Below are 82897 nucleotides of genomic sequence, written 5' to 3'. Positions count from 1 at the left end.
CGATGCTCCTGCACCAAGCGCACAGCGCGCTCGCGGACCTCAGGTGAGAACTTGTTCGACTTGTTCATGGCTCCATCTTCTCAAGAGTTGGAGCCTCCTGAAAACCCGGGGCGCTTCACTGACGAATTCTCGAAGCAGATCAAAGAATTTGTACGCCGTGTTAGCTATTGGCGGACTGGGAATGTGGATCTCCAGGCGCGCCTCACGGAGGCCAACGCAGCCATTGCAGAGCTTAGGCGTCGGCGCGACGTTGGGATCCTGCCGAGCGCGTGAGCCTGCTGCCCACCCTTCGGCAGGCAGGTAGACCTCCGGTTGACCAACTGAACAAATCCGTGAGGCGGCTCATACATCCACCGATTCTCCGCTCCGGGCCGGGTCGAGCCTAACGCGAAATGGCGGGCAGGTCGTTCACGCTGAGAGGCAGCGATGTCACATCGCGTGGATCAGCTGACCGATGCATTGCCCACGCTCGCAAACGCACTGCCCGCGAGACTGAACGTCGGCTTGGTGGCGCTTAGCTGGAATTGCCGCCCAGAACCAATTGGCTACTAACGATGCATGGCTGCCAGGCAATTTTTGCAGGCGGCTTCAGACTGTCTGCAGGCGGTCAGTCCCAGCACCTGTATGGCGCCTGAGGCTGAGTCCCGGAATTCAAGGATGGAGAGAAAGAAGGGCCGCTTCACCTAGGTTTTCGACCCTTTGCGCAGGAATGATCTGATCGCGCTCCGTGACTGGCTGCTTTCCCCGAAAGTGACTGGCTCGATTCGACCCGTTGCGGTCTTGGCCGATCGCGGGATCGAAGCCTGAAAGCCGCCGCTCTACGAAGAGGCATTCGGCCTTGCGCGGCCTTTCGCGCAAGGTCCGTGTTGATCGACCGTCGCATCGGTGAGGTGCGAGGCGACACTCTGCGAGAATGAAGCGACGGCGCGCCTGGGAGAGAGCGGCGCGCGACAACCAAACGCATGAGAGCCACGCCCGATGGACAACCTCCCCGAAGGAAGGCGAAAGGCCGAACTCGGACTTTCGAACAACAAGGACATCGCCATCCAGTCGATCCTTGGCATCCGGATCAAAAGCTTCCGATCGCTCAAGGAGCAATCGCTGATCCTCGGCGAACACGTCACGGTGCTTTCCGGACGAAACGGGACGATGAAGACGTCGCTGATGGGGCTGCTCGCGCATCCATTTTCGAGCGATGCGACGGACGCCTTCGGGACGGATCTCAAAACGCCGCTGCAGGAAGTCTTCAAGCTCTCACCCGAGTTCGACACTGACGATTACCTCTATGACATGACGCTCCGCACCGGCTCGGACGACGTCTTGGCCGAGCCAGTTTCGATCTATCGGGTCAAGGACAACACCAATCGCCACCGCATCGTGGTGTCAGGCTCTGAGAAGGGTGACGGAAATTTCGTCTACAACACCTCGTTCCTGAATCTCAAACGACTGTTCCCGCTGGTCGACACAAAGGCCGCTCCGACGACGGACCGAACCATCCGCCTTTCCGACTCGGAGGCTGCCGACCTAAAGGATTTCTACGAGCGGATCTTCCCGAGCTCGGATTACGAGGCCTTCGTCCCCGTACACCAGAAGAAGGTCAAGAGCACCTTCGCGCTCACAGGCGCCACTGCGCGCTATGACTGGCACTCGATCTCATCCGGCGAGGACAACCTCGGCGCGATCTTCAACCGCTTGGTCGGATTCCAACGCGCATTCGCTGCGGGGCAAACGACTGGCAACGGCATCCTGTGCATCGACGAGTTCGAGAGCAGCTTGCATCCCGTGGCTCAGTTGAGGCTGTTCGACTACCTCTATCGTTGGAGCATTAGATACAAGGTGCAAATCGTCATCTCGACGCACTCGCTGCACCTGATCCAGGACCTGTATCTCACGCACTCGGCGAACTTAGCAGCCGGACGCATCGTGATCAACTTCGTCAGCAAGTCCAGCGCGCGAGGTGACAACTTCCCCATTCTTCAAAATCCCGCTTACGAGCTCGCCTACAAGGAGCTCACGCTGTCGAGCCCCGCGAAGGTGGCTGCGGCGCGCAAGGTTAGGGTGTTCTGCGAAGACGAGCACGCGATCCACTTCGCCAAGCGGCTGGTCAAGTCGCAAGATGTCTTGGCCGCCGTGGAGTTCCACTCCTCAATGGACCCAGAAGGCGGCAAGGTCGGAACGAGCTGGCCGGCGTTGAGGAAGCTGTGCGTGGAATATCCACTGCTGTTGGAAGGCTCGCTCGCACTGTTCGACGCCGACGTGGGGAAGTCCGAGCTCGCGAAGGTCACCAATCCCGATCTCTATCTGGTGCTTCCAGATCCGGACTCTCTCGCCATCGAGCGTCGCATGGTCGTTTTCATCATCGGGCTCGACAACGGCGACGAATTCTTCGCAAAGTTCGGGCGGGAGCGGGATGCGTTTCTCGCGGACTTCAAGGCCGCCGACATCAAATCGCTCTCAAGGCCCGACGTGGCCAACCCCGAAAAAACGCCCATCGTGCGATGTAAGGCTTGGGCCGACTCCGACAAGGCGGCATTCAAGAAATACGTCACCTACTACTGTGAGCATTCCGGCCTGCGCGAAGCGTTCCGAACGGCGTTCGTCGAGAAGATCAACAACATCAATCGGCAGCATGGCTTGCCGACGATCGCGTAGCATTGCTCCGAGCCTCTCCGCGGACGCAGTCGACCGGCTTACCCAATGTATTCGAACAAGCTCTATACCCCACTGCGTTACCCCGGCGGCAAAGCCCGCTTCGCTCCGTTCATTGCCGAGACGATGAACGCTAGCGGCTTGCATGGTGGCCACTATTTGGAGCCCTACGCGGGGGGAGCCGGCGTCGCGCTGGAACTGCTTTTTCATGGGCACGCCAGCCACGTCCATATCAACGACCTCGACCCAGCCCTCAACGCGTTCTGGGTTTGCGTGACCCGTCATCCGGAAGAGCTACTCCGGCTTTTGCGCGACACGCCGACTACGATCGAGCAATGGCTGCGATGGCGCGACGTCCTGCGCGAAGCCGCGCCCGCGACCTTAGTGGAGCGGGGGTTCGCCACGCTATTCATGAACAGGACGAACCGCTCCGGCATCCTGAAGGGCGGCGTGATCGGAGGGCTTGATCAGAGCGGGCCCTACAAGCTCGACGCTCGGCTGGACAAGACTACGCTATCCGCTCGCATCGAGCGCATCGCGCAGCGCGCCGACGACATCACGGTTTACTGTGAGGATGCACATGGGTTGCTATCGCGCTGCCATGAGTTTCTTCCGAAAAGCTCTCTCGTCTACCTCGACCCGCCCTACTACGTGAAGGGGCGGGGCCTTTATCGCAACTTCTACAAGCACGAGGACCATCTCGCCATCGCCAAGCTCTTGCAGTCAAGGCGCTTCAAGCGGCCTTGGGTCGTCTCCTACGACAACGCTGACGAGATCTGCGAGATGTATTCGATGAGCGAGGGCATGAGCTACTCACTGCACTACACGGCACAGAAGCGCTATCTGGGCAGCGAAGTTATGTTTTTCAGTCGCGACTTGTCGATCGCCGAAGAGTTGATACCCAAGCCCAAATTGGCAGCATGACCTTTTGAGCCAGCGGTTCGGCGGCGACCCATCAGCTTTTGGTCCAAATTCACTTGGATAGTTTGCGAAGACCTCGGACGCATCGGTCTCCGCAACCGTCTTAGAGGATCACGCCGACGCAGCTACAACCATGATTACACCCACTAGTTGAAGGCGGGTGACGGTGCTGTGCGCAGCCGGATAGACGCTTTGGGCGCTGATGAGCCCTAGTTTGCGCTCGTTCGGGGACGACTGCTCGTGTCCGTATGTAGACACTGGGACGGCATCCTTGGTAGAGCCCTCTTGCTGCGAAGCGGTGCTTGACGATTGCGGCATGTCCAGCCACGAAGGTTAGAGAACCTGTCGACACTCACTGCCGAAACGCTGTCACAGGCGCAACAGACTCACTGCGTTGAGCAGACTAGCAAGCAATGCCAAACATGTACGCAGCGCGACGCGCGCGGTACCAAGCGCATACCGAGCCTCTGGTGCGGCACGCTCTGACTGGAGCAAGTTGCCTCTGCATTCGCCTAGGTCACAACCAACATGTGGCGAATTTTGACAACAACCAACAGCTGGCAAAACCGCCACGTATTGGTGAACTTGTCAAATTCGAAGGATGCGCTGCTGGGCCATCTGAATGGTGCGCCCGGCTGGGATCGAACCAGCAACCCCTGGCTTCGGAGGCCAGTACTCTATCCATTGAGCTACGGGCGCAGCATGGAAAGGCAGGATTCTAGCAGGCGGGTCCGTGGCTTCTTTGCCCGGCTGCGGCGCCAACGTGACATTCAGCTCACCCGCTGATGCCCCGAGGCGCTGGCTGCTGCATATAATCCGGCGGCTGTACGGGGTGCATTGGGTGCCCCGGCCTCATGCCCAGCGACCGAGGATTCCATGAGCGACGCTCACGATCAAGCACACGACGCCCCGCACGAAGGGCCGATCAAGACGCCCAAGCAACTGATTGCGACCGTGGTCGCCTCGTTTGTGGTGCCGATTCTGGCCATCATCCTGCTGATCAACTACGTGTCGCTCAGCCCGAAGAAGGCCGCTGGCACCGAGGCCCTCGAAGCCGAAGCCACGGCAGCCCGCATCCAGCCGGTTGGCCGGATCGAGCTGAAGCCGGCAGGCGCTGCCGCCGTGCTGCGCGCTGGCGAAGAAGTGTTCACCGCGCAATGCTCGGCTTGCCACACCGCAGGTGCCATGGGCGCCCCGAAGCTGGGTGATGCCGGCGCCTGGGGCCCGCGTCTGGGCCAAGGCTACGAAAAGCTGCTGACCTCGGCCCTGAAGGGCAAGGGCAACATGGCAGCCCAGGGCGGCGGCGAATACTCCGACGTTGAAGTCGGCCGCGCGGTGGTCTACATGGCCAACAAGGGCGGTGCCAAGTTCGACGAACCCAAGGCCCCGGCTGCTGCTGCCAGCGCAGCACAGTAAGCGCTTGCAAGGCTGCCTGCGCTTGATGCGCGGCGCCCTGCCAAGAAGAAGCCACCCTCGGGTGGCTTTTTTGTTGCCTGCCTGGAGCTGCTGATGCGTGGGCGCAGCCTCAGTGCGCCAAGTCAGCGCGCCAGCGCCTGCGGGCTCAGCACGTAGCCAAACCGGGCGGGCATGTCAGCAAAGGCCAATTCATGCGGCTCGGGCCAGGCACCGGTTTCGATGGCGTCGGCCGCCAGGCCCATGTCGAGCGTGTGCACCAGGCCGAAGCCGATGTTGGTATCTAGAAATAAGCGCCCGTGCTCGTCGAGCCAGGTGGCCACCACCTGCGCCGGCTCACCCGCCGCCGACAGCAGCTCGGGCACTACCGCCCCGCCAATCGGCGCATTCAGGCGCCAGACCCGCGGTGCCGCTTCGAGCTCGATGAACACGCGCTGCGGGCCATTCTGGAAGTACCAGCAGCCGCGCTCGTCCGACGCGCAATTGCGCTCGATGAAGGCGCGCAGCTGCACATGCAGCACCTGGCTGCCCTTGGGGTGCGGAAAGGGCCCGGCTGCCTGCGTGGGGTCGTCGCGCATGAACCATTCACCGCGTGCATCCAGCCCCAGCCAGTTGTAGCAAGCCGGCACCTGCGGCCATTTGGCCATCGCGGCCTTGACGATGTCATCCATGCGCTGCCTCGCTCAACCAGTGGCACACCGCCTGCGGCATGTGCCACACATGCCCCGGGAAACGTCCGGCCGGAAAGCCCACATGCCCGCCGTGCGGCGGCTGCCACAGCGTCACATGGCTGCCCACGTCGCTCTGCACGGGCAAGCTGCTGGCGGGCACGAAGGGGTCGTTCAGCGCATTCAGCACCAGCCCCGGAATGCGCAGGCTGGCCAGATGCGGCTTGGCTGACGCTCGCGCCCAGTAGTCTTCCGTGTCGCGAAAGCCGTGCAGCGGTGCGGTGAAGATGTTGTCGAACTCGTAGAGGTCTTGCGCCGCCATCAGGCGCTCGCGCGAGAACAGGCCCGGGTGCTGGTCCAGCTTGGCCAGCGCCTTGGGCTTCATGCTGCGCAGGAACATGCGGGTGTAGATCTGCCGGCTGAAGCCGCGGCCGATGGCCTCGCCGCTGCGCGCCAGGTCGATGGGTGAGCAGATGGCGGCCACACCGCTCGCCACGGCGGCGGCGCTGTCGCCGGCCTCCTGGGCCCACCGCAGCAGCGCATTGCCGCCCAGCGATACACCGGCCGCCATCAGCGGCTGCCGGGTGCGTGCGCGCAGCCGGGTCAATATCCAGCCGATTTCCTCGAAGTCGCCCGAGTGATAAGCCCGCGGCGCCAGGTTCAGCTCACCCGAGCAGCCGCGGAAATGCGGAATCGCGAACGACCAGCCCAGGGACTGCGCCTGCTCGGCAAAGGCTTGCGAGTAGTGGCTGGCCGACGAGCCTTCCAGCCCGTGGAACATCACCAGCCACGGCGCGTTGGCATCAGGTGCGGGGCGCAGGTCGACGTCGATGAAATCGCCGTCCGGCGTGTGCCAGCGCTCGCGCAGGAACACCGGCGTGGGCCCGCGGGTGCGGCGGCCCATCAAGGCCGGCCAGATGGTCTGCACGTGGCCGGTGGGCAGCCACGCGGGCGCGCGGAAATGCTGCATCGGCTGCATCGGCTGAACGAACGGCGTGGCGGTGGTCAGTGCAGCACCGCCGGGGTTTCGATCACCTCGGGCGGCTCGTTCGGCGTGCCGGGGCTGGCATGGTGCGCCACCATGCGCCAGCCGTGCGCGGTTTTCAGATAGACGTTGGTGGCCATCACATAGCCGGTGCGTGCACCTTCGGCGGTGGCCAGCTGCACCTTTTCAACCACGCTGTGCATGGCGCAGCCCAGGCTGTGCACGCGGCGCACATTGCCGGGCTCGACATGCACGGCGCCGTTGCTGAACACGGCTTCAAAGGCCGCCCGCACCGCCGCCTGGCCCACCATGCGCGGCCCGCCCGGGTGCACGCAGATCACCTCTTCGTCGTCCGCCCAGACGGCCATCAGCTTGTCGAGGTCGGCTTCACGCAGGGCCTCGTAGAACTGCTGCTCGACGTCTTCGGGCGACGCCATCAGCGCGGCAGTCTGAACCTTCTTGGCACGGGTCATGGGCAGCCTCTCGGACGCGGGGGCAGGGGCAGGAACTGAAGGGTGTCAGCGGAACACGACCGTCTTGTGACCGTTCATCAGCACGCGGCGCTCGACGTGCCAGCGCACCGCGCGGGCCAGCACCACGCACTCCACATCGCGGCCCACGGCCGTCAGGTCTTCGCCCGACAGCGAGTGGTCCACGCGCTCGACGTCCTGCTCGATGATCGGACCTTCATCCAGATCGGGCGTGACGTAGTGGGCCGTGGCGCCGATCAGCTTCACGCCGCGCGCATGGGCCTGGAAGTACGGCTTCGCGCCCTTGAAGCTGGGCAGGAAGCTGTGGTGGATGTTGATGGCACGGCCCCGCAGCGCAGCGCAGAACTCGGGCGACAGGATCTGCATGTAGCGCGCCAGCACCACCAGGTCGATGCCCTGCTGCTCGACGATCGCCTCGATCTGCTGCTCCTGCGCGCGCTTGGTGGCGGCGTCCGAGCCACCCACCAGCGGCAGGTGATGGAAGGCGATGCCGTAGCTTTCGACCAGCGACTTGAAGGTGGTGTGGTTCGAGACGATGGCCGGGATGTCGACCGGCAGCTGGCCGCTTTTCCAGCGGAACAGCAGGTCATTCAGGCAGTGGCCATGCTGGCTGACCATCAGCAGCACCTTCGGGCGGGCGTCCACGGCATGGATGGTGGCGCTCATCTGGAACTGCTCGCGCACGTGGCCGAACAGGCGGTCCAGCGTGGCCACGTCGGCCAGGTGGGTGGGGGCCTCGAAGTGGACCCGCATGAAGAACAGGCCGGTGGCGCCCTCGCCCAGCACGTCGCCGAACTGCTGCGAATCGATGATGTTGCAGCCGGCCTGGTAGAGCAGGCCCGAGACGTTGTGAACGATGCCCTTGGTGTCGCGGCACGACAGGGTGAGGATGAATTCTTGCGGACGAGACATAAGGCGCGATTGTACGGACGCACCCTAGAATCAGTCGGTCTCCCCCCACACGGAGGCACGGCCATCCCGCCTGGACCCTCTTTGCCTCGAGCATCATGGCCCTGAACGCTCCCTCTTCGGCCAACGCTTCAGCCACCGCGCCGCCCGCCCAGGACCGCGCGCAACTGCTGGCCAGCACCCTCGCCCGGGTGGCGATGGGTGATCGCGCGGCATTTCGCACGCTTTATGACCTGACCGCACCGCATCTGCTGGGCGTCATCCTGCGTATCAACAAGGACCGGGCACAGGCGGAAGACCTGTTGCAGGAAGTGTTTGTGAAGGTCTGGGGGGCTGCCGGCGGTTTTGACGCGCAGCGCGCCCAGGCCATGACGTGGCTGACGAGCATTGCCCGGAATCGGGCGATCGACAGCCTGCGACGCAAACAGACCGAACCCACTTGGGTCACCAGCCGACCAGGCGCCGAGGACCAGGACGACGACATGCTTGACCAGATGGCCAGTGACAACGATGGACCGATGGACCTGCTCGGGCAGGCGGTGCAGGCGCGCGCCATCAAGGTGTGCATGGGCGGCTTGAGCGGCGAGCAGCAGCAAAGCCTGGCGCTGGCCTTCTACCAGGGCCTGAGCCATGCCGAGGTGGCCGAGCACCTGAAGCAGCCGCTGGGTTCGGTGAAGAGCTGGGTGCGCCGCGGTTTGCAGGCGCTGCGGACCTGCCTGGAGCGCGCTGGCGCCCTTCAGGCGCTGGAGAGCTGACATGGACTATTCACGCCCCCGCCTCGCTGATCGCCTGGCCGCCAACTATGTGCTGGGCACCCTGCGTGGCGCCGCTCGCCGCCGTCTCGAAACCCTGCTGCCCGCCCATCCGTCGCTGCGCCAGGCGGTCAACCGCTGGCAGGACGCGCTGGTGCCGCTGGCCAGCACGGTGCCGCCGGTCGCCCCCACCGCGGCTGTGTGGACGCGCCTGGAAACCCGCCTCTTCGGCGCGGCAGAAGCCCCGCTGTCGTGGTGGCAACGGCTGTTGCCCTGGCGCGCCGCCACTGGTGTTGCCACCGCTGCGGCCCTGGTGATGGGCGTGGCCTTGAGCATTCCGCCGCCGGCGCAGTCGCCCGTGGTGATCGTCATGTCGCCCAATGAAGCCGCGGCGGCCGGGCCTGCGCTGCTGTCGAAGGCGAAGTTCGTCGCCAGCGTCAGCGGAGATGGCCGCGCCCTGGTGCTGAAGCCGCTGGATGCGCTGCCGCTGGATGCTGGCAGGGCGCTGGAGCTGTGGGCCGTGCCGGCACAGGGCGCGCCGCGTTCGCTCGGCCTGGTGGCCGGTGACCACAGCACCCAGGTGCTGCGGGCCAAGCTGCTGAAAGACACCGCCGCGTTTGCCGTGAGCGTCGAGCCCGACGGTGGCTCGCCCACAGGCGCCCCCACCGGCCCGATCATTTCGGTGGGCAAACTGGAAACCTGAAAGTTTCTGGCATCGGCCTGCATCCGTTCTGGCAACGGCTGCGTACAAGTAGAGGTGCCCCGAGTGGCACCTCTATTTTTTTCGCAGCCCACATCGTCAAAAAGGATCCGCCATGAACCGCCACCCTCTCGTTCGCGCCGCCACCCTGATCACCCTGATCGCCTCCGCCGCCGTGCTGAGCGCCTGCGGCAGCATGGCCCCGGCCGCCATGGCGCCGAAGATCGACAACGCCAGCCTGCCTGAAGCCGTGCGCGTGCCGGCCGGCCAGCGCCAGACCATGTTCACCGTCGGCAAGGGCGAGCTGACCTATGAGTGCCGCGCCAAGAAAGACATGCCGAGCGCGATGGAATGGGCCTTCGTGGGCCCGGTGGCCGGCCTGACGGACGCGGGCGGCAAGGCCGTCGGCAAGTACTACGCCGGCCCGACCTGGGAATCGATGGACGGCTCGAAGGTCACCGGCAAGCAAGTCGCCGTGGCCCCGGCCATGGCCGGCAGCATCCCGTTGCAGCTGGTGAAGGCCGACCCGGCCACCGGCATGGGCGCCATGCAGGGCGTGAGCTACATCCAGCGCCTGAACACCAAGGGCGGCGTCGCCCCGGCTGAAGCTTGCAGCAGCGACAAGCTCGGCCAGCGCCGCGTGGTGGCCTACCAGGCCGACTACGTGTTCTACGCCGCCAACTGAGCCGGCAGCCCTGAGCCCGGCTCCGGCCGGGCCACGCATTACCCTGGTGGCGCAGCGCCCTGATGGTGCGCCGCACCATCAAGTGCCGCCCTCTGGGCACAGCACTGGTGCAACCCCTCATCGGTCAGCCCTTCGCAAGGAGGGTGAGCCGGCAAAACCCGCTTGGCACACCGTTTGCATGTGCATGCCTGCAGTCCAACGGTGGGCTGCACGATCAAGTTGTATTACCAAGCGGATTTGGACAAAGGCGTCCGACCGACCCGGCTTCAGCGTCGGGTTGTCGGGCGCCTTCTTTTTTGCCGTCTCACTTTCATCCAGCACGAAGGACTTGCCCCATGCATTCCCCCGACAACGCCGCGCCGTCTTCGCGTGATGTGACCGCGAGCACCGCCCCCGATCTCAGCCGCCGCCTCGTGCTGCAGGCCGCCGGTGCGGCCGTGGCCGGCGCCGGTTTGCTGCCGGGTGGTGCCTGGGCCCAGGGCTCGGACAAGCCCGAGAAGGAAGAAGTGCGGATCGGCTTCATCCCGCTGACCGACTGCGCCAGCGTGGTGATGGCCTCGGTGCTGGGCTTCGACAAGAAGTACGGCATCAAGATCATCCCGACCAAGGAAGCCTCCTGGGCCGGCGTGCGCGACAAGCTGGTCAACGGCGAGCTCGACATGGCGCATGTGTTGTACGGCCTGATCTACGGCGTGCACCTCGGCGTGAGCGGTCCGAAGAAGGACATGGCCGTGCTGATGACCCTGAACAACAACGGCCAGGCCATCACGCTCTCCAGGAAGCTGGCCGACGCTGGCGCGGTGGACGGCCCGTCGCTGGCCAAGGTGATGGCCAAGGACAAGCGCGAATACACCTTCGCCCAGACCTTCCCGACCGGCACCCACGCGATGTGGCTGTACTACTGGATGGCCGCCGCGGGCGTGAACCCGATGAAGGACGCCAAGGTCATCACCGTGCCGCCGCCGCAGATGGTGGCCAACATGCGCGTGGGCAACATGGACGGCTACTGCGTGGGTGAGCCCTGGAACCACCGCGCCATCATCGACAACATCGGCATCACGGCCGCCACCACCCAGGACATCTGGAAGGACCACCCCGAGAAGGTGCTGGGCACCACGGGCGACTTCGTCAAGAAATACCCGAACACCGCCCGCGCCGTGGTGATGGCCGTGCTGGAAGCCGGCCGGTGGATCGACGCCAACCTGTCGAACAAGAACAAGATGGCCGAGACGATCGCCGACAAGGCCTACGTCAATACCAGCGTCGACGCGATCAACCAGCGCATCCTGGGCCGCTACCAGAACGGCCTGGGCAAGACCTGGGACGACCCCAACCACATGAAGTTCTTCAACGACGGCGCGGTGACCTTCCCGTACCTCAGCGACGGCATGTGGTTCCTCACCCAGCACAAGCGCTGGGGCTTGCTGAAGGATCACCCGGACTACCTGGGCGTGGCCAAGCAGATCAACCAGATCGACATCTACAAGCAGGCCGCCTCGGCCCTGAAGATCAGCGTGCCCAAGGACGTGATGCGCACCAGCAAGCTGATGGACGGCGTGGTCTGGGACGGCAAGGATCCGAAGAAGTACGCCGACAGCTTCGCCGTGCGCGCCTGACCTTGATCACCTCCGGACGGCGTCTGTTGCCGCCGCCCTCACCTGTTGCCACGCACTGGAGCCCACCATGGTCAGCGCCGTTTTTCACAGCCCGATGAACCCGACACCCACCGCCTCGGCGCCTGCGGGCACTGACGCACCAGCCGTTGCGCCTGCCGTTGTCGCTGCCGTCGTGGCGCCACCGAAGCCCGCCCGCAGCCCCTTCGACTGGCGCGGCCTGTGGCTGCAGGTGCTGCCACCGGTGCTGGGCCTGGGCCTGATGATCGGCATCTGGGCGCTGCTGACGATCAAGTCGGGCAGCGGCATCCCGACGCCGATGCAAACCTGGGAAGCCGCCGTCAAGCTGTTCGCCGATCCGTTCTACCGCAACGGGCCGAACGACCAGGGCATCGGCTGGAACATCCTGTTCTCGCTGGAGCGGGTGGCGGTGGGCTTCGGTCTGGCGGCGCTGGTGGGCATTCCGCTGGGCTTCATCATCGGGCGCTTCACCTTCATCAACCGCATGGTGTCGCCGCTGATCAGCCTGCTCAAGCCGGTGTCGCCGCTGGCCTGGCTGCCGATCGGCCTGCTGGTGTTCAAGAGCGCCAACCCGGCCGCCATCTGGACGATCTTCATCTGCTCGATCTGGCCGATGGTGGTGAACACCGCGGTGGGCGTGCAGCGCGTGCCGCAGGACTACCTGAACGTCGCCAAGGTGCTGAACCTGAGCGAGTGGAAGGTGCTGACGAAGATCCTGTTCCCCTCGGTGCTGCCCTACATGCTGACCGGCGTGCGCCTGAGCGTGGGCACGGCCTGGCTGGTGATCGTGGCGGCCGAGATGCTGACCGGCGGCGTCGGCATCGGCTTCTGGGTCTGGGACGAATGGAACAACCTGAATGTGCAGCACATCATCATCGCCATCTTCGTGATCGGCGTGGTGGGCCTGCTGCTGGAACAGGCGCTGATGCTGCTGGCGCGCCGCTTCTCGTTTGACGACTGAACCCGAAAGGCCCAAGCCATGTCCGCATTCATCGAAGTCCAGGGTGCTGAAGTCACCTTTCAAACCCGCAAGGGCCCGTTCCAGGCGCTGCGCGACATCGATCTGAAGATCGAGAAGGGCGAGTTCGTCACGCTGATCGGCCACTCGGGCTGCGGCAAATCGACGCTGCTGAACCTGATCGCCGGCCTGCTGGCGCCCACCGGCGGCGTGCTGATCTGCGACAACCGCGAGATCAAGGGCCCGGGCCCCGAGCGCGGCGTGGTGTTCCAGAACCATTCGCTGCTGCCCTGGCTGACCTGCTTCGACAACGTCTACCTGGCGGTGGAGCGCGTCTTCAGCGCCACCGAAGGCAAGCCGGCCCTGAAGGCCCGCACCGCAGCCGCGCTGGAGCTGGTGGGCATGAGCCACGCCACCCACAAGCGGCCGCATGAGATCTCGGGCGGCATGAAGCAGCGCGTGGGCATTGCCCGTGCACTGGCGATGGAGCCCAAGGTGCTGCTGATGGACGAGCCCTTCGGCGCCCTGGACGCGCTGACCCGCGCCAAGCTGCAGGACGAGCTGCTGAAGATCGTGGCCCGCACCAAGAGCACCGTGGTGATGGTGACCCACGACGTCGACGAAGCCGTGCTGCTGAGCGACCGCATCGTGATGATGACCAACGGCCCGAGCGCCACCATCGGCGAGATCCACGACGTGCGCCTCGCCCATCCGCGTGACCGCGTCGCGCTGGCCGAAGACCCGGTCTACGTGCAGGCGCGCAAGGCGGTCATCGACTTCCTCTACACGCGCCACGCACACGTCGAGAAGGTCGCGGCCTGATCGACGCGGGGTGGATGCTCGCCGCGGTTGTCACAGAGGCCATTCGCAGCAGCAAGGCTCCGAAGACAATCGCGCCATGAGCATCGCCCCTTACCTGAAAGAAATCGGCCGCGGCAAGGACGGCGCCCGCGCCCTGAGCCGGGCCCAGGCCTGTGACTTGATGAGCCAGCTGCTTGACGGCCAGTTGAGTGATCTGGAGAAGGGCGGCTTCGCGCTGGCCATGCGCATCAAGGGCGAAACGCCCGACGAGCTGGCCGGCTTCATGGACGCGGTGCTGCCGCGCACCCTGGCCCTGCAGGCGCCCGCGCCGGCCATCGTGCTGCCCAGCTACAACGGCGCCCGCAAGCTGCCCAACCTGACGCCGCTGCTGGCGGGCCTGCTGGCGCGCAGCGGTGTGCCGGTGCTGGTGCACGGCTTCGCCGAAGACCCGACCCGCGTGACCACCGCGCAGATCTTCGAAGCGCTCGGCTGGCCCGTGGCCACCGACGCCGCCAGCGCGCAATCCGCCTGGGGCCGCGCGCAGCCGGTGTTCATGCCGCTGGATGTGCTGCACCCCTCACTGGCCGGCCTGCTGCGGCTGCGGCAGGTGCTGGGCCTGCGCAACCCCGGGCACACGCTGGCCAAGCTGCTGCCGGCCGTGCCCGGCGCGCTGCGCGTGGTCAACCACACCCACCCGGAATACGCGGTGAGCCTGGCGGAGTTTCTGGCGCTGACCCAGGCCCACGCCCTGCTGCTGCGCGGCACCGAAGGTGAGCCCGTGGCCGATGCCCGCCGCCTGCCGGCGCTGAAGTGTTTTGTGGCCGGCCAGCTGAGCCCACAGCTCAGCCTGGACGCCCAGGGCGGCTCACTCGCGCATGTGCCCGAGCTGCCCGCCGCGATTGACCCAGCCACCACCGCGCAGCTGGTGAACGCCATGCTCGCGGGCGAGTTGCCGGTGCCCGAGCCCATCCAGCGCCAGCACGCCTGCCTGCTCGCGCTGCGCCAGGCGGTGCCGGCCTGAAGCACCGTCGTCCCCTCACGCCTTGAGCCCACCATGTCCCCCACGCCACCGCTGACCGTGCACCCCGTTCATCTGGTGGGCGCCGGCCCGGGCGATCCGGAGCTGCTGACGCTCAAGGCCGCGCGCGTGCTGCGCGAAGCCACCGTGGTGCTGGTAGACGACCTGGTGGGCGAGCAGGTGCTGGCCTCGGTGCTGGAAGGCACGGATCGGGCACCGCGCCTGGTGCAGGTCGGCAAGCGCGGCGGTTGCGCGTCTACGCCGCAGGCCTTCATCAACAAGCTGCTGGTGCGCGAGGCCCTGGCCGGCGAAAAGGTGGTGCGGCTCAAGGGCGGTGACCCGCTGATCTTCGGCCGTGCCGGCGAAGAAGTAGCCGCGCTGCGCGAAGCCGGCGTGCCGGTGGTCGTGGTCAACGGCATCACCTCGGGCCTGGCCGCCGTGAACGCTTTGGGCTGCGGCTGGACCGACCGCGCCGCCGGCGCCCAGGGCGTGATGCTGGTGACCGGTCATCCACAACCCGGCAGCGCCGGCCCGGACTGGCCCGCCATCGCCCGCGTGGCCGCCAGCGGCGTGACGCTGGTGATCTACATGGGCGTGTCGCAGGCGCCCAGCATCGTCCACGGCCTGCTCAGCCACTTGCCGGCGGACCTGCCCGCCGCCGCCGTGCAGCACGCCAGCACGCCGCAGGAGCGCCGCACCGTCACCACCCTGGGCGCGCTGGTGGAGACACTGGCGCGCGAGCGCATCGGCAGCCCGGCGGTGCTGGTGATCGGGCGCGTTCTGGAGGTCGCGGTGGATGTGGCTACAGCCACCCTTCAACCCGCCGCACTCAACGCAGCAGCAGCCGCCGCCTGACGCCGCTGCCTCCGGCGGTGCAGCCACGCCAGCGCGGGTGATTCCACCGCATGCCAGGAAGCCACCGCCAGCGCCAGCGTGATGACGCCGGCCACGCCCGTCAGCCCCCACGGCCCCAGCCCGGGCCAGGCCAGCAGGCACAGCTGCTGCACCGGAAAGGCGTAGATGTAGACGCCGTAGGAATAGTCGCCCAGCCGGTTCCAGGCGCGCCACGGGCCGGCCGGCACGAAGGCCATCCAGCACACCACCAGCGGCATCGCCAGCCGGTACACCGGCTCGAACACCCGCGGTGACACGGCCGCGCCGGCCACCATCGCCAGCAGCGCCACCGCCACGATCAACAACCCGCGCGGCCCGCCCAGCTGCACCTGATGCCGCCAGGCATGCAGCGCCGCACCGGTGAAGAACATGCCGCCCATGCGGACCAGGTCAGAGCGGTCGCTGGCGCCGAGTTGCCACAGCGCCAGCGCGCTCAAGCCCACCGCCGCCAGCGTCACCAGCCACCGCAAGCGCGCCAAGGCCCGGGCCGGCGCCCAGCGCTGCAGCAGCCACCAGGCCAGCGCCAGCAGCAGGTACAGGCGCAGCTCATGCCGCAGCGTCCACAAAGAGCCATTGACCACGCCGGCAAAGGGCTGGGCCTCGAACGCGCCGGGCAGCACGGCCTCGGCGCCAAGCACCATCGTGCCGTTGCGCAGCAGGTAGCGCCAGGTCTGCGGGTCAGTGAAAAACGCAGCGGGCGATGCCGACGTGGCGCACCAGCCCACCACGAGCACGGTCAGCAGCAAGGCCACCCACAGGCCGGGGTAGATGCGGACGGCGCGCGCCATCAGGTAGGGCCAGATGCTGGCTTGCTTGACCAGGCTGCCAGTCACCAGAAAGCCGCTGATGACGAAGAAGATGTCGACGGCCATGCCGCCCGGCGAGCGACCCAGCACGGCGTCCCAGGGCTCGGCATGCGGGTTGCCGCTGGCGATCACGAAGCTGTGGCTGACCAGCACCATGGCGGCGGCCACGATGCGGATCAGGTTGAGGTTGTTGTCCCGGCCGCGGGCGAGGTGATCGAGCGAAGTGGTCAAGGCGAATCCGGTGGGAAGGTGGCTGGCGCGCAGGGCATTGTGTTGGCAGTGTGGCTGCCAAATCACGCGCTGGTGTGGCGGGTGTGCCGTGTCCCCCCAATCCGGCACACGGCTGCGGCGCGAATGCCGCGACACTGCCGGCATGCCGCCACGCACCACACATCGCAGCCCGCCCGCACACACACTCACCCGCCGCCGCGCCTTGCAAGGCGCCGTGAGTGGCTCGGTGGGCCTGGGCGGTGCGCTGGACAGTCTGGCCGGCCCGCCGCCGCGCGTGCCGGTGCAGGCCGCCAGCCACCCGGTGCGCCTGCGCGTGGACGCCACGGCCACCGGCCGGCCGGCGCGGCCCCAGCTGCTGGGCAGCAACACGCCCTGGGTGTATGGCAGCGAAGGCCTGATGGATGCACGCGGGCAATGGCTGCCGCACATGATCCGCCGTGCCCGCGAACTGGCGCCCACGCTGCTGCGTTACCCCGGCGTGCCCGACACCCATGACTGGCGCCAGGGCATCGGCCCGCTGGCCAGCCGATCACCCGTGTTCGCCTACCCCGGCCAGCCACACCAGACCATCGTCTACGGCACGCAGGAGTTTCTGGAAACCTGCGAAACCGTGGGGGCCGAGCCGATGATCCAGCTCAACCTGCACGACGGCGACGACGCCACGCTGGCCCGGCTCGCGGCGGCCTGGGTGACCCACGTGAACCAGGGCACGCTGGTGTCACGCATCACCGGCCGGCCCTTGCCAAAAGTGCGCTGGTGGGAGTTGGGCAACGAGCCCTACCTGATGGAGGCGACCGAGGCCGACGGCCGCCCCAACCGCCTGATGCTGACGCCCGAAGCCTATGCACAGCGGGTGAACGCCGTGATGGCCGCGGCCCGTGCGGTGGACCCGACGCTGAAGTTCGGCCTGCCCTTCGCCATCGACACCCACTCGGGCCAGCCCTGGCGCAACGGCGGTGACGAGATGGCCAACGTGGTCGGCCCGCAGCTGGGGTTTGCGCGGCGCGTGCTGGGCAAGCTGCAGAGGCCGCAAGACATCGGCTGGCTCTCGCTGCACTGCTACATGCCGCAGCTCAATGACCCGCAGGATGCGCAGGGCCGCCCGCTGCCCTTGCCCGACGCACGCAGCCTGTTCTGGGCCACGGTCGCCGGCAGCGAAACCTGGCGCCACAGCCTGGGCCGCGCCGTGCGGCTTTGGCGTGACCATGCCAGCACGCGGCACCTGCCCGCGCCGCCGATCGCCGTCACCGAATACAACGCGTTCTACAGCACGCGCCGCATCAACGGCCAGGACGCACCAGAGAACACCTGGGTCACCACGCTGACCGGCGCGCTGTATGTGGCCGACCTGCTGCGCATGATGAGCGAGCTGCCCGAGGTGGGCGCGGCGCTGCACTGGTCGCTCAATGGCAACTGGGTGTTTGGCGCGCTGGCCGCCACACCCGTTGGCGCGCCCGAGCGCGAACGCCCTGCCGCCGGCGCGCTGCGCCTGGCCGCGCAGGTGCTGCGTGAAGGCCGATTGCTGGACTGCGGTGTGCAGGTGGCCACCACCGGCGCCGTGAACAAGCGCGTGGGTTTTTGCGCGCCCTGGCCCGAGATGCCGCTGGCCAGCGCCATGGCCAGCCGCAACGGCCAGAAACTGCAGGTGCTGGTGATCCACAAAGACCCCGACCGCGACGCCGACGTGAGCCTGCAGCTGGACCATGCCCAGGTGCGCAGCGCGCAGTTGAAAACCTTGCAGGCCGACGCGACCTTTGATGCGCCCGAAACCGCCCGCGCCAGCCGGCTGGTTCAGCGCGATTGGCAACCGGCTGCGGGCGGGGACGTGACCTGGCGGATGCCACCGGGCAGCATCGCGCTGCTCACCCTGACCCTGGCGTAGTTCAGCCGGCCAGCGGGGCCGAGGGCATGGTGAGCGTGAAGACCGACCCTTGACCGTGCTCACTCCGGGCGGTGATGTGCCCGCCCATGCTGAGCGCCAGCGCCTGGGCCAGCGCCAAGCCGAGGCCCGCGCCTGACACAGGACCGTGGGCCTGGCCGAGGCGGTTGAACGGCTCGAACAGGAAGGGCATCTGCTGCGGCGCGATGCCTTGGCCGGTGTCGTGCACCTGCACTTGCCAGGCACCGGCTTGATCGGCCTGCAAGACCACCCGCACCTCACCGTCTGCGCGGTTGTACTTGATGGCGTTGGTCAACAGGTTGATCAGGGCCTGCTGCAGGCGCTTGCGATCGGCCAGCACCTGCGCAGCGGTTGCGGCCGGGCCGTCCGGCATGCTCACGGTCAGTCGCACCTGGCCGGCCTCGGCCTGCGATCGCACCATCGCGATGCAATCCTGCACCAGCGGCAACAAGGCCACCGGCGTGGCCTGCAGCGACAACTTCTCGCCCTCGACCAACGACAGGTCCAGCAGGTCGCTGATGATGCCCAGCAGGTAATCACCCGCCTGGCGCACCAGCGCCAGGTGCTGCTGCTGGGTGGTGTCGAGGCGCCGGTCAGGGTCCATCTGCAGCAGCTGGGTGAAGCCCAGCACTGCATTCATCGGCGTGCGCAGCTCATGGCTCACCCGCGACAGGAAACGGGTCTTGGCGGCACTGGCCGCCTCGGCCGCCAGGCGTTCACGCTGCGCTTCGGCCAGGGCCACCTGCGCGGTGGCATCGGTCTGGGTGCCGACCATGTAGAGCGGCTCGCCATGCGCATTGCGCTCGACCACGCGGCCGCGCTCTTCCACCCAGCGCCAGTCGCCATTGGCCGCCTTGGCCCGGTAAACCGCGCGGTAGAACGGCGCTTCGCCGTTGACGTGGGCCTCGTAGGCTGCCTCGATGCCGTCGAGGTCATCCGGGTGGATGAGCCGGTTCCAGTCGACCTGGGTGTGGCCGATCTCGCCGACCTCGTAGCCCAGCATCACCGCGCCTTCGTCGATGTCGCCCAGCACGTCGGTGGGAATGTCCCACTCCCAGACGAAGCTGCCGCCCTCGCGCATGGCCTGGCGGATCAGCGTCAGCGATGGCGGCGGGCCGGCATCTGATTCCTGCAGCCAGACGGCCATCATCGAGCCAGCCGTGTCGATCAGTGGCTGCAGGGCATCGAGCAGGCTGCGGCTGCTGCCCTCGGCAGGCAGGCACAGCCAGCCTTGCAGCTGCCCGCCAAAGCACAGCGGCTCCACATCCACCAGGGTGTGGCCAGCGACATGGCCGGCATCGAAGCCCGCGACCGCGGTCTGGCCCGCCACCACGCGCAGACGGCACGGCAGGCCGCTGAGGTGGGTGATGGCGCGCGCCAGGCGCTGCAGCGCATGCGCGCAGTCCTGGCGCTGCAGCTTTTCCAGCAGCACGCCGTGGGCCTCGGCCAGCACCGCCTCACGGCTGGGCAAACCGGGCTGCTCGGGCGGCAATGGGCTCATGAGATGGCCGGAGCTGGAAGATTCCGGCCGCAGGCTCAGTGGCCTGCCGAGATCTTCTCGCCCGCCTTCAGGCGGTACACGGTGCCGCAGTACGGGCACTTGCCTTCACCGGTGTGGCTCAGGTCCACGTAGACCTTGGGGTGGTTGCTCCACAGGGTCATCTTGGGGTTCGGGCAGAAGACCACGCCGGGGCCGTGCAGGTCCTGGGCAGTGACTTCAACGACGGATTTCTGCTGTTCGCTCATGGGGTACCTTGTGCGTTGCGCGGGGGTCAGACCAGGGTCAGCCAGTGCGCGTATTTCTCGTTGCGGCCGTTGACGATGTCAAAGAACGCAGCCTGGATCTTTTCGGTGATCGGGCCGCGCGAGCCGCTGCCGATCTCGATGCGGTCGAGTTCGCGGATCGGCGTCACTTCAGCGGCGGTGCCGGTGAAGAAGGCCTCGTCGGCGATGTAGATCTCGTCGCGGGTGATGCGCTTCTGCACCAGCTCCAGCCCCAGGTCCTTGCAGATGTGGAAGATGGTGTTGCGGGTGATGCCGTTCAGGGCGCCAGCCGACAGGTCAGGCGTGTAGACCACGCCGTTCTTGATGACGAAGAGGTTCTCGCCCGCACCTTCCGACACGAAGCCGGACGCGTCGAGCAGCATGGCTTCGTCGTAGCCGTCGTCCGTGGCTTCCATGTTGGCCAGGATGGAGTTGGTGTAGTTGCTCACCGCCTTGGCCTGGGTCATCGTGATGTTGACGTGGTGGCGGGTGTAGCTGCTGATCTTCACGCGGATGCCGCGCTTCAGGCCTTCCTCGCCGAGGTACGCACCCCAGGCCCAGGCCGCCACCATCAGGTGGATCGTGTTGCCCTTGGGGCTGACGCCGAGCTTCTCGGAGCCGATCCAGGTCAGCGGACGCAGGTAGCAGCTCTCGAGCTTGTTCTCGCGGACCACCTGCTTCTGCGCTTCTTCGACCTGTTCCATCGTGAACGGGATCGTCATGCGCAGGATCTTGGCGCTGTTGAACAGGCGCTCGGTGTGCTCACGCAGGCGGAAGATCGCCGTGCCCTTGGCCGTGTTGTAGGCGCGCACGCCCTCGAAGGCGCCGCAGCCGTAGTGCAGCGTGTGGCTCAGCACATGGATCTTCGCGTCGCGCCAGTCCACCAGCTGCCCGTCCATCCAGATCTTGCCGTCGCGATCGTCCATGCCCATGGCGAATTCCTTGTTGATTGAGGTCGAAGAGCCAAAGAAATCGATTTTACGAGGTGGCGGCCCGAACCAGCTGCCAGCGGGCCAGCCGCCCCGCCTCGAAAACCAGCTCGACGCTGTCGCCGCTGGCGTCCTGCCAGGCCCAGGTCTCCGGATCGTCACTCACCTTGCGGCCCAGGCTGCCGGCCAGCGGCAGCACCTTGAGCATCGGCCAGCCCGCCTGCAGCTTGGCGTGGAACATCACCGCATTGGCCACGCTGCCCATCGGCGCGCCGCCCGCGTCCTTCATCACCCGCAGGCTGCGGCTGAACTGCAGCACCAGCCAGAACACCACCACCGTGGCCCCCAGCGCCAGCCCGGGCAAGCCGAATTGCCAGGCCGCCGTGACCATCGCCAGCAGCGCCAGCGCCCAACCCCATCGTGCATCCATTGCGTTCACCTGTCCAACATCCAGCGCCGGATTGTCTGCGAGGCGCGCCCGGGCCGGCTGCTGCCCGCTGTGCGTTCCGCCGTGTCAGTCATGCTGCCAGCTGTAGGCCCGCTCGACCCGCGCGATGCGCAGCTCGTAGGCGCTGTACCACTGCGCCCGCCCTTGATCGCGCGCCGCGGTGTGTTCAACGTCGCGGCGCCAGGCCGCAATGTCTTCCAGCGAGCGCCAGTACGACACGGTGATGCCCACGCCGTCCGCGCCGCGGCTGCTGTCGACACCCAGGTAACCGGGCTGCTGCGCTGCCAGCTCGGCCATGCGTTCAGCCATCGCGCCGTAGCCGGCATCGCCCTCGATGCGGTGGCTGACGAAGATCACCGCGTAATAGGGCGGCTCGGGCATCACGGGGGTCGTCATCGCGTTTCCTTTCAGTTGCGGCTGCACACCAGGCGCCGCGCCTCGCCGCTGTTGAGCACCATGCGGCCAGGTTTCAACTCTTCCACCTGAAAACTGGCCGTGGTGCCCGACATCAGGTGCAGCACCCCGTTCTGCAGCGCATACCGGCCGGCAAAGGGCTTGCCCTCGAAGGTGCCGGTGACGCGGCTCGAGGCTTCCAGCACCATGGTCAGGCCACGGCCGGTGATGGGGCCGTAGCACTGCCAGCTGCCCACCAGCAGGTTGACCGGGCTGTCGGGCTTGGCGGCGTCCGGCGTGTTGGCGCCGATCTGCATGGCCCGCGAGCGCTCACCACTGCCGAGCTGCGTGGCGCTCATGCGCTGGATCCAGGACACCGGCACCGCGAAGTTCAGGTTCTGCCCGCTGGTGGACTGGAAGGTGACCAGGCCCACCAGCTGACCGGTTTCATTGAACAAGCCACCGCCGCTGGAGCCGGGCGAGACCGGCGCCGTGGTCTGAATCACCTCGCCGTCCGGCGTGCTGCGCAGCGACGACACCAGGCCGTCGCTCAGCGTCAGGTCCAGGCCTTGCGGCGAGCCGATCGCAAACACCTTCTGGCCGACCCGCACCGGCTCGCTGCCGGCCAGCGTCACCGACGGCGCCGCCAGGCCAGGCACGCTGAGGCGGCACAGGTCGTGCTGCTCATCGGCCAGCTGCAGGCGGGCGTCGAATTCACCGCTGGCATGGCGCACCTTCAGCCGGTTGGAGCGGCGCACCACGTGGCAGTTCGTCAGCACCTCCTCGCGGCCCATGACGACGCCCGAGCCCAGCGAGCCGTCGCCCGCCTCACCGGCGGCATTGATGCGCACCACCGACGGCGCGACCGCGGCGAACAGCGCCTCCGGGCTCAGGGCGCCGGCTGCAGGTGCTGCCGCGAGGGCCGACTGCGTCTGTGCAGTGGGCATGGCGGGTGCGGTGGCGTCGCCGCCCACCTGCGTCAGCGCAGGCCGGGCGATGGCCGCGCCGCCTTGCCCAGCCGCCGCTTGCTGGGTGGCCAGTTCCGCCGCACGTTGGGCACCCTTGTGGGATTGGCGCCAGAACAGGCCAGCCGCCGCCAGCACCACAGCCGCGCCCACCCACCACCACAGCGGTGAGATGCCGGTGGGCTCGGCCACCGGCAGCTGCGCCCGCCTTGCGCGGCGCGCTGCAGTGGCGCCGGCCGTAGCCGTGGTTGCGGCCACGGCATCAGCCTGCTGCGCCAGGTGGTGCAGCGAGGCGTCATAAGCAGCGCGGCGCTGCGGGTGGCCCAGCGTGCTCCAGGCCTCGCGCAGCGCCAGGGCGCCCGCGCTGTCGTCGGGGGCCAGCAGCGCCCGACGGCGGTTCACGGCGTCACGGATGACCTCGGCGTCCGCGTCACGCGGCACGCCCAGCAGGGTATAGAGGGTCTTGCTCATGTCTTCAGTGGTTGGCGACCAGGTCACGCAGGGCATCGATGGCCTGCTCGATGCGTTCCACCGCATGGATGGTCAGCCCTTCGATCGGTTTCTTGGGCGCATTGGCTTTCGGCACGACGGCCACGCTGAAACCCAGCTTGGCGGCTTCCTTCAGGCGCTCCTGGCCGCGGGGCGCCGGGCGCACCTCGCCGGCCAGGCCCACCTCGCCAAAGGCGATGAAGCCGCGTGGCAGGGCCTTGCCGCGCAGCGAGCTTTGAATGGCCAGCAGGACGGCCAGGTCGGCCGCGGGCTCGCTGATGCGCACACCGCCCACCGCGTTGACAAACACGTCCTGGTCCATGCAGGCCACGCCGGCATGCCGGTGCAGCACAGCCAGCAGCATGGCCAGCCGGTCACGGTCAAGGCCCACGCTCAAGCGGCGCGGGCTGGGGCCACCGGCATCCACCAGCGCCTGAATCTCCACCAGCAGCGGGCGGGTGCCCTCCAGCGTCACCAGCACGCATGCGCCCGGCACCGGCTCGGCATGGGTCGAGAGAAAGATGGCGCTGGGGTTGCTGACACCCTTCAAGCCCTTTTCCGTCATCGCGAACACGCCGATCTCGTTCACCGCGCCAAAGCGGTTCTTGATGGCGCGCACCAGGCGGAAGCTGCTGTGGGTATCGCCCTCGAAATACAGCACCGTGTCGACGATGTGTTCCAGCACGCGCGGCCCGGCCAGCGCACCTTCCTTGGTCACGTGGCCCACCAGCACGATGGCGCAGCCACCGGCCTTGGCCGTGCGGGTGAGTTGCGCCGCGCATTCACGCACCTGTGCCACCGAGCCCGGGGCCGAGCTGAGCTGCTCGGAATACAGCGTCTGGATCGAATCGATCACGCAGAAAGCCGGCTGCTCGGCCTCGATGGTGGCGAGGATCTTCTCCAGGCTGATCTCGGCCAGCACCCGCACCGATGTACCGCTCAGCCCCAGACGCCGGGAGCGCAGGGCGACCTGTGCGGGGGATTCTTCACCTGTGACATAGAGCACCTTCACTCTGTTCGCCAGCGCATCGACCGCCTGGAGTAACAAAGTGCTCTTGCCGATACCCGGGTCGCCGCCGATCAGCACCACACCGCCTTCAACGATGCCGCCGCCCAGCACCCGGTCGAGCTCGTCGATGCCAGTGGGGGTGCGGTCGATGTCGGTGGCCTCGATCTCGCTCAGCGTGGTCACCGGCTGGCTTTTGGCCAAAGCCTGAAAACGGTTCTTTGCGGTGCCGGAAACAGGCTCTGCGACCCCTTCTTCGAGCGTATTCCACGCTTTGCAGTGCGGGCACTGGCCCAGCCAGCGCGGGCTGGTGCCGCCGCAGTCCTGGCAGGTGTAGACGGTTTTGGCTCGGGACATGGCGGCGCGGCCGCAAGCGGCCTTCAGGAATCGGGTTGGCGGTGATTCTCGCCGAGGTGTTGCAACACGCCTGACGTTTCCACACCGCTCCTTACAAGCGGTCGCTTCGGCCGGACCGGCGTGCCCCGATAACCCGGGCTGGCGGCCAACCCGGCCGCTCCAACCGGACCTTCACTGCCATGCACTTCCGCTTCACCACCACCATCCGTCCCGTGTTCATGGCCATCGCACTGCTCCTCTCAGGAGCGGCCTCGCACGGCCAGACCACCCCTGTCACGGTCGCCGTCGGCCCGGTCAACCCCATGCCCGCAGGCGCCATCCAGATCTCCCGGCTGATGGACGTCCCCTGGGCCAACCTGCCACCCGGCTCGGTGGTGCTGGTCGGCCCGGGCAACCAGCCCGGCCCGGTCACCATCACCTCCCAGGGCACGGCCGCGCAACCCATCACGGTGCGCGCCGCCCTGGCGACACAGCCGCCCATCATCGGCAGCGCCATCGACTTCCAGGGCGCCGCCTACGTGAAGCTGAAGAACATGGTGGTGGACGGCTCGCCGTGGGCCTCGGTCGTCGTGCGTCGCGGCAGCCATCACCTGACCATCGACCACAACACGCTGCGCAACTCCGACCAGGGTCTGTCGATCAGTGATGGCGCCGGCACCGGCCACCAGATCACGAACAACCTGATCGAGGGCCACCGCACCGGGGGCATCGGCATCGGCCTGGTGAATGCCTCGCCCACCGACCGCACCCGCATCGCCGGCAACCTGATCCGCAACAACGGCCACCACGGCATCGAGCTGAACGCCTCGAACTACCTGGTCGAATACAACACCACCACCGGCAACGGCATGGCCATCGGCGGCACCTCGGGCATCCACCTCTATGCCAAGGATGCGGCCGAGAACAGCGGCGATGACAACATCATTCGCTACAACTTTTCCTACGCCAACCACGACCGGATCGCCTATGACGGCAACGGCATCCAGATCGACCAGTGGTGCGACCGCAATGTGGTGGAGAACAACGTGGTCTGGGGCAACGACGGGGCCGGCATCATCGTCTTCGATGCCAGCGACAACCGGGTCGTCGGCAACACGGCCATCGGCAACATGCGCGACCCCAAGCGCGGCCTGTGGGGCGCGGGTGAGCTGATCGTCAGCACCTTCAGCCCGGCCGTGGACCGCACCCGCAACAACCTGATCGCCAACAACGTGCTGGTGTCGACGCGGGCCGATGTGCCGGCGCTGTTCGTGGACGCCGCCACGAACGACAACCCCAACACCATCGGGCCGAACTTCATGTCCAACCGCCAGGGCGGCTGGCTGCTGCAACGCGGCACCGGCATGACCCGCGTGGCGGCCGAGCTGGACGCGCTGGCCGGCACCACCGGCAACCTGGGCACGGCCGTGAGCTTCATGGATGAAGCGAACCCGCTGGGCCACGGCATGCGGCTGCAGCACACCCCGCCCGGCCTGGGCGTGCGACTGCCAGGCATGCACCGCGACATGATGGGCGGCGCACCGCTGAAGGGCTACAGCCTGTTCGGGGCCTATTACACTGCCCCAGGCCTCTGACTCAAAGCGCCCGCCCGGGCCACCCCCCCCATGGACTTTGCAACCTGGCTGCCCTTTTTCGTGACCACCCTGGTGGTCAGTCTCTCGCCCGGCCCGGGTGCGATTGCGGCCATGGGCGCAGGCCTGAACCACGGTTTCCGCCGTGGCCAGGCTGTCGCCTTCGGCCTGGCGGTGGGGGTGTGGACTCAGTTGCTGGTGGTCGGGGTGGGCCTGGGTGCGCTGCTGGCCACCAGTGAAACCGCGTTCACGGTGGTGAAGTGGCTGGGCGCGGCCTACCTGGTGTGGATGGGCATCCAGCAATGGCGCTCACCCGCCAGCCCGATCACGGCACAGGACGCCACCAGCACCGACGCTGATGCCCAGGCGCCAGGCAGCCACCGCAAGGCGCTGTTCCTGCGCGGGTGGACGGTGAACGCGCTGAACCCCAAGGGCACGGTCTTCCTGCTGGCGGTGCTGCCCCAGTTTGTCGACATGCACCAGCCGCTGCTGGCGCAGTACCTGACCATCGGCATCACCTTCGGCCTGATCGAATGCACCGTGATGACCGGCTATGTGGCGCTGGCCGCGCGCGTGCTGGGCCTGCTGCGCACGCCGCGCCAGATCAGCTGGCTGAACCGCACCTTCGGCAGCCTGTTCGTGGTGGCGGGTGTGGTGCTGGCCGGCTTCAAGCGCAGCACCTGAAGGCCGCTCAGGCGCTCAGGCGAACCACGCCCGGCAGCGCGCAGGCGTAGATGGCGTTGCGCAGCGCCGCGATGGCCTCGTAGCGGGTGAAGCTGCGCCGCCAGGCCAGCACCACCCGGCGCATCGGCACCGGTGCCTCGAAGGGCACATGCACCAGGTGGGGCTGCGGCGTGGCCGGCACCGACAGGCCCGGCACCACCGTGATGCCCATGCCCGAGGCCACCATGTGCTTGATGGTTTCGAGGGATGAGCCCTCAAAGCTCTTCTTGATGCCCTCGGTGTCACTGGAGAAGCGCGCGAACTCGGGGCAGACCTCGAGCACATGGTCGCGGAAGCAGTGCCCGGTGCCCAGCAGCAGCATGGTTTCCTGCTTCAGCTCCTGCGAGCTGATGTGGCTGCGCCCGGCCAGCGGATGGCTGGCGGGCATGGCCACCATGAAGGGCTCGTCGTAGAGCGGCGCCAGGGCCAGGCCGGTATCGGGGAAGGGCTCGGCCATGATGGCGCAGTCGATCTCGCCGGTGCGCAGCATGTCGAGCAGCTTCACGGTGAAGTTCTCCTGCAGCATCAGCGGCATCTGCGGCGTCTGCTCGATGGCGTTCTTCACCAGCTCGGGCAGCAGGTAGGGGCCGATCGTGTAAATGATGCCCAGGCGCAGCGGGCCGGCCAGGGGGTCCTTGCCACGCTTGGCGATTTCACGGATGCCCTGGGCCTGCTCGATGACGCTCTGGGCCTGGCGGACGATGGCCTCACCGAGCGGGGTCATCGAGACTTCGCTGGAACCGCGCTCGAAGATCTTCACGTCGAGCTCTTCTTCCAGCTTCTTGATGGCCACCGACAAGGTGGGCTGGGAAACGAAGCAGGCTTCTGCAGCGCGGCCGAAATGGCGCTCCCGCGCCACGGCCACGATGTATCGAAGTTCAGTCAGGGTCATGCCGCGATTGTGCAGACAATCGCGGCCCCTGGCTGAATCAGCCGACGATCACGGACGGTTGACGGCCGTCCAGGCGGCGGCCACGGCCAGCGCTTCGGTGGAGCCGGCGCCGTACAGGTCAACCGCGGCCTTCAGCGTGTCGGTGCGGGCCTTGGCGTAAGTTTCGCTGGCGGTCATGTAGACCGTCAGGGCCCGGTACCAGATCTTCGCGGCCTTGTCGCGGCCGATGCCGGTCAGGCTGCCCGAGCCCGTGGCCACGCGCGTGTCACCCGCCTGGCAGGTAGGCGAGGCCGGCAGGCCAGACGGTGCCGTGCCTTCGGCCAGCAGGAAGAAGAAGTGGTTGGCCACGCCCGACGAGTAATGCACGTCGATGTTGCCCACGCCCGAGTACCAGCAGTCGGCGGACGAGCCGTCGCGGCTCGGCTTGTTCATGTAACGCAGCGCCTTGCCGGCGGTCTTGGAGATTTCCTCGCCGATGTCGTAGTCACCCGGGTCATTGGCATTGGCCGCGTAGTACTCGACCATGGAGCCGAAGATGTCCGAGGTGCCTTCGTTCAGGCCACCCGACTCACCCGAGTAGATCAGGCCGGCGGTGCGCGATGTCACGCCGTGGGTCATTTCGTGGCCCGCCACATCCAGCGACACCAGCGGGTTGAAGAAGCTGCCGTCGCCGTAGGTCATGCAGAAGCAGGCGTCGCTCCAGAAGGCGTTGTCGTAGTTGCTGCTGTAGTGCACGCGGGAATAGGCGCCCTTGCCGTCGTTGGCAATGCCGCTGCGGCCCAGCACGTTGAGGTAGTAGTCCCAGGTGGTGTTCTGGCCGTAGGCGGCGTCGGCAGCAGCGGTCTGCTTGTCGGTCTTCAAGCCGTTGCCCCAGGCGTTGTTCGCATCCTTCATGACCTTGCCGCCGCTGGTGGCGTTGGCCATGTCCTTGACGGTGTGACCGCCGCGGGTCAGGTCTTCCAGGCTGTACTTGGTGCCCTTGTTGTTCAGGTTGCCGTGCAGCGGCACGACGCCGGAGTACAGCGTGCTGCCCGTGCCCACCGCGTCGGCGGTGTGGATGTCGTCCCAGCGGTCGATCAGCGCGCCGGTGCGGGCGTCGATCAGCAGGTGGGCTTCGCTCGGGGTGCCGTCGGCTCGCACGCCGTGCACCTGCACGTCCCAGGCCAGGCGCGCATCCGCGGTGCGGGCGTGGATCACCAGTTCCTTGCCGACGATCTGGCCGTCGAAATGACCAAACTTGGCCAGCGCTGACTTGGCGGCAGCATCGGCCTTCACGGTGGGCTTGACGCTCAGCGTCAGCACCTGGGCCTGCTGGCGGCTCACGTCGATCAGGCGGCCACCGGCAGCGCTGTGCACCACCACGTCACCACCGATCACGCGCAGACCCTGGTGGCTGCGGTTCAGGCGCACGTGCTCGGTACCGTCGGCATCAACCACGAGGTCCACGGGGGAGAAGGCGTCGGCGCTGCTGACGCGCGCATCAGACGATGCAGCGGCACTCAACTGGGCCAGTGCACGCTGCACGGCAGGGTGGTCGTCGGCGGGCTTGGCAGCCAGCGCCAGGCCTGAGGTACAGGCCAGCAGAGCAGCCAGGGCCGCAGCGCGAAGAGGAAAGCGGGTCATGGTCAGGTTCCTTGTGGGTGTGATCCGCGGCCAGTATCCAGAGCCGTCGGGGCGCCTCACATCCCCTGCTCATGGGAGCACAAACCCGAACCCTGAGTGGCAGCACCCGACAAGGCCGCCAATGCTCGATCAGGCCTTCAGGAACTCGGCCCGCGCACCCAGCCAGCGCGCCACCTGCGCCTTCGCTGCCCCCGGATGGGCATCGAGCAGGCGCGGCGCCACCTCGCGGGCCAGCTCCAGCAGGCCGCTGTCCTCGGCCAGATCGGAAAAACGCAGCAGGGCATCGCCCGACTGCCGGGCACCCATGAACTCGCCGGGGCCGCGGATGTCGAGGTCGCGCCGGGCAATCTCGAAGCCGTCGTTGGTTTCCGCCATCGCCTTCAGGCGCTGCTTGCCGGTTTCCGACAGCGGGTTGGAGAACATCAGAACGCACACGCTGGCCACCGCGCCGCGCCCCACCCGGCCGCGCAGCTGGTGCAACTGGGCCAGGCCGAAACGCTCGGCGTGCTCGATCACCATCAGGCTGGCGTTGGGCACGTCCACGCCCACCTCGATCACCGTGGTGGCCACCAGCACACCCATCTGCCCGCCGCTGAACTGGGCCATCACCGCTGCCTTCTCGGCCGGCGGCATGCGGCCGTGCAGCAGGCCCACCCCCACTTCGGGCAGCGCCGCCGTGAGGTCGGCATGGGTCTGCGTCGCATTGCTCAGCTCCGACAAGGGCTTGCCGCGGCCGTCGCCCTCGGATTCACTTTCCTCGATCAGCGGGCAGACCCAGTACACCTGCCGGCCTTTCACCACCTCGTCGCGGATGCGCTCGATGACCTCCAGCCGGCGGCTCTCGGCAATCAGCTTGGTGACGATGGGCGTGCGGCCGGGCGGCAGCTCGTCGATGGTCGAGACCTCCAGGTCGGCGTAGTAAGTCATCGCCAGGGTGCGCGGGATGGGCGTGGCGCTCATCATCAGCAGGTGCGGCTCCATCTGCAGGCCGCCGGTGGCTTCACCGGCCTGCAGCTTGTGGCGCAGCGTCAGCCGCTGGGCCACGCCGAAGCGGTGCTGCTCGTCGACGATGGCCAGACCCAGCTTGGCGAAGTGCACATCGTCCTGGATGACCGCGTGCGTGCCCACCACCAGCCCGGCCTCGCCGCTGGCGACTTTGTCGAGCATGGCCTGGCGGGCCTTGCCCTTGCGGCGGCCGGTGAGCCAGGCGACCGTCACGCCCAGCGGCTCCAGCCATTGCACGAGCTTGGCAAAGTGCTGCTCGGCCAGGATTTCGGTCGGCGCCATCAGCGCGCACTGCCAGCCGGCGTCCATCGCAACGGCGGCGGCCAGCGCAGCCACCACGGTCTTGCCGGCGCCCACATCGCCTTGCAGCAGGCGGTGCATCGGCTGGTCAATCGCCAGATCGGCCGCGATCTCGTCGCCCACGCGCTGCTGCGCGCCGGTCAGGCCCCAGGGCAAGGCGGCCAGCAGCTGGTCGTGCAGACCGCCGCCCCGCCGCGTCAGCACCGGCGCCTTGAGCCGGGCACGCTCGCGGCGCGACTGCATCTGCGAGAGCTGCTGCGCCAGCAATTCCTCGTACTTCAGGCGCTGCCAAGCGGGGTGGCTCTGGTCTTCCAGCGTGGCCAGCCCGGCGCTGGCCGGCGGCTGATGCAGGAAAAACAGCGCTTCACGCAGCGAGGGCAGCCCGGCCGGCACGGCGTCGCGCGGCAGAACTTCCGACAGATCGGCCCGCCGCAGCCCCGCCGCCACCGCCTTGCGCAGATACACCTGCGGCAGCTGCGCACTGGCCGGGTAGACCGGCGTGAGCTCGGTGGCCAGCGGCGTGTCTTCGCCCACGCCTCGGAACTGCGGGTGCACCATCTCGCGGCCGAAAAAGCCGCCGCGCACCTCGCCCCGCACGCGCACGCGCTGCCCGGCGGCCAGCGCCTTCTGGTGCGAGGGATAGAAGTTCACGAAACGCAGCACCAGCTCGTCGCCGGCATCGTCCTGCAGATGGGCCACCAGCTGCCGGCGCGGGCGGAACTCCACCCGGCAATCGGTGACCGTGCCTTCCACCTGCGCGCTGCGCCCGGCTTGCGCCTCGGCGATGGGCACCAGGCGGGTTTCGTCCTCGTAGCGCATCGGCAGGTGCAGCGCCAGCGCGATGGGCGTGGTCAGCCCCAGCCGGTCCAGCGCCTTGGCCGGCGCCGAACGGGCAGCGCCGGCCGACTTGGCGGCGGGCGTTTCAGCGGCGGTGGCGGTGCGTTTGACGGCGGGCATGGGTGCATTCTCGCCGCGCCTCCGTGGCTTGAAGCGCACTGCGCCCGGGCAGTTTCAATCGTGACCAACTTGGCAGGCGATGAGAGCCCCGTGGACGGCCCGCCACATCTGCTGACAGACATTGCCAAAACTCGCGAACCACCACTTGAAAGCCTCGTGTCAGAAGAGACAATCAGCGCGATGCCTCGGGTGTGTGCCGGCTTGTTGCCACGCCGCCCAAGGTTGCCGTCCGTCCTGTCGTGATTCCTCTTCTGCCCTTCTGCCATGCGCATCGTTGCCCGTTTGTTGACCCTGATGGCCCTGGTGCTCGGTTTGAGCGTCGCCTTCGCCTGGGCCTGGGACCGCTCTGACCGCCAGCAGCTGCCCGGCAGCGCCCAGAACCCCGCCACCACGGCCACCGCGGCTGCACCAATGCGCTGAGCACGGGCTTGCAGCCCGTGGAACAATCACGGGCTGTATCCACTTGAAGGCCGGTGAAGCCTGCAAGCCATGACCTCTGCCCTGACGCCGTCGTTCACCCTGAACGACTTTGACTTCGAGCTGCCGCCAGAACTGATCGCGCAGCACCCGGCCACCGAACGCAGCGGCTCCCGCCTGCTGGATGGCCGCGGCAATCAACCCCACGATCTCGTCTTTCGCAGCCTGCCCGACTTGCTGCAGCCCGGCGACCTGCTGGTGTTCAACGACACCCGGGTGCTGAAGGCTCGCTTGCACGGTGAAAAGCAGACCGGCGGCTCGGTCGAGGCGCTGATCGAGCGCGTGCTGCCCCGCCAGGGCAACGACGCCGGCGAGATGCTCGCCCACATCCGCGCCAGCAAATCGCCCAAGCCCGGCAGCACTGTGCGCCTGGGCACCGACGGCCCCGAGCCCTTCGAGGCGCTGGTGCTGGGCCGCGGCGGCCCCGACGGCTCGCTGTTCCACCTGCAGGTGGCCGGTGACCCCTTCGCGCTGCTGGAGCGCTGCGGCCATGTGCCGCTGCCGCCTTACATCAGCCACGACGACGCCCCGGAAGACGCCGAGCGCTACCAGACCGTGTTCGCCCGCACCCCCGGTGCCGTGGCGGCCCCGACGGCGGCGCTGCATTTCGACGAAGCCCTGCTGGCCCGACTGGCCGAGCGCGGCATCGGCACGGCGCGTGTCACGCTGCACGTGGGTGCCGGCACCTTCCAGCCGGTGCGCACCGAGAACCTGGCTGAGCACAAGATGCACAGTGAATGGTTCGAGGTGGGCCAGGAGACGGTCGACGCCATCCGGGCCACGCGGGCTGCCGGCGGTCGCATCGTGTCGGTGGGCACGACCACGCTGCGCGCGCTTGAATCAGCTGCCGTGCAGACCGCCTCCCGCGAGGGGCTGGACCGCCCGTGCAGCGGCGAAACCGACATCTTCATCACCCCCGGTTTCCGGTTCAAGGTGGTGGACACGCTGGTGACCAACTTCCACCTGCCCAAGAGCACGCTGATGATGCTGGTGAGCGCCTTCACCGGGCATGCCCATGTGATGGGCCTGTACCGGCATGCCATCGAGGCCCGCTACCGCTTCTTCAGCTACGGCGACGCGATGCTGCTGCAGCGCCGCTGACGCCCCTGCCCACCCACCTTTCTGATCCGCCCGCGCCGACCGGCGCTGGGCGACAATCACGCCATGCTCCAGTTTGACCTGCTCAAGACCGACGGCCATGCCCGTCGCGGCCGCCTGACCCTGAACCACGGCGTTGTCGAAACGCCGATCTTCATGCCGGTGGGCACCTACGGCACCGTCAAGGGCGTGCTGCCGCGCTCGCTGCACGACATGGGCGCGCAGATCATCCTGGGCAATACCTTCCACCTGTGGATGCGCCCGGGCCTGGACGTGATGCAGTCCTTCGGCGGCCTGCACGGCTTCGAGCGCTGGAACAAGCCCATCCTGACCGACTCGGGCGGCTTCCAGGTTTGGTCGCTTGGCGAGATGCGCAAGATCAGCGAGGAAGGCGTGCGCTTCGCCTCGCCGGTGAACGGCGACAAGCTGTTCCTGACGCCCGAAGTGAGCATGCAGATCCAGACGGTGCTGAACTCCGACATCGTCATGCAGTTCGACGAGTGCACGCCGTATGAGGTCAAGGGCCACCTCACCACCGAGAAGGAAGCACGCTTCTCGATGGAGCTGAGCCGCCGCTGGGCCAAGCGCTGCATCAACGAATTCGAGCGTCTGGAGAACCCCAACGCGCTGTTCGGCATCGTGCAGGGCGGCATGTTCGAGCACCTGCGCGACGAATCGCTGCAGGCCCTGGTCGAGATGGACCTGCCGGGTTATGCCGTGGGCGGCGTCAGCGTCGGCGAGCCGAAGGAAGAGATGCTGCGCATCATGGCGCACACGCCGCACCGGCTGCCGGCCAACAAGCCACGCTACCTGATGGGCGTGGGCACGCCTGAAGACCTGGTGGAAGGCGTGGCCTGCGGCGTCGACATGTTCGACTGCGTGATGCCCACCCGCAATGCCCGCAACGGCCACCTGTTCACGCGGTTCGGCGACCTGAAGATCCGCAATGCGCGGCACAAGACCGACCACCGCCCGATCGACGAGACCTGCAGCTGCTACGCCTGCGCCGGTGACAGCAACGGCGGCGGCTTCAGCCGGGCCTACCTGCACCACCTGGACCGCTGCGGCGAGATGCTCGGCCCGATGCTGGCCACCATCCACAACCTGCATTACTACCTGAACCTGATGAGCGAAGTGCGCGCCGCACTCGACGCCGGCACCTTCGCCGACTTCCGCCGCCAGTTCGCAGCCGACCGCGCCCGCGGCGTCTGACCCCGCTTTCGCGTTCGCGGCACCCACCGGCAGCGCCGGCCCGGTGCCGCGCCCGGCGTGCCCCTCGCACCTGCTGAAGAACCCGCAGCGCGCGCACGCCCAACCACCACGGAACCACACCGCCCATGGCGACTTCCTCCCGCCGCCGCCCGTCGGCGCAGCCTGCTGCCAACCCGGCCACGCCGGCCGATGACCTGAGCACCACGCCCGCCAGCGATCAGCCAGCTGCCAAGGCCAGCCCGGCGCGCAAGTCGGCCAAGGTGACACCGGCGACACCGGCGGCAAAAGCCACGAAGGCCACGAAGGCCGCCAAGACCGGCGACACCACCAAAGCGGTCAAGCCGGCGAAGGCGGCCGCCGCCACGCCCAAGGTGAGCAAGCCGGCGCGTCCGGCGCGCAAGAAGCCCGCGGCCAAAGTGGCTCCAGAGGCGACCGAGGCTGACGTGGCCGCTGCCGTGGTTGATGTGGCGGTTGGTGCGGCGGTTGATGTGGCGGTTGAAGCGGCGGTTGAGCCGCTGCCTGAGCCAGCCGCCGAGCTCGCCCGCGCGGTGACTGCGGCACCCGAGGCGGCGCCCAAGCCCGCCGCACGCCCACGCCAGCGAGGCCGCAGGGCCGCAACCGCCGAGCAGACCACCGAGGTTGCCGCCGAGCTGCCTGTCGCCACGGTCACGGCCGCGGCAGACGCCGACAACGGCGCACTGGAGGCAGTGGTCGTGGCTGCAGAGCCCACCGCGCGCCAAGGCGCCGATGAGGCCGCTCCCCCGGCGCCCGAAGCGGAAGCCGACGTTGCGCCCGCAGCGCCCCCAGCCCCGCCGGCCCCCGCCCACAGCAGCATCACCCTGGTCGACGGCATCCGCCGGCGTCTGGCCTGGCAGGCGGGCAGCCACTGCCCCGACACCCTGCTGCAGGCCGTGAGCCGCTGGCAGGACGATCGCGGCCAGTTGCGCCTGAACGACGCCGACGGCCTGAGTGAATTGCTGGCCCTGGCCGCGCGCCTCGGCCATCCACTGGAAGTGAGTGATGCCGTGTGGGCGCATGTGGCCGCCCACAGCGATCTGCGCCAGCGCATCGACCACCTGGAAGCGCAGTACCCGCACGGGCTCGACGCCATCGCCCAAGCCTCGGCCGAGGCCCATCACCCGCTGCGCCCCTGCCAGCTGGAAGCGGCCTTCTTCGCGGCCTGCGTCGGTGCCTGCGTGCTGGCCGACGAGCCGGCCCTGCAGATCGAAGCGCCGCTGGCCCTGGCCTGGACCCTGGTGCAGCGCCACTTCGGCGCCGCCGGCCTGACCGTGCTGGCCCCGGCTTCGGCCTGGCCGCAGTGGCAAGCTGCCTTGTCTGCAGCGCAGACCACCCACTTCAGCAATGCTGCTGACGCGACCACCACGCCAGCCCCCATCACCTGGCTCGATGCCGATGATGCCCAAGCCGTGGCCAGCGCCACCGCCACCGATGTGCTGCTGGCCGATGTGCGCGGCAGCAACCGCGGCGTGCCGCAGCACCTGAACACCACCACCTGGCTGTGGGCCGTGGCCGACGCCCATCTGCTCGGCCCGCAGCCGGGCCAGCGTGCCCAGGCCGAAGCGCTGCTGCACACGGTCGACCGCCTGCGCCAGGGCGCCCTGGCCGACTGGCTGGAACACGGCGACATCGACGCGCTGGCGCCGCTGCTGCTGCAGCGCCGCTTTGCCGACGTGGCCGAACAGTGGCCCGGCTGGACCAGCGCCACCGCAGACTGCACCTTGTCGGCGGAACAAGCCGAGACGCACCAGACCGGACTGACGCAGATCGCCGCCCAACTGGCCCGCTGGCAACGCAGCGGCTTCCTCAGCGACACCGAACAACTGGCGCTGCAACGCCAGGTGCTGGGCCTGCTGCACCTGAGCGAAGCGGCCAGCACCGCCGCACTGCCCGGCTTGCTGCGCGCAGCGCTCGACGCCGGCACCACCCGCGTGATCGTCTTCAGCGGTGCTGGCCACAGCCTGCCCGCGCTGGCACAAGCACTGCAGGCGCAAGGGCTGCCGGTGCAGGCACTGCCCAGCGCCAGCTCGCCCCGGCAGGCGGATGCAGCAGCGCGCGCCTTCCGCGATGCGCCCGATGCACAGGTGCTGCTGGTGGCCGACGGCGTGCCGGGCGCCGAGCCGCGCATCGGCCTGAACAACGTGCGTCCGCTGGTGCTGCACCTCGACCGACCGTGGAGCAGCGCGGTGCTGCTGCGCCGCCTGCGTCGCGTGCGGGCAGGCCGTGCCCAGCGTGAAGTGCCGGTGCTGCAGTGCCTGGCCACGGGCTCACTGGCCGCGATGCGCGCCGCGCTCGACCCGCTGGACTTGAGCGCCCTGGACCTGGCCGAGAGCGCCGATCGCACCGCAGCGCCTGCCGAGGTGCTGGGCAGCGTGCCCCGGCTGCTGCGCGGCGAAACGCTGCGTGGCTGGCTGACGGACCTGCTGGCTTGCCTGGACGACGCCCCTGCAGCCGAGGCACCGGAAACCGCAACCGCAACCGCACCCGCACCCGCCAGCATCAACGTCAGCGAACAGGGCTGATGCGGCCAGGGGGATAGGATCGGGCCCATGAACCTGCCGCCCCCCCGGCCACCAACGCCAACACAGCCGCCAACACAGACGCCAACACCGCAGCCCTCCCCGCCAGCCCCCCGCTGGCGGCGCTGGCTAAATGCCCTGTGGCAATGGCCGCTGGCCCTGGTCATCCTGTTCGAGGAATGGGGCTGGGAACCCTTGCAGCGCCTGCTGGCGCGCATCGGCCGCTGGCCGGGCTTCCGCTGGATCGAAAGCTGGGTGCGCAGCCTGCCGCCCTGGGCCGCCCTGGCACTGCTGGTGCTGCCCAGCCTGCTGCTGCTGCCGGTCAAGCTGCTGGCGCTGTGGCTGATCAGCCAGGGCCGCGGCGTGCTGGGCGCGCTGGTCATCGTGGCGGCCAAGCTGGTGGGCACGGCGCTGCTGGCGCGCATCTTTTCGCTCACCCAGCCCGCCCTGATGCAGATGCCCTGGTTCGCGCGCTGGCACGGCCGCTGGACGACCTGGAAAGACGGGCTACTGGCCCGCGTGCGTGCCAGCGCCGTCTGGCAGACGGTGGGCCGAGTGAAGGCGGCGGCGCGTGCCGCGGCCTCCGCCGTGGCACGCGCCGTACGGGCCTTGTTCGGCCGGTGATTCCTCAGTTCACCCAGTACAGGTAGCGCAACGCTGACATCCCCGTGGCCCCGGCGGTGTCGCGCTCCAGGCGTCCGGGCAGCGGCGACAGCGGATGTGCTGCGTCCACCTTGCGGCACATCGTCGTCAACGCAGCCGGCAGGCGGTTCAAGCTGGCGCGGGTGCCCGCAGGCGGCGGCTGCAAGTACAGCTTCGCGATGTCCAGCCCCTGGCCGGCAGGGCACACCGGCGCCAGGCTGCCCAGCAAACCGCCGGCGCCTGCCGTGGTGGGCAGCAGATGCCGGCCATGCCACAGCACACCCACCTGATCCAGCATCACGCGCCAGGTGGTGAAGTCGGCCGCTTCCAGCGGAATCGGGAACACGCTGTTCACCTGCCGCGGGTGGCTGATCCATTCGTTCTGGTCGTCGGTTTCAGCCAGCACCGCGTCGCGCAGACGGCCCGAGGTGGCCAGGCCGCGACCGATCAGGCCGTGGGCCTGGCGCAGCAAGGCCGGCCGGGCCAGCACCAGCTCACGCCGCTGCAGGTCCACATCGAACGCACGAATGTTGATCAACAGGCCTTCGATGAACTGGTGGTACGACAGCGCCCACAGCACATCGCTCTGGTCGAGGTCGATCACGGCGTTCAGGTCGTAGTGGCGCTCGTAATGCCCGGCATCGTCGCTGGGCATGCCGAACTGCGGCTCACCGTGGCGGCGTTTCGGCAGGGCGAAGAAGTGCCGCTCCCAGACGCTGAGTTCACCGTCGCCGTCGAGATCGACCTGCCATTGGCCCGGTGCGATGCGCAAGGAACGGCCCGCGCCCAGTTGCACACGCTCCAGCTGCAAGCGGGTGCGGCGCATCTCAGCTCGCACCTCATCCATCTTGCGTTCAACCTCGGCCACCACGGCCGCTTGATCTTCCGGTTGCAGGTGGTTGATCCGGGCCAGGCCCCGGCGCGCCCAGGTGCTGAGCTGGCGCACCTGGTCCACATCACGGCAGATCGCCCAGGCCAGGCGCTCATCGTCGGTGCGCAGCACATCGGCATTCACCGGCTGGGCGGCGCAGGTGCGGCGGAAGCCGTCGGTGGTGGCCAGGTCGGGCGCAGAGGGCGCAGCGAGAGGAACGGCTGTGGCCGGCAGCGCCAGCACGGCACTCAGCGACATCGCAGCACACAAGGTGGAGCAAAACCGGCGCAACGGGGAACGGGTGAGTTGGTTCAAGGTGTCAACGCGCCATCAGGGCACGCAGTGGTTCAACACGTCGCCACTCTAGGTGAGCGGGCACCGCAGCCCGCCCTTTCACCAATGAAGTATCGCCAGACGATACCGACCCAGCCACCCCATGCGCCACCGGGCCATGAAAAAGGGGCCCCGCAGGGCCCCTTCATCCGGCGTGCGCCGACCTCACTCGGCGTCAGGTGCCGAGATCAGGCCGATGCTGCTTTCAGCGGTGCCCAGCAGGCCGACCTTGCTGTAGATGCCCAGCTTGTCGCGGGTGTCGGCGATGTCGAGGTTGCGCATGGTCAGCTGGCCGATGCGGTCGGCCGGCGTGAAGGCGCCTTCCACCTTTTCCATGCTCAGGCGTTCCGGCTTGTAGGTCAGGTTGTCGCTCTGCGTGTCCATGATGGAGTAGTCGTTGCCACGACGCAGCTCCAGCGTCACTTCGCCGGTCACGGCGCGGGCAATCCAGCGCTGGGCGGACTCACGCAGCATCATGCATTGCGAGTCGAACCAGCGGCCTTGGTACAGCAGGCGGCCCAGCTTGCGGCCGTTCATGCGGTATTGCTCGATGGTGTCTTCGTTGTGGATGCCGGTGACCAGACGCTCGTAGGCGATGTGCAGCAGCGCCATGCCCGGGGCTTCATAGATGCCGCGGCTCTTGGCTTCGATGATGCGGTTCTCGATCTGGTCGCACATGCCCAGGCCGTGGCGGCCACCGATGCGGTTGGCTTCCTCGAACAGGGCCACGGCATTCGGGAAGGACTGGCCGTTCAGGGCCACCGGCACGCCTTCTTCGAAGCGCACCGAGACCGTCTCGGCCTTCACCACCACGTCGTCACGCCAGAAGGCCACGCCCATGATGGGCTTGACGATGTGCATGCCGGCGTTCAGGAACTCCAGGTCCTTGGCCTCGTGGGTGGCGCCCAGCATGTTGGAGTCGGTGCTGTAGGCCTTCTCCACGCTCATCTTGTAGTCGAAGCCGTTGGCGATGAGGTATTCGCTCATTTCCTTGCGGCCACCGAGCTCGTCGATGAAGGTCTGGTCGAGCCACGGCTTGTAGATCTTCAACGCCGGGTTCACCAGCAGACCGTAGCGGTAGAAGCGCTCGATGTCGTTGCCCTTGTAGGTCGAGCCGTCGCCCCAGATGTTGACGCCGTCTTCCTTCATCGCGGCCACGAGCATGGTGCCGGTCACGGCACGGCCCAGCGGTGTGGTGTTGAAGTAGGTGGCGCCGCCGGTGCTGATGTGGAAGGCACCGGACTGGATCGCGGCGATGCCTTCGGCCACCAGCTGCGGGCGGCAGTCGATCAGACGGGCGATGCTGGCGCCGTAGGCCAGGGCCTTGCGCGGGATCTCGTCGTAGTCGGCTTCGTCAGGCTGGCCCAGGTTCGCCGTGTAGGCGCAGGGCACCGCGCCCTTGGCGCGCATCCAGTGCACGGCGGCGCTGGTGTCCAGGCCGCCCGAGAAGGCGATGCCGACGCGGTCGCCAGCGGGGAGGTTCTGCAGAATGGTCGCGGACACGGTGGTGCTCTCGTCGAAAGTGGATGCCGGGGTTGGCAGGGGAATCCCGGATTTTAGGCGAGCTGCGGACGCAGCAGGCCGGCCACCGTGTCCTGCAGCTTTTGCGGGCTCACATCAGCCGGCGCCATGGCCGGTGCAGCCACCAGGCTGACGGGGCTGAACAGGCCGCGGCGGAAGGGCCGGACCATGGCCGTGCCGTTCTCGACACGCGAGAAGAACGAGCCCCACAGATTGACCAGCGCCAGCGGCACCACCGGCACCGCGCGGCGCTCCAGGATCTTCATGATGCCGCCCTTGAAGGGCTGCAGTTCGCCGTCACGGGTGATGCCGCCTTCGGGGAAGATGCACAGCAGATCGCCCTCGGCCAGCACCTGGTCAGCCAGGCGGAAAGCCTCGTCATACGCGGCCGGGTCTTCGGCGCGCGGCGCCACCGGAATCGCCTTGGCCAGGCGGAACATCCAGCCCAGCACCGGGATGCGGAAGATGCGGTGGTCCATCATGAAGCGCACCGGGCGCGGGCTGGCGGCCATCAGCAGCACCGCGTCGATGAAGCTGACGTGGTTGCAGACCAGCACGGCAGCGCCCTCCGACGGGATGTGGGTGTCGCCCACCACGCGGAAGCGGTAGACCAGGTTCGACAGCACCCAGGCCGCGAAGCGCAGCAGGTATTCGGGCACCAGCAGGAAGATCCACAGCGCCACCACTGCGTTGGCCAGCGCCAGCCAGCCGAACACCTGCGGAATGCTCACGCCGTGGCTGAGCAGCGCGCCCACGCCCAGGCTGCTGCCGATCATGAACAGCGCGTTGAGGATGTTGTTGGCCGCGATGATGCGCGCCCGGTGCGAGGCCGGCGAGCGCAGCTGGATCAGCGCATACATCGGCACGCTGAACAGGCCGGCCGACAGCGACAGCAGGAACAGGTCCGCCAGCACGCGCCAGTGCGGCGTCTGCGCCAGAAAGCCGCTCACCGTGTGCCGCACGGCGGGCTCGACCAGGCCGCTGGAGGCCAGCCACAGATCAGCCGCAAACACCGACATGCCGATCGAGCCCAGCGGCACCAGGCCGATTTCCACATGCCGGCGGCTGAAGGTTTCACACAGCAGCGAGCCGGTGGCCACACCCACCGAAAACACCACCAGCAGCAGCGAGGCCACGTGCTCGTCGCCATGCAGCACATCCTTCGCGAACGACGGGAACTGGCCGAGGAAGACCGCGCCGAAGAACCACAGCCACGAGATGCCCAGCAGCGAGCGGAACACCACCAGGTTGCCGTGCGCCAGCTTGAGGTTGCGCCAGGTTTCGGTGAAGGGGTTCCAGTTCACCACCAGCGTGGGTTCGGTGGCGGGGGTGGTGGGAATGAGCTGCGCCGTGATGCGCCCCACCACGGCCAGACCCAGGCAGATCAGCGCCACGGCCTTGGCCCCGGTGAGCCAGCCCATGTCGGGCAGGGCGATGAGCACACCGCCCACCACATTGCCCAGCAGGATGGCCACGAAGGTGCCCATCTCGATCATGCCGTTGCCGCCGGTGATCTCGCGCTCATTCAGGTGCTGCGGCAGGTAGGCGAACTTGACCGGGCCGAACAGCGTGCTGTGCAGGCCGAGCAGGAAGATGCAGCCCAGCAGCACCGGCACGCTGCCCGTGAAGAAGCCGGCCATGCCCACGCACATGATGAAGAGTTCGAGGTCCTTCACCCAGCGGGTCATCAGCTCCTTGCGGTACTTGTCGGCCAGCTGGCCCGAGGTGGCCGAGAACAGCAGGAAGGGCGCGATGAACACCGCGCCGATCACCAGGCCGGCCATCTGCGACGGCAGCCACGACACCGACAGGTGGTAAGTGACCAGCACGGTGAACGCGAACTTGAAGATGTTGTCGTTCATCGCCCCGAGGAACTGGGTCCAGAAGAACGGGGCGAAGCGGCGCTGGCCCATCAGGGCGAACTGGTTCGGATGCGTGTGGCCGTTGGCAGGGGCTTGGCTCATCGGGCTTGTCTTCCTGGGTAGGTGGGCTGGCGGCGCGTTGGTCTGCACTGTAGCCGTTGAACTTGACAGGCCGTGCAGCGGGTCAGCGCACGGTTTGCAGCGGGCCGGACCGGCCGGTGCGGGCCAGCCAGGTGAACACCGAATCGGCGGTGACGGTTTCGATGCGGTCGGTGAAACGCTTGGCGTTCGGGTGGTCATCAAAGGCGACGTTGGCTGCGGTGACGCGGGCACCCAGACGCGTCAGCGGCCCCAGGCGCAGCACGCCGGGCTCGTAGCCCTGGGCCTGCAGCCAGGCCTGGGCCTGCGCACGGCCGGGCGGGCTGACCGCAGCGGCTGCGGGGCCCTCGGCCAGCGCGCCGGCCAGCGTCTCCAGCGCCCACTGGTTGCTTTGCTGGTAACGCTGGCCCCAGGCATAAGACACCATCGAATAACGCGGCGTGTGCCACTGCGCCAGGCGGGCGTTGTCCTGCAGCAGCGGCAGCAGGCGTTGCTGCAGTTCGGGCGTGAGCGGCACGAAGGCCGCCTCGTACCGGAAAGGCTGGTCCATGAAGAACTCGCCCAGCCCCTGGCGCCACACCTGCGCGCGGTCGGTGCCGCACAGGTTGAGCTTGTGCACCACACGCCACACGGGTCGGGCCGCGTCGCTGCGGTCGCGGTAGACCAGGCCGATGTGCGACCAGGTCAGGCCGTAGCGGCTCAGGTCTTGCCCGGCGCGGGCCAGCACCACCACATCGGCGCCGCGCTCGTCGAGCTTCTGCGCGGTGCGCTGCGCCAGCGCCATGCCGCGTTCGATGTCGGCGGTGGCAGGCGGGCGCTGCTCGCACGGCCGGCCCGCATGGGCGGCCGGCACGGTCATCAGCAGCCACACCCCGGTGACCAGCGCCAGCAGCGCTGCCCGAGCCTGGCCACCACGCAGGCCCCTCACCTGCCCGACCGGTCGCGGGCTCATCGGGTGATGGCCTCGTTGTGCAGCAGCGAGGCGCCGATCTCGTTCGGGATGAAACAGATCGCGCGGCCGGCCTCTGACAAGACCCAGCCGGTGCCCAGCGCCACCACCGAGACCATCGCCCCCACACCCGACACCACCGTGCCGGCCAGCGTGATGCTGATGCGCACGCCATCAGACGCCCGCGCCAGCACCCACACCGTGCCTGCGGCCACCGCCTGCACGCTGACCACGGTGAACACCGCGCCGGCCGACAGCACACCCACCGGTGCGGCCACCGACATGACCAGCGGCAGGGTCGAGATGAGGCTCAGATCGGCCGACGGGCCGTGCGCAGCGGCCGGGCCACTGAGGGCCATCAGACCCGCGGTGCTGGCGGCCAGCAGGGAGAGCTTGAACGTATGCAGCATGAAGAGGCTCCTGTCTTGGAAGGACGAGTCAGATGGGGCGGGAAAAGGTCAGGCGGCATCAAACCTGGCGTGAGGCTTCACGGCGGCCAGCCAGATGGGCCGCCATCAGGTCGGCGTCGTAGGCATCACGCAGCGTCTTGGCCAGGGTGAACACGCTGGAGATCAGGAACAGCCAGGCCACCAGCAGGTAGGCCTTCCAGACGGGCTGGATGCTCATGCGCCACAGGCCCCAGCCGGTCAGGCCCATGGCCAGGAAGAAGCCGCTCCACACCACCAGCCGCCACATCGGCGTGTCCACGCTGCGGCCCTGGTTGTCACGGATGAACTTCGACAAGCCGAACGCCGTGCTCAGGCAGAACACATAGCCCATGACCATGAAGGCACGGTCGAGGTCATCACCCGGCAACCAGGCCAGGCCGATGGCGCAAAGGGACACGGCCAGGCCGAACGACACCCAGACCTGGAGGCGCCAGGCGGCGGTGTCACGGCGAACATGGGTGGGGTAGGCATCGGCAGACATGGCAGGCCTTGGGGCTTGGTTGAACATGGCCACGATGTTGCCGAGGCCGGCCGCCAGGAGCACTGCAATTCGGTACCAGTCTATTCAATCAAGACATCTGGTAGCGTATGGAGATACTTTCCGCAGGAAGAGGCCCGCATGTCCAGCACCCAGACGCTCGTCCAGGTCATCAAGTCAGAGCTCAAGTCAGCCGGGCTCACCTACGCCGATCTGGCCCAGGGGCTGAACCTGGCCGAGTCCAGCGTGAAGCGCATGCTGGCCCGGGGCGACATGCCGCTGTCGCGCATCGACGAGATTTGCCGGGTGCTGAAGACCGACTTCGCCGACCTCGCCCGCAAGGTCGCCGATGCCCAGCCGCTGCGCCGCGAACTGACACTGGAGCAGGAGCGCGCGGTGGTGAGCGACCGCAAGCTGCTGCTGATGGCCATCTGCTGCATGAGCCAGTGGACGCTGGAGCAGGTGCTGGGCAGCTACCGGCTGACCGAGGCCGAAGCCATCCGCCACCTGGCTCACCTGGACCGGCTGGGCATCATCGAGCTGCGGCCGATGAACCGCTACCGCCTGATGGTGGCCAAGGCCTTCCGCTGGCGCCCGCACGGCCCGGTGATGACCTTCTTCCGCGACGAAGTGGTGGGCGACTATTACAGCGGCGGCTTCGACGGCGAGGGCGAGATGCTGACGCTGGTGCACGGCCAGATCGGCCGCAGCCTGGCGCAGCTGTTCAATGAACGGCTGCAGCGCGTGGCCCAGGACTTTGCGCAGCAGCACCTGGCCGACCAGAAGTTGCCGGCCGACCAGAAGCGCCCCTACACGCTGGTGATCGGGATGCGCTCGTGGTTGTTCGCCGCGTTCCGGGACTTGAAGCGCCCGGAACACGGCTGAACTTCAGGGCCGGGGCGCGTACAGGCTGCCCAGGCGGTCGGGCGTGCCCGCGATGCGCTCAAGCGCCGGGTAGCGCAGGCCACCGCGCCAGTCGATGCTGACCTGGCGGTACAACTCGCCCTGCTTCACCAGCAAGGCCACCGGCTGCTTGCCGTCCTTGTTGGCGGTGATGGCCGCGGCCAGGCGTTCCGGCTTGTAGCTGGCCATCTGCACCGCGACGATCTGCATGCCCGGGGCCAGGCCCGCCTTGAAGGCCGGGCTGTCCCAGGCCACGGCGTCCAGCTTGCCGTCCGCCGCCACGCGCACACCGAGCGACCACGACAGATCCTGGCTGCGCTCGGCGTCATCACCACCGCCGCCGCTGCCGCGGGCAAACTTGCTTTCGGTCTCGCGCCACACCAGCTTCCAGCCGCTGCGCGCCAGACCGTCCAGCGGCGCGCCGGTGCCGGTGCGGTCCAGGCGCTGGCGCAGGAAGGCCGCCCAGTCGTTCGGTGCCACGGTGTTCAGCGTGGCCACGATGTCATCGAAGCGGTAGGTCAGCGGCTGCACCGCGCCATCAGCGGCGCTGGCATGCGGGGTGCCGAAGAAGGCGCGGGCGAAGTCGTCCATCGACTGGCGCTCGGCGGTCTTTTCGCGGATCAGGGTGTCGGCGTCGAGCCAGATCAGCGTGGCTTCGTCGTAGTAGTCGGCGCCGCGCTGCCAGTCGCCCCAGTCCTTGCCACGACCGCGGGCGCCCATCGTGCCCTCGTTGGTGGTGTCTTGCAGGTTGCGCCAGAGGCGGCCTGCGCGGGCGTCGAGCCAGGCGATGGTGTTGGCCAGGCGGTCACGCGATTGCTCGGGCGTCGACAAGCCCGACCGCGCCGCCAGCACATGGCCCCAGAACTGCGTCTGGCCTTCATACAGCCACAGCAGCGAGTTGCGCATCGGCAGGTTGTACTGGGGCGTCCACAGATCGGCCGGGCGGCGGAATTTGCCGTTCCAGGAATGCACGAACTCATGCGGCAGCAGCTCACGCGAGCCCTGGCGCTTGTCCCAGTCCTTGAAGTAGCCCGGGCGCACGCCGTTTTCGCTGGACTCCTGATGCTCCAGGCCGATGCCGCCGAACTCGCGGCTCTGCGCGAACAGAAAGTCGTACTGGCGGAAGTGCCGTGCGCCAAACAGCTTGTGGGCCTGCGTCACCAGATCGCGGTGCGCCTGCACCTGCTCGGGCGTGGCCTCGAGCTGCTCGGCCTCGTCGGCCACCATGTTCAGCGCGACCGGGTTGGGCGTGCCGGGCTCATCGAGCTCCAGCCGCTTGAAATGGCGGCCGGCGAACACCGGTGAATCGACCAGCGTTTCGAGCGAGGCCGGGGCATAACGCACCCAGCCGTCCGTGCCGGGCTGCGTGGGCTTGCCGTCCAGACCACGCAGGGCCGAGCCCTGCTGCCAGCCGGCTGGCAGCTTGAGGCGGGCCTGCACCTGGATGGCGCTGGCGTAGTGGCCGGCCGGGTAGAGCATCACCTGGTTCCACTGCACGCCGACGATGGCCGGGCTGACGGCCACACGTCCGTTGCTGCGGTTCACCGGGCTGAGGTGCTGGTACTCCAGCTGCAGCTGCTTCACGCCCGCAGGCACGTCGACGTGGAAGGCATGCGCATCCACCGTGTCGCGCTCCCACGCCAGGGTCTTGCCGCCGGCCCGCACGATGAGGCCGGCCAGCTGGTTCACATCGCCCGAGGCCGAATGGGTGCCGGGCAGCCAGCGCGGGTACAGCAGCGTGAGCCGCTCACCCGGGCGCTTGACCGGCACCGTGAGGCGCACCTGCTGGACGCGGTGATCGAGGTCGGACGCATCCACCTCCAGTTGCAGCACGCCGGGCCAGGCCTGGTTGACCGGTGCCGGAATGGCGGGCGGCAGGGGCAGCAGCGTGGGGGCGGTGGGTGCGGCCTGGGCAGGCACCGCTCCAGTCAGGGCGCCGATCAGGGCCACTGCACACGGAGCTGCCAGCCCACGCCTCCAGAAGACCTTGTGGGTCACGGAACGTGGCATCGCGAAACTTCCCGGGGACGTTGAAAGAAGCGGCTGACGTTACATCAAAGCCAGCCAGTTCCTGCTACACATTCGCCCCGCCTCGTCAGGCCCCCGGTGCGCGCGCCGCGTACACGCCGGAGAGCAGATCCGACTGCGCCGCCACCCGCTCCAGCGCCGGGTAGCGCAGACCGCTGGTCACTGCCGGCATGGCCTCGAAGTAGCGGTCGCCGTCCTTCAGCCACAGGCGCAGGGGTGTCGGGGCGCTTCGACTGGCCTCCATGTCAGCCACCGCCTGCGCCAGCCGGTCGGGCTTGTAGCCACGGCCATTCACGGCCAGCAGCACCATGCCCGGCGCCAGCTCGGCGCGCCAGGCCGGGCTGTCCCACATCACGTTCACCAGCTTGCCGTCCGAGGCCACACGCAGGCCGAGCGAATGCGCCAGGTCTTGCGGACGCTCATTGCCGTTCGGGCCTGACCAGCCGCGCTCATGCTGCGCGAAGCGGCTTTCCTCGGCGTGCCACACCAGGCGCCAGCCGGCGTTGGCCAGCACCTGCGGGGCGGCTGCGGCCAGGTTGGTGCGGTCCAGACGCTCCCGGAAAAACGCCTGCCAGTCAATGGGCAACAGGCGCTGCAGCGCTGCCACCACGTCATCGAGCTGGTAGGTCATGGGCAGCACGCGGCCCGCGGCATCCCTTGGTGCCGGCCGCCCGAAAAACGCGCGGCCGACATCATCGAGCGAGACGCCGCCGCGGCCCTGCCGACGCAGCAGCAAGTCCACCTCCAGCCACAGCAGCTGGCCTTCGTCGTAGTAGTCGGCCGTGCGCTGCCAGTCTTCCCACTCGGCGGTGTGGCCGGGGCCCAGGCGCGGCTCGGCGGTGGTGTCTTGCAAGGAGCGCCAGGCGCGGCCGCTGCGGGCCTGCCACTCGGCCAGCGTCCAGGCCAGGCGGTCGCGGGCCTGCTCGGCAGTGGTGAGGCCGGCACGGGCCGCCAGCACATGGCCCCAGTACTGCGTCAGGCCCTCGTAGACCCACAGCAGCGAAGTGCCCATGGGCGTGTTGTAGTGCGGCACCCAGAGATCGGCCGGGCGCTGCGCCTTGCCGTTCCACGCATGCACGAACTCGTGCGGCAGCAATTCGCGGCCGCGGATGGCGGCGTCCCACTCGTCGAAGTAGTCAGGCGCCAGCGCGTTTTCACTCGACTCCTGGTGCTCCAGGCCAATGCCGCCGAACTCATCGGACAGCGCCAGCAGAAAGTCGTAGTGGCGCCACGGGCGCTCGCCACCGAACAGCGCGTCCGCCTGCTTCACCAGCGCGCGGTGGGCGTCCAGCTGCACGGCGCTGGCCTGCAGCGCCTTCGGATGATCGGCCACCAGGTTCAGCCACACGGCGCGCGGCGTGCCGGGCGCATCCAGCGCGATGCGGCGGGTGTGCAGGCCGGCGAACAGCGGCGCGTCGATCAGCGCCTCGGCCGTCGTCGTTGCAAAGGTGTGCAGGCCCTGGGCATCGGCACTGGCCAGCTCGCCCGTGGGCGCACGCAAGGCCGTGAGCGCGGTCCAGCCCGGCGGCAGGCGCAGGCGGGTGCGCACCGGCAGCGCAGCCACGGGCCAGTCTGCCGGCAGCAGCAGCACGGTTTCCCATTCAATGCCCAGCATCTGTCGGGTGATGCTCAGCCGCTCGCCGCCCGGCTGCACCGGCGCCAGGTACTGGAAGGACAGCTGCAGCTGCTGCGCCCCGGCGGGCAACTGCACCTGGAAGACGTGGGTATCGAGCGCATCGCGCTGCCAGGCCAGCGGGCCGGCCTCGGTGCGGCAGCGCAAGCCCGCCAGGCGGCTCACGTCGCCATAGGGCCCGTGAGCGCCGGGCAGGAAGCGGGGGTAGGCGAGGCGCAAGGTCTGACCAGCCTGTGCGGTCAGATGCGCCACAGGCACCGTCAACTCGGCGCGCAACAGGCGCCGGCTGAGGTCAGTGGCATCCACCTGCAGCTGCAGCTCACCGGGCCAGAGGGCGGTGGGCGCTAGTGCTGATGATGTGGCAGCCGGAAGGGCAGCCGCCGACCCCGCCGCCCAGGCGCTGGGGCCGGCGCCCACCATCAGGCCCGTCAGGGCCAGCAGATCTCGACGCAACATGACGCTGGAGGCAATGGATGCGGTAGTGGCTGACCCACCGCACCATACCGCAGCAGCATGTTCAAGCGCTGACTCAGGTGCCGATGATGCCTCCGTCGTCGCGGGTGATGACCAGCGTGGCCGAGCGCGGGCGGCCGGCGCGGTCCGGCCAGCTCGAGATCTTCATCGGCTGGCGCGGGTCGCTGCGCTCGGTCGGCGATTCGCCCGGGTGCTGGATGTTCACGAACAGCGCGCGCAGGTCGCTGGTCATGGTGATGCCCGTCAGCTCGCAGCCGGCCGGGCCGACCAGGAAGCGGCGGATCTCGCCCACCGTCGGGTCGCAGGCCAGCATCTGGTTGTTGGGCAGATTGACGTAGTCGTTCTTGCCCAGCGTCGAGGTGGAGACGTCGGTCTGGATCCACAGCACGCCGCGCGGGTCGACCCACAGGCCGTCCGGGCTGCCGAACACGTCGCCGCGGATGTTGCCCTTGGCACCTTCGCGCGAGAGGCTCGGATCACCGGCCAGCACCAGGTGGTCCCAGGTGAAGGTGGCGGCGTTCAGGTCGCCCTTCTCCTGCCAGCGGATGATCTGGCCCATGGTGTTGTTGGCACGCGGGTTGGCGGCGTCCATGTACGGACGGCCCGGCTTGCCGCGGTCGCTGTTGTTGGTCAGCGTGCAGTAGACGGTCTTGGTGATGGGGTCGATCGTCGTCCACTCGGGGCGGTCCATCTTGGTGCCGCCCAGCAGGTCGCTGGCCTGGCGGGCCTTGATGAGCACTTCGGCCTGGTCGGCAAAACCGTTGGCCACCGTCAGCGGGCCCTGGCCATGCACCAGCGGCAACCAGGCGCCGGTGCCGTCCACATCGAAGCGGCCGACAAACAAGGTGCCGTGGTCAAGCAGCTCGCGGTTGGCGGCGGCGCCACCGGGCTGCATCTTGTCGCGGCTGACGAACTTGTAGATGTACTCGAAGCGCGCGTCTTCACCCATGTAGACCACGGCATGGCCTTCGGCCGTCAGCGCCACGGCGGCGCCTTCGTGGGCTGCGCGGCCCATGGCGGTGCGCTTGATGGGGGCCGCGTCGGGGTTCTGCGGGTCGATCTCGACCACCCAGCCAAAGCGGTTGGATTCGTTCGGGTGGCGCACGGCGTCGAAGCGCTCTTCGAACTCGTGCCAGCGGTAGAAGCCGCCGCCCTTCTTGATGCCCCAGCGCGCATGGTGCGCATCCGGCTTCTCGGCGCCTTCGAAGTAGTTGGCGAAGTTTTCTTCGCAGGTCAGGTAGGTGCCCCAGGGCGTGTAGCCGTTGGCGCAGTTGTTCAGCGTGCCGAGCACGTTGCGGCCCGAGGGATCAGCAGCCGTGCGCATCAGCGCGTGGCCAGCGGCCGGGCCCTGCACCACGCACGGCGTGGCGGCGGTGATGCGGCGGGCATAACGCGACGGCAGCACCTGGGTGACGCGGCCGTCGGCCTGGCGTTCCACCTCGATCACCGACACGCCGTGGGCGGCGATGGACTTGCGCACCTTCTCGGCCGACCAGTTGTCCATGCCGTCGGCATGCAGCAGGCCGTCATCGGTGTATTCGTGGTTCATGGTCAGCAGGCCGCGGCGCGCGCCGTCGAGGCTGAACCAGGCCATGCCGTCGTGGTGCATGCCGCCTTGCAGGGCCTGGTCGGCCGCGCTGTTGCCGCCGTCCGGGCGGAACGCCGGCATCTGGCCGGGCACGCCCACCGGGTCACCCCAGCGGAACAGCACACGGGCGGTGTAGCCCGGGGGCACGGTCACCGTGTCTTGTGCAGCCATCGGCACCGAGGTGAAACCGATCTGGCGGCCCAGCGAGGCCGGGTTGGCGCCAGTGGCCGATCCGGTGGTGGCGCAACCCGCCAGCGCACCGCCGCCCAGCAGGGCCACCAGCGACGAGGCCAGGCCGCCACGCAGCAGCACCCGGCGCTGGGCGTCCATCACGTCATGGATCGTAGGGTTGGACGAGCGATTGGAATCTTCCATCGCTGCAAAAGACTTGGCCATGCGCTTGCGCTCCGGTGAATGCACGAAATATTGCTAGGAGACAGGATGCCGCAAATCCGTGAAAGTGCCGTGACAGCCGGCCACCTGCCTATTTGCGGCCGAGCACCTCTTGGGTGTGCTCGCCAAGTGCGGGCGCCGGGCGGAACAGGCCGCCGGGCGTCTCGCTCAAGCGCGGCACCACGCCGGGCACATCCAGCGCCAGGCCGGTGGCCGTGACGATGCGCTGGATCATGCCGCGCGCCTGGAAATGCGGGTCGGCGGCAATGTCGCGCACGGTGTAGATGCGACCGACCGGCACGCTCACGGCCTGCAGGGTGCTCACCACGTCGTCAACATTGCGGGCCACCGTCCACGCCGTGATGGCCGCATCGATGCGGTCCACCTGCGCGGCGCGGCCGGCATTGCTGGCCAGCGCCGGGTCTTGCCCGAGGTCATCGCGGCCGATGGCCGACATCAGGCGCTTGTAGATGGAATCACCATTGCCGCCGATCACCACCTGGCCGTCGGCGCAGCGGTAGGCATTGCTGGGTGCGATGCCGGGCAGCGCCGAGCCCGCCGGCTCACGCACGGCGCCGAACGCGCTGTACTCGGGCAGCAGGCTTTCCATGCAGTTGAAGACGGCCTCGTACAGGGCCACGTCCACCACCTGGCCACGGCCGCGCGGGGCCTCGGGCGACACCGACTGGCTGCGCGCCTGCAGCGCCAGCAGCACGCCGATCACGCCGTGCAAGGCCGCCAGCGTGTCGCCCAGGCTGACCCCGGCGCGCACCGGCACGCGGCCGGGCTCGCCCATCAGGTGGCGCAGGCCGCCCATGGCTTCGGCCACCACGGCGAAGCCGGGCAGATCGCGGTAGGGGCCGTCCTGGCCGTAGCCGCTGATGCGCAGCATCACCAGGCCCGGGTTGGTGCGCAGCAGCTCGTCCGGCCCCAGGCCCCACTTTTCCAGCGTGCCGGGCTTGAAGTTCTCGATCAGCACGTCGGCGTCGTCGATCAGCGTGCGCACGGCCTCACGGCCTTCCGGCGTGCGCAGATCAAGCACCACGCTGCGCTTGTTGCGGCTCTGCACCTGCCACCACACGCTCGTGCCTTCGTGCAACATGCGCCACTGGCGCAGCGGGTCACCGCCGGGCTGCTGGCCGCTGGCGGGCGGCTCGATCTTGATGACGTCAGCGCCAAAGTCGCCCAGCGTCTTGCCGGCGAACGGGCCGGCAATCAGCTGACCAAGCTCCAGCACCTTCAGGCCGGCGAGCGGACCGGCAGCACGCCGGTCATCAGGCAAGCCCTGCGGGGTCACGCCGGTTGCTCTTCGATCAGGTAGCTGGCGCCATCGAACTGGGCCAGCGCGTCCACCAGGAACGGCAGCTCGGCGGCCAGCGTCTGGTGCAGCGTGTACGGCGGGTTGATGATGAACATGCCGCTGCCGGTCAGGCCGAAGCCGCGCTCGTCGGGCTGGCTCACCGTCATGCGCACATGCAGCCAGCCCTTCGGGGCCAGCGCCATCAGCCGCTTGGGCAACTGGGCCGCCTCGACGCGACTGACCTGCGGGTACCAGACCATGTAGACGCCTTCGGCGAAGCGGGCGACCGCCTCGCGCATCGACGCGATGACCTTGCCGTAGTCGGCCACCAGCTCGTACGACGGGTCCATCAGGGTGACGGCGCGGCGCGGCGTGGGCGGCAGCTGGCCCTTGAGGCCGGCAAAACCGTCTTCATTGAGCACCTGCACCTGGCGCTCGCCGCCAAAGTGGGCGGCCAGCGTGCGGGCATCGGACGGGTGCAGCTCGAACAGGCGCATGGCCGAGCCACGCGGCATCAGCAGGCGGGCGATCGACGGCGAGCCGGGGTAGAGCGCCAGCGGCGGGGTCATGCCCTTCTCCAGCTGAGGCGTGACGCCGTTTTCGTCGGGCTGCAGGTTGAAGGTCTGCACCAGCTGCACGAAGTCAGCCAGCGCCGGGGGCAGGTCAGGCCGGCTCCAGAGCTGGTTGATGCCTTCGCGGTACTCAGCCGTTTTCTGGGCCTGCGCGCCCTTGAGCAGGTAGCCACCGGCACCGGCATGGGTGTCGATGTAGCGGAAGGGCTTGTCCTTGCCCACCATGTAGCGCAGGACCTGGGTGAGCACCAGATGCTTTAGCACATCGGCGTGGTTGCCTGCATGGAAGGCGTGGCGGTAGGCCAGCATGGCGGGGTCTTTCAGATCAGATCAATCCCGCACTGTACCGGTACGAGTACGCTTTGCGTCATGAGCACACTTTTCTCTCCCCTTCAGGTCGGCGACATCGCCGTGGCCAACCGCATCGTGATGGCACCGCTGACCCGCAACCGCGCCGGCGCCGGCCGCGTGCCCACCGACCTGATGGTCGAGTACTACCGCCAGCGCGCCAACCCGGCCACCGGCGCCGGTCTGATCATCACCGAAGCCAGCCAGATCAGCCCGATGGCCCAGGGCTACCTCGACACCCCGGGCATCTACAGCGCCGAGCAGGTGGCGGGCTGGAAGAAGGTCACCGACGCGGTGCATGCCGAAGGCGGCAAGATCGTGATCCAGCTCTGGCACGTGGGCCGCATCTCGCACAGCTCGCTGCTGCCTGATGGCGCAGCCCCGGTGTCGTCGAGCGCCAAGCCCGCCAACAGCAAGACCTTCATCACCGGCGGTTTCGCCGAGGTGTCGGCACCGCGCGCGCTGGCCACCGAGGAGATCGCCGGCATCGTCAATGACTACCGAGTGGCGGCCCGCAACGCCATCGAAGCCGGTTTTGACGGCGTCGAGATCCACGCGGCCAACGGCTACCTGATCGAGCAGTTCCTGCGTGACTCGGTGAATGACCGCACCGACGCCTACGGCGGCTCCATCGCCAACCGTGCCCGCTTCCTGCTGGAAGTGGCCGAGGCCGTGACGGCTGAAATCGGCGGTGGCCGCACCGGCATCCGCCTGTCGCCCATCACCCCGGCCAACGACTGCGGCCAGGACAGCAATGCCCAGGCCCTGTTCGACCACGTCGCCCGTGGCCTGCAACCGCTGAAGCTGGCGTACTGCCATGTGGTGGAAGGCTCGACCGGCGGCCCGCGTGACCTGAGCGACCAGGGCGTGGCCCCGTTCAACTACGCCGAGATGAAGTCGGCGTTCGGCGGCGTCTGGATGGTGAACAACGGCTACAACCGCCTGATGGCCGATGAGGTGCTGGCGAGCGGCGCGGCCGATCTGGTGGCCTGGGGCCGCCCGTTCATCGCCAACCCTGACCTGGGCCGCCGCCTGCGCGAAGGCGCCGAGCAGGCCAAGGTGAACTTCGCGACCTGCTACGGCGGTGGCGCCGAGGGCTACACCGACTATCCGGCCCTGGCCTGACGCCCTGCCCCTGCGGCCCGCGGCACTGCCGCGGCCGCCCGCCCTTCGCCGGCCCCTTCTCGGGGCCGGAACCGTTTTGGGGCGCCCTTCTTCGCGCTTTTCTTCGCACCGGCGCCGAGCAGCGCCCGTGGCACCGGGCGCACAGCCCGCCCCCGAGATTACCCGGCTTCCGGCTGATCCTTGGGGTTAGCCCGATCGCCGCCTCGCGAGGACTTCCGCACAGTCCGGGCATCGTTTTCAGACGTTAAGAAATGTGTCGACAGGCACTGTTCTTGCGAACGGAAACGGTGGTGTGCCAGAAGCACACGCATCCGTGAGGCCGACCCCCGCCTCACCAACCCATCAGGAGTCCCGCAAGTGAAGTTGATCCGTTTGACGATGGTGGCCAGCGCTGTGGCCGCAATCATGGCGGCCGGCATGGCCCCCGCCCACGCCGCCGTGCAGCAGCTGCCAGTGAGCGCGAATGAAGCTCCGAACCTCTGGTTCGTCGAGTTCAACAGTGCCCCCACCACCGAAGGCACCGATGCCGCCAAGGTGCAAGGCGAGCATGCCGCCTTCAAGAAGGCCGCCGCCGCTGCCGGCGTGAAGTTCAAGACCCGCCGCGCCTTCAACACGCTGTTCAACGGCCTGTCGGTGGAAGTGTCGCCGGCCGAGCGCCTGAAGCTGGCCCGCGTGGCTGGCGTCAAGGCGCTCTACCCGATGATGGTCTTCCAGGCCCCCAATCCGGTGAAGTCTGACGGCAGCAACGAGGCCAACATGGCCACCGCCCTGGCCATGACCGGCGCGGACGTCGCCCAGAACACCCTGGGCCTGAGCGGCAAGGGCGTGAAGGTCGGCATCATCGACACCGGCGTCGACCTCGACCACCCGGACCTCGGCGGCACCGGCGTGCAAGGCGCCTCCGTGCTGCCCACCAGCCGCGTGAAGTACGGCTACGACTTCGTCGGTGACGCCTTCAATGCCGACCCGAGCAGCGCCGCCTACAACCCCGTCACCACCCCTGACGACAACCCTGACGACTGCGCCGGCCACGGCACGCACGTCGCAGGCATCGTCGGCGCCAGCGGCGCCATCAAGGGCGTGGCCCCGAACGTGACCCTCGGCGCGTACCGCGTCTTCGGCTGCGCCGGCAGCACCACGGCCGACGTGATGATCGCCGCCATGGAACGCGCCCTGGCCGACGGCATGCAGGTCATCAACATGAGCATCGGCTCGTCGTTCCAGTGGCCGGAATACCCGTCCGCCAAGGCGGCTGACCGCATGGTGCGCAAGGGCATGATCGTCGTGGCCTCCATCGGCAACAGCGGCACCAGCGGCCTGTACGCCGCAGGCGCTCCGGGCGTGGGCAAGAACGTCATCGGCGTGGCTTCCTACGACAACAGCCATGTGGTGCTGCGCCAGTTCGGCGTCACCGGCAGCAGCGGCCTGGTCGGCTTCTCGGACGCCACCGGCGCCCCGGCAGCCCCGACCTCCGGCGGCGCGCTGATGGCCCGCACCGGCACCACCACCACCGCCAACGACGCCTGCGCAGCCCTGCCCGCCGGCAGCCTGACCGGCAAGATCGCCCTGATCCGCCGCGGCACCTGCGGCTTCTACGTCAAGGCCACGAACGCGCAGGCCGCGGGCGCTGTCGGCGTGGTGCTGTACAACAACGCTGCCGGCCCGCTGAGCCCTTCAGTAGTCGGCAGCCCTGCCATCACCATCCCGGTGGTCGGCGTGTCTGACGTCTTCGGCGCCAGCATCGACACCGCCCTGCAGGCCGGCGACGTGACCCTGACCTGGGCCAACACCACGGGCAGCTACCCCAACCCGACGGGCAACCTGATCTCCAGCTTCAGCTCCTACGGCCTGGCCGCAGACCTGAGCCTGAAGCCGAACATCGGCGCCCCGGGTGGTCTGATCAACTCGACCTGGCCGCTGGAGCAAGGCGGCTACGCCACGCTGTCGGGCACCTCGATGTCCTCGCCGAACGTGGCCGGCACGGTGGCCCTGCTGCTGGAAGCACGTCCGGGTCTGAGCCCGGCCGCGGTGAAGGAGCGTCTGCAGAACTCGGCCGATCCGAAGATGTGGAGCGGCAACCCGGCTGCGGGCTTCCTCGACATGGTGCACCGCCAGGGCGCCGGCATGACCGACGTGGTGGGCGCCGTGCTGCAGACCACGACCATCAGCCCGAGCGAGCTGGCCCTGGGTGAGAGCGAAGCCGGCCCGGCCACGCGCACCCTGACGCTGCGCAACACCAGCAAGACCTCGGTGACCTACACGCTGAGCCACACCGGCGCCCTGTCCACGGGCCCGAACAGCTTCACGCTGGCGTTCTCGGGCACTGGCGCCACCGTCAGCCTGAGCGCCACCAGCGTGACCGTGCCGCCCAAGGGCACGGCCACGGTGGACGTGACGATCACGGCACCGGCGGCGCTGCCTGACGCCAGCATCTACGGCGGCTACATCGTGGCCACCTCGACGCTGGACGGCAAGGTGCTGCGTGTGCCGTACGCCGGCATGAAGGGGGACTACCAGTCGAAGGTCGTGCTGACCCCGACGGCCAACGGCTTCCCGTGGCTGGCACAACTGGTGGGCAGCAGCTACCAGAACCGCGCCACCGGCGGCACCTTCACGATGGCCAATGGCGACATCCCGTACATGCTGATGCACTTCGATCACCATGCACGCCAGGTGCGCCTGTCGGCCTATGACGCCAACACCGGCAAGTCGTGGTTCACGGTCTCGAAGGACAACTTCCTGCCGCGCAGCTCGACCGCCACGGCGTTCTCGGCCTTCCAGTGGGACGGCCGTGTCGTGCGCGGCGACAGCGCACCGATCACCGTGCCGAACGGCCAGTACGTGATCAAGGTGGAAGTGCTGAAGGCCCTGGGCGACGAGACCAACCCGGCGCACTGGGAAACCTGGACGACCCCGGTGATCACCATCGCCCGTCCGGTGCCGGGCGTCTGACGCCCCCGTGAGCAGACGGGCGTCGCGAGGCGCCCGTTCTGCCACTCACCCTCAACCCCCGCCGGCCTGCTTGGCCCGCGGGGGTTTTTCATTGCCGCGGATCGCCCTCAGCGGCGGCCCATGCGGTCGCGGAAGGCGTCGGGCAGGCTGAGTGCGCGGTCGCCCGGCACCAGCGTGAAGCTGTCGCCGGACTGCACCTGACCGGGCTTGAGCACGGCGAGGTAAGTGCCGCAGTAGCCCGACTCGGCCATCAGCTTGGCGGCCTTGGAAAAGCCCATCGCCGCATTGAACTTGAAGCACGGCTCGCGGGGCTCGCTCACCACCAGCACGCCGCCGTCGGCGAACACCAGCTGGTCGCCCAGCCACAGGTCGCGTTCGGTCATGCCGTCGATGGTCAGGTTTTCGCCCAGCAGGCCGGGCGGCACGTCGGCATCCCACGAGGCGGCACGGGCCTGCGCCCGCACCGTGCGCCAGAACGGCAGGTGGGTGGAGAAGCAGGCGTACACCGCCTTGCGCAAACCGCCGTGCACGCTGCGGTCCGCCTGCTCGTCACCCGCCAGACCCATCGGGCCGTAGGCCACCGGGCCGGTTTGCGGCACCTTGCCGATCGCCGTCAGGACCTCACGGCCGTTGATGTTCACCGGCTTGGCGGTGGCCACGTTCACGCTCAGGATCTTCATGGCCGGATTGTGAGCGAGCCGGCGCCGGCCTGCGCGGATGCAGGGTGATGACCTGCACCGCGGCACCCGATGTTGACGACTTCGAAGCCCCGGCCGGCGGCCCGTCGCAGCCGTCACAGCCACAGGCGCCGCCCCGGCGCGCCGCGCGTTGCAGCCAGCCCATGCCGGCCAGTTGCGGCACGCTCAAAGCCCGGTTGGCGACGCGGCGGCGCCAGGAGACCGGCATCAATGCCCAGGTGGCGTAGCAGGCGCAGGCCAGCACGATGGCGGCGGTGAGCAGGGCTTGCATGGGGGTGTGGGCGGCGTCGTCGGGTGGTCGTTGATCAGCGGCTCAGCCGCCCAGCCACAGCGTGACGCGGTAGGTGACAAACGCCGCGCCGTACGCCAACGCGAACAGGTAGGTCGTCATCAGCAGCGGATAGCGCCAGGAGTTGGTTTCGCGCTTGACGGTCGCCAGCGTCGAGATGCACTGCGGCGCAAACACGAACCACGCCAGCAGCGCGTAGGCGGTGGCCAGCGACCACTGCTGCGCGATCACCGGGCTCAGCGCTTCGGCCACGCCATCGTCGGAACCCGACAAGGCATACACGGTGCCCAGCGCTCCCACCACCACCTCGCGCGCAGCCATGCCGGGCACCAGCGCGATGGCGATCTGCCAGTTGAAGCCGATCGGTGCCACCAGCACTTCCAGCGCATGGCCCAGCTGGCCGGCGAAGCTGTACTGGATGGCCGGGCCGGTGGCGCCATCGGGCGGGCCGGGCCAGGTGGAGAGAAACCACAGCAGCACCGTCAGCGCAAAGATGATGGTGCCCACGCGCTGCACGAAGATGCGGGCGCGCTCCCACAGGCCCAGCGCCAGGCTGCGCAGGCTGGGCAGGCGGTAGGGCGGCAGCTCCAGCATCAGCGGCTGGTAGCTGCTCTTCATCCACACCCGCTTGAGCAGCCAGGCCACGCCGCAGGCGCTCAGCACGCCGGCCACGTAGAGCGCGAACAAGGTCAGACCGCGCAGGTTGAACCAGCCCACGCTGCGGTCGGGCACGAAGGCGCCGATGAGCAGGGCGTACACCGGCAGCCGGGCCGAGCAGGTCATCAGCGGCGCCACCATGATGGTCGCCAGGCGATCACGCCAGTTCGAGATGCTGCGCGTGGCCATGATGCCGGGCACGGCGCAGGCGAAGCTCGACAGCAGCGGGATGAAAGCGCGCCCCGACAGGCCGACGCGACCCATCAGAGTGTCAAGCAGGAAGGCGGCACGCGGCAGGTAGCCCGAGTCCTCGAGCACCAGGATGAAGGCAAACAGGATCAGGATCTGCGGCAGGAACACCAGCACGCCGCCGGCCCCGGCGATCACGCCGTCGACCAGCAGGCTGCGCAGCGGGCCCTCGGCCATCGCGCCCTGGGTGAACTCGGCGAGCGCCGCCATGCCGTCCTTGATCAGGTCCATCGGCCAGACGGCCCAGGCGAACACCGCCTGGAACATCACGAACAGCAGGCTGGCCAGCAGCAGCAGGCCCCACACCGGGTGCATCACCCAGCCGTCGAGGCGGTGGTGAAACCGGGCGCTGCCCGCGGTCGACATCACGCCGGGCGCCACCACGGCGAGGATGCGTCGCACCTCGCGCTGGATGGTTTGTGCGTCAGTTGGGGCCGCTTTTCCGCCATCCACCGCCGCGGCCTGCGGCCAGGCCGGCAGGCCGAGCGAGAGTTGCGCCAGCAAGGCCTGGTGGCCGTTGTGCTTCACGCCCACGGTTTCCACCACCGGGCAGCCCAGCTCGCGCGAGAGCGCCGCCACGTCGATGTTGACGCCGCGGTGGCGGGCGGCGTCCATCATGTTCAGGGCCACCACCATCGGCCAGCCGCGCTCGCGCATTTCCAGCACCAGCCGCAGGTTCATGCGCAGGTTGGTCGCATCCACCACGGCCACCACGCCGTCGGGTGCGGGCTCGTCCGCCCGACGGCCTTCCAGCACTTCGAGCGTCACGGCCTCATCAGGCGTGGCGGGGAACAGGCTGTAGGTGCCGGGCAGGTCGACCACCGCCACGCTGGTGCCATCACTCAGGCGGGTCCAGCCGGTCTTGCGCTCCACCGTGACGCCGGCGTAGTTCGCCACCTTCTGGCGCGCACCGGTCAGCAGGTTGAACAGCGCCGTCTTGCCGCAGTTCGGGTTGCCCACCAGCGCCAGCACGGGCGCGCGGCCCAATGCGGCGGCCTGGGCGTGCAGGCCGCCGAGGTGGTCGGCCTGATCAGGCGGGCGTGACATCGACACAGGCGGCCTCCACACGGCGCAGGGCAAACAGGGTGTCGCCGACCAGCACGGCCAGCGGCTCGCGGCCGCCCGGGCCACGGTGCATCACGCGCACCGGCTCACCGGGCAGAAAGCCCAGCTCTGCCAGGCGCCGCAGGGTGGCGGCGTCGATGTCGGCAGCGCCACTGCGAAGCAGATTCACGGTGGCGAGCACCCCGTTGGGCAGGTCGGCGAGCAGCATGGTGGTGGCAGAAGAATTTAAATGCGATTCTGTCTCATTTAGATTGCGGCGGTTTGATCCAGGCCAAGGTCGCCTCGTCATGCATCTGGTTATTCCGGATTTGCATACTTTTACCGGGGTTGTTCCAGCACGCCGGGTTACGGCGCCGTTACACTGAAAACGGCGTACCGCCGGCGGCTTTTCATGGGCGATCCCCACAAAAACACCCCGTGGCACCACCGTAACCCTGCACCCGGGTTGTGTTCGTTCTCCCGCTCTCCGTGCCACGGCATTGGGCGAGCCCCGCACCCCCGCGAGGCTCGCCCAATCCCGTTTTATTTTTTGATGATTGGAGCCCCTATGAACCGCCCCGTGATGGAAGGCCTGCGCCTCAACGTACCCGCTTACGTCAAGCACACCCGCTTGGTGGAATGGGTTGGCCAGATCGCCGCCCTGACCGAAGCCCGCGACGTGTACTGGTGTGACGGCACGCAGGCTGAATACGACCGCCTCTGCCAGCAACTGGTGGACGCCGGCACCTTCAAGAAGCTGAACCCGGCCAAGCGCCCGGGCAGCTACCTCGCCTGCTCGTCGCCCTCCGACGTGGCGCGCGTCGAAGACCGCACCTACATCTGCTCGGCCAACAAGGAAGACGCCGGCCCGACCAACAACTGGATGGCCCCGGCCGAGATGCGCGCCCTGCTGCAGACCGGCCAGGCCGACGGCACCCCGGCGCTGTTCAAGGGCAGCATGAAGGGCCGCACGCTGTATGTCGTGCCGTTCTCGATGGGCCCGCTGGGCTCGCCGATCGCCCACATCGGCGTTGAGCTCTCGGACAGCCCGTACGTGGCCGTCAACATGCGCATCATGACCCGCATGGGCAAGGCCGTGCTGGAGCTGCTGGGCATCGACGGCGAATTCGTGCCGTGCGTGCACACCGTGGGCGCACCGCTGGCCGAAGGTCAGGCTGACGTGGCCTGGCCGTGCAACACCACCAAGTACATCGTCCACTACCCCGAGACCCGCGAAATCTGGTCGTACGGCTCCGGCTACGGCGGCAACGCGCTGCTGGGCAAGAAGTGCTTCGCGCTGCGCATCGCCTCCACCATGGGCCGTGACCAGGGCTGGCTGGCCGAGCACATGCTGATCCTGGGTGTCACCTCGCCCGAAGGCAAGAAGCACCATGTGGCAGCCGCCTTCCCGAGCGCCTGCGGCAAGACCAACTTCGCGATGCTGATTCCGCCGGCGGCCATGGGCAACTGGAAGGTCACCACCATCGGCGACGACATCGCCTGGATCAAGCCGGGTGCTGATGGTCGTCTGTACGCCATCAACCCGGAAGCCGGCTACTTCGGCGTGGCCCCGGGCACCAACTTCGACACCAACCCGAACTGCATGGCGAGCCTGAACAAGGACGTCATCTTCACCAACGTCGCGCTGACCGACGACGGCGACGTGTGGTGGGAAGGCATGAGCGAAGCGCCTGCGCACTGCATCGACTGGCAGGGCAAGGACTGGACGCCTGAAATCGCCAAGCAGACCGGCGCCAAGGCCGCACACCCGAACGCCCGCTTCACCGTGGCCGCCACCAACAACCCGGCGCTTGACCCCGCCTGGGACGACGCCGCCGGCGTGCCGATCGACGCGTTCATCTTCGGTGGCCGTCGCTCGACCACCGTGCCGCTGGTGACCGAAGCCCGCAACTGGGTGGAAGGCGTGTACATGGCCGCCACGATGGGCTCGGAAACCACCGCTGCCGCCGCTGGCCAGCAAGGTGTGGTGCGTCGCGATCCATTCGCCATGCTGCCCTTCATGGGCTACAACATGAGCGACTACTTCCAGCACTGGCTGGACCTGGGCGCCAAGCTGGCCGCCTCGGGCGCCAAGCTGCCGAAGATCTACTGCGTCAACTGGTTCCGCAAGGGCGCTGACGGCAAGTTCGTCTGGCCTGGCTACGGTGACAACGCCCGCGTGATGAAGTGGATGCTGGAACGTGTGGATGGCGGCACCACCGGCACCGACAACGTGTTCGGCGTCAGCCCGCGTTACGAAGACCTGACCTGGGACGGCCTGAACTTCAGCCACGACCAGTTCAAGTCGGTCATCGACGTGGACCACGCCGCCTGGACGCAAGAGCTGAAGCTGCACGACGAGCTGTTCACCCAGCTGTCTTACCACCTGCCGCAAGCGCTGCTGGACACCAAGGCGGCCCTGGCTGCCAAGCTGGCCGGCTGACGCGGCTGGCCAAACGGCCAGACCGCCCTCGGGGTGCCACACGGCGCCCTGCCGCAGCAGCCACCTTCGGGTGGCTGTTGTGCTTTTTGCGATGGCCATTCCGCTTTTTGCGATGATCCCGCCCCATGCGCCTCCAGCTTCTGTCCGATCTGCACCTTGAAACCGAAACCTTCGAAGCCCAGCCCGCCCCCGGCGCCGAGCTGCTGGTGCTGGCCGGCGACATTGATGCCACCTGGGCCGGGCTCGAGCTGTTTGCCAACTGGCCGGTGCCGGTGATCTTCGTGCCCGGCAACCATGAGTTCGACGGCCGCGACATGGCCGAGGCGCTCGCCGGCCTGCGTGCACGCTGCACTGAACTGGGCATGACCTTGCTGTCGCGGGAGACGCTGATCCTCCCCGATGACCGAGGCCGTCGCATCCGCTTCGTGGGCACCGTGCGATGGTCGGACTTCGACCTGTTCGGCGCCGCCCAGCGCGAACGTGCGATGCGCGCCGGCCACTATTTCACCCGCGTGCAGCGCAGCACCCATGAGGGCGGTCAACCCTTCGACGCCGACGCCGTGCGCGCCACCGGCCTGGCCGACCGCCTGTGGCTGGAACAAGCGCTGGCCGTGCCACCGCAGGGCCAGTGGGACGCCACCGTCGTGATCACCCATTTCGCCCCCAGCCTGCGCAGCGGTGATCCGCGCTACGGCAAACAACCCGGCACGGCGAGTTTCTGCAATGCCGACGACGACCTGATTCCCCGGGCCGACCTGTGGCTGCACGGCCACCTGCACTGCCGCCACGACTACACCGTGGACCGCCCGGGCCGCGCGCCAAGCCGCGTGGTCTGCCAGGCCCGCGGGCTGGTGAAGAAGGGCGAGGCAGAGACGCATGACCCGCTCAAGCTGATCGAGGTCTGAGCCCTCCTCGAGGTCCGCAGCCCTTGATCTTGAACAAGGCGCTGGCGCCCGCGCAGGCCCACACTGATCGCATTCCCACAGACAGGAGACTGCGATGAAGATTCTTGTGGCCGTTGATGGCAGCCCGTTCACCAAGCGCATGCTGGCCTATCTGGCCGCTCACGATGAGTGGCTGGGCGATCAGCAGAGTTATGTGGTGGTGACGGCCGTGCCGGCGGTGCCGCCGCGCGCAGCGTCGGTGCTCGACAAGGAATTGCTGAAGTCGTACTACGACGAAGAGGCGGAGAAGGTGTTCAAGCCTATCCGCACGTTCTTCTCGAAGCAGAAAATCCGGGCCGAGTTCGTCGCCAAGGTGGGCTCACCGGCCGACGTGATCGCCACGCTGGCCAAGAAGGGCGACTTCGACCTGCTGATGCTGGGCTCGCATGGCCACAACTCGCTCGGCAACCTGGTGATGGGCTCGGTCAGCACCAAGGTGCTGGCGAACTGCACGACGCCGGTGCTGCTGATCCGCTGAGGTCAGGCGGCGGCCGTGGGCCGCCAGCCGGCTTCAGGCGCCGCTGAACGGGCGCGGTGCGCCCCAGCCGCCCAGCTCATTGCTCATGGCGGATGCGCCCACGCCCACCAGCGGCGGCTCGTCGAGCACGAAATCCAGGCCGATGGCGGTGCCCATGTCTGCCGCGTCCTGCTCAACGCCCGATGCCTCACGGGCCCAGAGCCGTTGCCAGAAGCCGTTCTTGGTGGGGGTCGTCATTGAGCGCTCCGAAACTGCAGGTTGTGTGGGTGTGTGTGATGAGTTTCGGCCGGTTTACATCTTGCAAAACTGTGAAGAGGGCGTGAGTTGCCAGCTATTCCACAGCATTAGCAACTCTAATGAACACAGACTAATATTCAAGGCGCTTCATTTTCAGCAGCACCCTGCCGACAATCGTTGAACTCATGTGCGCACACCGCTGCACATGTACAGCGATCAAGGGGTCTGGACATGAAAGTCACCGTTCTCGGCGCCGGCATCATCGGCATCAGCACCGCCTGGTACCTGGCCGAAGAAGGCCATGAAGTCACGGTGGTCGACCGCCAGCCCGACGCCGCACTGGAAACCAGTTTCGCCAACGGCGCCCAGATCTCGGTCAGCTTCTGCGAGCCCTGGGCCAACGCCGGCGCCCCGCTGAAGGTGGCGAAGTGGCTGCTGCGCGATGACTCCCCCCTTCTGTTCCGCCCTCGCCTGGACCCCTACCAGTGGCGCTGGGGCGTGAAGTTCCTGACCCAGTGCACCGACGCGGCTTTCGCCCGCAACGTGCAGCAGCTGGTGGCCCTGGGCGCCTACAGCCACGGCGCCCTGAAGGAGCTGGTGAACACCACCGGCATCGAATACAACCGCCTCGAGCGCGGCATCCTGCACTTCTTCTCGTCGGCCGCCGACTTTGAGTCCGGCGCGCAGGCCGCCGAGCTGATGCGCGAGCACGGCGTTGACCGCCGCGTGCTCAGCCGCGACGAAGTGCTGAAGGTCGAGCCCGCACTGGCGGCATTCGGCAGCCAGATCCACGGCGGCACCTTCACCCCGAGCGATGAGTCGGGTGACGCCCGCGTCTTCACGCAGGAGCTGGCCCGCAAGTGCGCCGAGCGCGGCGTGCGCTTCCTGTGGGAGCACGACATCCTCGGCTTCGAGACCGCCGGTGGCCAGATCACCCAGGTGCGCGTGGCCGACATGCGCACCGGCCAGCGCAGCCAGCTGCAGCAAGACCAGGTGGTGGCCGCAATGGGCTCGTTCACGGCCCCGCTGCTGCGCCCGATCGGCGTGGACCTCGACATCTACCCGGCCAAGGGCTACTCGGCCACGCTGCGCCTGAAGCGCCCGGAGGCCGCCAGCGTGGTGAGCCTGCTGGACGACACCCGCAAGATCGCGATCTCGCGCCTGGGTGACCACATCCGCATCGCCGGCACCGCCGAGATGGCCGGCTACGACACCGGCCTCGACAGCCACACCGCCCAGGTGCGCTGCGCCGCGCTGGTCAAGCGCTACGAAGAGCTGTTCCCCGGCGTGGCCGACACCTCGGAGCCGAACTACTGGACCGGCCTGCGCCCGAGCACCCCGACGAACATCCCGTACATCGGCCGTGCCAACCGCATCGGCAACCTGTGGCTGAACGCCGGCCACGGCACGCTGGGCTGGACCCACGGCGCCGGCTCCGGCAAGGCCCTGGCCGAGTTGATGGCTGGTCGCCAGCCGCAGCTGCAATTCGGCTTCTGCGGCCCGGTGGCAACGCGCCATCGTGCACAGGTGGCCGTGCCAGCCTGAAGTACTGCACCGCACAAGCGAACAGGGGCGTGACAGAATCACGCCCCTTTTGCTATGCGGCTGGCGCGATCGATGTCTGCAAACTTGCCTTCTCCCCGAGCCTCGGCCACCGCGCCTGACGCCCGCTTCTGCGCCATCGACTTCGGCACCTCGAATTCCGCGATCGCCCTGCCCGCGGCCCCTGGTCAGGTGCGCCTGGTCAACGTCGAGGCCGGCCAGCCCACCATGCCCACCGCCGTGTTCTACACGATGGAGGGCCAGCCCGCCCACGGCGAGCCGCGCCGCCTGTACGGGCGTGCCGCGCTGTCGGCCTACGTGGAGGGCGTTGAGGGCCGGCTGATGCGCTCGATGAAGAGCGTGCTGGGCTCGTCGCTGGTTGAGCAGGCGACCGATGTGGGCGGCGGCTCGTCGGTGAAGTTCCTCGACATCATTGCCGGTTACCTGCGCCACCTCAAGGGCCTGGCCGAGGCCGAGGCGGGCGGGCCGATCCACCGCGCCGTGCTGGGCCGGCCGGTCTTCTTCGTCGACGACGACCCCGAGCGCGATGCCGCGGCCCAGGCCGCGCTGGCGGCCGCCGCACGCCAGGTGGGCTTTGACGAGATCGCCTTCCAGTTCGAGCCCATCGCCGCAGCACTCGATTACGAAGCCACGACCACGCATGAGCAACTGGTGCTGGTGGCCGACATCGGCGGCGGCACCTCTGACTTCTCCGTGGTGCGGGTGGGCCCGGGCCGTGGTGAACGGCTGGACCGCAGCCAGGATTTGCTGGCCAGCCACGGCGTGCACGTGGCCGGCACCGACTTCGACCGCCACATCGAGCTGGCCGCCGTGCTGCCGCTGGCCGGCTTCAAGGCGCGTGGCCCGAAGCCGGGCGAGCGCGAGGTGCCGAGCAAGGTCTATTTCGACCTGGCCACCTGGCACCTGATCAACACGGTCTACACGCCGCAGCGGGTGATGGAATTGCGCAGCATGAAGAAGTTCTATGCTGACGAGCGCCTGCACACACGCCTGATGACGCTGATCGACGACCGGCTGGGCCACGCCATGATGGCCGAGGCCGAGGCCGCGAAGATCACCGTGGCGGGTGGCCAAGCCGCGCACATCGACCTGTATGCGCTGGAGCGCGGGCTGAGCGCCGAGCTGTCAGAGCCGCACGCCATGGCCGCGCTGGAAAACGACCTGGAGCGCATCGTGCAGGCCGGCGTTGAAACCGTGCGCATGGCGGGTGTGTTGCCTGATGCGATTGAAGCCGTGTACCTGACCGGCGGCTCCACGGGCCTGGCGCCGCTGGCCCAGCGCATTGCAGCGCCGTTCAGCCGGGCACGCACCGTGCGCGGCGATCGCCTCGCCAGCGTGGCCCAGGGCCTGGGCCTGCACGCGCAGCGCGTGTTCCGCTGAACAGGCTGTGGTGGCTGAGCGGCTGCTCAGTGGCGCGAGCCACCCGAGCCGCGCTGGCCACCGCCACCACCGCCGCCGCCGCCACTTCGGCCGGAACCGCCGCCGTGACCACCGCCACCACCCGGGGTGCGCTTGGCCGGCACGGCGCCACGCGCTTCCGCGCGCTCACGGGCAGCACCCGGCCGGCGCGGCGCGGCGCGAGGGCGTGCTGGGGCCGGTGATTTACCGCCCTGTTGCGGCCGGGACACATCGGCCAGCAGCAAGGTGCTGGTGACCAGGCCTTCCACGGCGGCGTCCAGATCGTCCGGCGGCTCGATCATCTCGATCATCTCGAGCAACTCGTCCGCGTCTTCCAGGTCTTCCGGATCGAACACCCGGTAGAGCACGGCCAGCGGCTCCAGCACGGCGGCGGAGTCGTTGCGCATGAGCTGCGGGAAGAAGGTCATGGCGGTGGCGAAACCGGCCACCCAGGGCATCACGGTTTCCAGCGGATCGGCGTCATCGTCGAGCTCGAACACCCAGGGGTCAAACCACTGGCGGCCGTGGATGGCCCGGTTCAGCTCGGTGTGGCGGCGGCGCACCAGCACCTCCAGGCGGCCCACCTCCACCTTCGGCGGCATGGGGCGTCCATCAGCGTCGGTGACGTGGCGCAGCCACTGCTCAAGCGGCACTTGCTGGGGCTGCAGCAGCACGCCCACGAGGTAGCCGTCGAGCATCATCAAGTCGAGTGGCTCGAAGGGCTCGGGGATGCGGTCGAGCAATTGTTCGAGCTCGGCCATTTCGGCGTCGGTCAGGGGGGCAAAGTTGTCAGCCATCGCTCGATTGTCCCCCGGATCCCCCTTTGGTGCGGGAACCACCCCAAGTTGGGGGATGGCGCCCTGCAAGCACGCCACCTAGAGTTGCACCCATGTACTGAGACGCCCATGGCGTTGAGTCCACGGTCCCAACGACGTCCTCCTGGAGGACTTGCACGACCCGCCCGCAAGGGCTGGGTCGTTTTTTTTGTTCTGTCGCGTTTGTTCTGTCGCGTTTGCGAAGTGGTGGCTCAGTGGCCGGCTCAATGGTGCCCCAGCCGTTCCACGCCCCGGAACACACCCACCAATTCCGACAAGCGCTGCGCCTGGCCCTTGAGGCTCTCGGCCGCTGCGGTCGATTGCTCCACCAGCGCGGCATTTTGCTGGGTCATCTGGTCGAGCTGGTTCACCGACTCATGCACCACGTCCAGGCCGCTGCTCTGCTCACCGGCCGCATGGGTGATCTCGTTGATGATGGCCGACACCCGCGCCACGCTGTCGACGATCTCGCTCATCGTCGCGCCGGCATCCTGCACCAGCCGCGCACCGGTATCCACCTTTTCCACGCTGCTGCCGATCAATGATTTGATCTCGCGGGCGGCATCGGCCGACCGGCTGGCCAGGTTGCGCACCTCGCCGGCCACCACCGCAAAGCCCCGCCCCTGTTCGCCGGCACGGGCAGCTTCCACCGCGGCGTTCAGCGCCAGGATGTTGGTTTGAAACGCGATGCCGTCGATCACGCCGATGATGTCGGCAATGCGGCGCGAGCTGGCATTGATGTCCTGCATGGTGGTGACGACCGCGCCCACCACTTCGCCGCCCCGGCGCGCCACCTGCGCCGCAGACGCCGCCATGTCGTTGGCCTGGCGGGCCGACGTGGCCGAGTGGTGCACCGTGGTGCTGAGCTGGGTCATGGACGACGCCGCCTGCTGCAGGTGGCTGGCCGTTTGTTCGGTGCGCTGCGACAGGTCATGGTTGCCCACCGCCACCTCGGCGCTGGCCGTGTGGATGGATTCCGCCGATTCGCGGATGCCGCCCACCAGTTCACGCAGCCGGTCCTGCATGCGGGCCACGGCCTGCAGCAAGCGGCTGATTTCATCGTTGCCACGGGCCTCGATCGACGAGCTCAGGTCGCCCTCGGCAATGCGCTCGGTCACCCGCATGGCACGCCCCATCGGGCCACTGATGCCCTGGGTGATGCGCCAGGCCACCACCACGCCCACGATCAGCGCCAGCGTCAGTGCGCCGCCGATCAGCCCCAGGGCGCGCCCTTGTTGATCCAGCGTGGCCTGCGCCGTGGCCTGGTTGGTGGCGTCCAGCTGATTGACGTATTCATTCACCGCCTGGCGCCAGGCCAGCTCGGCGGGGCGCACGCGCATGGTCAGCGTCAGCGTCGCCTCGACATTGGCGCCGCTTTCGCCCTCTTTGGCAGCCTGCTCCAGCAGTGGCCGCGCCACCTTGCCGGTGCTGCTGATCTTGTCGATCAGCGCCTGCTCATCCGCCAGCGCTCCGCCGGCAGCGGCCAGCTCCAGCAGACGGGCCTCGTTGTCAAGGTAACGCTTCTGGGCCGCCCGGAAGGCAACCATCTCGACCTCGATCTCCCTGACATCGGTCAGGAGCGTCACCGAGCGTGCCTGGATGGCCTGGCTGCTGATGCTGTCGAGCATGGCGTGGGCCTGGCTGGCCTTGGCATTGTTCACGTCGACGATCTGCCGGATGTTCGCTCCCTGGGCGCGAAGCTGCAGCACGGCATAGCCCGCCACCAGCGCCATCAGCAACAGCAGCGAGGCAAAGCCCAGCGCCAGTCTGCGCCCGATGCTTCCTGCTGACAGTTTCGACATGGCCATGGTGTGGGCTCCTTACTGCTGGATGGACCTTCCATTCTTCGGCCGCCGGGCGCGCCATGAAACCGCGATGAAACCGCCGGAAGCTTCCTATTTCACGGAATCTTCACCAAGGTGGTGCCGCAGCCAGGCCACCAGCGCACGCACCGCCACCGGCACCTGCGCGCTGTGCGGGCGCACCGCCCAGATGGCGTCGCCAAATCCGCCCACCGGCCTCCAGCCCGACAACACTTCCACCAGGTCGCCGCGGGCCAGCGCCTCATCCGCTGAAAAATCGGGCAGCAGGGCGATGCCCAGGCCGGCCAGCGCCGCCTCGCGCAGCACTTCGCTGTTGTTGGCGGTCATCGGGCCACGCAGCGCCACGCTCAGCCGGGCGGGCCCGGTCGGCGCGTCCGGGTGCTGGGCGCGCGGCTCGAAGCTCCAGGCCACCGCCTCGCCGGGGCGGGGGTAGTGCAGGCAATCGTGCGCCGCCAGCTGTTCCGGCCCGTCCGGCACACCGCGGCGGGCCAGGTAATCGGGGCTGGCCACCAGCAGGCTGCGGGTCGAGCGCAGGCGCCAGGCCACGTGCGTGTCGGGGGGGTGGGCGGTGTGGCGAATCGCCAGGTCGAAGCCTTCCTGCGCCAGCGAACGCAGGCCATCGGACAGATCCAGTTCCAGGCGCACGCGGGGATGCGCGCGCAGGAAGCCCGGCAGCAGCGGCACCAGCGTCTGCCGGGCCAGCGCCACGGGGGCGGTCACACGCAGGCGGCCGGCGGGCTCACCGGCCAGATCTTGCACCCCGCTGAAGGCCTGGTCGATGGTGTCGAAGGCGCCGCGGGTGGCGTCAGCCAGCTGGCGGCCGGCATCGGTGAGCTGCACGCTGCGGGTGGTGCGCTGCACCAGCGGCACACCCGCCGCCTGCTCCAGCTCGGCCACGCGCTGGCTCATGGCGGCTTTCGACAAGCCCAGCCGCTGGGCGGCCGCCGTGAAGCTGCCGACATCGGCCAGCACGGTCAAGGCATGCACATGGCCCCACAGGGCGGGCGATTTGAGAGCGTGTCGGGGCGGCGTCATTGTCATCCTTGGGAGCCACCCATTGTTCGCCATTCTGAACAATGAATCCAGCGCTGCGGCATAGGCAAAGCCGGGCGGGCTGCCTAGACTGCGCCAAAGCCTCATTCCAAACCGACACCGGAGACCGCCATGGCCCAGCCCGTTCCCTACACCGACAGCACCGACCTCGCCCACTACATCGCCGGCCAGCGCACGGCGGCCACGGGTGGCCGCAGCCAGCCGGTGTGGAACCCGGCCACCGGCGCCGTGGCGCGCCAGGTGCACCTGGGCAGCGTGGACGACGTGAATGCCGCCGTGGCCGCAGCCCAGGCTGCCTTCCCGGCGTGGGCCGAGACCCCGCCGATCCGCCGTGCGCGCATCCTCAACGCCTTCCTCGGCCTGCTGAACCAGCACCGCGACACGCTGGCCGCGATGATCACCGCCGAGCACGGCAAGGTCTTCACCGACGCCCAGGGCGAAGTGACCCGCGGCATCGAGATCGTCGAATTCGCCTGCGGCGCACCGCAGCTGCTGAAGACCGACTTCACCGACCAGGTCGGCACCGGCATCGACAACTGGACCCTGCGCCAGCCGCTGGGCGTGGTGGCCGGCATCACGCCGTTCAACTTCCCCGTGATGGTGCCCATGTGGATGTTCCCGGTCGCGCTGGCCACCGGCAATACCTTCGTGCTCAAGCCGAGCGAGCGTGACCCCAGCCCCAGCCTGTACATCGCCGAGCTGCTGAAGCAGGCCGGTCTGCCGGACGGCGTGTTCAACGTCGTGCAAGGCGACAAGGTGGCCGTGGACACGCTGCTGACCCACCCGGACGTGAAGGCCGTGAGCTTCGTCGGCTCCACCCCGATCGCCCAGTACATCTACGAAACCGGCGCGAAGCACGGCAAGCGCGTGCAGGCCCTCGGCGGCGCGAAGAACCACATGGTGGTGATGCCCGACGCTGACGTGGAGCAGGCAGTGGACGCGCTGATCGGCGCGGCCTACGGCTCGGCCGGCGAGCGCTGCATGGCGATCTCGGTGGCGGTGCTGGTGGGCGATGTGGCCGACACCATCGTGCCCAAGCTGGCTGAGCGCGCCCGCGCGCTGAAGATCACCAACGGCATGGACCTGTCGGCAGAGATGGGCCCGATCGTGACGGCCCAGGCGCGTGACCGCATCGAGGGCTACATCGGCACCGGCGTGAGCGAAGGCGCCACGCTGGTCGTTGATGGCCGCGGCCACACGGTGGCGGGCCATGAAGGCGGCTTCTTCACCGGCGGCACGCTGTTCGACCATGTGACGCCGGAGATGCGCATCTACAAGGAAGAGATCTTCGGCCCGGTGCTGGCCTGCGTGCGCGTGCCTGACTTCGCCGCGGCGCTGAACCTCGTCAACGCCCATGAGTTCGGCAACGGCGTGGCGTGCTTCACCAGCGACGGCAATGTGGCCCGCGAATTCAGCCGCCGCGTGCAGGTGGGCATGGTGGGCATCAATGTGCCCATTCCGGTGCCCATGGCCTGGCACGGCTTCGGTGGCTGGAAGAAGAGCCTGTTCGGCGACATGCATGCCTACGGCGAAGAAGGCGTGCGCTTCTACACCAAGCAGAAGTCGATCATGCAGCGCTGGCCGGCCAGCATCGGCAAGGGTGCTGAATTCGTGATGCCGACAGCCAAGTAAGGCACAAGAGTCCGGGCGACTGCGCATCGCGGCGGGCACATCGCTGGGCTACCATCGTGGCCCACCCCCGATGCACAACCAGATGGTCGTGCAAGGCGCCACAAGCGCCTGTTTGATGCCCTACGCCGATGCCGCGCCCGCCCCAGTCACCTGCTTCGCCCTCCCCCGCCGACAGCCCTTCTCGCCTGCAAATGGCCGACATCGCCCGGCTGGCCGGGGTGTCGGTGTCCACGGTGTCTCGCGCCCTGTCGGGCAGCCCGCTGGTCAATGCCGCCACCAAGCAGCGCGTGGCCGAACTGGCGCGCTCGCTGAACTACTCGATCAACGTCGGCGCGCAGAACCTGCGGCTCAAGCAGAACCGCACCGTCGCCGTGATCGTGCCGTTCGACCCGGAAACCCGGCAGCACCTGTCTGACCCGTTTTTCCTGGCCATCATCGGCAGCATCGCCGATGCCCTGACCGACCGCGGCTACGACATGCTGCTGTCGCGCGTCGACGCCAACACGCTGGACCAGGCCGCGCAATTCCACGGCACCGGCCGCGCCGTGGGCATCATCCTGATCGGTCAGTGGCACCACCACGACCAGCTCAACCAGATGGCCCTGCGCGGCGTGCCGCTGGTGGTGTGGGGCGCGCAGCTGAGTGGGCAGATCTACGCTTCGGTGGGCAGCCACAACCAGATCGGTGGCGAACAAGCCACTGCTCACCTGCTGGCGCAGGGCGCGCGCCGCATCGCCTTCCTGGGCGACCCCGAACTGCCTGAAGTCGGCCTGCGCTATGCGGGCTATCTGAACGCGCATGAGCGCGCCGGCATCACGCCGGATCCGCAGCTGATGCTGCCCGTGGCCTTTGTGCGGGAATCGGTGCAGGCCGCCGTGCGGGAACTGCATGCCCGTGGCGTGCCTTTCGACGCGGTGTTTGCAGGCTCTGACCTGGTGGCGATGACCACCACGAGCACCCTGCGCAGCCTGGGCGTGAACGTGCCCGAGGACGTGCTGGTGGCCGGCTACGACGACATCGAACTGGCTGCCCACTTCCACCCGCCACTGACCACCGTGCGCCAGCCCATCGTGGAGGCCGGCGAGGCCCTGGTGAACTGCCTGCTGTCGCAGCTGGCCGGTGAGCGGCCGCAATCGGTGCTGCTGCCCACCGAGCTGGTGGTGCGCGAGAGCACGCAGACCACCACGGCCTGAATCGACGCTTCCTGAAATGAAAAACGGCCCCGAGGGGCCGTTGGCTTTTGTGCCGCGTCCCCGGGGCCTGAGCCCCGGGGATGCGCCATCAGCAATTGCAGGTCAGAAGCTGTACTTCAGCGATGCCTTGATCGTGCGGCCGTTGATGGCACGAGCGATGTACAGCGGGTTGTCGCCCAGGTTGCCCTGGCCTTCGGCTTCCGTGTAGGCCAGCTTGTTGAACAGGTTGTTCACACCCACCGACACCACGGTGTTCGGTGCGAACTCGTAGTTGGCGAAGGCGTTGACGGTCATGTAGGCCGGCAGGATCACGACGTTGTCGTCCTGGGCGTACGACTTGGTCGTGCCGACCACAGAGCCGCCCACTTCCAGAGCACCGAAGGTGTAGGACGGTGCGACCTGGTACACCAGCTTGGCCTGACGACGCGGGGTCTTGCCCGAGTTGCTGCCCGAGGTGATTTCAGCGTCGGTCAGGGTGGCGCCGCCGATGACCTTGAAGTCACCGGTGCGGTAGGCCAGCTCAGCCTCGATGCCCTTCGACGTGTACGAGTTGCTCTTCACGGTCTGGGTGGTGACCTCGTAGCCGGCACCTTCCTTGGTCTTCGCGGTGAAGGCCGTGATGAAGGCGCTCAGGCCGCCGGTGCGGTACTTCACGCCAGCTTCGAACTGGTCCACTTCGTTGATCGGGTACGGGCTGGTGCCGTTGTTGATGCTGGTGTCCCAGACCACGCGATCCGGCGACTTCCACGATGCGCCGCGGCTGGCACGGGCGAACACGGCCAGGTTCTTCTGCAACTCGTAGTTGCCACCGAAGGACCACGAGGTGGCGTCCGTCTTGTAGCTGATGTTGCCCGGGCCGCCTGCAGCCCAGGTGCCGGTGGCGGCATCACCGAACTTCTGGGTGCCGGTGCCGCGCTGCTTGTCCAGACGCACGCTGGCGTCCAGGCTCAGAGGACCTGCGTCGTAGTTGATGGCAGCGTAAGGGGCCGTGGCGGCCACTTGCACGTCCAGGCTGCGGAAGCAGCAGCCACCCCAGGTGGTGGTGGCGTCGCCGACCGGGTTGGTCGTGACCGCGCCGGTGTTGTCGTACAGCTTGGCGCCGTTGCCGGTCAGGCCGACGTTGTAGCGGTTCCAGTACCAGGTCTGGCCGACGTTCTGGATGCCGGTGAACAGGCCACCGGTGACGGTCAGCTTGGAAGCGGCGTCGAGGCGGATTTCCTTTTGCAGACGCAGGTCGTTGAAGACATTGCCCATGTCATCCAGCGTCGAATTGAAAATGTGCGCCGAGAACACGGGCGTGGTGCCGGTGTAGTTGGTCGGCTGGCTGCCGGCCGGGAACACGCCGATGAAACGGCCGGTGATGTCGCTCTTGCGGAAGCGCTCGGTCAGGGTGTAGCCGTTGCCCAGGTTGAACTGGCCTTCCAGGCCGATCGAGTTCACCTTGACGTGCAGGCCGTCGCGCGGGTTCGACGACACCTTGTTGCCGTTGCGGTCAACGATGTTGTCCTGGCCGAAGGCCGAGTTCACGAAGAACGCATTGCGCGGATCGATGCCGGCGATGGCGTTGATCGTGCTGCCCGAGGTGGTGACGGGCACCGGCAGGTAGGTCGGGGTGCGGTCGTCCAGGCTCTTCAGGTTCAGGCGGATGTAGCCGTTGTCGAGTTCCTTGGTGATCGACGCGCGGAACTGGCCACCGTTCTCGGCCTTGATGTCGGTGTTGCGGGCGCCTTCGCCGGTGCGGTAGTAGCCGCCCATCTGGAAGTACAGCTTGTCGCCGAGCTTGCCGCCGTAGGCGAAGTCGACGCGCTGCTGGTCGTGGTCGAGGCCGGCGCTCACGCCGATGGCCCCGCCCGCTTCCTTGCCGGTCTTGTTCTTGAAGTTGACGATGGCGCCGGGGGCGTTGGTCGTCAGGGTGGAGGACGAGCCGCCGCGGACCACGTCCAGCGATTCGGTCATGAAGTCGGCGCGCAGGAACTGGTCGGCGGTCGCGAACGACATGTCACCGATCAGGATCACGGGCAGGCCGTCTTCCTGCAGCTGCACGTAGCGGCCACCGCCGTCAGACATGGGCAGACCACGCACGCCCAGGTTGGCATTGCCTTCACCGCCGGTGGCTTCGGCGCGCAGGCCGGGCACCGTGCGCAGCACTTCAGTGGCGCTGGCGGCCACCGAGTTGGAAATCTGTTCGCTGTCGACCGTGCTGAGCGAGACGCTCTGCTTCATCTTCGTGCGGGCCACGGCGGTGCCGGTGACCACGACCTGGTCGAGCTTCAGGCCGTCATTCGCCGGAGCGGCTTCAGCGGTCTGGGCCTGGGCGGTGATGGCCGACAGGCACAGGGTGGTGGCCAGGGCCACCGGGGTCAGGGAGCTGGGAAAGCGCATGGATTTGTCTCCTCTAGGGGGATGTTGCAGCCCGACGAAATGGTCACTGCATGTTGAAAATTCTGAGGTCTTGCAATCGTTTGCAAAATAGGGAAAACCAGAATCAATACCAATGAAACAACGACAAATTTGACTTTTTGTTGGTGCTTTTTAGCGATCGATTACAAAGCGAACGCAAACGCATCGACACGGTCGCCTGAAGACACCTCCAGCTGGTAGGCCAGCGTGGCGAAATCCACCACCAGACGGGCGCCGTGTTCACCGTGCTGCCAGGCCATGTCGAGCACGCCGGCGGCACTGTCATTGAGCTTGAAGCTGCCGTGGAACGCCGGCGCGGTGTTGCGCAGCTTGATCAGGCGCACCAGTTCGCGCACCACCGGGCGTTGCAGCTCGGACTGCACTTCAGCGCGGCTGTAATGGTGGCGGTTGATGTCGCGGCCGACACCGCTGCGGGCCAGCAGGTCCATGTCGTTGTGGCCGGCCAGCAGGCCGACGTAATACACCTGTGGCACGCCAGGCAAGAAGAACTGCACCGCGCGCGACAGCAGGTAGGCCAGGTCGTTGCGGCCGAGGGCGTCGTAGAAGGTGCAGTTGACCTGGTAGAGGTCGAGGTTCGAGGCCGCAGCGCCGGTCGCCTGGCGGCTCTGGCCCTGGCTGTTGGCATGCATGATTTCGACCAGCTGGTCGAGCTCGGCCGGCGGCACCAGGCCCGGGCGGCCTTCGCGGTCGGTGGCGTCAGCACCGATGTCGATCACGCCGATGCCGTCATGGGTGTCGAGCACGGTCAGCGCGTTGTTCGGGCGGATGCCCACCCAGCGCTTCAGCGGCTCGGCCGTCTTGAACGAGAACGCATGCAGCACCAGCGGCGGCAGCGCGAAGTCATAGACCCAGTCCACGCGCGCGGCGATGTCGATCTGCTTGCGGTAGTACGAGTGGATTTCCACCAGCACCTCGATGCCCAGCGAGCGCGCCTCGGCGGCGAACTGGTCGATGAACTCGAAGGTCTCCGGCATCATGAAGCAGTTGTCGCCGGCCTTCTTGATGGCGTAGCCCACGGCGTCCAGCCGCACCATGCGGATGCCGCTCTCGCTCAGCGTCTTGAGGATGCTGGTGAGGTAGGCCTGGCCTTGCGGATGGGCCACGTCGATGTCGACCTGCTTGGAGGTGAACGTCGTCCACAGGATGCGCTTGTCGCCATTGGCCAGCGTGGCGTAGGTGAACGGCACGCCGGGGCGCGGGCGATACACCTTGAGCAGCGTCTGCTCGTCCACACCGCCCGGGAACACGCGGTCCATCGTCAGGAACAGGCCGTCGTAGATCGAGGCCGAGCCCTTGGCCGAGTAGTCCTTGAACTGCGGCGAATCCGAGGACATGTGGTTGACGATGACGTCGGCCATCACGTCCACGTCCTGCGTCAGCTTGGCGATGTCGCCCCAGTCGCCCAGACGCGGATCCACCTGCGTGTGGTCGATCGGATCAAAGCCGGCATCGGCCCCGTCGATGGGAAAGAAGAACGGCAGCAGGTGCACGCCGCCAAACACGTCTTTCAGCTCGGTGGCCAGCAGGCTTTGCAGCTGGTTCAGGCCACCGCCGCCCAGGCGGTCGACGTAGGTGATGAGTTGAACCTGGTTTTTCATGGGAGTACAGCGATCAGGGTTGGGCAGAAGGCTTGGCGACGGGCACGAAGCACACCGCCACGGCGGCGCACAGCAGCAGCGCGCCGGCCAGACGGATGACGTTGACGGGCTGGCCGCCCAGCAGCGCGTGGTAATACAGCGGCAGCGTGATCATCTGGATGATCATCGGGATGACGATGAACATGTTGAAGATGCCCATGTACACGCCGGCACGCTCGGCCGGGATGCTGTCGGCGAGCAGCACGTACGGATTGCCCATGATGCTGGCCCAGGCCAGGCCCACGCCCAGCATCGGCACGAACAGCAGCGCCTTGTCGTGGATGGACGGCAGCCACCACATGCCCAGGCCGGCCAGCGTGAGGCACACCGCGTGCACCCACTTGGCGCCATAGCGGCGGGTGAACGGCACCATCGCGAAGGCGGCGATGAAGGCGACGAAGTTGTAGAAGCCGCCGATCTGGCCGTTCAGCAGGCCCGCATCACGGAAGCCGGCAGTCGTCGGGTCAGTGGTCTGGAACATCGACTGCGCCAGCGCCGGCACGATGTAGATCCAGTAGCAGAGCATGCCGTACCACTGGAACAGCTTCATCCACCACAGGCGGCGCATGGTGACGGGCATGTCACGCAGGGCGTCTGCAATTTCGGTCAGCGTGGCCTTCACGCCGCGTGGCTTGGCGCGCAGCTCGGCTTCTTCCTCGGGCGTGAGCGGCAGCTCGGGCGTGGTCTTGACGGACCACCACACGGTGGTGAACGAGAACAGCGCACCGATCAGGAAAGCGACGATGGTGATGTGCGGGATGTTGTTGCCATTCACCGCATCCTTGTTCATCCCCAGCCACACCATGATGCTCGGCGCGAGGTAGGCCAGTGTCTGCGCCAAGCCCGTGAAGGCCGCCTGGCTGAGGAAGCCGGCCGGGTGCTGCGACTTGTCGAGCCGGTCGTTCACGTAGGCGCGGTAAGGCTCCATCGTGACGTTGTTGGCTGCATCTAGGATCCACAGCAGGCTGGCTGCAAACCACAGCGTCGGGCTGAACGGCATGATCAGCAGACCCAGGCTGCAGAGCAGCGCACCGATCAGGAAGTACGGCGTGCGGCGGCCCCAGCGCGATACCGTGCGGTCGCTCATGGCCCCGATCACCGGCTGCACCAGCAGGCCGGTCAGCGGGCCGGCCAGCCACAGCAGCGGCAGGCTGGCCTCGTCAGCACCGAGGTACTGGTAGATCGGGCTCATGTTGCTCTGCTGCAGACCAAAGCTGAACTGGATGCCGAAGAAGCCGACATTCATGTTCAGGATCTGCCAGAACGACAGGTGCGGCTTTGCGGCCATCGGGGTCTCCGTTTCTTTTTGTGGGGATGGCCGCGGCGCGTGCGTCAGCGCACGGCCAGCAGCCAGAGTCGAGCCAGGTCGGCGGTGCCGTCCTTGGCTGCAAGGGCTTGCAGCACCGGCAGCGCCTTGTCACGCTGGCCAGCCTGCAGCAGCGCCACGCCGTAACGCAGGCGAGCGTCGTCGGGGTTCTTGGCGACGCCGCGCTGCAGGCCCTGGGCCATCAGCTCCAGGCCACCGGCGGTGTCACCGGCGCTGATGAGCAACTGGCCCACGGCCACCGGCACACCGCCGTCCTTGGCCTTGGCAGCGTCGTTCTTGGCGCTGCCAAGTGCCGCGCGGTCATCTGCCGCCTGCTTGTTGATCTTCTGGCGCAGCTGCTGGTGCTGCGCGGCGTTCTTGCCTTCGCCCAGCAGCTTGCGCTCGTAGCCTTCATCCAGCACGGCCTTGGCCTCGATCGGCTGGCCCGACAACTGGGCCAGCTGCGCCAGGTCGGCGTACTCGTCGGCTTCGGTCAGCAGGTTCAGGTGGCGCATCAGGCGCAGCACATCCAGCCCCAGGCGTGAGGCAAAGCCCGGCGCGCCTTGCACGCGGGCAACCAGGTCTTGCCAATAGGCCGGCTTCGGATAGTCCTGCACCAGCTGCTCAAGCGTGGCGCGGTAGCCGGCGGCATCACCCAGCTTGTTCTGGGCCGAGCCTTGCAGTTGCCAACGCAGCTCGGCCACCTTGCGGCCGGCGGCCTGGTCGGCCTTGATCAGCACGTCCAGCTCTTTCAGCATGGCCGCCGATTCACCCCGTGCGTTGAGCACGAAGACCAGCACGACGCGCACGCTTTCGGCCTGGCCGCCTTCGGCCAGGTAAACCCGCGCCAGGCGCTCGGCCTCGGCGTAGTTCTTGGCGCGGTAGGCCACGGCAACGGCTGTTTCCAGCAGCGACGGCCGATCCTTCAGATCGAGCTTGGGGCTGGTCAGGGCCGCATTGAAGGCCTTGAGCGCCGCATCGTTGTCGTTCAGGGCCATCGCGGCTGGCGCCTTCAGGCGGGCCAGGATGTAGCTCTCGTAGTCGGTGCGGCCTTCCTGGTTCTCGGCCAGGCGCAGCTGCTCCATCGCCTTGGTGGCGTCGCCATTGCGCAGCAACTCCTGCGCGGCCGCCAGCGGCTTGGCCACTTCGGGGCGCAGGGCGTCTTGCGCATGGGCTGCCGTGCCGAAGCACATGGCAGCGGCCACGGCCACGGCCAGGCTGGACAGGGTGCGCAGGGCTGCGCGCGACGAGGAGCGGTGAAAGGTGGTCATTGCATGAACTGTTCGTTGCCAACAATGCCGATTTTGCTCACTCCGAGGCGCTGTGCCTCGGCCATCACCATCGCAACGTACTTGTACGTCACCAGCTTGTTCGGCCGCAGGTGCACTTCAGGCTGATCCGGCAGCTGCGCCGTGCGGTACAGCTTGGCTTGCAGCTCGGCGCGCGTCGGCACGATCTCGCCGTTCCAGCCGATGGTGCCGTCGAAGTCCACATCGATGCGGACGATCTCGGGCGGCTTCGGCGGCGGTGCGCTGTTCGAGTTCACCGGCATGTTCAGCTTCACCGCGTGCGTCTGCGGCGGAATGGTGATGATGAACATGATCAGCAGCACCAGCATCACGTCGATCAACGGCGTGGTGTTCATCTCCACCATCATGTCGTCGTCTGACGACCCTACGGTCATGGACATGTTGTTCTTCCTGCTTCAGTTCTTGTCCGGCGGCTGGGTGATGAACCCCACCTTGGCGATGCCCGCCCGCTGGCAGGCCACGATCAGGCGGCCCACCGATTCATACCGCGCGTTCTCGTCGCCGCGGATGTGCACTTCAGGCTGCGGCTCGCGCACCGCTTCCTTCTTCAGTGCCTCCACCAGCGCCTCGGAGTCGGCCATCAGCTTGGTGTTCCAGTAGACGTCGCCGTCCTTGGTCACCGCCAGCAGGATGTTCTCCGGCTTGGTCACCGTCACCACGTTGGTCTCGCGCGGCAGCTGCAGCTTCACCGACTGCGTGACCACCGGGATGGTGATCAGGAAAATGATCAGCAGCACCAGCATCACATCCACCAGCGGGGTGGTGTTGATGCTGGAGTTCATCTGCTCTTCGCCGTCATCGCTGGCGGCGCCGATGCTCATGCCCATAGGGCCTCCTCATTCACAGTTCCGCGGGGCTCTGATTTCCCGCCGGGCCGTCCCAAGGGAAATCGCTCCCCTCGGGGGGCGACGACGCCCAAGGCGTCGTCTTGGGGCTCTATTTACCGCTTGCCAGCCAGCAGCACGTTGTGCAGGTCGCCCGAGAACGCGCGGACCTTCTCCATCACGCTCTTGTTGCGACGGATCAGCCAGTTGTAGCCCATCACCGCAGGCACAGCCACAGCCAAGCCGAAGGCGGTCATGATCAGTGCTTCACCCACCGGGCCGGCAACCTTCTCGATCGAGGCATTGCCCGACAGGCCGATGGCCGTCAGCGCGTGATAGATGCCCCACACCGTGCCGAACAGACCGACGAACGGCGCGGTCGAGCCGACGGTGGCCAGGAAGGCCAGGCCGTCCTGCATGCGGCTGTTGATGTTGCCCACCGAGCGCTCCACACCCATGCCGATCCAGGTGTTCAGGTCGATGTTCTCCACCAGCGTGCCTTCATGGTGCTCGCTCGCCTTCAGACCTTGCTCGGCGATGTAGCGGAAGGCCGAGCCTTCTTCCAGGGTCTCTGCACCCTTCTTGATCGAGCCGGCTTGCCAGAACGTCTCGGCAGCGGCGTCAGCGGCCTTCAGCAGCTTGCGCTGCTCGAACAGCTTCGTGAAGATGATGTACCACGAGCCCATCGACATGATGATCATGATGATCAGCGTGCCTCGAGCGACGAAGTCGCCCTGGCTCCACAGCGCGTCCAGGCCGTAGGGGTTCTCGATGGTTTCCTTCTTCACTTCAGGGGCCACGGCAGCAGCAGGCGCTGCGGCTTCAGCGGCCGGGGCCGAGGCTTGAGCGAAAGCGGGGGTCGGGGCGAAGCTGGTGACAGCAGCGGCAGCGGCGATGGCGGCGGCCATCAGCGGCGCACGCAGGAGGGACAGGATGGACATGGATGCTCCGGGGAAAAAAAGTTGATCCGGGGTTCGGAAAAGAGGTTGTTCAGGTGGACGCAAGGGATGACCCGCGTCTCACTCCAGTCGCCAGACGTAGTCGACGTTCGCGAATGCGCCCGTCGGCTTGCCGTTCTCATCGGTGCCAGGCTTGAACTTGCAAGCGCCCAGCGCGTCGACTGCCACGCGGTCGAGTTGACGGTGCTCACGCGACGGGCCTGACGAGCCCACCACTTCGGCCTTGGTCACGCGGCCTTCGCC

Annotated in this window: 72 protein-coding genes and 1 tRNA gene; 30 read left to right on the top strand and 43 right to left on the bottom strand. The window is 67.8% G+C overall.

Annotated elements, in window-relative coordinates; genetic code table 11:
* The 3 genes from AACH00_RS18735 to AACH00_RS18725 form a co-directional block, all read left to right on the top strand.
* Positions 1–273: hypothetical protein (locus tag AACH00_RS18735; protein WP_341400706.1), on the top strand; the 273-nt coding region annotated here is incomplete at its 5' end.
* Positions 274–978: 705 nt separating this feature from the next.
* On the top strand, positions 979–2652 hold the full coding sequence (locus tag AACH00_RS18730) for an AAA family ATPase (protein WP_341400705.1): 1674 nt from the start codon (positions 979–981) through the stop codon (positions 2650–2652).
* Positions 2653–2697: 45 nt separating this feature from the next.
* Positions 2698–3573, top strand: coding sequence for a DNA adenine methylase (locus AACH00_RS18725; protein WP_341400704.1), 876 nt, complete (start codon positions 2698–2700; stop codon positions 3571–3573).
* Positions 3574–4193: 620 nt separating this feature from the next.
* Here AACH00_RS18725 and AACH00_RS18720 read toward each other — a convergent pair.
* Positions 4194–4269 (bottom strand) — tRNA-Arg (locus AACH00_RS18720).
* 177 nt (positions 4270–4446) lie between these two features.
* Here AACH00_RS18720 and AACH00_RS18715 point away from each other — a divergent pair.
* Entirely contained in the window at positions 4447–4986 is a 540-nt protein-coding gene (locus AACH00_RS18715; RefSeq protein ID WP_341400703.1) for a c-type cytochrome, read from the top strand.
* 122 nt (positions 4987–5108) lie between these two features.
* On the opposite strand, the gene AACH00_RS18710 is transcribed toward AACH00_RS18715, so the two are convergent.
* The 4 genes from AACH00_RS18710 to purU are packed head-to-tail and all read right to left on the bottom strand — an operon-like array spanning position 5109 to position 8039.
* The gene (locus AACH00_RS18710) at positions 5109–5654 is read right to left on the bottom strand and encodes a DUF2946 family protein (protein ID WP_341400702.1); all 546 of its coding nucleotides are present in this window, start codon (positions 5652–5654) and stop codon (positions 5109–5111) included.
* On the bottom strand, positions 5647–6621 hold the full coding sequence (locus tag AACH00_RS18705) for a YheT family hydrolase (protein ID WP_341400701.1): 975 nt from the start codon (positions 6619–6621) through the stop codon (positions 5647–5649). The genes AACH00_RS18710 and AACH00_RS18705 overlap by 8 nt, the downstream gene beginning before the upstream one ends.
* Before the next feature lie 35 nt (positions 6622–6656).
* Positions 6657–7109 (bottom strand): YybH family protein, encoded by a 453-nt coding sequence (locus AACH00_RS18700; protein WP_341400700.1) that lies wholly within the window; start codon positions 7107–7109, stop codon positions 6657–6659.
* A gap of 45 nt (positions 7110–7154) precedes the next feature.
* A complete protein-coding gene (gene purU / locus AACH00_RS18695; protein WP_341400699.1) occupies positions 7155–8039 on the bottom strand; it encodes a formyltetrahydrofolate deformylase in 885 nt (294 codons plus the stop codon).
* Positions 8040–8134: 95 nt separating this feature from the next.
* On the opposite strand from purU, the gene AACH00_RS18690 reads away from it, so the two are divergent.
* The 8 genes from AACH00_RS18690 to cobA all read left to right on the top strand — a co-directional run bounded on the left by AACH00_RS18690 (position 8135) and on the right by cobA (position 15439).
* A complete protein-coding gene (locus AACH00_RS18690) occupies positions 8135–8791 on the top strand; it encodes a sigma-70 family RNA polymerase sigma factor (RefSeq protein WP_341400698.1) in 657 nt (218 codons plus the stop codon).
* Position 8792: 1 nt separating this feature from the next.
* Positions 8793–9491, top strand: a complete 699-nt coding sequence (locus AACH00_RS18685) for an anti-sigma factor (RefSeq protein WP_341400697.1) — start codon at positions 8793–8795, stop codon at positions 9489–9491.
* A 112-nt stretch (positions 9492–9603) separates the two neighbouring features.
* A complete protein-coding gene (locus AACH00_RS18680; RefSeq protein ID WP_423221965.1) occupies positions 9604–10173 on the top strand; it encodes a DUF3455 domain-containing protein in 570 nt (189 codons plus the stop codon).
* 335 nt (positions 10174–10508) lie between these two features.
* Positions 10509–11789, top strand: a complete 1281-nt coding sequence (locus AACH00_RS18675; protein ID WP_341400696.1) for a CmpA/NrtA family ABC transporter substrate-binding protein — start codon at positions 10509–10511, stop codon at positions 11787–11789.
* Positions 11790–11856: 67 nt separating this feature from the next.
* Positions 11857–12768, top strand: coding sequence for a nitrate ABC transporter permease (ntrB, locus tag AACH00_RS18670; protein ID WP_341400695.1), 912 nt, complete (start codon positions 11857–11859; stop codon positions 12766–12768).
* Positions 12769–12786: 18 nt separating this feature from the next.
* Entirely contained in the window at positions 12787–13587 is an 801-nt protein-coding gene (locus tag AACH00_RS18665) for an ABC transporter ATP-binding protein (RefSeq protein ID WP_341400694.1), read from the top strand.
* A gap of 76 nt (positions 13588–13663) precedes the next feature.
* Entirely contained in the window at positions 13664–14587 is a 924-nt protein-coding gene (gene ybiB, locus AACH00_RS18660) for a DNA-binding protein YbiB (protein ID WP_341400693.1), read from the top strand.
* A gap of 33 nt (positions 14588–14620) precedes the next feature.
* Positions 14621–15439: a uroporphyrinogen-III C-methyltransferase gene (cobA, locus tag AACH00_RS18655; RefSeq protein ID WP_341400692.1), complete on the top strand. Its 819-nt coding sequence runs from the start codon at positions 14621–14623 to the stop codon at positions 15437–15439.
* Here the strand turns inward: cobA and AACH00_RS18650 are convergent.
* Positions 15400–16515, bottom strand: a complete 1116-nt coding sequence (locus AACH00_RS18650; RefSeq protein ID WP_341400691.1) for an acyltransferase family protein — start codon at positions 16513–16515, stop codon at positions 15400–15402. The two genes, cobA and AACH00_RS18650, sit on opposite strands and share 40 nt — an antisense overlap.
* A gap of 142 nt (positions 16516–16657) precedes the next feature.
* Here AACH00_RS18650 and AACH00_RS18645 point away from each other — a divergent pair, with 142 nt between their 5' ends.
* Positions 16658–18397: a hypothetical protein gene (locus tag AACH00_RS18645; RefSeq protein WP_341400690.1), complete on the top strand. Its 1740-nt coding sequence runs from the start codon at positions 16658–16660 to the stop codon at positions 18395–18397.
* A gap of 1 nt (position 18398) precedes the next feature.
* Here AACH00_RS18645 and AACH00_RS18640 read toward each other — a convergent pair whose 3' ends face one another.
* The 7 genes from AACH00_RS18640 to radA all read right to left on the bottom strand — a co-directional run bounded on the left by AACH00_RS18640 (position 18399) and on the right by radA (position 24766).
* A complete protein-coding gene (locus tag AACH00_RS18640) occupies positions 18399–19916 on the bottom strand; it encodes a sensor histidine kinase (protein ID WP_341400689.1) in 1518 nt (505 codons plus the stop codon).
* Positions 19917–19951: 35 nt separating this feature from the next.
* A complete protein-coding gene (locus AACH00_RS18635) occupies positions 19952–20161 on the bottom strand; it encodes a zinc-finger domain-containing protein (protein ID WP_341400688.1) in 210 nt (69 codons plus the stop codon).
* Between the two features lie 26 nt (positions 20162–20187).
* Positions 20188–21111 (bottom strand): branched-chain amino acid transaminase, encoded by a 924-nt coding sequence (locus AACH00_RS18630; RefSeq protein WP_341400687.1) that lies wholly within the window; start codon positions 21109–21111, stop codon positions 20188–20190.
* 46 nt (positions 21112–21157) lie between these two features.
* Positions 21158–21538: a hypothetical protein gene (locus AACH00_RS18625; protein WP_341400686.1), complete on the bottom strand. Its 381-nt coding sequence runs from the start codon at positions 21536–21538 to the stop codon at positions 21158–21160.
* 84 nt (positions 21539–21622) lie between these two features.
* Positions 21623–21952 (bottom strand): antibiotic biosynthesis monooxygenase family protein, encoded by a 330-nt coding sequence (locus tag AACH00_RS18620; RefSeq protein WP_341400685.1) that lies wholly within the window; start codon positions 21950–21952, stop codon positions 21623–21625.
* Positions 21953–21963: 11 nt separating this feature from the next.
* Positions 21964–23385 (bottom strand): trypsin-like peptidase domain-containing protein, encoded by a 1422-nt coding sequence (locus tag AACH00_RS18615; protein ID WP_341400684.1) that lies wholly within the window; start codon positions 23383–23385, stop codon positions 21964–21966.
* A gap of 4 nt (positions 23386–23389) precedes the next feature.
* On the bottom strand, positions 23390–24766 hold the full coding sequence (gene radA / locus AACH00_RS18610) for a DNA repair protein RadA (RefSeq protein ID WP_341400683.1): 1377 nt from the start codon (positions 24764–24766) through the stop codon (positions 23390–23392).
* A 179-nt stretch (positions 24767–24945) separates the two neighbouring features.
* Here radA and AACH00_RS18605 point away from each other — a divergent pair, with 179 nt between their 5' ends.
* Together AACH00_RS18605 and rhtB are read left to right on the top strand one after the other, a co-directional pair.
* Positions 24946–26340 carry a right-handed parallel beta-helix repeat-containing protein gene (locus AACH00_RS18605; protein WP_341400682.1) on the top strand — a complete coding sequence of 465 codons (1395 nt, stop codon included), beginning with the start codon at positions 24946–24948 and terminating at the stop codon, positions 26338–26340.
* A gap of 30 nt (positions 26341–26370) precedes the next feature.
* Complete coding sequence (gene rhtB, locus AACH00_RS18600; RefSeq protein WP_341400681.1) at positions 26371–27021, top strand: homoserine/homoserine lactone efflux protein; 651 nt, start codon at positions 26371–26373, stop codon at positions 27019–27021.
* 7 nt (positions 27022–27028) lie between these two features.
* Here the strand turns inward: rhtB and AACH00_RS18595 are convergent, their stop codons facing one another.
* From AACH00_RS18595 to recG, 3 genes are all read right to left on the bottom strand, one after another.
* On the bottom strand, positions 27029–27952 hold the full coding sequence (locus AACH00_RS18595; protein ID WP_341400680.1) for a hydrogen peroxide-inducible genes activator: 924 nt from the start codon (positions 27950–27952) through the stop codon (positions 27029–27031).
* Between the two features lie 48 nt (positions 27953–28000).
* Complete coding sequence (locus AACH00_RS18590) at positions 28001–29575, bottom strand: M4 family metallopeptidase (protein ID WP_341400679.1); 1575 nt, start codon at positions 29573–29575, stop codon at positions 28001–28003.
* 129 nt (positions 29576–29704) lie between these two features.
* Positions 29705–31837, bottom strand: a complete 2133-nt coding sequence (gene recG / locus AACH00_RS18585) for an ATP-dependent DNA helicase RecG (protein WP_341400678.1) — start codon at positions 31835–31837, stop codon at positions 29705–29707.
* 264 nt (positions 31838–32101) lie between these two features.
* Between recG and AACH00_RS18580 the strand changes: the two genes are divergently transcribed.
* The 5 genes from AACH00_RS18580 to AACH00_RS18560 all read left to right on the top strand — a co-directional run bounded on the left by AACH00_RS18580 (position 32102) and on the right by AACH00_RS18560 (position 37785).
* The gene (locus AACH00_RS18580; RefSeq protein ID WP_341400677.1) at positions 32102–32257 is read left to right on the top strand and encodes a hypothetical protein; all 156 of its coding nucleotides are present in this window, start codon (positions 32102–32104) and stop codon (positions 32255–32257) included.
* A gap of 69 nt (positions 32258–32326) precedes the next feature.
* Entirely contained in the window at positions 32327–33415 is a 1089-nt protein-coding gene (gene queA / locus AACH00_RS18575) for a tRNA preQ1(34) S-adenosylmethionine ribosyltransferase-isomerase QueA (RefSeq protein ID WP_341400676.1), read from the top strand.
* 63 nt (positions 33416–33478) lie between these two features.
* A complete protein-coding gene (gene tgt, locus AACH00_RS18570) occupies positions 33479–34624 on the top strand; it encodes a tRNA guanosine(34) transglycosylase Tgt (protein WP_341400675.1) in 1146 nt (381 codons plus the stop codon).
* A gap of 125 nt (positions 34625–34749) precedes the next feature.
* Entirely contained in the window at positions 34750–37164 is a 2415-nt protein-coding gene (locus AACH00_RS18565; protein ID WP_341400674.1) for a DEAD/DEAH box helicase, read from the top strand.
* A 27-nt stretch (positions 37165–37191) separates the two neighbouring features.
* On the top strand, positions 37192–37785 hold the full coding sequence (locus AACH00_RS18560; RefSeq protein ID WP_341400673.1) for a hypothetical protein: 594 nt from the start codon (positions 37192–37194) through the stop codon (positions 37783–37785).
* A gap of 4 nt (positions 37786–37789) precedes the next feature.
* Here AACH00_RS18560 and AACH00_RS18555 read toward each other — a convergent pair whose 3' ends face one another.
* The 6 genes from AACH00_RS18555 to AACH00_RS18530 all read right to left on the bottom strand — a co-directional run bounded on the left by AACH00_RS18555 (position 37790) and on the right by AACH00_RS18530 (position 44368).
* Positions 37790–38932 (bottom strand): hypothetical protein, encoded by a 1143-nt coding sequence (locus tag AACH00_RS18555; protein ID WP_341400672.1) that lies wholly within the window; start codon positions 38930–38932, stop codon positions 37790–37792.
* 240 nt (positions 38933–39172) lie between these two features.
* Complete coding sequence (gene argG, locus AACH00_RS18550; protein WP_341400671.1) at positions 39173–40510, bottom strand: argininosuccinate synthase; 1338 nt, start codon at positions 40508–40510, stop codon at positions 39173–39175.
* A gap of 53 nt (positions 40511–40563) precedes the next feature.
* Positions 40564–42492 carry an MFS transporter gene (locus AACH00_RS18545; RefSeq protein ID WP_341400670.1) on the bottom strand — a complete coding sequence of 643 codons (1929 nt, stop codon included), beginning with the start codon at positions 42490–42492 and terminating at the stop codon, positions 40564–40566.
* 82 nt (positions 42493–42574) lie between these two features.
* Entirely contained in the window at positions 42575–43441 is an 867-nt protein-coding gene (locus AACH00_RS18540) for a DUF2145 domain-containing protein (protein ID WP_423221964.1), read from the bottom strand.
* The gene (locus AACH00_RS18535) at positions 43438–43848 is read right to left on the bottom strand and encodes a hypothetical protein (protein ID WP_341400669.1); all 411 of its coding nucleotides are present in this window, start codon (positions 43846–43848) and stop codon (positions 43438–43440) included. The genes AACH00_RS18540 and AACH00_RS18535 overlap by 4 nt, the downstream gene beginning before the upstream one ends.
* Positions 43849–43906: 58 nt before the next feature.
* Positions 43907–44368, bottom strand: a complete 462-nt coding sequence (locus tag AACH00_RS18530) for a YiaA/YiaB family inner membrane protein (protein ID WP_341400668.1) — start codon at positions 44366–44368, stop codon at positions 43907–43909.
* A 138-nt stretch (positions 44369–44506) separates the two neighbouring features.
* Between AACH00_RS18530 and AACH00_RS18525 the strand changes: the two genes are divergently transcribed.
* Positions 44507–45250, top strand: a complete 744-nt coding sequence (locus AACH00_RS18525; protein WP_341400667.1) for a helix-turn-helix domain-containing protein — start codon at positions 44507–44509, stop codon at positions 45248–45250.
* A gap of 3 nt (positions 45251–45253) precedes the next feature.
* Here AACH00_RS18525 and AACH00_RS18520 read toward each other — a convergent pair whose 3' ends face one another.
* The 5 genes from AACH00_RS18520 to AACH00_RS18500 all read right to left on the bottom strand — a co-directional run bounded on the left by AACH00_RS18520 (position 45254) and on the right by AACH00_RS18500 (position 53565).
* The gene (locus AACH00_RS18520) at positions 45254–47278 is read right to left on the bottom strand and encodes a M61 family metallopeptidase (protein WP_341400666.1); all 2025 of its coding nucleotides are present in this window, start codon (positions 47276–47278) and stop codon (positions 45254–45256) included.
* Between the two features lie 85 nt (positions 47279–47363).
* Positions 47364–49385: a M61 family metallopeptidase gene (locus AACH00_RS18515; RefSeq protein WP_341400665.1), complete on the bottom strand. Its 2022-nt coding sequence runs from the start codon at positions 49383–49385 to the stop codon at positions 47364–47366.
* Between the two features lie 73 nt (positions 49386–49458).
* On the bottom strand, positions 49459–51387 hold the full coding sequence (locus AACH00_RS18510; RefSeq protein WP_341400664.1) for a PhoX family protein: 1929 nt from the start codon (positions 51385–51387) through the stop codon (positions 49459–49461).
* Positions 51388–51475: 88 nt separating this feature from the next.
* The gene (locus AACH00_RS18505; RefSeq protein WP_341400663.1) at positions 51476–52681 is read right to left on the bottom strand and encodes a CaiB/BaiF CoA transferase family protein; all 1206 of its coding nucleotides are present in this window, start codon (positions 52679–52681) and stop codon (positions 51476–51478) included.
* Positions 52678–53565, bottom strand: coding sequence for a 23S rRNA (adenine(2030)-N(6))-methyltransferase RlmJ (locus AACH00_RS18500; RefSeq protein ID WP_341400662.1), 888 nt, complete (start codon positions 53563–53565; stop codon positions 52678–52680). Before AACH00_RS18500 ends, AACH00_RS18505 begins: the two co-directional genes overlap by 4 nt.
* 60 nt (positions 53566–53625) lie before the next feature.
* Here AACH00_RS18500 and AACH00_RS18495 point away from each other — a divergent pair, with 60 nt between their 5' ends.
* The gene (locus AACH00_RS18495; protein ID WP_341400661.1) at positions 53626–54729 is read left to right on the top strand and encodes an alkene reductase; all 1104 of its coding nucleotides are present in this window, start codon (positions 53626–53628) and stop codon (positions 54727–54729) included.
* A gap of 357 nt (positions 54730–55086) precedes the next feature.
* Entirely contained in the window at positions 55087–57681 is a 2595-nt protein-coding gene (locus AACH00_RS18490; protein ID WP_341400660.1) for a S8 family peptidase, read from the top strand.
* Positions 57682–57788: 107 nt separating this feature from the next.
* Here AACH00_RS18490 and AACH00_RS18485 read toward each other — a convergent pair whose 3' ends face one another.
* The 4 genes from AACH00_RS18485 to AACH00_RS18470 are packed head-to-tail and all read right to left on the bottom strand — an operon-like array spanning position 57789 to position 60847.
* Complete coding sequence (locus AACH00_RS18485) at positions 57789–58361, bottom strand: MOSC domain-containing protein (protein ID WP_341400659.1); 573 nt, start codon at positions 58359–58361, stop codon at positions 57789–57791.
* Entirely contained in the window at positions 58303–58650 is a 348-nt protein-coding gene (locus AACH00_RS18480; RefSeq protein ID WP_341400658.1) for a hypothetical protein, read from the bottom strand. The genes AACH00_RS18485 and AACH00_RS18480 overlap by 59 nt, the downstream gene beginning before the upstream one ends.
* 42 nt (positions 58651–58692) lie before the next feature.
* The gene (gene feoB, locus AACH00_RS18475; protein ID WP_341400657.1) at positions 58693–60621 is read right to left on the bottom strand and encodes a ferrous iron transporter B; all 1929 of its coding nucleotides are present in this window, start codon (positions 60619–60621) and stop codon (positions 58693–58695) included.
* Positions 60605–60847, bottom strand: a complete 243-nt coding sequence (locus tag AACH00_RS18470) for a FeoA family protein (protein ID WP_341400656.1) — start codon at positions 60845–60847, stop codon at positions 60605–60607. The genes feoB and AACH00_RS18470 overlap by 17 nt, the downstream gene beginning before the upstream one ends.
* A 339-nt stretch (positions 60848–61186) precedes the next feature.
* On the opposite strand from AACH00_RS18470, the gene AACH00_RS18465 reads away from it, so the two are divergent.
* The 3 genes from AACH00_RS18465 (at position 61187) to AACH00_RS18455 (ending at position 64483) form a co-directional block, all read left to right on the top strand.
* On the top strand, positions 61187–63061 hold the full coding sequence (locus AACH00_RS18465; RefSeq protein ID WP_341400655.1) for a phosphoenolpyruvate carboxykinase (GTP): 1875 nt from the start codon (positions 61187–61189) through the stop codon (positions 63059–63061).
* A gap of 125 nt (positions 63062–63186) precedes the next feature.
* Positions 63187–63966, top strand: coding sequence for a metallophosphoesterase (locus AACH00_RS18460; RefSeq protein WP_341400654.1), 780 nt, complete (start codon positions 63187–63189; stop codon positions 63964–63966).
* Positions 63967–64060: 94 nt separating this feature from the next.
* The gene (locus AACH00_RS18455) at positions 64061–64483 is read left to right on the top strand and encodes a universal stress protein (protein WP_341400653.1); all 423 of its coding nucleotides are present in this window, start codon (positions 64061–64063) and stop codon (positions 64481–64483) included.
* Between the two features lie 33 nt (positions 64484–64516).
* On the opposite strand, the gene AACH00_RS18450 is transcribed toward AACH00_RS18455, so the two are convergent.
* Complete coding sequence (locus AACH00_RS18450) at positions 64517–64720, bottom strand: hypothetical protein (RefSeq protein ID WP_341400652.1); 204 nt, start codon at positions 64718–64720, stop codon at positions 64517–64519.
* 231 nt (positions 64721–64951) lie between these two features.
* Between AACH00_RS18450 and AACH00_RS18445 the strand changes: the two genes are divergently transcribed.
* Positions 64952–66265 (top strand): D-amino acid dehydrogenase, encoded by a 1314-nt coding sequence (locus AACH00_RS18445; protein ID WP_341400651.1) that lies wholly within the window; start codon positions 64952–64954, stop codon positions 66263–66265.
* Between the two features lie 72 nt (positions 66266–66337).
* Positions 66338–67663 (top strand): Hsp70 family protein, encoded by a 1326-nt coding sequence (locus tag AACH00_RS18440; protein ID WP_341400650.1) that lies wholly within the window; start codon positions 66338–66340, stop codon positions 67661–67663.
* Positions 67664–67689: 26 nt separating this feature from the next.
* Here AACH00_RS18440 and AACH00_RS18435 read toward each other — a convergent pair whose 3' ends face one another.
* The 3 genes from AACH00_RS18435 to AACH00_RS18425 all read right to left on the bottom strand — a co-directional run bounded on the left by AACH00_RS18435 (position 67690) and on the right by AACH00_RS18425 (position 71354).
* A complete protein-coding gene (locus AACH00_RS18435) occupies positions 67690–68478 on the bottom strand; it encodes a YecA/YgfB family protein (protein WP_341400649.1) in 789 nt (262 codons plus the stop codon).
* A 242-nt stretch (positions 68479–68720) separates the two neighbouring features.
* Positions 68721–70304 carry a methyl-accepting chemotaxis protein gene (locus tag AACH00_RS18430; RefSeq protein ID WP_341400648.1) on the bottom strand — a complete coding sequence of 528 codons (1584 nt, stop codon included), beginning with the start codon at positions 70302–70304 and terminating at the stop codon, positions 68721–68723.
* Between the two features lie 87 nt (positions 70305–70391).
* Positions 70392–71354, bottom strand: coding sequence for a LysR family transcriptional regulator (locus AACH00_RS18425; RefSeq protein ID WP_341400647.1), 963 nt, complete (start codon positions 71352–71354; stop codon positions 70392–70394).
* Between the two features lie 129 nt (positions 71355–71483).
* Between AACH00_RS18425 and AACH00_RS18420 the strand changes: the two genes are divergently transcribed.
* Together AACH00_RS18420 and AACH00_RS18415 are read left to right on the top strand one after the other, a co-directional pair.
* On the top strand, positions 71484–73004 hold the full coding sequence (locus tag AACH00_RS18420) for a CoA-acylating methylmalonate-semialdehyde dehydrogenase (protein ID WP_341400646.1): 1521 nt from the start codon (positions 71484–71486) through the stop codon (positions 73002–73004).
* A gap of 191 nt (positions 73005–73195) precedes the next feature.
* A complete protein-coding gene (locus AACH00_RS18415; protein WP_341400645.1) occupies positions 73196–74197 on the top strand; it encodes a LacI family DNA-binding transcriptional regulator in 1002 nt (333 codons plus the stop codon).
* A gap of 102 nt (positions 74198–74299) precedes the next feature.
* On the opposite strand, the gene AACH00_RS18410 is transcribed toward AACH00_RS18415, so the two are convergent.
* The 8 genes from AACH00_RS18410 to AACH00_RS18375 all read right to left on the bottom strand — a co-directional run.
* Positions 74300–76579: a TonB-dependent receptor domain-containing protein gene (locus AACH00_RS18410; protein ID WP_341400644.1), complete on the bottom strand. Its 2280-nt coding sequence runs from the start codon at positions 76577–76579 to the stop codon at positions 74300–74302.
* 161 nt (positions 76580–76740) lie between these two features.
* The gene (gene gtfA / locus AACH00_RS18405) at positions 76741–78216 is read right to left on the bottom strand and encodes a sucrose phosphorylase (protein WP_341400643.1); all 1476 of its coding nucleotides are present in this window, start codon (positions 78214–78216) and stop codon (positions 76741–76743) included.
* Between the two features lie 13 nt (positions 78217–78229).
* Positions 78230–79543, bottom strand: coding sequence for an MFS transporter (locus tag AACH00_RS18400; protein ID WP_341400642.1), 1314 nt, complete (start codon positions 79541–79543; stop codon positions 78230–78232).
* A gap of 44 nt (positions 79544–79587) precedes the next feature.
* Positions 79588–80832 (bottom strand): hypothetical protein, encoded by a 1245-nt coding sequence (locus AACH00_RS18395; RefSeq protein WP_341400641.1) that lies wholly within the window; start codon positions 80830–80832, stop codon positions 79588–79590.
* Positions 80829–81251: an ExbD/TolR family protein gene (locus AACH00_RS18390; RefSeq protein ID WP_341400640.1), complete on the bottom strand. Its 423-nt coding sequence runs from the start codon at positions 81249–81251 to the stop codon at positions 80829–80831. The genes AACH00_RS18395 and AACH00_RS18390 overlap by 4 nt, the downstream gene beginning before the upstream one ends.
* A gap of 15 nt (positions 81252–81266) precedes the next feature.
* Entirely contained in the window at positions 81267–81698 is a 432-nt protein-coding gene (locus tag AACH00_RS18385) for an ExbD/TolR family protein (RefSeq protein WP_341400639.1), read from the bottom strand.
* Between the two features lie 113 nt (positions 81699–81811).
* The gene (locus AACH00_RS18380; protein ID WP_341400638.1) at positions 81812–82636 is read right to left on the bottom strand and encodes a MotA/TolQ/ExbB proton channel family protein; all 825 of its coding nucleotides are present in this window, start codon (positions 82634–82636) and stop codon (positions 81812–81814) included.
* A gap of 78 nt (positions 82637–82714) precedes the next feature.
* Positions 82715–82897 (bottom strand): energy transducer TonB (locus AACH00_RS18375; RefSeq protein ID WP_423221963.1); only part of this gene is annotated, 183 nt, incomplete at its 5' end.

Source organism: Ideonella margarita (assembly GCF_038066635.1).
Lineage (GTDB): Bacteria > Pseudomonadota > Gammaproteobacteria > Burkholderiales > Burkholderiaceae_C > Ideonella > Ideonella margarita.
Note: the sequence above shows the minus strand (reverse complement) of the source record. Positions and strands in the feature narration are given on the sequence as shown.

Coding starts and splice junctions, on each gene's coding strand:
- gtfA (WP_341400643.1), bottom strand. CDS start 78,216: ATGAAAAACCAGGTTCAACTCATCACCTACGTCGACCGCCTGGGCGGC.
- AACH00_RS18580 (WP_341400677.1), top strand. CDS start 32,102: ATGCGCATCGTTGCCCGTTTGTTGACCCTGATGGCCCTGGTGCTCGGT.
- AACH00_RS18435 (WP_341400649.1), bottom strand. CDS start 68,478: ATGGCTGACAACTTTGCCCCCCTGACCGACGCCGAAATGGCCGAGCTC.
- AACH00_RS18525 (WP_341400667.1), top strand. CDS start 44,507: ATGTCCAGCACCCAGACGCTCGTCCAGGTCATCAAGTCAGAGCTCAAG.
- AACH00_RS18465 (WP_341400655.1), top strand. CDS start 61,187: ATGAACCGCCCCGTGATGGAAGGCCTGCGCCTCAACGTACCCGCTTAC.
- AACH00_RS18680 (WP_423221965.1), top strand. CDS start 9,604: ATGAACCGCCACCCTCTCGTTCGCGCCGCCACCCTGATCACCCTGATC.
- purU (WP_341400699.1), bottom strand. CDS start 8,039: ATGTCTCGTCCGCAAGAATTCATCCTCACCCTGTCGTGCCGCGACACC.
- AACH00_RS18500 (WP_341400662.1), bottom strand. CDS start 53,565: ATGCTGGCCTACCGCCACGCCTTCCATGCAGGCAACCACGCCGATGTG.
- AACH00_RS18460 (WP_341400654.1), top strand. CDS start 63,187: ATGCGCCTCCAGCTTCTGTCCGATCTGCACCTTGAAACCGAAACCTTC.
- AACH00_RS18540 (WP_423221964.1), bottom strand. CDS start 43,441: ATGAGCCCGCGACCGGTCGGGCAGGTGAGGGGCCTGCGTGGTGGCCAG.
- rhtB (WP_341400681.1), top strand. CDS start 26,371: ATGGACTTTGCAACCTGGCTGCCCTTTTTCGTGACCACCCTGGTGGTC.
- AACH00_RS18590 (WP_341400679.1), bottom strand. CDS start 29,575: ATGACCCGCTTTCCTCTTCGCGCTGCGGCCCTGGCTGCTCTGCTGGCC.
- AACH00_RS18705 (WP_341400701.1), bottom strand. CDS start 6,621: ATGCAGCATTTCCGCGCGCCCGCGTGGCTGCCCACCGGCCACGTGCAG.
- ntrB (WP_341400695.1), top strand. CDS start 11,857: ATGGTCAGCGCCGTTTTTCACAGCCCGATGAACCCGACACCCACCGCC.
- AACH00_RS18645 (WP_341400690.1), top strand. CDS start 16,658: ATGCCGCCACGCACCACACATCGCAGCCCGCCCGCACACACACTCACC.
- AACH00_RS18530 (WP_341400668.1), bottom strand. CDS start 44,368: ATGTCTGCCGATGCCTACCCCACCCATGTTCGCCGTGACACCGCCGCC.
- AACH00_RS18390 (WP_341400640.1), bottom strand. CDS start 81,251: ATGTCCATGACCGTAGGGTCGTCAGACGACGACATGATGGTGGAGATG.
- AACH00_RS18715 (WP_341400703.1), top strand. CDS start 4,447: ATGAGCGACGCTCACGATCAAGCACACGACGCCCCGCACGAAGGGCCG.
- cobA (WP_341400692.1), top strand. CDS start 14,621: ATGTCCCCCACGCCACCGCTGACCGTGCACCCCGTTCATCTGGTGGGC.
- AACH00_RS18520 (WP_341400666.1), bottom strand. CDS start 47,278: ATGCCACGTTCCGTGACCCACAAGGTCTTCTGGAGGCGTGGGCTGGCA.
- recG (WP_341400678.1), bottom strand. CDS start 31,837: ATGCCCGCCGTCAAACGCACCGCCACCGCCGCTGAAACGCCCGCCGCC.
- AACH00_RS18385 (WP_341400639.1), bottom strand. CDS start 81,698: ATGGGCATGAGCATCGGCGCCGCCAGCGATGACGGCGAAGAGCAGATG.
- AACH00_RS18495 (WP_341400661.1), top strand. CDS start 53,626: ATGAGCACACTTTTCTCTCCCCTTCAGGTCGGCGACATCGCCGTGGCC.
- AACH00_RS18485 (WP_341400659.1), bottom strand. CDS start 58,361: ATGAAGATCCTGAGCGTGAACGTGGCCACCGCCAAGCCGGTGAACATC.
- AACH00_RS18425 (WP_341400647.1), bottom strand. CDS start 71,354: ATGACGCCGCCCCGACACGCTCTCAAATCGCCCGCCCTGTGGGGCCAT.
- AACH00_RS18400 (WP_341400642.1), bottom strand. CDS start 79,543: ATGGCCGCAAAGCCGCACCTGTCGTTCTGGCAGATCCTGAACATGAAT.
- AACH00_RS18625 (WP_341400686.1), bottom strand. CDS start 21,538: ATGGATGCACGATGGGGTTGGGCGCTGGCGCTGCTGGCGATGGTCACG.
- tgt (WP_341400675.1), top strand. CDS start 33,479: ATGCTCCAGTTTGACCTGCTCAAGACCGACGGCCATGCCCGTCGCGGC.
- AACH00_RS18395 (WP_341400641.1), bottom strand. CDS start 80,832: ATGACCACCTTTCACCGCTCCTCGTCGCGCGCAGCCCTGCGCACCCTG.
- AACH00_RS18430 (WP_341400648.1), bottom strand. CDS start 70,304: ATGGCCATGTCGAAACTGTCAGCAGGAAGCATCGGGCGCAGACTGGCG.
- AACH00_RS18510 (WP_341400664.1), bottom strand. CDS start 51,387: ATGGCCAAGTCTTTTGCAGCGATGGAAGATTCCAATCGCTCGTCCAAC.
- AACH00_RS18380 (WP_341400638.1), bottom strand. CDS start 82,636: ATGTCCATCCTGTCCCTCCTGCGTGCGCCGCTGATGGCCGCCGCCATC.
- feoB (WP_341400657.1), bottom strand. CDS start 60,621: ATGTCACGCCCGCCTGATCAGGCCGACCACCTCGGCGGCCTGCACGCC.
- AACH00_RS18640 (WP_341400689.1), bottom strand. CDS start 19,916: ATGAGCCCATTGCCGCCCGAGCAGCCCGGTTTGCCCAGCCGTGAGGCG.
- AACH00_RS18730 (WP_341400705.1), top strand. CDS start 979: ATGGACAACCTCCCCGAAGGAAGGCGAAAGGCCGAACTCGGACTTTCG.
- AACH00_RS18515 (WP_341400665.1), bottom strand. CDS start 49,385: ATGTTGCGTCGAGATCTGCTGGCCCTGACGGGCCTGATGGTGGGCGCC.
- radA (WP_341400683.1), bottom strand. CDS start 24,766: ATGTCCCGAGCCAAAACCGTCTACACCTGCCAGGACTGCGGCGGCACC.
- queA (WP_341400676.1), top strand. CDS start 32,327: ATGACCTCTGCCCTGACGCCGTCGTTCACCCTGAACGACTTTGACTTC.
- AACH00_RS18535 (WP_341400669.1), bottom strand. CDS start 43,848: ATGCTGCATACGTTCAAGCTCTCCCTGCTGGCCGCCAGCACCGCGGGT.
- AACH00_RS18455 (WP_341400653.1), top strand. CDS start 64,061: ATGAAGATTCTTGTGGCCGTTGATGGCAGCCCGTTCACCAAGCGCATG.
- AACH00_RS18450 (WP_341400652.1), bottom strand. CDS start 64,720: ATGACGACCCCCACCAAGAACGGCTTCTGGCAACGGCTCTGGGCCCGT.
- AACH00_RS18685 (WP_341400697.1), top strand. CDS start 8,793: ATGGACTATTCACGCCCCCGCCTCGCTGATCGCCTGGCCGCCAACTAT.
- AACH00_RS18700 (WP_341400700.1), bottom strand. CDS start 7,109: ATGACCCGTGCCAAGAAGGTTCAGACTGCCGCGCTGATGGCGTCGCCC.
- ybiB (WP_341400693.1), top strand. CDS start 13,664: ATGAGCATCGCCCCTTACCTGAAAGAAATCGGCCGCGGCAAGGACGGC.
- AACH00_RS18555 (WP_341400672.1), bottom strand. CDS start 38,932: ATGTCGCTGAGTGCCGTGCTGGCGCTGCCGGCCACAGCCGTTCCTCTC.
- AACH00_RS18420 (WP_341400646.1), top strand. CDS start 71,484: ATGGCCCAGCCCGTTCCCTACACCGACAGCACCGACCTCGCCCACTAC.
- AACH00_RS18635 (WP_341400688.1), bottom strand. CDS start 20,161: ATGAGCGAACAGCAGAAATCCGTCGTTGAAGTCACTGCCCAGGACCTG.
- AACH00_RS18620 (WP_341400685.1), bottom strand. CDS start 21,952: ATGACGACCCCCGTGATGCCCGAGCCGCCCTATTACGCGGTGATCTTC.
- AACH00_RS18415 (WP_341400645.1), top strand. CDS start 73,196: ATGGCCGACATCGCCCGGCTGGCCGGGGTGTCGGTGTCCACGGTGTCT.
- AACH00_RS18545 (WP_341400670.1), bottom strand. CDS start 42,492: ATGAGCCAAGCCCCTGCCAACGGCCACACGCATCCGAACCAGTTCGCC.
- AACH00_RS18615 (WP_341400684.1), bottom strand. CDS start 23,385: ATGAGCAAGACCCTCTATACCCTGCTGGGCGTGCCGCGTGACGCGGAC.
- AACH00_RS18725 (WP_341400704.1), top strand. CDS start 2,698: ATGTATTCGAACAAGCTCTATACCCCACTGCGTTACCCCGGCGGCAAA.
- AACH00_RS18595 (WP_341400680.1), bottom strand. CDS start 27,952: ATGACCCTGACTGAACTTCGATACATCGTGGCCGTGGCGCGGGAGCGC.
- AACH00_RS18665 (WP_341400694.1), top strand. CDS start 12,787: ATGTCCGCATTCATCGAAGTCCAGGGTGCTGAAGTCACCTTTCAAACC.
- AACH00_RS18675 (WP_341400696.1), top strand. CDS start 10,509: ATGCATTCCCCCGACAACGCCGCGCCGTCTTCGCGTGATGTGACCGCG.
- AACH00_RS18605 (WP_341400682.1), top strand. CDS start 24,946: ATGCACTTCCGCTTCACCACCACCATCCGTCCCGTGTTCATGGCCATC.
- AACH00_RS18630 (WP_341400687.1), bottom strand. CDS start 21,111: ATGGGCATGGACGATCGCGACGGCAAGATCTGGATGGACGGGCAGCTG.
- AACH00_RS18480 (WP_341400658.1), bottom strand. CDS start 58,650: ATGCAAGCCCTGCTCACCGCCGCCATCGTGCTGGCCTGCGCCTGCTAC.
- AACH00_RS18445 (WP_341400651.1), top strand. CDS start 64,952: ATGAAAGTCACCGTTCTCGGCGCCGGCATCATCGGCATCAGCACCGCC.
- AACH00_RS18690 (WP_341400698.1), top strand. CDS start 8,135: ATGGCCCTGAACGCTCCCTCTTCGGCCAACGCTTCAGCCACCGCGCCG.
- AACH00_RS18440 (WP_341400650.1), top strand. CDS start 66,338: ATGTCTGCAAACTTGCCTTCTCCCCGAGCCTCGGCCACCGCGCCTGAC.
- AACH00_RS18710 (WP_341400702.1), bottom strand. CDS start 5,654: ATGGATGACATCGTCAAGGCCGCGATGGCCAAATGGCCGCAGGTGCCG.
- AACH00_RS18470 (WP_341400656.1), bottom strand. CDS start 60,847: ATGCTGCTCGCCGACCTGCCCAACGGGGTGCTCGCCACCGTGAATCTG.
- AACH00_RS18565 (WP_341400674.1), top strand. CDS start 34,750: ATGGCGACTTCCTCCCGCCGCCGCCCGTCGGCGCAGCCTGCTGCCAAC.
- AACH00_RS18410 (WP_341400644.1), bottom strand. CDS start 76,579: ATGCGCTTTCCCAGCTCCCTGACCCCGGTGGCCCTGGCCACCACCCTG.
- AACH00_RS18560 (WP_341400673.1), top strand. CDS start 37,192: ATGAACCTGCCGCCCCCCCGGCCACCAACGCCAACACAGCCGCCAACA.